The sequence below is a fragment of the Tamlana sp. I1 genome (assembly GCF_015355625.1).
In the GTDB taxonomy this organism is placed as follows: Bacteria; Bacteroidota; Bacteroidia; order Flavobacteriales; family Flavobacteriaceae; genus Pseudotamlana.
The window spans coordinates 57,672-140,662 of the sequence record NZ_JACLAF010000013.1; the positions used below are offsets into that span (position 1 = coordinate 57,672).

The 82,991-nt window shown below is 34.0% G+C and carries 63 protein-coding genes and 2 tRNA genes (1 of these 65 only partly in view); 11 read left to right on the plus strand and 54 right to left on the minus strand.

Going from position 1 to position 82,991, the window contains the following annotated elements; all coding sequences use genetic code 11:
• From H6X70_RS12940 to mraZ, 35 genes are all read right to left on the minus strand, one after another.
• Positions 1-221: the beginning of a TolC family protein gene (locus tag H6X70_RS12940; protein WP_068603881.1), read on the minus strand. Its footprint begins 997 nt before the window's first position; only the first 221 of its 1,218 coding nucleotides appear in the window; its start codon is at positions 219-221; its stop codon lies off the left edge, out of view.
• A complete protein-coding gene (locus H6X70_RS12945; protein WP_194768119.1) occupies positions 218-3,946 on the minus strand; it encodes an efflux RND transporter permease subunit in 3,729 nt (1,242 codons plus the stop codon). The genes H6X70_RS12940 and H6X70_RS12945 overlap by 4 nt, the downstream gene beginning before the upstream one ends.
• A gap of 108 nt (positions 3,947-4,054) precedes the next feature.
• Entirely contained in the window at positions 4,055-4,468 is a 414-nt protein-coding gene (locus H6X70_RS12950; RefSeq protein ID WP_082935956.1) for an HYC_CC_PP family protein, read from the minus strand.
• A 61-nt stretch (positions 4,469-4,529) separates the two neighbouring features.
• Positions 4,530-6,482: a heavy metal translocating P-type ATPase gene (locus H6X70_RS12955; protein ID WP_194768120.1), complete on the minus strand. Its 1,953-nt coding sequence runs from the start codon at positions 6,480-6,482 to the stop codon at positions 4,530-4,532.
• Positions 6,479-6,841: a DUF3703 domain-containing protein gene (locus H6X70_RS12960; protein ID WP_194768121.1), complete on the minus strand. Its 363-nt coding sequence runs from the start codon at positions 6,839-6,841 to the stop codon at positions 6,479-6,481. The genes H6X70_RS12955 and H6X70_RS12960 overlap by 4 nt, the downstream gene beginning before the upstream one ends.
• 54 nt (positions 6,842-6,895) lie before the next feature.
• Complete coding sequence (locus tag H6X70_RS12965; RefSeq protein ID WP_068603888.1) at positions 6,896-7,312, minus strand: Fur family transcriptional regulator; 417 nt, start codon at positions 7,310-7,312, stop codon at positions 6,896-6,898.
• A gap of 2 nt (positions 7,313-7,314) precedes the next feature.
• Positions 7,315-8,517, minus strand: a complete 1,203-nt coding sequence (locus H6X70_RS12970; protein ID WP_194768122.1) for an efflux RND transporter periplasmic adaptor subunit — start codon at positions 8,515-8,517, stop codon at positions 7,315-7,317.
• 63 nt (positions 8,518-8,580) lie between these two features.
• Positions 8,581-12,915, minus strand: a complete 4,335-nt coding sequence (locus H6X70_RS12975) for a CusA/CzcA family heavy metal efflux RND transporter (protein WP_194768123.1) — start codon at positions 12,913-12,915, stop codon at positions 8,581-8,583.
• 121 nt (positions 12,916-13,036) lie between these two features.
• Entirely contained in the window at positions 13,037-13,513 is a 477-nt protein-coding gene (locus tag H6X70_RS12980) for a hypothetical protein (RefSeq protein WP_228530366.1), read from the minus strand.
• A 189-nt stretch (positions 13,514-13,702) separates the two neighbouring features.
• The gene (locus H6X70_RS12985; RefSeq protein WP_194768124.1) at positions 13,703-14,644 is read right to left on the minus strand and encodes an endonuclease I family protein; all 942 of its coding nucleotides are present in this window, start codon (positions 14,642-14,644) and stop codon (positions 13,703-13,705) included.
• 164 nt (positions 14,645-14,808) lie between these two features.
• Positions 14,809-17,661: a type I restriction endonuclease subunit R gene (locus H6X70_RS12990; protein ID WP_194768125.1), complete on the minus strand. Its 2,853-nt coding sequence runs from the start codon at positions 17,659-17,661 to the stop codon at positions 14,809-14,811.
• A 6-nt stretch (positions 17,662-17,667) separates the two neighbouring features.
• Complete coding sequence (locus tag H6X70_RS12995) at positions 17,668-18,579, minus strand: Abi family protein (RefSeq protein ID WP_068603900.1); 912 nt, start codon at positions 18,577-18,579, stop codon at positions 17,668-17,670.
• Entirely contained in the window at positions 18,572-18,715 is a 144-nt protein-coding gene (locus tag H6X70_RS13000) for a hypothetical protein (RefSeq protein ID WP_194768126.1), read from the minus strand. The genes H6X70_RS12995 and H6X70_RS13000 overlap by 8 nt, the downstream gene beginning before the upstream one ends.
• A 26-nt stretch (positions 18,716-18,741) precedes the next feature.
• Positions 18,742-19,956 carry a restriction endonuclease subunit S gene (locus H6X70_RS13005; protein WP_194768127.1) on the minus strand — a complete coding sequence of 405 codons (1,215 nt, stop codon included), beginning with the start codon at positions 19,954-19,956 and terminating at the stop codon, positions 18,742-18,744.
• 1 nt (position 19,957) lies between these two features.
• A complete protein-coding gene (locus H6X70_RS13010) occupies positions 19,958-21,559 on the minus strand; it encodes a type I restriction-modification system subunit M (protein WP_194768128.1) in 1,602 nt (533 codons plus the stop codon).
• A 222-nt stretch (positions 21,560-21,781) separates the two neighbouring features.
• Positions 21,782-22,495, minus strand: coding sequence for an ATPase (locus H6X70_RS13015; RefSeq protein ID WP_194768129.1), 714 nt, complete (start codon positions 22,493-22,495; stop codon positions 21,782-21,784).
• Positions 22,492-23,157, minus strand: a complete 666-nt coding sequence (locus H6X70_RS13020; protein ID WP_150937165.1) for a hypothetical protein — start codon at positions 23,155-23,157, stop codon at positions 22,492-22,494. The genes H6X70_RS13015 and H6X70_RS13020 overlap by 4 nt, the downstream gene beginning before the upstream one ends.
• A 136-nt stretch (positions 23,158-23,293) precedes the next feature.
• Positions 23,294-23,569 carry a helix-turn-helix domain-containing protein gene (locus tag H6X70_RS13025; protein WP_068603910.1) on the minus strand — a complete coding sequence of 92 codons (276 nt, stop codon included), beginning with the start codon at positions 23,567-23,569 and terminating at the stop codon, positions 23,294-23,296.
• Positions 23,570-24,175: 606 nt separating this feature from the next.
• Positions 24,176-25,021, minus strand: coding sequence for an RteC domain-containing protein (locus H6X70_RS13030; RefSeq protein ID WP_068603912.1), 846 nt, complete (start codon positions 25,019-25,021; stop codon positions 24,176-24,178).
• A gap of 138 nt (positions 25,022-25,159) precedes the next feature.
• Positions 25,160-26,419 carry a site-specific integrase gene (locus tag H6X70_RS13035; RefSeq protein ID WP_102995931.1) on the minus strand — a complete coding sequence of 420 codons (1,260 nt, stop codon included), beginning with the start codon at positions 26,417-26,419 and terminating at the stop codon, positions 25,160-25,162.
• 221 nt (positions 26,420-26,640) lie between these two features.
• Positions 26,641-26,714 (minus strand) — tRNA-Arg (locus tag H6X70_RS13040).
• 137 nt (positions 26,715-26,851) lie between these two features.
• The gene (locus H6X70_RS13045) at positions 26,852-27,301 is read right to left on the minus strand and encodes a GatB/YqeY domain-containing protein (RefSeq protein WP_194768130.1); all 450 of its coding nucleotides are present in this window, start codon (positions 27,299-27,301) and stop codon (positions 26,852-26,854) included.
• A gap of 135 nt (positions 27,302-27,436) precedes the next feature.
• The gene (gene ftsZ, locus H6X70_RS13050; protein WP_194768131.1) at positions 27,437-29,449 is read right to left on the minus strand and encodes a cell division protein FtsZ; all 2,013 of its coding nucleotides are present in this window, start codon (positions 29,447-29,449) and stop codon (positions 27,437-27,439) included.
• Positions 29,450-29,561: 112 nt separating this feature from the next.
• Positions 29,562-30,887 carry a cell division protein FtsA gene (gene ftsA / locus H6X70_RS13055; RefSeq protein WP_194768132.1) on the minus strand — a complete coding sequence of 442 codons (1,326 nt, stop codon included), beginning with the start codon at positions 30,885-30,887 and terminating at the stop codon, positions 29,562-29,564.
• Positions 30,888-30,890: 3 nt separating this feature from the next.
• A complete protein-coding gene (locus H6X70_RS13060; RefSeq protein ID WP_317171471.1) occupies positions 30,891-31,445 on the minus strand; it encodes a cell division protein FtsQ/DivIB in 555 nt (184 codons plus the stop codon).
• Between the two features lie 154 nt (positions 31,446-31,599).
• Positions 31,600-33,003 carry a UDP-N-acetylmuramate--L-alanine ligase gene (gene murC, locus H6X70_RS13065; RefSeq protein ID WP_194768134.1) on the minus strand — a complete coding sequence of 468 codons (1,404 nt, stop codon included), beginning with the start codon at positions 33,001-33,003 and terminating at the stop codon, positions 31,600-31,602.
• A 6-nt stretch (positions 33,004-33,009) separates the two neighbouring features.
• Positions 33,010-34,119 carry an undecaprenyldiphospho-muramoylpentapeptide beta-N-acetylglucosaminyltransferase gene (gene murG / locus H6X70_RS13070; protein WP_194768135.1) on the minus strand — a complete coding sequence of 370 codons (1,110 nt, stop codon included), beginning with the start codon at positions 34,117-34,119 and terminating at the stop codon, positions 33,010-33,012.
• A 1-nt stretch (position 34,120) separates the two neighbouring features.
• Positions 34,121-35,314 carry an FtsW/RodA/SpoVE family cell cycle protein gene (locus H6X70_RS13075; protein ID WP_194768136.1) on the minus strand — a complete coding sequence of 398 codons (1,194 nt, stop codon included), beginning with the start codon at positions 35,312-35,314 and terminating at the stop codon, positions 34,121-34,123.
• A 12-nt stretch (positions 35,315-35,326) separates the two neighbouring features.
• Positions 35,327-36,658, minus strand: a complete 1,332-nt coding sequence (murD, locus tag H6X70_RS13080) for a UDP-N-acetylmuramoyl-L-alanine--D-glutamate ligase (protein ID WP_194768171.1) — start codon at positions 36,656-36,658, stop codon at positions 35,327-35,329.
• 98 nt (positions 36,659-36,756) lie between these two features.
• Positions 36,757-37,998 carry a phospho-N-acetylmuramoyl-pentapeptide-transferase gene (gene mraY, locus H6X70_RS13085; RefSeq protein WP_194768137.1) on the minus strand — a complete coding sequence of 414 codons (1,242 nt, stop codon included), beginning with the start codon at positions 37,996-37,998 and terminating at the stop codon, positions 36,757-36,759.
• Between the two features lie 43 nt (positions 37,999-38,041).
• Positions 38,042-39,505 (minus strand): UDP-N-acetylmuramoyl-L-alanyl-D-glutamate--2,6-diaminopimelate ligase, encoded by a 1,464-nt coding sequence (locus tag H6X70_RS13090; protein ID WP_194768138.1) that lies wholly within the window; start codon positions 39,503-39,505, stop codon positions 38,042-38,044.
• A complete protein-coding gene (locus tag H6X70_RS13095) occupies positions 39,502-41,463 on the minus strand; it encodes a penicillin-binding protein (RefSeq protein WP_194768172.1) in 1,962 nt (653 codons plus the stop codon). The genes H6X70_RS13090 and H6X70_RS13095 overlap by 4 nt, the downstream gene beginning before the upstream one ends.
• Before the next feature lie 63 nt (positions 41,464-41,526).
• On the minus strand, positions 41,527-41,844 hold the full coding sequence (locus H6X70_RS13100) for an FtsL-like putative cell division protein (RefSeq protein WP_194768139.1): 318 nt from the start codon (positions 41,842-41,844) through the stop codon (positions 41,527-41,529).
• The gene (gene rsmH, locus H6X70_RS13105) at positions 41,845-42,741 is read right to left on the minus strand and encodes a 16S rRNA (cytosine(1402)-N(4))-methyltransferase RsmH (RefSeq protein ID WP_194768140.1); all 897 of its coding nucleotides are present in this window, start codon (positions 42,739-42,741) and stop codon (positions 41,845-41,847) included.
• On the minus strand, positions 42,728-43,198 hold the full coding sequence (gene mraZ / locus H6X70_RS13110; protein ID WP_194768141.1) for a division/cell wall cluster transcriptional repressor MraZ: 471 nt from the start codon (positions 43,196-43,198) through the stop codon (positions 42,728-42,730). Before mraZ ends, rsmH begins: the two co-directional genes overlap by 14 nt.
• Positions 43,199-43,522: 324 nt before the next feature.
• On the opposite strand from mraZ, the gene H6X70_RS13115 reads away from it, so the two are divergent.
• Together H6X70_RS13115 and yihA are read left to right on the plus strand one after the other, a co-directional pair.
• Positions 43,523-44,287 carry an alpha/beta fold hydrolase gene (locus tag H6X70_RS13115; RefSeq protein ID WP_194768142.1) on the plus strand — a complete coding sequence of 255 codons (765 nt, stop codon included), beginning with the start codon at positions 43,523-43,525 and terminating at the stop codon, positions 44,285-44,287.
• Between the two features lie 63 nt (positions 44,288-44,350).
• Positions 44,351-44,962: a ribosome biogenesis GTP-binding protein YihA/YsxC gene (yihA, locus tag H6X70_RS13120; RefSeq protein ID WP_194768143.1), complete on the plus strand. Its 612-nt coding sequence runs from the start codon at positions 44,351-44,353 to the stop codon at positions 44,960-44,962.
• Positions 44,963-44,964: 2 nt separating this feature from the next.
• On the opposite strand, the gene H6X70_RS13125 is transcribed toward yihA, so the two are convergent.
• Both H6X70_RS13125 and H6X70_RS13130 read right to left on the minus strand, forming a co-directional pair.
• Positions 44,965-46,059 (minus strand): ABC transporter permease, encoded by a 1,095-nt coding sequence (locus tag H6X70_RS13125; RefSeq protein ID WP_194768144.1) that lies wholly within the window; start codon positions 46,057-46,059, stop codon positions 44,965-44,967.
• Between the two features lie 9 nt (positions 46,060-46,068).
• Positions 46,069-48,219: a carboxy terminal-processing peptidase gene (locus H6X70_RS13130; protein WP_194768173.1), complete on the minus strand. Its 2,151-nt coding sequence runs from the start codon at positions 48,217-48,219 to the stop codon at positions 46,069-46,071.
• Between the two features lie 177 nt (positions 48,220-48,396).
• Between H6X70_RS13130 and surE the strand changes: the two genes are divergently transcribed.
• From surE to H6X70_RS13155, 5 genes are read left to right on the plus strand one after another with little or no spacing between them, the layout of a single operon-like run.
• Positions 48,397-49,173 carry a 5'/3'-nucleotidase SurE gene (gene surE / locus H6X70_RS13135; RefSeq protein ID WP_194768145.1) on the plus strand — a complete coding sequence of 259 codons (777 nt, stop codon included), beginning with the start codon at positions 48,397-48,399 and terminating at the stop codon, positions 49,171-49,173.
• Positions 49,166-49,450, plus strand: coding sequence for a hypothetical protein (locus H6X70_RS13140; protein ID WP_194768146.1), 285 nt, complete (start codon positions 49,166-49,168; stop codon positions 49,448-49,450). Before surE ends, H6X70_RS13140 begins: the two co-directional genes overlap by 8 nt.
• 48 nt (positions 49,451-49,498) lie before the next feature.
• Entirely contained in the window at positions 49,499-50,611 is a 1,113-nt protein-coding gene (gene lpxB, locus H6X70_RS13145; RefSeq protein WP_194768147.1) for a lipid-A-disaccharide synthase, read from the plus strand.
• A gap of 7 nt (positions 50,612-50,618) precedes the next feature.
• On the plus strand, positions 50,619-51,188 hold the full coding sequence (locus H6X70_RS13150) for a C40 family peptidase (RefSeq protein WP_194768148.1): 570 nt from the start codon (positions 50,619-50,621) through the stop codon (positions 51,186-51,188).
• A gap of 23 nt (positions 51,189-51,211) precedes the next feature.
• Positions 51,212-53,251 (plus strand): ComEC/Rec2 family competence protein, encoded by a 2,040-nt coding sequence (locus tag H6X70_RS13155; RefSeq protein ID WP_194768149.1) that lies wholly within the window; start codon positions 51,212-51,214, stop codon positions 53,249-53,251.
• A gap of 94 nt (positions 53,252-53,345) precedes the next feature.
• Here the strand turns inward: H6X70_RS13155 and H6X70_RS13160 are convergent, their stop codons facing one another.
• The 4 genes from H6X70_RS13160 to H6X70_RS13175 all read right to left on the minus strand — a co-directional run bounded on the left by H6X70_RS13160 (position 53,346) and on the right by H6X70_RS13175 (position 59,343).
• Positions 53,346-53,894, minus strand: a complete 549-nt coding sequence (locus tag H6X70_RS13160; RefSeq protein WP_194768150.1) for a thioredoxin family protein — start codon at positions 53,892-53,894, stop codon at positions 53,346-53,348.
• Between the two features lie 88 nt (positions 53,895-53,982).
• The gene (locus H6X70_RS13165) at positions 53,983-55,560 is read right to left on the minus strand and encodes a peptide MFS transporter (RefSeq protein WP_194768151.1); all 1,578 of its coding nucleotides are present in this window, start codon (positions 55,558-55,560) and stop codon (positions 53,983-53,985) included.
• Positions 55,561-55,574: 14 nt separating this feature from the next.
• Positions 55,575-57,125 (minus strand): peptide MFS transporter, encoded by a 1,551-nt coding sequence (locus tag H6X70_RS13170; RefSeq protein WP_194768152.1) that lies wholly within the window; start codon positions 57,123-57,125, stop codon positions 55,575-55,577.
• Positions 57,126-57,159: 34 nt separating this feature from the next.
• A complete protein-coding gene (locus H6X70_RS13175) occupies positions 57,160-59,343 on the minus strand; it encodes a S9 family peptidase (protein WP_194768153.1) in 2,184 nt (727 codons plus the stop codon).
• A gap of 610 nt (positions 59,344-59,953) precedes the next feature.
• Here H6X70_RS13175 and H6X70_RS13180 point away from each other — a divergent pair.
• Both H6X70_RS13180 and H6X70_RS13185 read left to right on the plus strand, forming a co-directional pair.
• On the plus strand, positions 59,954-61,270 hold the full coding sequence (locus tag H6X70_RS13180; protein ID WP_194768154.1) for a hydroxymethylglutaryl-CoA reductase, degradative: 1,317 nt from the start codon (positions 59,954-59,956) through the stop codon (positions 61,268-61,270).
• Positions 61,271-61,273: 3 nt separating this feature from the next.
• The gene (locus H6X70_RS13185; RefSeq protein WP_194768155.1) at positions 61,274-62,182 is read left to right on the plus strand and encodes a GYDIA family GHMP kinase; all 909 of its coding nucleotides are present in this window, start codon (positions 61,274-61,276) and stop codon (positions 62,180-62,182) included.
• 76 nt (positions 62,183-62,258) lie between these two features.
• Here H6X70_RS13185 and H6X70_RS13190 read toward each other — a convergent pair whose 3' ends face one another.
• The 10 genes from H6X70_RS13190 to H6X70_RS13235 all read right to left on the minus strand — a co-directional run bounded on the left by H6X70_RS13190 (position 62,259) and on the right by H6X70_RS13235 (position 77,229).
• Positions 62,259-63,272, minus strand: a complete 1,014-nt coding sequence (locus H6X70_RS13190) for a TlpA family protein disulfide reductase (RefSeq protein WP_194768156.1) — start codon at positions 63,270-63,272, stop codon at positions 62,259-62,261.
• Positions 63,273-63,286: 14 nt separating this feature from the next.
• Positions 63,287-65,275: a protein-disulfide reductase DsbD family protein gene (locus tag H6X70_RS13195; RefSeq protein WP_194768157.1), complete on the minus strand. Its 1,989-nt coding sequence runs from the start codon at positions 65,273-65,275 to the stop codon at positions 63,287-63,289.
• 67 nt (positions 65,276-65,342) lie between these two features.
• The gene (locus H6X70_RS13200) at positions 65,343-65,789 is read right to left on the minus strand and encodes a protein-disulfide reductase DsbD domain-containing protein (RefSeq protein ID WP_194768158.1); all 447 of its coding nucleotides are present in this window, start codon (positions 65,787-65,789) and stop codon (positions 65,343-65,345) included.
• Between the two features lie 20 nt (positions 65,790-65,809).
• A complete protein-coding gene (locus H6X70_RS13205; protein WP_194768159.1) occupies positions 65,810-68,614 on the minus strand; it encodes a M16 family metallopeptidase in 2,805 nt (934 codons plus the stop codon).
• A gap of 273 nt (positions 68,615-68,887) precedes the next feature.
• The gene (locus tag H6X70_RS13210; RefSeq protein WP_194768160.1) at positions 68,888-69,166 is read right to left on the minus strand and encodes a hypothetical protein; all 279 of its coding nucleotides are present in this window, start codon (positions 69,164-69,166) and stop codon (positions 68,888-68,890) included.
• Positions 69,167-69,254: 88 nt separating this feature from the next.
• Positions 69,255-69,764 (minus strand): SRPBCC family protein, encoded by a 510-nt coding sequence (locus H6X70_RS13215; protein WP_194768161.1) that lies wholly within the window; start codon positions 69,762-69,764, stop codon positions 69,255-69,257.
• A gap of 70 nt (positions 69,765-69,834) precedes the next feature.
• Positions 69,835-71,064: a thioredoxin family protein gene (locus H6X70_RS13220; protein WP_194768162.1), complete on the minus strand. Its 1,230-nt coding sequence runs from the start codon at positions 71,062-71,064 to the stop codon at positions 69,835-69,837.
• A gap of 37 nt (positions 71,065-71,101) precedes the next feature.
• Positions 71,102-72,517 carry a RagB/SusD family nutrient uptake outer membrane protein gene (locus H6X70_RS13225; protein WP_194768163.1) on the minus strand — a complete coding sequence of 472 codons (1,416 nt, stop codon included), beginning with the start codon at positions 72,515-72,517 and terminating at the stop codon, positions 71,102-71,104.
• Between the two features lie 10 nt (positions 72,518-72,527).
• On the minus strand, positions 72,528-75,656 hold the full coding sequence (locus H6X70_RS13230) for a SusC/RagA family TonB-linked outer membrane protein (protein WP_194768164.1): 3,129 nt from the start codon (positions 75,654-75,656) through the stop codon (positions 72,528-72,530).
• Positions 75,657-75,786: 130 nt separating this feature from the next.
• Complete coding sequence (locus tag H6X70_RS13235) at positions 75,787-77,229, minus strand: DUF6242 domain-containing protein (protein WP_194768165.1); 1,443 nt, start codon at positions 77,227-77,229, stop codon at positions 75,787-75,789.
• A gap of 158 nt (positions 77,230-77,387) precedes the next feature.
• Here H6X70_RS13235 and H6X70_RS13240 point away from each other — a divergent pair, with 158 nt between their 5' ends.
• Together H6X70_RS13240 and H6X70_RS13245 are read left to right on the plus strand one after the other, a co-directional pair.
• A complete protein-coding gene (locus H6X70_RS13240) occupies positions 77,388-79,562 on the plus strand; it encodes a sensor histidine kinase (RefSeq protein WP_194768166.1) in 2,175 nt (724 codons plus the stop codon).
• A 7-nt stretch (positions 79,563-79,569) separates the two neighbouring features.
• Positions 79,570-80,238, plus strand: coding sequence for a response regulator transcription factor (locus H6X70_RS13245; protein WP_194768167.1), 669 nt, complete (start codon positions 79,570-79,572; stop codon positions 80,236-80,238).
• Between the two features lie 92 nt (positions 80,239-80,330).
• Here the strand turns inward: H6X70_RS13245 and H6X70_RS13250 are convergent, their stop codons facing one another.
• The 3 genes from H6X70_RS13250 to H6X70_RS13260 all read right to left on the minus strand — a co-directional run bounded on the left by H6X70_RS13250 (position 80,331) and on the right by H6X70_RS13260 (position 82,803).
• On the minus strand, positions 80,331-81,485 hold the full coding sequence (locus H6X70_RS13250) for a peroxiredoxin family protein (RefSeq protein ID WP_194768168.1): 1,155 nt from the start codon (positions 81,483-81,485) through the stop codon (positions 80,331-80,333).
• A gap of 224 nt (positions 81,486-81,709) precedes the next feature.
• Positions 81,710-82,336 (minus strand): outer membrane beta-barrel protein, encoded by a 627-nt coding sequence (locus H6X70_RS13255; RefSeq protein ID WP_194768169.1) that lies wholly within the window; start codon positions 82,334-82,336, stop codon positions 81,710-81,712.
• Positions 82,337-82,730: 394 nt separating this feature from the next.
• A tRNA-Lys gene (locus H6X70_RS13260) sits at positions 82,731-82,803 on the minus strand.
• Positions 82,804-82,991 lie beyond the last annotated feature (188 nt).

The window sequence follows — 82,991 nt, forward strand, 5'->3', positions numbered from 1 at the left end:
GTACGTGTTTCTGGTTCACTTACAAAGTAACCTACCCCAAATTCTGTATTAGGAATGGTATTAACTTCATTGACTTTTTCTGAAACTATGCTGTATTGCAATTCAAACTTTTGTATTTCTGGATTGTTGTTCAATGCTTCATTAACAAGTGTTTCCAATTCCTGTGCATTAGAAATACTAAAAATGAATAAACCTAGTAGTGTATAAATTAGTCTTTTCATTTGTTTACTCTTTTTAACTTAAACTCTTCTCTCCAGCTATATAAAACAGGTACAATAAAATAAGAAGTAATATCAATTACCATACCTCCAAAAATTGGAATTGCCATAGGTATCATTATATCACTTCCTTTACCTGTGGATGTTAGTACAGGCAAAAGCGCCAAAATTGTAGTAACGGTTGTCATTAAACACGGGCGAATACGTTTTCCTGCTGCTTGCAAAGCAGCCATTCTAATATTCTTTTTATCAGTTGGTTTGTCTCGCTCAAAAGTTTGCGTGAGGTATGTTGCCATGACCACACCATCATCGGTAGCAATACCGAAAAGTGCAATAAACCCAACCCAAACAGCCACACTTAGATTGACCGTTTTCATATTAAATAGGTCCCTCATGTTTTCACCAAACAAACTGAAGTTGAAAAACCAATCTTGACCATACAGCCATAGCATAATAAAACCACCAGCAAAAGCCACTGCTATTCCAGTAAATACCATTAATGAGGTGGTAACAGATTTAAATTGAAAATAAAGAATTAAGAAAATAATAATCAGGGCTAATGGAACAACCACAGACAATGTTTTTTCTGCTCTTAATTGATTTTCATAAGTTCCTGTGAATTTATAACTGATACCTTTTGGAACCGTCAATGCTCCTGAATCAATTTTCTGCTGAAATAAGGCTTGCGCATTTTCAACCACATCAACTTCTGCAAACCCATCTAATTTATCAAACAACACATACCCAACTAAAAAGGTATCTTCACTTTTTATGACTTGTGGACCTTGCTCATACCGGATGGTTGCCAATTCACTTAAAGGCACAGGACTTCCTTTTTCAACAGGAATATAAATACCTTTTATAGCTTCTGGATTACCACGCAACTCTCTTGGATAACGTACACGAACAGCATAACGTTCTCTACCTTCAACAGTTTGGGTTAAAGCCATACCTCCTATGGCTACTTTTAGTACGTTTTGCACCGTTTCAATTGACACACCATAGCGTGCTATTTTTTCTCTATCAATATCAATTAGCAAATACGGTTTTCCAACAATTCTATCTGCAAAAACAGCTTCAACTTTAACACCTTCTGCTTGTTTAAGAAGAGTTTCTAATTGCAAACCAAATGCTTCAATTTGTTTTAAATCTTGGCCTTTTACTTTTATGCCCATTGGTGCGCGCATACCTGTTTGAAGCATGACCAACCTGGTTTCTATGGGTTGTAATTTTGGTGCAGAAGTAACACCAGGTAGTTTGGTAACTCTAACAATTTCATTCCAAATATCGTCTGGTGATTGAATTTCTGGGCGCCAGTTTCTGTAGAACTCTCCGTTATCATCTTCAATTAATTGAGAACTTTTGATGTCACTTATATTGACATTTTTAGTGTTATTAGGATTTGCTATATAACCACCGGCTTGTAACTCAAATAATCCATCCTCATTTACTTTATAACGTTGTTTTTTTCCTTCGGAATCTCGCAGATATTCTGATTTGTATTGAATGATATTTTCATACATTGACAAAGGTGCAGGATCTAAAGCTGATTCGGTTCGACCAGCTTTTCCAACTACAGTTTCAATTTCTGGAATTGTGGCTACTGCCATATCTAATTGCTGAAGTACTCTTTTGTTTTCTTCTACCCCCGAATGAGGTAATGAGGTTGGCATTAACAAAAACGAACCTTCATTTAAAGACGGCATAAATTCCTTTCCTGTGTTATTCATTATCCAAATTCCAGAAATAAGCACCGTAGTTGGTATCATTAGAAACAAAATTTTATTAGCTAAAGCCCAGTTTAAAATCTGTTCGTAATACTTTCTAAAAATTGAAAATATCCCTAAAATCCCGAAGCAGATAATAGCTACAAAAATTAAGTTTATAAAGATACTTCTATCAAAACCTAGTGGTCTCCAATATTCTGCAAGAAGGAAAACAATAGCAGCACATGAAATAATAATATTTACAAGGTTGCTATTTTTTTTGTTCAGTTTACCCAATACACTCAATAATCCTGTAACCCCAAAAGCCACTAATATGGCACCTAACCAGTAACCAAATGCCATAAACACGATTCCTGCGACTATTAATACACCGTTTAAAATGTATTTATACGACCTTTTAAAGCTAGTTTTCCTGAATAAATAAGCTGCGAAAGGAGGGATTAAAAACAAAGCTATAACTAATGAGGCAGACAGCGCCATAGTTTTAGTAAAAGCAAGAGGTCTAAAGAGTTTCCCTTCTGCTCCAACCATAGTAAATACCGGAACAAAACTGATAATTGTAGTTAATACTGCAGTCAAAATAGCGCCAGATACTTCTGCTGTTGCATTATATATCACTTCATTTGTAGTTAACGCTGTACCGTCTTCTCGCAGGCGTAATTTATCATCATCAAGATGGCGAATCATATTCTCTGCAAGTATAACCCCTACATCTACCATGGTACCAATAGCGATAGCAATACCCGAAAGCGCCACAATATTAGCATCTACATGAAACAGTTTCATGGTAATAAAAACCATTAATACAGCAACAGGCAATAACCCAGAAATTAAAATGGATGCTCTTAAATTGAAAACCATCACAATAATAACCAGAATAGTAATTAATATTTCTAAGGTTAATGCTTCATTAAGAGTTCCTAAAGTTTCTTGAATCAATTCTGTTCGGTCATAAAATGGAACAATGGTTACTTGAGAAGTGCGGCCATCTGCCAGTACTTTTGTTGGCAACCCTCCTTTCAATTCTTCAATTTGTGATTTTACATTGTTAATGACTTCCATGGGATTAGCACCGTATCGTGCCACAACCACACCACCAACGACTTCTGCACCTTCCTTATCCAATAAACCTCTTCGGGTTGCTGGTCCCAATGATACTTTACCAATATCTTTAATTTTAATTGAAGTAAAATCTGCGGAAGTAACAACTGCATTTTCAATGTCTGAAATAGACTTTACATAGCCCAAGCCACGCACTAAATATTCGGCTTGATTGATTTCTAAAGTCTGCGCACCAATATCCTGATTACTACTTTTAACAGCTTTTACGATCTGATTTAAGCTTATGTTATATTGACGCATTAACTCCGGATTGACATCCACTTGATACTCCTGAACATACCCTCCAATAGAAGCTACTTCAGAAACGCCACTTGCTGAAGACAAAGCGTACTTTACATAGTAATCTTGAATACTACGCAATTCATGTAAATCCCAACCACCTGTAACTTTTCCGTTTTCATCACGTCCCTCCAGCGTATACCAAAATATTTGCCCTAAGCCAGTGGCATCTGGACCTAATGCAGGATTTACACCTTCGGGCAATAACCCACTTGGCAATGAATTGAGCTTTTCAAGTATGCGACTTCGACTCCAATAAAATTCTATATCTTCTTCAAATATGATATAGATGCTTGAAAAGCCAAACATTGAAGAACTACGAATGGTTTTTACTCCAGGAATACCAAGCAACGAAGTGGTTAATGGATAAGTAATTTGGTCTTCTATATCTTGGGGTGAACGACCATCCCACTTTGTAAATACTATTTGTTGATTTTCGCCAATATCTGGTATGGCATCAACAGCCACAGGATGACTTGGCAAAAATCCTGTATCCCAATTAAAAGGTGCATTTACCGTTCCCCAGCCCACAAAAAGGACGAGCAATAGCACGGCAACGAGTTTATTCTCGATAAGAAATTTGATTGCTTTATTAAGCATATTATTTGATTATTAAACAGTTAGACATTGGCATTGAGAAAACACCGAATACAACAAAATATCCTTATGACATACAGCCATAGGATAAAACAGTCTATTGTTTAAAAATCAAATTAAATAAGTCTCGTCGATTTTGAAGATTTCTTTTATGACGAGTGGCGGCTTGTATTCTTCAAAGGCAGATACATTACTATCTAAACCTTCAAAAAGATTAATGTATGTGTAAACGAAGGTGGCGATAAAAACTTGTTGCTCAAAAGTAATTTTGTCAAGTTGAAGTTGTAGTTCGTCTTGACCATCGACTACCAATTGCACATCATTACAGCAGTTCTTTTTAGTAATCGAACAACCTTCGGCTAATGGGTTTTGCATTTCCATTCCACAACCTTTCGCTTTATGGAATATAGCTGTTTCAACCAAATTACCCCCACAATAATGCATATTGAGCGTAAATGACAATGTAGAGAATAACACTACAAAAGCCATTAACACGGACATTATTTTATGGGTTACTTGCTTCATACTGAATGCGAAGTTACAAAATTTAATAATATGTTGATTTGATTAACAAAAGTTTAAACTATTAATCCCAATGCATGCGCTGCAACCTAACCGCATTCAAAATAGCCAATAATGCCACACCTACATCGGCAAAAACAGCTTCCCACATGGTAGCCAAACCACCTGCTCCTAAAATCATTACAATTACTTTTACCCCAAAAGCTAATACGATATTTTGCCAAACGATTTTACGTGTGGAACGACTAATTTTAATAGCCTTTACCACTTTTGAAGGTTGGTCTGTTTGAATAATAACATCTGCTGTTTCAATAGCGACATCGCTTCCTAAACCGCCCATTGCTATACCTATATCACTTGCTGCTAAAACTGGCGCATCATTAATACCATCACCAATAAATGCAATTTTGTTTTCGGGGTTTTGCTTTAAAAGTTCAACTTCTTTCAATTTATCTTCAGGTAATAATCCGCCTTTGGCATGTTCGATATTTAATTCGGAAGCCACCTTTTGAGTAATGGAATCTTTATCACCAGAGAGCATCATGATACTGTTAACACCAACCTTATGTAGGGCAGAAATTGTTTCTTTTGCATCCTCTTTTAATTGATCTGCAATAACCACATAACCTGCGAATTTATTATCTATAGCAACTAATACAATGGACTCTACAATAGATTGGGTTTCGGTTGGTACATCAATTTTATTAGCAGTCATCAACGCTTTATTTCCAACTAAAACAATCTTACTATTTATGTTACCTTTTAATCCTTTTCCAGCTATTTCAGTAACGTCTGAAGCTTTATAAGCTGAACTTTCAACTTTATATTCTAAAATAGCCTTTGCGATGGGATGCGTGGATTGCTCCTCCATAGCCATTAGGTACTTCATAAATTCTTTTTCATCCCATCCAATAGCTTTGATTTCTTTTATTTTAAAAACACCTTTAGTAACCGTTCCTGTCTTGTCCATTACCAAAGTATTTACCTTGGTCATGACATCCAAGAACGAAGCGCCTTTAAATAAAATTCCATTTTTTGAAGCGGCGCCCAAACCTCCGAAATACCCCAAAGGAATAGAAATTACTAAAGCACAGGGACAAGAAATCACCAAGAAAATTAAAGCTCTGTATAACCAATCTCTAAAGACATAATCATCTACAAAAAAATACGGCAGCAACGTAACACCTATTGCTAAAAACACGACAATTGGTGTATATATTCTAGCAAATTTTCTAATGAACAATTCTGTTTTAGATTTACGAGATGTTGCATTCTGCACCATATCGAGAATACGTGCAATAGAACTATCCTTAAATTCTTTGGTAGTTTCTATTTCAATGACACCATCTAAATTTATACTTCCTGCAAATACTTTTTCTCCTTTTAAAATCGTACTTGGTTTACTTTCTCCTGTTAATGCTGCTGTGTTGAATGAACCTTTGTCGGAAAGCAGAATACCATCTAAAGGGATTTTTTCTCCAACACGTACTTGCACTTTTTCACCAATTTGAACCGTTTCTGGATTTACAGATACATAATCATTATTTCGATATACTAAGGCTTCATTTGGTCTGACATCCAATAAAGCTTTTATATTTCCTTTTGCTCTGTTAACTGCTGCATTTTGAAATAACTCACCTACTGCGTAAAATAACATAACCGCAACACCTTCTGGGTATTCGCCAATAATGAATGCTCCAATAGTGGCTATAGACATTAATAAAAACTCTGTAAACACATCACCTTTATTAATGCTCTCCCAACCCTCTTTAACTACAGGTAACCCCACTGGTAAATAAGCTATGCCATACCAAATAATACGCACCCAATCCTTGAAGAAGTTAACATCAAAATAATCTAAACCAATACCAATAATAAGCATTGAAAAACTTATGATTGCCGGAATATAGGCTTTAATATTACTTGAACTGCCACTATGATTGTGACCATCATCGTGACTATGTGGCTCTTCTGAATTTGGTTTCAAATCTCTTAAATTGACTTTCTTTTTTTTCATCTCATTTGCATTAAATTCTTAATATCATCAGGAATAGGCATAGGCTTTAATGGAGGCACATTGGCACCTCCGGTATTACCAAGAGGCACGTGGTTTATAAATGATTTCAAACCACCAACGAGCAACCTTAATATTTGTCCGAATACTTCTTTAGTATCTTTTTGCATCAAACCAAACTTTAGCATTAACCAATGCGAATTCATGTGCTGAACAGGGTAAGATTGGCCAATAATATGACTTCTTTCTAAATGATACCAAGCCTTGCTATACTGCTTAACTCTTAAATAGTAGCGATAATATTTCAATTCTTTATGGTAGACTCGTTTAAGATGTTTTGGAATTTTTACATTAAACTTCATGTCCTTATACTTTTGATTAAAAGTAGTTTAATAATTCGTGCAATGGAAGTGCAATTATTGTCCGCTACATTTATCACAAACACCTTTAACAACCAAGTTTACGTTTTCAGAAACGAAACCTTCAGGTACTTTAATTTGTGGAATTTTATGTTCTGTTAAACAAATGGTTTCACCACAGTTATTGCAATGAAAATGCAAATGTAAATCGGTTTCAATTTCGCAATTACATCCAATTTCACACAAAGCATATTTTGTAATTCCTGTTCCATCATCTATCTGATGTACAATAGCATTTTCCTCAAATGTTTTAATAGTTCTGTACAAGGTGGTTCTATCTGCTTTTTCAAAAGTATTTTCTATATCACTTAAGGTCACCGCTACTTGTTTATTTACAAGAAACTTATAAATTAATAAGCGCATTGCCGTAACGCGAATATTTTTTGACTCTAATAATTGTTCGATTGTTTGCATAATTAATGTGCGTGTTCTGCTTCTCCCTTTTTCATTTCTGCTATAAGGTAATAGGCATTATTATAAGCAAATTTTATATCTGGTTTAATTTCTTCCACAAATTGGATAGCTACCCAATCGCCATCTTTTGCGCCCAAAATCACTTCTACAGGTTTAAAAGCCCATGCTTCATTTTCCCTTTCAGCGGAAAACGCAAAAAATTTATCACCCTCTTTTACTATTGCACTTTCGGGCAAGGCCACTATTTCCGAATTTTCTATTAAGATTTTCCCTTGTATATACATTCCGGGAATAAGGCTATTTTTTTTATTTTCAATCTCTGCGTGCACATGTACCGCTTTAGGGTTGTCTTCAAATGTTTTACTTACCGAATAGATTTCTGCTGCTAGTTCTTCACCCTGCATTGTTTGGACATTAAAGATTACTTTTTGACCTTTTTTTACTTTATGCACATCTTTTTCAAACACCATTAAATCTGCATGAACGTGATCTGTATTTACGATTTCAAAAAGTTCGGTTTGGGGTTCTACAAATTGCCCTGTTTTGACTTCAACCTTTTGAACAAAACCATCTATTGGGCTTCGCAATGAAATACTTTGTACTATAGTTCCATTTCGTACAGCTAACGTATTAATATTTAATAGTTTCAACTGGGCCTCCAAACCATTTACCATAGCTTTGGAAGCCTCATATTCGGCTTCAGCTTTTTGAAAATTTGCACCAGAACCAACTCCTGCATCATATAACTTTTGTTGACGTTCGAAATTCTTCTTTAAAAAATTACTGTTGCTAAAAGCATTCAAATAATCGGTCTGTATTTTTATTATGTTAGGATGCGATAGATAGGCAACAACCTGACCTTTATTTACTTTATCACCTTCAATTACTTTTATTGATACGACATTTGCACCAACTACCGAAGTTATTGCCGCTTCACTTTGCGGAGGCACTTCTAATGTACCATTGGCTTCTACATAACCACTCATATTACGCATTGCTAGGGCGTCTATTTTCATTTTTAACGCATCAAACTGATTTTGTGATAGCATCACTTCTTCTTCATTATGGTGGTCATCATTTTCTGGTTTTGCATCTTCATTATGTGCATGACCATCACCTTCTTTATGGCTTTCTTTATTTCCGCACGCTGTTGCTATAATTGATACTATAAAAAGTGTGAGGATTATATTTAGTATATTTTTCATTGTCTAAAATTTTGTAAGTGTATTGACCTTTATTTACAAATACCCATTATGGGCTTCATTTTCTTATTGATTAAAATATTGTAGTTGAAATATGCTTTCTAGATAGTTTACTAAAGCTATTTGTGCTTGCAGTTCTGATTGAATTGCTTCATTAATAAGTTGCGTGAAAGCTGAGTAATCAATTTCGCCTTCTCGATAAGCAAACAAAGCTCCTGTTTTTTGATCCTTAATAAGTGGTAATACCTCATTCTTATAGAACAGCCAGGTCGTTTCCCATTTTTTGTAATTCTCTTTGGCTTGATTAAATCTAGATTGCACTTCCTGTTGTTTAAACAGCATATTGGTTTCGGCAATTTGTTTATCGATTTGTGCAGTTCTAATCTGTGATTTAGTTGTACCAGATAAAAACGGTATGGAAATACCTGCTTGATAGGTATAAAATCCAGAATTCCCATTAACTTTTTGCAAGCCACCTTGAATATTGAATTTTGGCAGGTTTTCAGCTTTAGCAGCTTTATAGTTTGCTTCGGCTTCTGCTACTTGAAGTTGCGAAAATGCATATAAAGGGTGCGCTTCTAAATTAAAGGTTTCTACATTTATTTCGCTCGCTATATCAATGTTATCTGATACCGTATAAAGTACATCTGAAACCAGCCAAAGGTTTAATTGCTGTAATGCCATAGTGTATTCACTTTTTGATTGCATTAACTTACTTCTTATCTGTAAGACTTGGTTTTTAGCAGCGGAATATTCCAATTTTGATATAGCTTCTACTTCATAATTTAATGCTACTGCATTTTCAAAGTTTACATAAATGGAATCCAGCTCTTTATATAGATTATAATTTCGCTTACTTTTAAAGGCATTTGCCCACATTTTTTTAACTTCCAACTCTAATTCCAACTCTGAAAGCTGAAAAGCTTTTTCTGCTAATTGAATACGTTGCTCAGATAATTTTTGTTTTGGTGCTATGCCAAATACATCAATATTTGACTGACCAAGACCAATAGTCGTGTAAATACCAGAATCATTCTTTAGTTCTTCTCCCCCTGTAAAAATTTGTGTGGTACCAAAATCGAAAGCCGTACCTTTTAACTGTTTCTGCTTATCAATTTCAAGCTGTCGTTGTTTTAAGCTTGGATAGTTTTTTTTGGCCAAGTTCACAGCTTCTTGCATAGAAATTGTAGGCAACTTGTCTGTTTCTTGCTGTGCGTTTCCAGATATTGGGAACAAAAAGATAAAAGCTATAATGGTAGTAACTGTAATTACTTTTTTGTTAGCTCTAAAATGGAATGATTTGTTTTCTACCCAATGATACAATATAGGTAAAACGAATAAGGTTAATAATGTAGAAGTTAACAAGCCACCTATTACAACTGTTGCTAAAGGCCGTTGTACTTCGGCTCCAGCTGATGCTGAAATTGCCATAGGTAAAAAGCCTAAAACATCTGTAAAAGCGGTTAACATAATAGGCCTAATTCTTCGTTTAGTTCCTTCTACAATTCTATCTTTTAAGTTTGTTACGCCCTCCTCTTTTAATTCATTAAGTCCACTAATCATAACCAAGCCGTTTAAAACAGCAACACCAAACAGAACAATAAACCCAACACCTGCCGAAATGCTAAATGGCATATCTCTTAACCACAATGCTACGACTCCACCAATGGTTGCCATAGGAATTGCGATATAGATCATTAAAGTTTGAGGTAAGGATTTTAAAGCAAAATAAATAAGAACAAAAATGAGTAAAAGCGCTATTGGCACAACCGTTAGCAGGCGATTACTGGCACGCTCTAAATTTTCAAAAGCTCCTCCATAGCGAATAAAATAACCTGAAGGCAGTTCTAATTTTGCATCTAGTTTAGTTTTAATTTCACCTACCAAGGATTTTACATCACGACCTCTTACATTAATCCCTACATAAGTTCTTCGGTTTGTATTGTCTCTACTGATTTGCATTGGACCAGCTTTGTAGCTAATATTTGCGACTTCACGCAGTGGCATTTGATTTCCTGATGGTAAATTGATAAATAAATTTTGGACATCTGAAATATCCATTCGATTTTTAGAATTCAACCTTACCACCAAATCAAATCGCTTTTCACCTTCAAAAATAACACCTGCTGTACCACCTGCAAAGGCTGTTTGAACGATTTGATTTAAGGTATTTATTTGCAGTCCATATTGGGCTAATTTATTTCTGTTATAGGTGATTGTTAATTGTGGCAATCCGGTTGTAGCCTCTGCTTTCATATCGCCAATACCTTCTGTACCTGCTATAATTTTACTTATTTCTTCTGCCTTTTGCGACAATACATTGATATCTTCTCCATAGAGTTTTATAGCAATATCTTCTCTAACACCTTCAAGTAATTCATTAAAACGCATTTCAATAGGTTGTGTAAATTCATAATTTACTCCAGGCACCATTTCTACGGCTTTTTTCATTTGTTCGATGAGTTCATCTTTAGATGTTACAGTAGTCCATTCGCTTTTTGGTTTCAGTATTACAAATACATCTGCAATATCCATAGGCATGGGATCGGTTGGAATTTCGGCAACTCCAATACGACTAACAATTTTTTCGACTTCAGGAAATTTAGCTTTTACAATTTGCTCAATTTTTGTCGTTGTTTCAATAGTTTCTGTAAGGGAACTTCCTGGTTTTAAAATGGCATGGAAGGCAATGTCACCTTCATCCAATTGAGGAATGAATTCTCCACCCATTTTCGTGAACATAAAGACTGTAATACCAAATAGCATGACAGCAATGCCAATAATCCATTTTCCTTTATGTAAGGCTTTGACCAACAAGGGTTGGTATTTGTCCTCAACCCAATGCACAAATTTATCGCCATACGACAGTTTGTTATTTTTAGGTGCTCTTAAAATCAAGGCGGACATCATTGGTACATACGTCAAACAAAGTACCATGGCTCCAATCATTGCAAAAATAAATGTTAATGCCATTGGTTTGAACATCTTGCCCTCAATGCCTTCTAATGCTAATATAGGCAGGAATACTATTAGAATAATTAACTGACCAAAAAATGCAGCATTCATCATTTTTTTTGAAGCATCGGCAGCAACAGTATCACGTTCTTTTGATGTCAATTTTCGTTTTTTTAAGACTTGAGAAGCTATTAAAAAAACAGTACTTTCTACAATAATTACTGCCCCGTCGACAATGATACCGAAATCTATGGCTCCTAGACTCATTAAATTAGCCCATACATCAAACACATTCATTAGTATAAATGCGAATAATAGCGATAAAGGAATTGTTGAAGCGACTATTAAACCACCTCTCCAATTACCTAATAAAAAAATTAGAACAAATATTACTATTAGTGCACCTTCAATAAGGTTTCCTGACACTGTTGAAGTTGTTTCGGCTATTAATTTACTACGGTCTAACAGGGGTTCGATAATCACACCTTCTGGCAATGATTTTTCGATTTGAGCCATTCGTTCTTTTACATTCTCGATAACATCATTTGAATTTGCACCTTTAAGCATCATTACTAACCCCCCAACAACTTCGCCTTCGCCATCTTGGGTTAATGCGCCATAACGAATAGCAGAACCAAATTGTACTTTAGCAATATCTCCAATGGTAATTGGAATATTATTGATGGTTTTCACGGTGATTTTTTTAATATCATCTAAGCTTCGTACCAAACCTTCACCTCTAATAAAATTAGCTTGATGGTTTTTCTCGATATATGCACCACCTGTGTTTTGATTGTTGGCTTCAAGGGCTTCAAAAACCTCGGTAATTGTTAAGCCGATCGCTTGGAGCTCGTTGGGGTCGACAGCGACTTCATATTGCTTAATTTTGCCACCAATGGCATTAACTTCAACAACTCCCTCTACCATTGCCATTTGACGTTGCACAATCCAATCTTGCATCGTTCGTAAATCGGTTACCGAATATTTGTCTTTATATTCCGGTTTTACTTTAAGTGTGTATTGATAAATTTCTCCCAAACCTGAAGAAATTGGTCCCATTGAGGGCTCACCAAAACCATTTGGTATTTGGTCTTTGACTTCGTTTAGTTTTTCAGCCACTAATTGACGTGGTAAATAGGTACCCATATCATCGTCGAAAACTATAGTAACTACAGATAAACCAAAACGAGAAATGGAACGAATTTCCTGAACCTGGGGCAAATTACTCATGGCCACTTCTACTGGATAGGTTACAAATTGCTCAATGTCCTCGGTCCCTAAATTAGGTGCTTGCGTAATCACTTGAACTTGGTTATTGGTAATATCTGGAACAGCATCGATGGGTACTTGGGTCATACTCCAAATGCCTGCTCCTATTATGGTAAGCGTTAGCAAACCAATAATGAATTTATTATTGATTGAAAAATCAATGATTTTATTAATCATAGAAAATGTTTTAATTCAGTTAAACTTTTCGATACAATGCTGATAAAAAAATAGAATTGCACGAAATGAAAAGAACCTTATAGGTTCAAAATTGGATAGAGTTATCCTTAAAAAAACTGAATTATGCCCTTGGAGGCTGGAAAAGCGATTCCAAATATCTGGAAGTAAAGTTTACTTTATGTAAGTTATACTGTTTTTTCTCTTCAAATTTTAGTTGATTGGTTATAGCCAAAGTGTTGTTCGCTATAATTAATACCAAAGGGTGGCAACATTGATTATGAGAATGGACTGGTATATTTTCCTTATCGTGGTTATGAGGATGCTCTTCATTTTTAGTATCACTGGCAAAGTAGTCTTCAACGACATATTCAAGGAAAGAGTCTCCATAGACTTTATGATCTTGATAATGGGCAATGATGCTTGAAATTTCTTTAATTGACCCACAAAAGTCCATATCTAAACTAATTCCTTGAAAAAGGAATAAAATAGACATCGATATGGAAAAGAATATTTTCATATAATTTAAACAAATATATAAATTAATTAATGCAATGGTTGTGCAAAAAACCTCATTCATTTTATGAACTTTTATTTTCAATTTTAAAATCTATGGAAAACACACATTGCTTTTAATGTATCATTACATTTTCAAAAAAAGAGTATTGAATAGAAAGCTATGGTTTGACCTTAACTTTAATAGGTTGGATGATGGTTTGATTGAATAAATTTAGAAAATAAATTCCTTAACACCTGTTAGTCATCTCTATTGGGGTTAATGTTTGTATGCCTATCTTTTAACCATGGGAACTACAAACCTCTTAGGTGCTATCTTGTTTGGCTGATTTTTAACACAGATATTAACCGATTTTATTATGGGATAAATTGCAATTTCAATTTGTGAAAAATCATCAATAGTGAAAATCCCCCAAGTATCAATAACTTTAGGGCCATTCCAAATTAACGTTGCTAAATAAGGATTGTCGATAAATGGGTTTCTATTACCTTGGTACTCGGCTATTTTATTATTTCGGTATATTTCTTCTTGAGACACAGGATCTTGTTCGTTCCAAGTTAATAGGATATCGGGCATATGCGCATCTGGCGCGTAGATAGTTGACCCACCTGCTACGGTCGTTGGCAAGCATTGGGTTGGGTAACGTAGATACATATACATAATTATTCTAGCGACATCGCCTACCCACTCTTCTCCTGGATAAAAATCACCCTTATTGGTTACTGTGGCATTACCCGAACCTCCATTGTACATTCTATTGCTACGGTATGAATTCATATCGCTATCGGCTGGCTTTAGATTATGTACATCGGTACCAGCACCTGCATAACTGGTTGCTAATTTTGGTGCTGCTAATGATTTTGGAAAAATATGTTCTCTTGTCCAATAGCCTTTACAAGAGTTTGTATGACAGGATAGATTTTTACTTCGGGTTCTGTGATTTCTAATATTAGAATCGGCATTATTGTAGCCATAAAGGAGTTGCACCTCAGCAGAATTTACTACTACTAAATCGCTTTCTTTTAAGATATCCCAGGTATCGGTACTTGTTGAGGTATAAGGTATTTGGTCTGTATGCGTTTGTATAATTAGGTTTGAAAGCTGCTCCTTTATTTCGATTGGGGTTTTAGTGAAGTCGATGCTATTGTAATACTCTGGGATTTGAGCAAAACAACATAACGGGAAAAGAAAAAGTAGATTCAGTAATTTAGGCAATTGATAAGGGTTACATTTTAAGGGTGTAAATTAGTTGATTTTGGCAGTTAAAACAAGATTTATGATGTTGAGATATCCCACTGCGTTCGATATGAAAAGTGTATTTGAAACCCCCATAAGAAAACTCAACTCGGAATTTATTCCTTACATGCTACTGTGTTTCATTAATTATCCATTCCGTTGATGAATGTTTGAATGAAATCTTTAATTTTTTGAGTTACTCTTGTGCTTATAGATTCTCTATGCAATACACTTGGGCGTTTTTCTAGGGCGGCAATAACCTCATCTTCAGTAGCCATTCTTCCTGTAAAAAGAAAATCGTTTATAATGTTTTCTAGCTTCTCTTGCTTTAAAGCTTCGGTTGTACTTAATTCGGCTAATGCATTTTTAGTTTCTTCTTTCCAATAAGTTTTAAATTCATCTTCTACATTATCGTTATCGGTGATTTTAGGCAGATTGTTTTGGATGAATTTTTCTATTAAAACGCGCTTGCTTCTTAATTCTGATTCGCCTGCTATTAAATCGATAATTTGCTTTTTCTGTTTCGCCTGGTCTTTAGGTTTGGCATCTTTTAATTTGGCTAACAGTTTCATAATGTATGCTACATTGATTTCATCGCGATGAATTAACTCTAATTCGAAATCAATTTCATCTAATATAGATACCGATTCTTTTTGGCTATTGGTTTTAATTTTATCGTAGAGGTCTAAATACTTACTTGTATAATCTGCGAATTCCTGATCTTTCATATAGGTATCATCAAAAGTGAATTCGACGAAAGAAGACAGGATGTTTTTTAACCGCATGATTTCACGAAAGGCTTTGGCAAACTCTAATTCATCATTTTCGGTAACTAAATCGTTTACACTGTCTACCGTTGGCGCAATACTCATTAAGACCTTATAAGCTTCATTAAATTTCTTTATTTGTTCTTCATATGGCGCTATAACTATAGTTTCTTGAGCGTTCTTATCTGAAAACAAAGCAATGGCGTCGTCGGTGTTTTGTTTTAGGTTACGAAAGGCTAAAATGTTTCCTTGAGATTTCTTTTCGTTTAAGATTCTGTTAGTGCGGGAATAGGCTTGAATTAAGCCATGGTAATTTAAATTTTTATCTACGTAAAGGGTGTTTAAGGTCTTACTATCAAAACCAGTAAGAAACATGTTTACCACCAATAAAATATCAATTTGTTTGTTTTTTACACGCTGCGAAATGTCCTTTTTATAGCTAAGAAAGGTTTTACCGTCTTTAGCCGAATGTTTAGAGCCAAATTGCAGGTTATAATCTGTAATGTATTCGTCTAATTTATCTTTATGAGGCATGATGCCATAGGCTGCTCTAGGTTCTGCTGCCATGGGTTGATCTGGAAAATCTTCTTCTGGAATTTCACCAGTAGCCTCCTTATCTTCTGGATTTGGGGCATAGGAAAAAATTGTTGCAATATTTAGACGGTGTTCTCCAGCTTCTTTTTTAGCCTTTAATAGCTCGTAATATTTAATTAGAATATCGACACTGCTTACACAAAACATGGCTGTAAATGCTCTGTGATGTGTTTTACGGTTGTGGTTTGCTATGATGTAATTGGTAATGGAATTTAAATATTCATTACTTTCATATACTTCTTGCTTATTGATATCTTCAACTTTAACATCTTCTATGCCTTCTTTATTTTTGAAAACATTGTAATATTCAATTGAAAATTTTAAAACATTTTCATCTCTAATAGCATCTGTGATTACGTATTGGTGTAAACACTCGTGAAATAGGTTTGCGGTGGTTTGTTTTATGCTTTTTTTACTAATGGCATTTTTAACAAAAATAGGTGTTCCCGTGAAGCCAAATAATTGATGGTTGGTAAAGAAATTAACAATACGTCTATGAGTATCGCCAAATTGAGAACGGTGACACTCATCGAAAATAAAGACTATTTTTTCATCTTTTAAAGCTTCGATTTGTTTTTTAAATTTGGCTTTAGATATGGCACTATTCAATTTTTGTATGGTGGTTACTAAAAGTGGCCTACTGTTATCTAAAAATTGTTTCACTAGTGTTTTGGTGTCTTCAGTACCATCGATACTTTCTTTATCGAATGCCTGAAATTCTCTAACGGTTTGGTCGTCTAAATCTTGTCTGTCTACCACAAAAACAACCTTTTTAATTTTAGGGTTATGTGTTAATATTTGACTTGCTTTAAAGGATGTAAGTGTTTTACCCGATCCTGTTGTGTGCCAGATATAGCCGTTTTTATCGCTATTTTTTACCCTATCAATAATTGATTCGACTGCATAAAACTGATATGGCCTAAGTACCATAAGAGTTTTATCGCTTTCATGCAGCACCACGTATTTGGTTATCATTTTTGCGATGTGACAAGGCTCTAAAAAGATATTGGCAAAGGGCTCTAATTGTGTGATTTTTTTATTCTTTTCATCGCTCCAGAACGAAGTAAATTTGAAGCTTTGTTTTTGACTATTCGCATAATACTTAGTATCGACCCCATTACTTATAACAAAAATTTGTACGTAATTGAACAGTGCATTATTGAAAGCAAAGGATTCCTTTTGGTAGCGTTGAATTTGATTAAAGGCTTCTTTAAGTTCAATACCTCTTCGCTTTAGCTCAATTTGAACTAGTGGCAATCCGTTTATTAGAACAGTAACATCGTAACGGTTTTCTCGTTTGCCATTTATAGTTACTTGATTGGTAACCTGGAACTGATTTTGACACCAGAAATCTTGATTGATAAACTCGATATATGCCTTGTCGCCATTATCTTTTTGAAGGACATATTTATCGCGTAATGTTTTCGCCTTATCGAAAACATTACCTTTAGAAAGGTGTAATAGAATACGGTTAAACTCTGGTGTGGTAAAGGTGGTTTTATTATGCTTTTCTAACTGTGTTTTTAGGTTGCTTAATAAATCATCTTCCGTTTTAATAGTAATTGGTTTATGACCTAGCGCTATTAACTGGCTTACTAAATTATTTTCGAGTACTTGTTCTGGTTGGGTTGTCATAAATTATTATTTCCACAAAGGTTCATTTTGCCAATTGGGTTTCATACCTAAAGCGTTTGGGTCGACGTTAGGGTATTTAACAAACAGGGCATTCAATTTATTAGCGAATTCATTTTTAGGCAAAATCGTATTTAGCATATACCTCATTAAACACATGTGCACATATAGTTTTGAAAACTCATGTTGTTTAGGCACATTTAAAGGGTCTAGTATCCAAGAGTTTGGAGGTTTAGGTAATAATTTTACGGTACCTGGTAAATTACGGTTCCATAATCTTGAATGGTGCGCACAAAAGTTACGAATTTGAGCAATAGACTGTAACCAACTTGGCAAATAGGTATGATTTACAGCACCAAAATCTTTAGCTATATCATTTTTAGCTTTAACACCATTTTTTAAATTACCATACAACTTTGATAATGCACCAAAACTGGTTTGCTCTAAAGATTTCCATGCTGGTGGAAACCTACCATCTTCCTTATGTTTTTTAAGGTGTTTTTTTATTGATTCGTCTTTAGTACGGGTTATTTCTTCTTCTAAATTAGAAAGTGTTTTTACTAAGGCCTTACAATCATTAAATAGTTCGAAATTTTGAAACCACCAAGGATCTGATTCATGCGATAAATAGTAAATTAATTTGGTACGTAAACTAATTTCAATTTTCTCTATCACATCAAAAAGCAGGAGCCTGAGTTCGGCGTCAAAATTATATAAAGCAATAGCATCTTCGAATTTACTATTAGGTTTAAATATATGTTTTTCTTTATCGGATTGCATGACATACCAATATTCACCTAAACGGTAATAGCTAATATTTATCAGGTATTTTTCGGCAATACGTGGGTGCTTAATAATTAAACCACGCTCTTGTAGTTGCTCTACTTGTTGGGAAAGTGTAAATGCAGGTTTACTAAACATAAGGTTGATTTTGAGCTAAACGTACCTTATAAAAAGCAAAAGACACACCCTGGGACGCTGTTCTAATGGGTAGCGTGGTGTGTACTGTTGCCACAAAAGTATACTTTTTATACCATTTAGCCATAGGTATTAACATTTTTATTAAAGTTTTTAAATTTTATGCTACACAAACATTTGCTGTAACAAGCCTTTTTTAAAGGTTTGTGCCTTTTCTATTTTAGTGGTTACGGCTTCTATTTTTTTATCTAGGTCTGTTAAGAAATTAGCGATTTTAATTTGCTCATCAAGACAGGGAATTAAAACTTGTAAATTTTTCATATCAGAACCGTATAAATGATAAACCGTTGAACCTGAAACTAATTTCATTACATCATTTCTAAAATGTTTGATATAATGTGCCAGATATACACCTTCAATCTTTTTAATATCTTGTCTAATAATTAATACATCACCACCCAAAATAACATCTGATTCTTTAATACAACTTGCTGTCGCTAAACCATTAGGTGTAACATCTGAAGTAGGCATTAAAACATCGTTTACCTTTGATAGAATAGTCTTATCATTATCATTTGTTCTACTAATTATATTATCAATTAACTCATTATATTTTGTAAAAAGCTCTCCATAGTGAATACACTTATATTGACCATCACATACTATTTCACTTTTAGGCAAACCTTTTCCTTTTAAAAATTTTACTGATTTACCTAATTTGTTTTTTTGCCAATCAGGAAAGGCATTCCCATTATCATCTTTAAATCTCAATTCTTGATTAAAGATTTTTTGCATGATGCCTTTTTTGTATTGCTCTAAAAAAGTTTTCTTTTTTGTGAGTTGGGCTATTTTAGTATCTACATCTGTAAGGAATGCTGCTATTTTTTGTTGTTCGAGAAGGGTAGGAATATTAATAGGAATACTTTTTAAGTCTCCTGTTGTAAATCCTTTTATTGACGTACCCTGTGCGTATTGATGAAGTAATTTGTTTTTAGATAAAAAATAATATGCTATAAACCAACTATTATCTTTTTTTGGTGTAAGGTTAGCAAAATCTTGACTTGTGCATAAATTTAAATTAGAGACTGCAAGTTTACCTACACCCACTCTTGAAACAAATAACACACTATTTAATGGAACAATTTTTACAGCACTTTCATCGATTGCCTCATCAGATATGTAACGAGTAATGTTTATATTAAAAATATCATTTTCAACAATATCTGAACTTGAAATCCAAGGTGTGTTACCTTGCCAATAATTGGCTTTATTTGTTGTAGGTGTTCCACCTCCTTTAAACACACCCAATGTACCTAATTTTGTCTTTATCCATTGATTTTTAAATTCAATAAAACGCAGTTTTGGTTGTAACAATTCCATATCAAAAAGGTGTTTTAATATTTAACTCCTCACAATAAGAAGCGATGCGTTTATCTGTTTCGGCAATTTCTAAATCTAAAGCTTGTATCTCTTCTGCAACGGCATTAATATCGATGGGCTCTTCTTCTTCAAAGGTATCGACATAACGGGGGATGTTGAGGTTGTAATCGTTATCGGCTATTTCTTGTAAGGTGGCTCTATAACTGTACTTGTCTTTCACCTCCCTATTGGCATAGGTGTTTGTAATTTCGGCAATATGCTCTGGTAATAGCTTATTTTGATTGCCTTGTTTTTCGAAATGATTGGAGGCGTCTATAAACAGAACATCTTCGTTTGCTTCGCGGCATTTTTTAAGTACCAGGATACAGGTTGGTATGCCGGTGCCAAAAAAGATGTTTGCCGGTAAACCTATAACGGCATCGATATAATTGCGGTCTTCTATTAAATATCGCCTAATATGGCCCTCGGCACTTCCTCTAAATAACACGCCGTGTGGCAGTACGGTTGCCATGATTCCGTTTTCGTCTAAATGATGTACCATGTGTTGCACGAATGCGAAATCGGCTTTGGTTTTTGGTGCTAGTTTACCGTATTGGCTAAACCTATCGTCTGTACTAAAAATGCCTTTTGCCGACCAGTTTGCAGAAAAAGGTGGATTTGCTACAATGGCTTCTGCTTTTAAATCGATATCGAGGTGCTGCGGTTCTTCTAGGGTGTCTTCCTGCTTGATATCGAACTTGGAGTAGTGTACTTCGTGCAGAATCATATTCATACGTGCTAAGTTGTAAGTGGTACGGTTAAGTTCTTGACCGTAAAACATACCTACATCGTCTACTTCTTTAGCTACACGCAGTAATAAGGACCCACTACCACATGTTGGATCGTACACCGATTTGATTCGTTTTTTACGTGTGGTTACAATTTTTGCTAATATGGTTGATACTTCCTGAGGGGTATAAAATTCGCCTGCTTTTTTACCTGCTCCTGCCGCAAACTCACCGATTAAATATTCGTAGGCATCGCCTAACAAATCGCTTTCTGTATCTTGTAACTGAAAGTCTATTTCATCTAAATGGGTAATGATTTTGGCTATGATTTCATTTTTAGCTTTTACGGTTTTCCCTAATTTGGAAGATGTTAGGTCTAAGTCTTCGAAGAGTCGGATGAAATCGTCTTCGGAGTCGGTACCCATTGTACTTTGTTCGATATTATTTAGGATGTGTTCTAAATCTTCGATAATAAAAAACTGTGTTGCTTCGTCGTTATCGTTGGTTTGTATATCACTTAGGTTATTTCCTTTTTGAGCAATAGAGGTAAATAATTCGCTGGGTTTTAAGAAGTAGCCTAAATTTTTAATACATGCTTTTTTAACAGCATCGATATATAATTTGCCATCTGCAGTATTCTCGTCTATTTGCTCGTAGGTTATATTGTCTGGTTCTAAAATCTCATCGGCATATAGGTGTAGTTTTTCGGAAAGGTATTTAAAGAATATAAAGCCTAAGATGTAATTTCTGTAATCGTCTGCATCCATCTTGCCTCTTAACAAGTTAGCTATAGCCCATAATTGTTTTTCGAGTTGTTTTTTCTGTTCTTCTGACATTGATTGTATTGGATTGTATAAGAAAGCTTAAAAATAGGATATTTAATTGTATTGGGATGATTGATTTTGGAGGGAAATTTGCAGTGGATAGAAAGTCCTTTATGTTCTCCTAGCGATTACTTCCTATTTTAATCACAATGGGTTTATAGACTCTTGGCATAAATTTCATTGTTAGAAAAAGAAATTGAACACACCAAAAACTAGAAATTACGACGAACTACATTATTTTCTCTTATCCCTAGTATTACCATCGAAAGCAATAAGATTAAACATACTGCGCATTCGGGAACGAACACGCTCGCCGTATTTTTCTTCTAACTCTTGAGCGTTGAGGTTGGTGGTAATGTGGGTGAAAATTTTTCTTTTAGATGTTTGGCTGGGAATATGACCAGAATCGCAAAAGAGATCGTAACGTGACAAAATAATTTCCCCCATGACATTGCAGTCGGCACCGTAATGTTTTCCTTTTTGTTCGACTCCTAAATCATCGAAACAGTAAGTGTCCTGGTCGGTGTAATCTTCAATAGTTTTATACCCAATGTTATTAAAACTAAACACAATGTTTCTTGCTGGAATACATTTGAATGGTCGTTTATGAGGTGCGACAAAAGGAAGGAGTTTCATTAATGTTGTTTTACCACAGCCCACGGGACCCGATAAAAGAATACCTTTTTGGATATCGATACCCAGGTTAACACAAAAGGCCTCGTCATGCACATAATAACTTATTAATTTTAATAGCACTTCATGGTCTTCTTGATGGATTTTAAAATGCTTGCCAAAAAGCAATTTACCTTTAGCTTCTAGGTAGATTAAAATTTTCTGAAAGTTGTAATTGATTTGATTTCCCTTTAATTCGCCCAACTGATAGGTAATTGCACCTTCAACGATAATGTGCGGTTTTTGTGCATTGTAAATGGTTGTTGAATGATTCATAGCGGTTGGTTATAATTTTTATTGCGGATAGTATGCAGGCTGTCTGTTGCTTTTTGTTCGACATTTTTTGTTTTCTCTAAAGCTTCAGCTTGAAGCATCCAACTTTGTGCTGCTGCCTGCCAATTTTCAATTTGACTTTTTCCTTTTTTCCAACCTACAGACTCGTAATGATTGAAAAATTTCGCAGCATGATTAGTATGCCAATTTTTTGAAATAAAAAAATCAGTAACATTTTCTAAATTTTTTGGTTTAAAAATGTTTACCGGTTTTTTATGTTTAGTATTGTTTATATAACGCCCCGATACTTGTACAGGGCTTGTACCATTTTTGGTACAATGTCGCACCTCTACTTGTTCTGTACTTGTACCTAAATCGAACATCTTAATTTTACTTCCCATTTGCGGGTTCCTTGAAGGCAGATATTTAAAATATTGCCAGGTATCTAAATCCCTCATGCATTTATGATAGGTTCCTTTAGAGCCTATTTTAGACAACAACATAACATCGTTACGGTTTATAAAAAACTCATCAGCGAATCGGGCATTATTCCAGAAATGAAAAAGCGCCATATACATGCTTACATGGGTCGTGTTTAATCTGCTATCTGATGAAAACACATTAAAGACTTGATTTAAATGGCTTATATAATTAATGGATTGCATAGCTCTTTATTTAAATTACGGCATGACTAATACCCTCCAATTTCATAAAACTGGAGGTTTAGCATTGATTAAAACTTAAGAGAGAGAATTTAAAAGCGATTGCTTTTTAAATATAAAACTGGAGAACTAAATCTATTTAGGAACCTTGAATGTGATTACTTTCGAGGATTTCATTAATTAAGTGGGCATTGTAATAAATGACACTTCCAAATTTTGTGTAGGGTAAAGTACCATTGATTCTAAGATTTTGAAGTGTTCCTGCTGATATACTTAGCATCTTTCGAACTTCTGATGACTTAATCCATTTTTTAGGTTTTTCGTTCTGAGGCTCGGCCATTAAGTTTTGGATATCACCAAGTAATTCTGATTTAAATTCATTTAAATCCTCTAGCGTTAAAATTTTAATGCTCATAGTTTCGTTAATAATTGAGTTTAAAAGTTTACCTTTTTAAAAAAAGGTTTTTAATGGTTAGTATTAGTTGAATTTGACTTTCGTTTGACAAATTTGCAACTCCTTTTTGAAAATTATCCACAATGATATCGAAGTTGGGATTATATGCGTGCAGTAATGTTTGGTATAATTTGTAACATATTATATTACTATATAATTGAGCTTTTAAACTTATTTCAATTAAATTCATGTGTATGATTTTATTTACAAGCAAATTTACCTATACACAAGTTGGGTACTAGTTGGGTGTTTATGACTATAAACAATAAACCTAAAAAACATAGTTGTCTATTAATGGTTTAGACTATTTTACTTTAGTAAACAGAACTATAAAACACATTTTAAAGTCAATAAATTACGGGAAACCCGCAACAAGAAAATCAAGTAACATGCAAACATGTTCGTAATTTTAGAGTATTACCTCCAAATAGAACTTAATTAGAATAAAATGAATTAAAAATTTTTATTTTTTTTACTTAATAAAATACCATAGCTCTACAAAAAATTACTTTCTAAGGCTAAATGCTCATTATTTTTAGCTAAAAAACGTATGAAATGTAAAAGGATTTACCTTCTCGTTTCTAACGAATTTTCAATCCTATTTTCTAAAGTTTCTTTTAAATTGTCTATAAACTTAGTTTTTTGTGTTCGAGATTGTAGTTCGTAATAAACTCTGGAATAATCATCTAATTTCAAGCTAAAAGCTTCCTTTAAAAAAGTTGCTAATTCCTTTAATGTGACATTCCCATTATTTATAGCATTACTTGAATGCAGCGCATACAATAACTCCACTAAATCACTTTTGGTTGCCGTCCATTTTAAATTATTATTAAAACCTTTATGGCTATTTAAAACCTGCTGACTATAGTTTGTCATCTCCTGCTTTACATACATAATAATCTCTTCATTTGCCATAATAGTGGCAAGAATGGTATCATGGCTTGTTGAAAAATTATTGTCTGTACAGAAATACGCAGCTTCTGGATAGAGTTTTAAATCGATTTCACTTCTAGTGAAATATTGTTGATCATACATCGAGCTCTCCGTTCGGTAATAGTTATAAAAACTAATATTTGAATCGATATACTCCTGAAGACCTACAATATAACTTTTGTAGTATTTTAAAATGGCCTTATCTGAAATTGTTGGTTTTCTATTTTCTAAATTATAAAGCTGAGAAAAGGTAATAACTTTGCTCAAGACATAAGGCTTTATGTGTTTAAAAAACTCTATTTCCTTTTGTTGATTGAGTAAATTACTATTAGAATAATGTTGTTTAAGTTCTTTAAGAGCTTTGTAAGACACTGAATAACTTCTCTCTAATTTTTGGATGGTATCATCGTTGGATTGATCAATGTCTTCTAGTTTTTGATTTAAAAGGTTTGTAATAGTTTTGTAAATCGTTAATTCCATAGTTTTGGGTTGGTTATTTAGTTTAATATAAATTGAGGCCTAAAACTAACAACTCCTAAATAACAAACAACTTTAATTTGTATGAAAAAAAAGCAAGACAAATAAGACTATCTTGCTTTTAAAACATAACACCCTTCTTTAACCTAATTTGGAAGCACTATCATTATTTTTAGATTTACCTTCTAATTGCTGCCTTAAATTGTTCATATCTTGGCTTAGCTTGTCTTCTAATACACGGGCGTATATTTGAGTGGTTGCTATTTTAGTGTGGCCAAGCAATTTGGAAACAGTTTCAATTGGCATACCATTACTTAATGTGACCGTTGTAGCAAATGTATGTCTTGCCATGTGAAAAGTTAGATTCTTTTTAATACCACAGATATCTGCTAACTCCTTCAAATAAGCATTTAGTTTTTGGTTTGTAATTATTGGAAATAACGTTTGAGCACTAGTGGTTAACGGATGATTTTCATACTTTTTTATGAGGTTTTCTGCTTGTTGCAATAAGGGGATTTTAACCTTAGATTTCGTTTTTTGTCGGTGTGTAACAATCCAAGTACTGCCATCCATTCCCTTAACTAAATTAGAATCTGTTAGCTGCATAATATCGACATAACTAATACCGGTATAACAACTAAAGACAAACAAATCGCGAACACGCTCTAATCGCTCTATCTTAAATGAAAGCGTTTCAAGATTAGACAATTCATTTTCTGAAAGGAATTCTCTTTCTTTTTTCTCATATACTTGTTTCCACTTAACAAAGGGGTCTTTTTCAATCCACTCGATATGATAAGCTAAAGTTATAATCTTACGAAACCGTTGGATATGTTTCATTACCGTATTTTGACTCATAGTCCTTGGATGCCCCTTTGGCCAATAATCGTATAAGTAACTTTCAAAGTCACATAGAAATTTATAATCTAATTGATTTAAATAAATATCTGTAGTTCTTCTGCTCTTAAGTAAAAATCGATTTATATAATTTTCGGTAACACCAAAATTTTCTATAGATCCTTTTGCTAAAGTATTTTCTATTTTTTTAGCATGATATTTAAGGAGCTCTTGAAGGCTTTTGGACTCATTAGTCTCACCTGTGTAATGTGATTTTATAAGATGAGCTGTTATGAGTTCACCTTTAAACTTTAAATCTTGATAAATTTGAAAAAGCTTGGTGTGGGTCTGGTCGATTGATTGATTTATTTGCCGAGCCTGAATTGAATTGCCTCTAACCCTTTTTTTACTAGAATCCCAGAGTGAAACAGATACTTTACGTTTTAAACTTATATTTAAACGCTTACCATTTACAGTAATTCTAGCATAAATTAATGCTTCATTGTTTATAGCCCTTGAAGTTTGTAACCAAAAGAGTATAGAAAAAGTGTTTTGCTTTTGCATAGTTGTCGTAATTAAAATGATTAAGTACGAAAGTCAATTCAACTATACTATTACAAAGTTTTTTTAAGGTGTCTGCTTAGCAGACACCTTAAAAAAAAGGTAACCGATTGGCAACCATTTAAGATGAAATTATACCAATTCAAATGAATTGCCATAATTCTCAAAACCTTTGTAATTCATAAGAATTACATGGTTTTAATGCTTTTTAAACAAGCTACTTGTGACCGCGAAGGGATTCGAACCCCCAACCCTCAGAGCCGAAATCTGATATTCTATCCAGTTGAACTACGCAGCCGTTTTATTTTGGTTATTGGTTGTTGGTTGTTGGTTGTTAGCTATTTGCCTTTAGCTAAAATCAATATATTTAGAGTTTAAAGAGCTTCTTTTTAACTTTTTAACTTTTTAACTTTCTAACCTTCTAACTTTTAGAAACTAAGCTAATTTCGCTTTTACAATATTCGAAATGGTTTTACCATCGGCTTGACCTGCTAATTCCTGACTAACAATCCCCATGACTTTACCCATATCTTTCATGCCTTCTGCGCCTACTTTTGCGATAGTGGCTTCAACTACTTTTGCGATGTCTTCTTCGGATAAGGCTTCTGGTAAAAACTGAGCAATCACATCGGCTTCAGCTAATTCTGGAGCTGCTAAATCTTCACGATTTTGCTTTAAATAGATTGCAGCACTATCACGACGTTGTTTTACTTGTTTTTGAAGTATTTTTAACTCTTGATCTTCGGTTAAATCTTCTTTAGAACCTGTCTCTGTTTGGGCTAACAAAATTGCCGATTTCACAGCACGTAATGCTGTTAAAGCTGTTTGGTCTTTAGATTTCATTGCTGCCTTTAAAGCCGTCATTACTTCGTCTTGTAAACTCATTTTCTTTAGATATTAGTCTGCGAAGATACTAAGAAAAAAGATTTTCTTAGTATAGGTAAACGCAATTTTTAAGCATCAAAAAACCCGAAATGTAAAAATACAATTCGGGTTTCATGCTAATATAGACTATAAAGATTAGTCTACATTATCGTGTAAAAATGAATTATTACTTCTTAATTGGATATCGTCATTATCATCAACGCCAATGCTTGTTCTAGACATATCGGTTTCTGATGAATGTCTCGCCGCATTTAAATTTACACCCTGACGCTTGTAAGCAGGTACTTTTTCTATATCATCAATTTTAGAACTATTGAATTTATAGTTGAAGTCCTTCATTTTGCGTCTACGTTCATCAGCGCGATCTTTAAGCAGCTCTGATATTGGCGTATTCATTGGGTCAAATTCCTCAGTAGGTTCTTCAGGAACTTCCCTTTTAACCACTTTTCTTTCAAAAACGACATCTTCATCTTCTTGCTCTAAAACCTCGTTTAACTTTTGTTGCTTTTTATTGCTTGAAGCTTCAACTTCGGCATAATCATCTAAAGCATAACGAATATCGCCATCTTCATTAGACTCGGTTACCGTAATTAACTCCACATAATCGTTTACAGGAATGTCTTTTACATCTTCGCTTACTAAATCGTGTGTAATAATTTCTTCCTCAACAGCATCAAAAACCTCATCTTCTTCAGTTGAAATTGGCAAATCGAATGTTAAAGTAATTTGCTGTTCATCTTCAAAATGATCTGGAACTACTTCAATTTCATGGTAATTTGTGGTTTCCGAAGTGTTTCTAGAAATTGGTTTTATAATAAAGTCATCTTCATCAATATCATCTTCAACACTATCGGTAACTTCTTCATAAGTCACACCAATATTTCTGATGATTTCTGAAGTAGGAATTAAATCAAAATTATTATTTGGTTTTGGAGTCTCTACTGGTTTTGGTGTTTCTACAGGTTTTGCAGCACGCATAGGGCGTTCTTCTTCAACATCTAAATCTAAAGTATGGCGTACAACAGGTGGCGCTTTTTTCTCTACCATTTCTACGGCTGGCGGAATAATAACTGGATCTTTTTCCTGTGCATCTAAATCCTGCTCTTCGCTAAGTACGTGTCTTACTTTTTTAGTTTCTGTATTAGAAATTTCATCTTGTTGCTCGATGTTAAATCCCGTTGCTATAATGGTTACAGCGATTGATTCTTCTAAAGCTTCATCTTCACCAACACCCATAATAATGTTTGCGCCATGACCTGCTTCATTTTGAATATGGTCGTTAATTTCGCCAATTTCATCAATGGTAATTTCTTGTACACCAGAAACAATTAGCAGCAATACATTTTTAGCTCCAGTGATTTTATTATCATTTAATAATGGCGAATCAAGTGCTTTTCTAATAGCATCTTGAGCACGGTTTTGTCCAGCCGCTAAAGCCGATCCCATAATAGCAGTACCACTATTACTTAGTACGGTTTTAGCATCACGTAAATCGATGTTTTGTGTGTAGTGATGTGTAATAACTTCGGCAATACCACGAGCAGCGGTAGCTAAAACTTCATCGGCTTTCGAGAATCCTGCTTTAAAGCCTAGATTTCCATATACTTCACGAAGTTTATTGTTATTTATTACAATTAAAGAATCGACTACACTACGTAATTTTTCAATCCCTTTTTGAGATTGTTCGATACGCATTTTACCTTCAAACTGGAAAGGCATGGTTACAATACCAACGGTTAAAATGTCTTTTTCTTTAGCCATTTGTGCAATAATTGGTGCTGCACCTGTACCGGTACCACCACCCATTCCGGCCGTGATAAAAACCATTTTTGTGTTAGAATCTAGCATTTGAGAAATATCTTCGACACTTTCTACCGCAGATTTTTCTCCAACGTCTGGGTTTGCACCCGCACCTAACCCTTCGGTTAGATTAACACCTAATTGGATTTTGTTTGGAACACCACTATTTTCAAGGGCTTGAGAGTCGGTATTACAAACGAAAAAATCTACGCCTTTAATACCTTGTTGGAACATGTGGTTAATCGCGTTACTGCCGCCGCCGCCAACGCCAATAACCTTTATTACATTTGATTTATTTTTGGGTAAATCAAAGGAAATGTTTGTTTCGAATTCTTCATTGCTGCTCATAAATTCTGTTTTACTGTGGTTCGTACTTAAATTTTAATTCTATGGATTACTTCTTGCGTGTTTAACCGCATTTACCAAAACTGTTTACTAGGCAGTTTTGTTTTGCTCTTTTCTATTCTGCGTTATCTAAAAAATCTTTAACGCGGTCTGTTAACTTATCAAGAAACGAGCGTCTTTCCTTGGGTTGTTCTATAACTTGTGGTTCTTCAGGAATATCTCCTGGAGTTTCTTCTTCTTCAACAACAATCTCTTCTTCTTGAAGTTCTATTTTCTTTCTTTCCTGGCGTTTTAATCCGTCTAACACCAATCCTACTGCTGTGGCGTATAAGGGACTTGTAATATCTTCATCGCTATCGCCAGCCAAATGTTCGTTTGGATATCCTATTCTGGTATCCATTCCGGTGATATATTCAACCAATTGCTTTAAGTGTTTTAACTGGCTACCGCCTCCTGTTAATACAATACCACCAATTAATTTTTTCTTTTGCTCTTCGTGTCCGTAATTTTTAATTTCGGCATACACTTGTTCTATAATTTCAACAACACGTGCATGTATAATTTTAGAGAGATTTTTTAAAGTGATTTCTTTTGGCTCACGTCCTCTTAATCCTGGAATAGAAACAATTTCGTTGTCTTTATTTTCCCCTGGCCATGCCGAACCAAATTTTATTTTTAGTAATTCGGCTTGCTTTTCTATGATGGAACAGCCTTCTTTAATATCTTCAGTAATTACATTACCGCCAAATGGGATAACGGCTGTATGACGAATAATACCGTCTCTAAAAATGGCTAAATCTGTGGTTCCGCCACCTATATCGATTAAAGCAACACCGGCTTCTTTTTCTTCCTGACTTAGTACTGCATTTGATGATGCTAAAGGTTCTAACGTAATGCCTTCTAAATTTAAACCAGCACTTTTTATACAACGCCCCACATTTCTAATGGATGATACTTGCCCAACTACCACATGGAAATTAGCTTCTAATCGTCCGCCGTACATACCAATGGGTTCTTTTATTTCTGCCTGACCATCAACTTTATACTCTTGAGGTAATACATGAATAATTTCTTCGCCTGGAAGCATTACTAATTTATGCACTTGATTGATGAGTGTATCAATATCCTCATCATCAATAACCGTTTCAGAGTCGGCTCTTGTAATGTAATCGCTATGTTGTAAACTACGAATATGTTGCCCAGCAATACCAACCGTAACATCTTCAATCTTAATATCGGAAGCAGCTTCGGCTTCTTGAACCGCTTGCTGAATAGATTGAATAGTTTGCGTAATATTATTTACAACACCACGATGTACGCCTAAACTTTTAGATTTTCCAATACCTAAAATTTCTAACTTCCCGTATTCATTCTTACGACCAATCATAGCCACTATTTTAGTGGTTCCTATGTCTAATCCTACTGCTAAATTATGCTCCATAGCCTAAATTTTGGTACATATTACTTGGTTATCAAACTGTAAATTTACTTTACTATAGTTTTGTAATGTTTTATCTTTAAGTGCTTTTTTATAAAACGCTTTCAAATTATTTATTTTCTTATCTAAAGCCTCTATCTCTCCTAATTGCACAATGAAATCGCATTTCCTAAGCTTTAAAAAAAGGTAATTATCTTGATTTTGATGAATCTCAAAAACATGCTTCGTTAAAAAATCGTCACTTCTAATTTTTCGTGCTACTTGGTACACATTTTTTAAATTATTTTTCTCAACATAACCTGTAACCAAAGGCACTCTAGCAGAATAATTTCTTGACAAAGGCATAAACAGACCGTCGTCATCAATATAATAAGACGCATTTGTGCTTACTCTCGCAACAGGTGTTTTTTGTTCTATATCGGCATTAAGTGTCCCATCTACAGCAACATACACTTCTGCAGCCTTTATCATTGGATTAGATTTGAGGGCATTTTCTAATTCATTCAAAGCTAAAGTTTCTTTCGCCACATTTTTAACACCACCGTAATTTTGTATTAACAATTTACTAACAGCTTTGCTGGTTATAAAAAGGTTGTTTTCCCCAACAAACTTCACGTTCGGCTCGGAAATTATTCGCGCATTATTCCTTCCAGATGCAAAAGCAAAAAGAAAGATAACCAAGCCAAATAAAGCCACCATTTTTATGTAATTCCAGTTAATTCGCAACGCTAAATTCTTTTTTAATTCGTTTTACTTGTTCGCCAATATCGCCCGCACCAATAGTTAATACAATTTGGGCATCGCTTTTATGTATTTCGTTTAGTAGCGCTTCTTTGCTAACTAATTTTTTATTGTTATTCTCAATTTTATCAAGCAACCAACTTGAGGTCACGCCTCCAATAGGCAACTCTCTTGCAGGATATATATCCAATAATAACAGTTCATCAAACTGCGATAAACTTTCGGCAAAACCATCAATAAAATCTCTTGTTCTACTGAATAAATGTGGCTGAAAAATAGCCATCACTTTTTTATCTGGATACATTTCTCGAACTGCATGATGCACCGCATTTATTTCTGATGGATGATGTGCATAATCGTCGATATAAACAAATTCATCCGTTTTAATTTGATACGAAAATCTACGCTTTACACCTTTATAAGATGCTAAAGCTTTGGCGAGCTGCTGGGTGGAGCAACCATATTCTACAGCCATCGCCAAGGCTATTAATGCATTAGACAAATTATGTCTTCCTGGTAGGTTAAATTCTAAATTTTCAATGACGGTTTTCGGTGTTTTTACATCGAAAACATAAGTGCCATTTTGTATTTTTATATTCTGAACGGTGTAATCTGAATCGTCTTCAACACCATAAGTTATCCCCTGCAATGGGAGTCCGTTTTTAATAAACAACTTCCCATTTGGTTTTAAACATTCTGAAAATTGTTTGAATGTTTTCATCAATTCTTCAGCATTACCATAAATATCCAAATGATCGGCATCCATGGATGTAATGCAAGCCATATCTGGAGATAAGGTTAAAAAGGAACGATCAAACTCATCAGCTTCAACCACTGAAACCTCAGTACCATTCAATATTAAATTGGAATTGTAATTTTCACTAATACCACCTAAAAACGCCGTTAATGGCACTTGGCATGAATTTAATAAATGTCCTAAAATACTTGTGGTTGTGGTTTTACCATGTGTTCCAGCAACAGCCAAGCAAAAAGTATGTTCGGTAATTAATCCTAAAATTTGCGAACGTTTAACAACATTAAAATCATTGTTTTTGAAATAATTTAATTCCGCATGATCTTTAGGAACCGCAGGCGTATAAACCACCAAAGTTTTTTCAGCATTTAAAAACGCTGAAGGTATTTGTGCAACAGCATCTTCAAAATGAATTTGAATACCTAAATCAACCAATGTATTTGTAATTTCGGTTGGTGTTCTATCATAACCAGCAACCTGCTTTTGGTTCGCGTGAAAATAGCGCGCAATAGCACTCATACCGATGCCACCGATACCAATAAAATACACATTATCCCATTCCAATCCCTTCTCAGAAGCAAGGGCTTTTTTAGCGGTCGATATGTTAGTTCTCTTTTCTACCATTTTATTTTAGTTTCTTCCCTTAGGGAAGATCAGAAGTTTTTCTACTTCGTTAACAATTTCTTTGGTAGCATTTACCAATGCTAATTTTTTTATATTTTCTCCTAATTCTTTTTTTCTTTCTGGCGAGGCCACTAACAATGAAAACTTGTTTTCAAAATCGGCGTCTAAATCTTCTTCTTTAATAATTAATGCCGCATCTTTATCTACAATCGCCATGGCGTTTTTAGTTTGATGATCTTCTGCAACATTTGGTGATGGAATAAAAATCACAGGCTTCCCAACAATACAAAGTTCTGAAACCGACCCAGCGCCTGCTCTAGAAATTACCACATCGGCAGCCGCATAAGCGAAATCCATATTATTTATAAATTCATGAACCTGAACATGATTCGTGTGGTTATAAATTTTATATTTCTTGTAATACAACTTGCCACATTGCCAAATAATTTGAACTTTTTGCGTATCGAAAAAATCCAATTTACTTTCTATTAATTCATTTATTCGCTTCGCTCCTAAACTTCCACCTATCACTAAAAGGGTAGTCATACCTTCTTTTAATTCGAAAAACGCTTTGGCTTCAGCCGTTTTAACATCGATATCCAACAAACCTTTTCGAACAGGATTTCCTGTTTTTACAATTTTATCTTTTGGAAAAAAACGTTCTAAACCATCATAAGCCACACAAATTTTATTCGCCTTATTTGCCAATAACTTATTGGTAATGCCTGGATACGAATTTTGCTCCTGAATTAGCACTGGAATTTTACTTAATTCTGCCATTTTCAATAATGGTCCACTTGCAAAACCTCCTGTTCCGATGGCAATATCCGGTCTAAACGATTTTATAATTTTTCGCGCCCCCAAAAGACTACTAAGTATTTTAAAAGGAAACAATATATTTTTATATAGTTGCTTGCGCTGAATTCCTGAAATCCATAAACCTTTTATTTCATACCCCGATTGCGGCACTTTTTCCATTTCCATTCTATCCTTCGCGCCAACAAATAAAAACTCTGCATCAGGATATCTTGATTTCAATTCGTTCGCAATTGCAACTGCAGGATAAATATGTCCTCCAGTTCCTCCTCCCGATAATATGATTTTATACTTACTCATTTTATATGGCTTCTGATAAAACATCTAATGGATTATCCTCACTAATTTCTTTTTCTTTTATTTCTTCCCTTTTAGCACTCACGCTTAAAATAATACCTACTGCCAAGCAAGTCATCCAAATGGAAGTCCCCCCACTACTTAGCAAGGGTAAAGTTTGTCCTGTTACCGGAAACAACTCCACAGCAACCGCCATGTTTATAATGGCCTGAAACACTATTGGAAGCCCCACACCTAACACAACCAATTTCCCAAAAACGGATTCTGATTTTTGTGCTACTATAACAATTCTGAATAGTAGCCACAAGTACAAAGTCATAACCACAAAACCACCTAACAAGCCGTATTCTTCAATAATGATGGCAAATATAAAATCTGATGACGATTGTGGTAAGAAGTTCTTTTGAAGACTCTTTCCTGGCCCTACGCCCCAAATTTCGCCCGAAGCAATTGCTATTTTTGCTTTTTCGATTTGATAATCGGCCTCTGTATCTTCAGGGTTTGAAAAACTTTCAATACGCCCCATCCAAGTATCAACACGATTTGGCATAGCATCAGGGAAAGCTTTAGCTATTAATATAAACACCGTTAAAACTAAAATTCCAGAACCTATAATTACTGCCAAATATCGAATGGGATACCCACCTAAAAACACCAACATTATTACCATGGTAAAAATGATTGCCGTTGTTGAAAAGTTTGCAGGAAGTATTAGTATTAACACCAAAAACACAGGCATCCATAATGGTAAAATAGACTCTTTAAAAGTGATTTTTTTACCGTGAATTTTCGATAAATACCTTGCCACATAAACCATTAACACAACACTTGCTAATGTTGATGTCTGGAAAGACATCCCCACAAAAGGAATTTGAATCCATCTACTTGCATTCGCACCATCAATAGTTGTGCCTTGCAACATCGTAATTCCTAATAACAATAAAACAACTGGAATCATGAATATTGAAAGGCCTTTAAAATAATTATACGGAATTTTATGCACCCCATACATGATTGTAAAACCTAAAATTAAATGCACAAAATGCTTAATAAAAAAGATGAAGGTACCACTGCCAGTTCCCTTGTAAGCCAAGTTACTCGCAGCACTGTACACAGGTAAAAAGGACAAAATAGCCAGCAATGCTACTATAGCCCAAATTAACCGATCGCCTTTTATGTTATTAAATAAGGTTTGCACTATGCTCTTTTATTATAGGTTTCTTACCGCGTCTTTAAATTGACGTCCGCGGTCTTCATAATTTTCAAATAAATCGAAACTCGCACAGGCAGGCGATAACAAAACATTATCTCCAGATTCGGCGATTTTATAGGCGATTTTAACAGCTTCGCTCATAAATTGAGTTTCAACAATGGCATCAACCATATTGCCAAACGTATTGATTAACTTTTCATTATCAACACCCAAACAAATAATTGCCTTTACTTTTTCATTTACAAAAGGAAACAACTCCTGATAATTATTACCCTTATCTACACCACCAACAATCCACACGGTTGGTGCTCCCATACTCTCTAAGGCATAATAGGTTGCATTTACATTTGTAGCTTTAGAATCGTTTATATACTGTACTTTATTAATTTTAAGCACCTGCTCTAAACGATGTTCTACACCTTGAAAATTCTCTAAACTCTCACGAATAGTTTGTTTTCTTATTTTTAGCAAATGCGCTACAGTAGAAGCAGCCATGGCGTTTTTAACATTGTGCTTTCCTTCTAAAGTAAGATTTGATGTTGGCATAATTATCTGATTATTATTTATTGTTATTATTATATTTTCTTGATCTAAATACGCGCCGTTTTCGATAGTTTTTTCTAATGAAAAAGGCAATAAAATGGATTGAACAGGATACTTTTTTAAATGATTTACAATCACTTCATCATCGGCATCATAAATCAAATAATCATCTTTTGTTTGATTCATGGTTATTCTAAATTTAGATTCGATATAATTTTCAAATTTGTAATCGTATCGATCTAAATGGTCTGGCGTGATATTGGTGATTACTGCAATTTTTGGTTTAAAATCAATAATATCATCCAACTGAAAACTGCTTATTTCTAAAACATAATTATCGAAATCTTCCTCTAAAACCTGTTTTGCAAAACTGTCGCCAATATTTCCTGCCAACCCCACATTTAATTCATCTTTTAATAAATGATGCGTTAAAGTTGCCGTGGTTGTTTTACCGTTACTTCCAGTAATTCCCACAATGGTGGCATTAGTAAATTTTGAAGCAAATTCAATTTCTGAAACTACCGTAATTCCTGCTTTGCGAATTTGCTTAACCAAATCCACTTTATCTGGAATTCCAGGACTTTTCATTATTAAGTCTGCATTCAGGATTTTAGATGTTGTATGATTTTCATCCTCCCAATCAATTTCATGATGTATAAGAACTTGTTTGTACTTTTCTTTTATTTTTCCCTTATCGGAAACAAAAACCTCATAACCTTTCGCCTTTGCTAAAAGTGCTGTTCCTACACCACTTTCTCCGCCTCCTAAAACGACTAATCTCCCCATCCTAAATCCTTCCCCAAAGGGTAAGGAATCATTCACTTGTTTTACGTTACTCTTTTTCATTATATGAGACTTACACTTTCGTGAAAATGATAAATTTGTTATCTAATTTTCAACGTTACTATCGATAGAATGGCAAGCAATATGCCCACAATCCAGAAACGTGTTACTATTTTACTTTCGTGATATCCTATTTTCTGATAATGATGATGCAAGGGTGACATTTTAAAAATACGTCGGCCTTCACCATATTTTTTCTTCGTGTATTTAAACCAACTTACTTGCAGGACTACCGATAAATTTTCCGCTAAAAAAACTCCGCACAATACAGGAATTAGCCATTCTTTTCTAACAGCAATAGCGATAACCGCAATTATACCGCCAATAGTTAAACTCCCTGTATCCCCCATAAAAACTTGCGCCGGATAGGTATTGTACCATAAAAACCCAATTAAAGCTCCTACAAAAGCGGCAATATATATGGTGATTTCTTCAACCCTTGGAATGTACATGATGTCCAAATAATCAGCGAAAACGATGTTACCCGAAACCCAGGCAAAAATTCCTAAAGTAAGCACGATTATTGCTGAAGTTCCCGCTGCCAAACCATCAATACCATCGGTTAAATTTGCTCCGTTTGAAACCGCAGTAATTATAAAAATAACCACAAGGATAAAAATAACCCACGCGTATTTCCCTAATGACGGGCTAATCCATGTAAGTCCTTTTGCATAATCAAACTCATTATCTTTTATAAATGGAATGGTTGTTTTTGTTGATTTCTCTTCAGCTTTAAAAAACTTTGAAGCAGGCGTATCTGGATTTTGCGCCAACATTTCTTTACGCTGTTCTACATGAATTTTTTCCTTCATGGTAACATCTTGGTGAAAATACAAGGTCGTCCCCACGATAATTCCCAAGCCAACTTGCCCAAGCACTTTGAATTTGCCTTTTAGGCCTTCTTTATCGTTTTTAAATTTCTTTTTATAATCATCTAAAAAACCGATAGCACCCATCCAAATGGTGGTAACAATTAGAAGAATGATGTAAATATTCTCCAATTTAGCTAATAACAACACAGGAATTAAAGTCGCCAAAATAATGATGATTCCACCCATTGTTGGTGTTCCTGCCTTTTCTTGCTGCCCTTCAAGACCTAAATCGCGAATGGTTTCACCAACTTGTTGTTTTAGTAAAAGACGAATAATTCTTTTACCATAAATAGTTGAAATTAGCAGCGACAAAATCATAGCCAATGCCGCCCTAAAGGTTATAAAACCAAAAAGTGAGGCCCCAGGAAACTGAAATTGCTTTTCTAAATATTCAAATAAATAATACAACATCTTTTTGTGTGTTAAAGCGATTCAAAATGCATGAATGGCGCTTTTATTTTTCTAATTGTTTTAATAATTCTTTTACCGTCTCCAAATCATTAAAATGAGTTCTGACTCCTTTAATTTCTTGATAATCTTCATGCCCTTTCCCGGCTATTAAAATAATATCGTTAGGCTGTGCCATCTGACAAGCTGTTTTAATGGCTTGCTTTCTGTCCTCTATCGTTAATGTTTTTTTGAAGTTTAGCGGTTCAACGCCTGCCTCAATATCATTTAAAATCGCTTCTGGTTTTTCACTTCGCGGATTATCACTTGTAAAAATTACCTTATCACTTAAAACCGAAGCAATATGCCCCATTTCTGGTCTTTTTGTTTTATCGCGATCGCCACCACAACCAACAACAGTAAATAATGCTTCATTTTTAGTTCGAATGCCGTTAATAGTTTCCAATACATTTTTTAAAGCATCAGGCGTATGCGCATAATCAACAATTGCTGTAATTTTCCCTTCGGAAATAACATACTGAAAACGACCACTCACACTTTCCAAATCACTTATCAATCTTAATATTTCAACTTTTTCAAGTCCTAACAATTCCGCAGTAGCGTAAATAGCCAAAACATTATAAGCGTTAAAACTCCCTATTAATCGTGTCCAAACTTCACTATCATTCACTTTTAACAATAAACCACTAAACTGATTTTCTAAAACCTGACATTTAAAATCGGCGTATTGTTTTAAAGCATAAGTATATTTTCTGGCTTTGGTATTTTGCAACATAAAAAGCCCGTTTTTATCATCTGCATTAACAATCGCAAAGGATTTTGGCGATAAATCATCAAAAAACTTCTTTTTCACATCTCTGTAAATCGCAAATGTTTTATGATAATCTAAATGATCGTGTGTGATATTAGTAAAAATTGCCCCTTCAAAATGCAAGCCTTCCGTACGGTATTGATCGATACCATGAGAACTCACTTCCATAAAACAAAACTCAACGCCTTCATCGTTCATCTTGGTTAAAAACGCATTGATGGTTAATGAATCTGGCGTGGTATGCGTTGCTTTATACTCGGTGTTATCAACCATTATTTTCACGGTTGACAATAAGCCTACTTTATAACCTGCCTTTTTAAACAACTGATACAGTAAACTCGCCACTGTGGTTTTTCCGTTGGTTCCAGTAACTCCAACTAGGCGTAAATTTTCAGAAGGATTTCCGTAATAATTAGACGCTATAGTTGCCAGAGCTTTATGTGAATTATCGACTTCAATATAGGTTACACCTTCCTCTAGATTTTCCGGAAACACCTCACAAACAATACTATTTGCACCATTTTTAATAGCCACATCGATAAACTCATGCCCGTCGGACAAAAGCCCTTTTACAGCCACAAATAAATCCCCTTTTTTCACGTTACGCGAATCGAAGTTTACAGCATTTACTTGTAAACTCGTGTCGCCAACAACCGCGTTTATAGTAACCTTATATAATATGTCCTTTATAGTAATCATGAGGCTTTTAAAACTACGGTTTGACTATTCTTTAATTTTGTATCCTTATGTACAGATTGCCCTTTAACAATACCACTTCCATCCAATTCCACTTTAACATCAACCTGCATGTTTTCTAACAAAACAACAGCATCCATAACAGGCATTCCAACCACATCTGGCATAATTGTTTTATAGGTTTGTGCTGTTTTATAAAAAGCTTCATAATCTTTCTCTACAGCAACCGACTCTACGCCAAGCGATTCTACTTCGTCTATAATTGGTGTATCGGTAAATATTTTTTGAGCCACACTTTTAAAAACTGGCCCCGAAACATCTGCCCCATAATAGCCTACACCTTTATCTGGCTCATGAATTACCACGATACATGAATATTTTGGATTTTCAGCAGGGAAATAACCCGCAAAAGAGGAGATATAATTTAGCTTCTCTTTATTTTTATAATCCTTCTGACAAGTTCCTGTTTTTCCTGCCATTGAAAAGTTTTCAGAATACAAACGATGCCCTGTACCATGCTCCTTTTCAACCACATCTTTTAATAGTGTTTGTAATTTTCCAACAGTTTCTTTTGAACAAATACGCTCGTTAACAACCTTACTCTCAAAAGACTCCACCACCTTATCAAACTCCTTAACCTCTTTTAAAAATCGAGGTTTTACCATTACACCATTATTGGCTACCGCATTATAAAAAGTCAAGGTTTGCAGCGGCGTAAACGATACCCCATAACCATAAGCCATCCATTGCAATGCAATACCACTCCATCTTTTATTTTTAATTCTTGGATCTGGAATAATAGGTTCTGGCTCACCAATAATTGGCAGGTCTAAATTCTTATTAAGACTCATACTGTACAATCTATCCACAAACTTTTCAGGATTCTTGCTATATGCTCTATCAATTACTTTTACGATACCCGTGTTTGAAGACACCTCAAAAGCTTTAGAAACTGTAATTTTTCCGTAGCCACCGTGTTTAGAATCACGAACTTTTTTTCCGTAGAAAGTTAAAACACCTTTTTCGGTATCGACCACATCACTTGTATCGGCCACTTTATCTTCAAAAGCTGCCGCTAGAGCCATTAATTTAAAGGTAGAACCAGACTCATGACTTTCGCCAACAGCATAATTTAATCGCTCGTAATATTGACCATTTAAATTTCTACCTAGATTTGAAATCGCTCTAATCTCTCCTGTTTTGGTTTCCATAACCACCACACAACCATGATCGGCTTTATATTTTTCTAACTGCTCTAAAAGCGCATGATGCGCAATATCTTGAATATTCACATCGATGGTGGTATACACATCATACCCATCTTTAGGCTCAATTTCGTTCGCATCGCTTAACGGTTTCCATTGCCCTTTACCAATTTGTTGCTTTTTACGTTGTCCATCTACACCTCTTAAGTACCGAATTCCAAAAGCCCCATCAATACCTGGTCGTGTTACATTACCTTTTTCATCAATACGCTCATAACCAATGGTCCTTTCAGCAATACCCCCCATCGGATGTTCACGCTTTGTAGTTTGCTCCACAATTAAACCTCCTTTATAAGCACCTAATTCTAGCATTGGAAAATTTCTTAATCGGATATAATCAGAATACCCAATATTTCTAGCCAACAAATAATACCTATTCTTATTGGCACGTGCACGTCGTAATCGTTTCTCTAATTGACTAGCGGATTTCCCTGTGTATTTTGAAAGCGAATCACATAAGGGTCTCACGTATTTCTCGAATGTTTTAGCCGAAGGAGTTATCGCATCAAAACGAATATCATATTTAGGAATGGAAGTCGCTAACAAGTTGCCATTAACAGAATATACATTACCCCTGTTTGCAGGAATAACCACATTTTTAACCACACGCTTCGTAGCAAGCGCTTTGTATTTGTCGCCTTGAATAAATTGAATGGTAAGCAATTTAAACACCACAGCAACAGCGAAGATGAACATACATCCTGCTATAAAATACAAACGGTTTAATATGTTTTTATCGTTTTCTGCCAAGGTATTTTATCAGTTTTTTGCGATTACTTTTATTTTTTTTGGGGGCGTTACCGAAGACGACAACCCTATTTCCTGCATAACATTTACAACATGCGATTCCATTTTAAGCCGCATGAGTTTAGAGCGACCATCTACAAACTGAGAACGCATTTCTTTAACTTCATTTTTTAATCTTGCGATTTCATACACCTTTTTATCGGCGCTGTGCGAGCTTGCAATCATCACAATAGCCAACCCTGATATAAACAGAATAAAGCGCCAATTCTTAAACGAATCGTCGCTCACCAAAAAAGTTCCTTTTAATATGTTTGAAACACTTTTCTTCATCTATTTTTTTTCAGCCAACCTTAGTTTTGCACTTCTAGCTCTATTATTTAATTTTATTTCTTCTTTTGACGGCACTATGAGTCCGTTTACTTTTTTTAGCGGCACTTCAAAATTGCCATACATATCACGCTCTGGCTCACCTTCAAACAATCCGTTTCTTATGAAGCGTTTTACTAAGCGATCTTCAAGCGAATGATATGAGATAAAACTTAAGCGACCACCATCATCTAATAATTCTGGGGTTTGCTGCAAAAATTCTTTTAAAACCTCTATTTCTTGATTCACTTCAATTCGAATCGCTTGATAAATTTGCGCCAACACTTTATTAGCATGACGTGGTGGCAAAAACTTTGCTAATACATTTTTTAACTGCTCACTTGTTACAATAGACTCGGTTTCTCTATACTCAACAATCAATTTCGCCATTGCAGGAGCTGCACGTAATTCACCATACTGCGCAAGCACATTTTTTAGCTGCAACTCATCATAATCATTAATAACATGATACGCCGACAGTTTGTTTTTCTGATTCATTCGCATATCCAAATCAGCTTCAAAACGCGTTGAAAAACCACGTTCAGCAACATCAAATTGATGCGATGAAACTCCAAAATCAGCCAAAATACCGTCTACTTTTTTCACGCCATGAAATCTCAAAAAGCGTTTTATATACCTGAAATTCTCATGAATAAGCGTAAACCGACTATCACTAAGCGCATTTTCAAGCGCATCAGCATCCTGATCGAAAGCAAAAAGCTTCCCGTTTTCATTCAGCCTACTCAAAATCTCTTTACTATGTCCGCCTCCACCAAAAGTCACATCAACGTAAACCCCATCAGGCTTTACATTCAATCCATCGACAGATTCTTTTAACAGTACTGGATTATGATATTCCATAGTCTTCATCGTCTTGTCCCATTACTTCTTCAGCTAAATCAGCAAAATCAACCGATGCATCATCAATAGCCTGTTCATATAAATCCTTATCCCATATTTCAATAATATTGATTGCCGAAGCCACCACGATATTTTTTGAAATATTTGCAAAAACAGTTAAATCTTTAGGAATCAACAAACGCCCATTCACATCGACCTCAACCATTTTTGCACCAGCGGTAAACCGTCTGATAAAATCATTATTCTTCTTTTTAAACTTGTTTAGCTTATTCATTTTCTGCATTAACATTTGCCATTCAGCCATTGGATAAAGCTCCAAGCACTTCTGAAACACAGAGCGACGTAATACAAATCCTTCTTCCAAAACTGCAGACAGCTGTTTTTTGATGGAAGCAGGCATCATTAATCGCCCTTTTGCATCAACTTTACAATCGTATGTCCCTGTAAGTAAGTCCAAAGCAGTTTTAAAAAATCTAAACGTTTAATTTTCAAATATATTGAAAAATATACCACATATTACCACATTATACCACATTGTTAATAAATTTTCGATTAAACAGCGTTTTAATCCGACATGAAAAAGAACAGAATCCCCACAACCACTATAATTCAACTTATTAAAGACTTTTTATTTCAACCTTAAAGATTGTTAACATCTTATTTTCATGGTAACCCCGTTTATTTCAATTCCTTAGCTATTAGTATTTCTCGAAAAGAATAATTATGGTGTAAATATGAATGAAATACCTATATTTGTTTTAATGATAGACCAACTTGATTAATGACGCATCATTTAAAAAAAGAAAATAAATACAGCTATATCGAAGCTGGCGAGGGCACCCCAATTATCTTATTACATGGTTTAATGGGAGGCTTAAGCAACTTTGATGCTGTTATAGATTTTTTCAGCGGTAAAGGATATAAAGTTCTTATTCCAGAACTTCCCATCTACTCCATGTCTTTGCTTAAAACCAACGTGAAAAATTTCGCAAAATTCTTGCATGATTTCATAGAGTTTAAAGGCTATGACAAGGTTATAATTTTAGGTAATTCGCTTGGTGGACACATTGGTTTGTACCATACAAAAATGTACCCACAAACTGTTAAAGCTCTAATCATAACAGGAAGTTCAGGCCTTTACGAGAGCGCCATGGGCAGTGGTTATACAAAACGTAGTGATTACGAAGTCATTAAAAAGAAAGCTCAAGATGTTTTCTACGATCCAGCCGTTGCGACAAAGGAAATTGTTGACGAGGTTTTCGAAACCGTAAACGACCGTAACAAACTTATAAAAACTGTTGCCATTGCTAAAAGTGCTATTAGACACAATATGGCTAAAGATTTACCGGTTATGAATACTCCAACCTGTATTATCTGGGGTAAAAATGATATTGTTACACCTCCTGAAGTTGCCGTAGAATTTAATGAACTTTTACCTGATTCGGAGTTGTTTTGGATAGACAAATGTGGACATGCTGCTATGATGGAGCATCCAGATGAGTTTAACCAAATCATGAACGCTTGGTTGGAAAAAAGAGGATTTTAAATAAATACTCCAAATTTTAAATTAATAAAATTCCTTACTAAGGAATCGTAAAAATTACCTGTTTTGAAAATAAAGTCTGCCGAATTTGTAATGAGTAATTCCGATGTGGCTAAATGCCCCAAAAGCAGACTTCCTGAATACGCTTTTATTGGCCGAAGTAATGTTGGAAAGTCATCACTTATTAACATGCTTACTAGCCGAAAAAGCTTAGCTAAAACCTCTGGAAGACCAGGTAAAACACAACTTATCAACCATTTTTTAATTAATAAAAACTGGCACTTGGTAGATTTACCAGGTTATGGATATGCCCGTGTTTCTAAGAGTTCTAAAAAAGTATTTCAAAAATTTATCACTCAATATTTCGGATTAAGAGAACAACTGGTTACCGCTTTTGTTCTAGTTGATATTCGCCATACACCACAACCTATAGATTTAGAATTTATGCAATGGTTGGGAGAAAATAGCATTCCGTTTTCAATTATTTTCACAAAAGCCGACAAACTTAAACCTAAGGCTATCGAAAACCATGTTGAAGATTACAAAAAAATTCTATTAGAATTTTGGGAAGACATGCCTAATTATTTTATAACCTCATCAAGTAACGAAACCGGGAAAGATGATGTTCTAGAATATATAGACAATTTAAATACAAATATGGATTTGGATTCTATTTAAGGCTACGTCTTCACATCCAAGGCATCACGCAATGCATTTCCAATCAACATAAAAGCCATCACCAAACTCATTATACAAAGTCCAGGAATAATAGCCAAATAAGGTTTTCCTAGTATAATATAATTGTAGTGATCTTTAACCATTGCTCCCCAACTTGCCATTGGCGATTGTGCACCAATACCCAAAAAGCTTAAACCACTTTCTATTAAAATAGCTGCAGCAAAATTAGCTGCAGAAATTACAATAACGGGCGCCATAATATTCGGCAAAATATGCTTAGTAATAATTCTAAAATCGTTATAACCTAAAGCTCTAGCAGCAGTAACATATTGCATTTCTTTGGCACTAATTATTTGGCCACGTACTACTCTAGCCACCTCAACCCACATGGTTAACCCTACTGCAATAAACACTTGCCAAAACCCCTTACCTAAAGCTAAGGTAATAGCGATAACTAATAATAAGGTAGGTATAGACCATGTTACATTAATAAACCACATGATTACAGTATCTACTTTTCCGCTAAAATAACCAGCCAAACTCCCCATTAAAATACCGATTACTAAGGAAATAAATACAGCAACAAAACCAATAAAAAAGGAAATACGTGCCCCTACTAAAACCCGACTTAACAAATCACGTCCGTATTTATCTGTTCCGAAAAGAAATTTTTTATCCTTAATAAACTCTAACACCTCATTATTTGGAAAGCGATTCAGCTTCACACTTTTTTCGGCACCTTCCAGACCGTTAGAGGCATATTCTTTATAAATTAATTCCTGATTTTCAATTTTATATTCTGAAATAGGAATTTCGGTATCTGTATTTTTTCTTCCGAAGAAAATTTTATCAACCACACTTTGCTGCACCTCTAATTGAGAAGGAATGGTAAGCATCGTTACTTTAAACCCGGGTTGTTTTGAATGAATTGCCAAATGCATTTGATTGGCATGCTGCGAATTGTCTGGTGCAAAAACATAGGCAAACACAGAAATTAACCCAACCAAAACAATAAAGCACAAACTAAATACGCCCCAAAAGTTCTTTTTAAACTTTTGGAGCGCTAATTGTTTTAGTGACTTAGATTTTGAACTCATCTACAGCAACTACTTTTGAACTGATGTACCATTTGTAGCGGCTACTTTTTTTGCTGGATAAGCCATTTTCATATCTTCTAGTACGTTTATCGCTTCATCAATATAAACATCCTGACTCAAGCTTTCGTGCCAACGCTCTCTTTTTTCCTTTAGATCGGTGGTATCTTTTTTGAAAAGTGACTTCTCGTAAGTTGTTGAATCGAAAGTTAAATTTGTTTTATAATATGAAATGCCTTCAAACTTTAAAGCTTCACTTTCGTTACGCTCATTTTCTGCATCGTACTTTTTATAATTTAAAGAATAAACTGTTTCGTCAATTTTACTTTTTACCCATTTAGCGTTTTCACCAATAAGTCTTAATTGCTCATTATGGCTCATACGTTCTTTGCTTCTTGCAACGGTTGTATCGTAATCGTAATTATTCTCCCATGGTGTAAATGGAGCTGCATCAATTTCATCCCAAGGTAAAGGGTTTTCTTTATCTTTTTCTCCTACATCAATATAACTAAAACGCCCTGGCACTTCTACATCACTTTTAACACCTTCTAACTGCACTGAACCGCCATTAATTCTATAATACTTCTGTGTTGTAAGGGCTAATGCTCCTAAATCGCCACTTGTATTATTTCTTAACATGTTGTTCAAATTAATTACATTTTGAACAGTTCCTTTACCATAAGTTTGTTTGCCGCCAATAATTATGGCGCGTTTATAATCTTGCATGGCTGCAGCCATAATTTCGGAAGCTGAAGCTGAAATCTCATTAACCAAAATTACTAACGGGCCATCCCAAGTGATCGATTTATCACGGTCCTTTAAAATTTCTTTAGCCTCGCCCGTAGAACGCACTTGTACAATTGGCCCCTCTTTAATAAACAACCCAGCCATATCGACAACTGTTGGTAAAGACCCTCCGCCATTATTACGTAAATCTAAAACCAAACCTTCCATGCCTTCTTCTTTTAAATGTTCGATTTCTCGTTTAACATCTTTGGCTGCATTTACATTTTTATAATCTTTAAAATCTACATAAAAAGCTGGCAAATTAATAACACCAAACTTTTTACCATCCTTTTCTACAACAGATGATTTTGCATAGGTTTCAACCAACTCGACCACATCTCTTGTAATTACAACATCTTTAATGGTTCCGTTAACTTTTTTAATGGTTAAAATGACTTTCGTGCCTTTTGGACCTTTAATATATTTTATGGCATCGCTAATTCGCATACCTACGATACTAATAGGATACTCTTCATATTCTTGTCTTACTTTTAAAATAATATCTTCAACATCTAGTTTTTTACTTCTCCAAGCAGGCCCACCAGAAATTAATTCTACAATTTTAATGTAATCCATTCTTTTTTGTAATCTAGCCCCAATACCTTCTAATTTCCCAGACATTCGCTGATCGAAATCTTCTTTATTTTTAGGCGCCAAATAATAAGTATGTGGATCGTATTCCTCAACAATACTGTTTACATACATCGCAAAATAATCTTCACGTTTTAAATCGTCAATATTATCATGGTAATGAATATCTACAGATTTCAAAGTAGATTCACGTGCATCTTTTTCAATTTGCTCTAAACTTTTCATTTCGTATTTAGGGTCGAATTCCTTAGCTAATTCTTCCTGTTTAAGCAAATCATCATAATTAGAAATGGTTGAAAACTTGAGTAATTTTCTCCAACGATCACGCATCTCTTTTTTGTTTTTCACAAAATTTGTTTTATCGTAATCGGTTTCGTAAGATTCGTCAATCGTATAATCAAAAGGCTCTGAAAGCACTTCTTTGTAAATTTCTTCACCTTCAGCAATTCGCTTTAACAAACGTTCGTGAACCACATCGAAAAAGGTGATTTCGTTATTTTTTAATTGTTCATCTAACAAGAATTTATACTTTTCAAAATCCTTTATATCAGAATCGTAAAAATAACGTTTCACGGGGTCGACTGCTTTAATGTAGTGGTTGTATAAATTTTCAGAAAATGTATTATCGATAGCAATCGGATCAAAATGACCTTGTTCTAATACAAAGGTTATTATTTGAATTAATAGTTTGTCTTTATCGGGATTACTAAACTTTTTAGTGGTAAAACTACAAGAGGCAAAAGCCAATAATAGTAAAAGTGAGAGTACTTTATAATTCCTTTTCATAATGTTCTTCATCATTTATAATATTTGATTTTCAAAGAAGGCACAGCTTATTTTTCACTAAAATAAAGAAAAAACTATGCCAACATCTAGAATTGCGACTAATTTTTTGTTAAACCGAAGAAAATAAGTCTAAACTAGCTAAAATCCGTATTTTTGCAATGCTATTTAAAAGACAAAATGACAAAAAAACCACTAATTTTAGTTACTAATGACGATGGCATTAGCGCACCTGGAATTCGAACTTTAATTTCTGTAATGAACACGATTGGCGAGGTAGTCGTAGTAGCTCCAGACAGCGCACAAAGCGGTATGGGACATGCTATTACCCTAAATTCCACCTTATATGCTGAAGAAGTTTTTATAGACAACGGGCCACAAAAAGAATACACCTGCTCGGGAACCCCTGCCGATTGTGTAAAAATTGCTATTCGTGAAATTTTAGACCGAAAGCCTGATCTTTGTGTTTCTGGCATTAACCACGGATCAAACTCATCTATAAACGTTATTTATTCTGGAACCATGAGTGCTGCGATTGAAGCTGGTATTGAAGGCATTCCTGCCATAGGATTTTCACTACTAGATTACAGTTGGAATGCAAATTTTGAAGCTTGCGGAACTTATGTTAAAACCATAGCTGAAAACGTTTTAAAAAATGGCATCCCAAATGGTGTTGTACTTAATGTAAATCTGCCAAATATTTCAGAAAAAGCCATAAAAGGTATTAAAATTTGCAGACAAGCCAAAGCCAATTGGGTTGAAGAATTTGACAAGCGTAAAACACCACAAGGCAAAGATTATTATTGGCTTACTGGGAAATTTGTTAATTTAGACGGCGGAGAAGACACCGATGAATGGGCACTTGAAAATGGCTTTGTGTCGATTGTGCCAACACAATTTGATTTAACGGCACACCACTTTATTAAAGACTTAAACACATGGAAATTAAATGATTAAAAAAGACGTTTTTATAGGCATGCTCGTTGGTTTAATAGCTAATGGCATAGGCTTATTTCTTACCGCCACTTTATTAGGACAAGGCGATGATCTTTTAACCGTAATTAAAGCTGCTGCCCGTGAGGGTTTTCTTGGAAAACTGATTAGCTTAGGGGCTATATTAAACCTAATTGCTTTTTTTGTTTTTATAAGAAAACGACAAGATTACAAAGCACGTGGTGTTTTGTTAATTACCGTATTTATTGCTGTTTTTACCTTTCTTTTTAAGCTCTATTAAATACTATTGATTGCATGTATTTTATTCTGAAAAAGTTAATATAACCTTATGAAATATTACATTATAGCTGGTGAAGCATCGGGCGATTTGCATGGCTCCAATCTTATAAAGGAACTGTTGAATGTAGACGTACATGCAGAGATCCGATTTTGGGGTGGCGATCTTATGCAAGCTGCTGGAGGCACTTTAGTGAAACACTATAAAGAGCGTGCTTTTATGGGGTTTTCTGAAGTGATTTTGAACATCAATAAAATTTTCAAACTCATTTCGTTTTGTAAAAGTGATATTGAAGCTTTTAATCCAGATGTTGTTATTTTTATTGATAATTCAGGTTTTAATCTTCCTATTGCCAAATGGGCCAAACAAAAAGGCTTTAGAACCAATTATTACATTTCACCACAAGTTTGGGCATCGCGAGCTAGCAGAACTAAAGCTATAAAACGTGATATTGATGCCATGTTTGTTATTTTACCTTTTGTAAAAAAGTTCTACAAAAAATACGACTACGAGGTTACTTTCGTGGGACATCCTTTAATTGATGCCATTGCAAACCGTGAGCAAATTAGCGAGTTTGAATTTAGAAAAACCAATAATCTTAGCGACAAACCTATTATCGCCTTACTTCCTGGAAGCCGAAAACAAGAAATTAAAAAAATGCTTTCCGTAATGCTTAGTTTGGTTGACAATTATCCAAACCATCAATTTGTAATTGCTGGAGCTCCCAGTCAGGAATACGATTTTTATAAATCATTTATTAAATCGGAAAATGTTAAATTTATTGCCAATAAAACTTACGATTTATTAAGCATTTCTAACGCTGCCTTAGTCACTTCTGGAACAGCAACTTTAGAAACTGCGTTGTTTAAAGTCCCGCAAGTGGTTTGCTATAAAGGCAGTACAATTTCGTATCATATTGCAAAACGCATTATAACTTTAAAATTTATTTCGCTTGTTAACTTGGTTATGGATCGTGAAGTGGTTACAGAATTAATTCAAAACGACTTCAATAAAAAAAGACTAACCGAAGAACTTAATAAGATTTTAAATGCTGATTTTCGTAAAAAATTATTTTTAGATTATTATGAATTAGAACGTGTTTTAGGCGGAAAAGGAGCAAGTAAAAAAACAGCGCAATTAATTTATGATGGTATTAAATCTTAAGTTTTACATGAAGAAAGGCATCATACTCATAGCACTAATTATAAGTTTTAGCAGTTGTAAATCTAGCAAACGAGCTAAACAAAAAACGGCCTCTTCACAGCAAATCGACACTAAAAAAATAGCAGAAACAACCGATTCTTACAACATTAAGTCTGATGATGTTTTACCTACTGATGAAAAAAAATCTTCAAAAAGTAAAGCCGAAAATATAATAGACTATGCACTACAATTTGAAGGTGTGCGCTACAAATGGGGAGGCACCACAAAATCTGGGATGGATTGTTCTGGTTTGGTTTACGAATCTTTTAGATCTAGCGATATTATACTGCCTAGGATTTCTAGAGACATCGCAAAAAAAGGCAGTAAAGTCGCCTTAAAGAAAGTACATATAGGTGATTTATTATTTTTTAAAACCGGAAACCGAAGAAACTCCATAAATCACGTAGGTCTTATCGTTGCTATTAGAAACAACGATATTGAATTTATTCACGCCACCACAAGTCGAGGTGTTATTATTTCGCATTTAAATGAAACTTATTGGTTAAATGCTTTTGAAGAAGCGCGTCGTGTTTTGTAAGATTTTTTATATCTTACAAGCTTATGAAGCTACTCAATTTTGCTGTTATTAAATTAACCGTTTGTTTAATTCTTGGGATTATTCTCAGTTATTATTTTGAAATTTCTTTATATATAGCTTTAAGTCTATCTGCCTTATGCTCAACATTTCTCTTGTTATTTTTAATCCTTGCCAAAAAACAGTTTAAAGAAACAGTTTGGTTTGGACTTACCGCCTATGCAACCCTGATTAGCATTGGAATTTTAACTACAAGTGCTCACAATCAACAGAATTTTAAAAATCATTATTCATATTTCATCTCTTCAAATAACAAGGCGTTAAGCACCATTACATTTCGAGTTCGAGAAGTTTTAAAACCAGGAACTTATCACGATAAATATGTTGTTGATATTTTAGAAATTGACAGCAATAAAGTCAAAGGGAAATCCTTATTAAATATTGAAAAAGACAGTTTAATTTCGCCACTGCATGTTGATGATTTATTAGTTAGCCGAACACCTTTTAAAGATTTAAAACCACCTCTAAATCCGCATCAATTTGATTATAAAAACTACCTAGCGAAGCAATACATTTACCATCAAATTTTCGAGAAAAATAGCTCTCTATTAAAAGTTGAATCGAATACGAAAACCTTATTGGGTTTAGCCGATAAGATTCGCCAACATATAAATACAAAACTCAAATCTTATCATTTTAAACCCGACCAGCTTGCCATTATAAATGCACTTTTATTGGGGCAACGTCAAGATATTAGTAAAACTGTTTATACCCATTACACCAATGCTGGCGCCATTCATATTCTTGCCGTTTCAGGTTTGCACATTGGAATTATATTATTGATTCTAAGCTATCTTCTAAAACCACTAGAACATTTTAAACATGGAAAAATTATTAAAACTATTTTGTTGGTTGGCCTGCTGTGGAGTTTTGCCATAATAGCAGGTTTATCGGCTTCGGTTACACGAGCTGTAACCATGTTTAGCATCATTACCATAGCTGCTAACTTAAAAAGACCTACAAACCTATATAACACACTTGCTATAAGCATGTTTGTTATTTTACTTTTTAAACCGCTATTTTTATTTGATGTTGGTTTTCAACTCAGTTATTTAGCAGTTTTTTCTATTGTTACCATAGACCCGCATTTGTATAAATTATGGCAACCTAAAAATAAAATCCTCGATATCTATTGGCATACGCTTACCGTTACTATTGCTGCCCAAATCGGTATAGCTCCGCTTTCGCTTTATTATTTTCATCAGTTTCCTAGCTTATTTTTCGTTTCCAATTTAGTTATTATTCCGTTGTTGGGAGTCGTATTAGGCTTAGGCATTATTATCATAATTCTGGGTATTATAAATATATTACCTCAATTTTTAGCTGATTTATACGGCAGTATCATCAGCGTAATGAATGCTTTTATTGGATGGATTTCACATCAAGAAACCTTCCTATTTAAAGATATTTCATTCAGTATATTAAATCTTTTGATGTCCTATTTACTGATTATTTCTATATATCAATTTTCAACTAAAAGAAATCCTCAAACCTTAACATTCTTCTTAATTTCGGTATTAATTATACAAACAGCCTTAATTTTCAATAAAGCAAATCCTTCTTCAGATGAATTTATTGTGTTTCATAAAAGCAGATTTAGTCTCTTAGGACATAAAACAGATCATAAAATATGTGTAGCTCATAATTTTGAAAATGAAACAGCTACAACCAACAACATTATTAAGAATTATGTTGTTGAAAATCATTTAGAAACCATTGAAGAAGATTCCATTCGGAACATTTATCAAATCAACAACAAGTATCTTTTTATTGTAGATCATTTAGGCATTTACAACATCAAGTCTATAAAACCTGAATATGTTTTACTTCGTGAATCGCCAAAACTTAATTTGAACCGTTTGATTGATTCCTTAAAACCCAAATACATAATTGCCGATGGCAGCAATTATAAATCGTATATAAACCAATGGGAAACTATTTGTAAAGAAAGAAAACTGCCTTTTCATCAAACCAACAAACAAGGTGCTTTTATAATTAAATATTAATATTTTAATTTGTGCTTAGCACCCTTTCATTGAAATATCCAAGCATTTTGAAGCTTAGTTTTTACATTATCTGTTAGTATGAGACGAACAAAAACTAGCTCTTAAATTCAGGTTTAAAAGCTTCATAATATGCATTAAACTGTTCTTGGGTTGTAATGGCTTTATGATCGTCTTGATGAAACAGTTTTAAATACAACTCGATTTGTTCTGGAGTTTGATACCCTTTTATAGGCGCAATCATTTCTGAATTTTCATCGAAAAACACCACGGTTGGATAGGCGCCTACTTGTAAATAACGTGTTAAATCATGTACCGAATTTCTTCGATTGGATAATTTAGGGTCGTAATTTGGGTTTTTAAACGTTTTACCTTTGTATTGTACAACATCATTACCTTCTGCATTAAATTTTACAGCGTAGTAATTTTTGTTTACATAATTGGCCACATCGCTATTTTGAAAAGTGTTTTTATCTAACATTTTACAAGGTCCACACCAATTGGTATACACGTCCATCATAATTTTTTTGGGTGTCTTTTTCTGAAGCGCAAGTGCTTCATCTAAAGTTAACCAATTAATCTCCTGAGCTATAGCGTTAAAACTCAAAAAACCTAAAACCAATGTTATTAATGCAATCTTTTTCATAATCTAGTTTGTTGTAAAACGAATTCCGAACTTACAAAAAATGCTCCTAATTAGGAGCATTCTTGAATTATTTTCTAATTTATAACGATTAACGTACGCCGTGCATGAGTTTTTTCATGACTGGAGTAAGCGCCATTATTATAAGGCCTGCTATAATTGGGACTATAGTAAAGATTAAGAAAAACGTAGCCAAATCGTATTGCGCCGTAATTTTATCAATCATACCTCCCATGGTTCCTGCAGCCTTATTTCCTAGTCCTACAGCGATATACCAAAGTCCGAACATCATCCCGATTTTAGCAGCTGGCACCAACTTACTCACATAAGAAAGTCCTACAGGCGACAACGATAGCTCACCTAAAGTATGTAACAAATAAGCTAAAATTAACCAAATAATACTCACTGAAGCTGTTTGAGCCCCTTGAGGAATCCCTGCTGAACCATAAGCTAAAACGCCAAAACCAAGACCTAATAAAACTAAGCCTATTCCAAATTTTACGGTAGCTGATGGATTGTATTTACTTTCCCAAATTTTAGAAACTAAAGGTGCAAAAGCAATAATATAGAAGGAATTTAAAATAGAAAACCACGAAGCAGGCACTTCGGTTTCAACTTCTGAAAATTGATTTTTAAGCATCCAAATCACAATACCCCAAATAATTACAAAACTTGTTCCTAAGAAAATATTAGACAAGGGATATTTACTGAAGGTGATTCTAAATAATTGCCATAGCACATAAGTAATTATTAGTAATGGTACTACTGTAAGTAATGCGTTTGCCACTCTAAAAATATTTGCAGCATTACCTTCTAATACACGATCGGTATAATCTTTAGCAAAAATGGTCATTGAACCTCCAGCTTGCTCGAAAGCAGCCCAAAAGAAAATGGTAAAAAAGGCTAAAATAGCAACCACAATGTAACGATCACGTTGTACATTGGAAGGCACAACCTCTTCTTCAACAATTGGGTCTTCACTCTGAGTTTCTATAGCATCATCATATTCTATGGAATCTGAAGGAGACAATCCAATGCGCCCAAAAATCTTTTGAGAAAACCAAAATTGCAACATGCCGAAAAACATAAAAATTCCAGCTAAACCGAAACCATAATGCCAGCCCACCATCTCACCAATATAACCGCAAAGCAAAATCCCTAAAAAGGCACCCGCATTTACACCCATATAGAAAATAGTAAAAGCACCATCTTTTTTATCTTGAGCATTCTTATAAACCCCATTAATAATGGAAGTGATATTTGGCTTGAATAATCCGTTACCTGCTACTAATAAACCAATACCTAAGTATAAACTCCATGGCGTATCTAGAGCCATGGCGGCATGACCGGCAGTCATTATAAAAGCTCCAATAGCAACGGCTTTTCTATAGCCTAAAAATTTATCGGCTAAAAACCCACCAAGAATTGGCGAAAAATAAACTAACATAGTGTAGGTTCCGTATAGACCAAGCGCTTCTTCACGCGACCAAGCCCAACCTCCATCAATTAAGGCCGATGTTAAAAACAACACCAAAATGGCACGCATTCCGTAATAGGAAAAACGCTCCCACATTTCAGTAAAAAATAAAACAAATAAACCAGATGGGTGGCCCATTAAAAGTTTGCGGTTCATATCCGAACCTTCGAATCTAACTTTAGTCATTTCCATTATTTATGTATCTTTTAGTTTTCTGCGATTTCGATTTCTTTGGCTTCAATAATATGCTCATTATCTTCAGCACCGTGTGTTAATCGTTTTAAAGGTTTCAATATCAAAATGAATAAACCACCAATAATCACAGTAAACACAAAGATGCCTGCGAATATCGCGTATTCACCAAAATCTGATGCGGACTCTCCTAGAATCCCCGCTACTTTATTTCCTAAACCAGAAGATGCAAAATAGACTCCCATCATCAATGACGCATATTTTGCTGGTGCTAGTTTTGTGATAAACGATAGTGCTACTGGCGATAAACATAATTCACCAAGCGTATGGAATAAATATGCTAAGACTAACCAGATCATACTAGAAGCGCCAGATTTTTCGAATTCCATTACTGCAAACACCATAAACAAAAAGCCAAAGCCCATAATAATGATTCCCATAGCCATTTTAAACAAAGAGGATGCCTCATTACCCTTAAGTTTTCGCTTAGCCCAAAAACCAGCAACAGCCGTTGCAAATAAGATAATGAATCCTGCATTTAAGCTTTGGAACATAATAGTAGGCACTTGCCAACCCCCAATCATTCTATTGGTTTTTGTATCGGTATAAATATTCATTAATCCTCCGGCTTGCTCGAAAGCACCCCAGAAGATAATTACCATAATAAACGAGAGTAGTAATACAATAAATCGATCTTTAAAAACCTGTGATTCTAGTTCTCTATAGATCATCATTAAAAGTGCCGCAATAGCTGTTAAAAACAAGAACAACAAGCCATAGCCCCAATCCATGAAATACCAGCCTATAAACGATGCTACAACTAAGATGGCTGTGATTGTAAGATGTTTTGGAGAATTGAACAACTGGCCATATAACTTCCCGTAAGACACTTCATCTTCAGGGTTTTCAACTTCGGTATGATTACCAACTTGTACTAAGTATTTCTGTCCTGCTATATAGTTAATTAAACCTAGAACCATCACGACTCCAGCTAATCCAAAACCAGCGTGCCAACCATAATTGGCCACAACAACACCAACAATTAAGGTTGCTAAAAGTGACCCTAAGTTGATACCTATATAAAAAATACTAAAGCCTTTATCGCGACGAATATCGCCCTGTTGGTATAAACCACCAACCATGGTGGAAATATTAGGTTTTAATAATCCAACACCTAAAATAACTAAACCAAGTCCCGTATAAAAGGCCCAAATATCGGTAAGTACTAAAACACCATGTCCTAAACAAAGAATTATAGCGCCATATAAAACGGCTTTTTTCTGTCCGATGAGTTTATCGGCAATCATACCTCCAGGAATGGCTATTATATAAACTAACATAGTGTACCATCCATATAAAGCTAGCGCCTCTTTGCTGGTCCAACCTAGGCCAACTCCTCTAGCATCAGCTCCAAGTTCTGATGAGGCTACCATATATAACACCAAGATGGCACGCATTCCGTAGTACGAAAAACGCTCCCACATTTCGGTTAAAAATAAAACATACAACCCTATGGGTTGTCCGAACAGTTCTTTTTGATGTGGTTTTAAAGTCGTTTCTGCCATTTATTTTTGGTTTTAGGGTTAGTTTATTTTTGAATTATTTTGAAAGTTTTTCTATAATAAAATTCGACATTTTTTTATACAATTGAAGCCTTGTATTACCACCATAAATTCCGTGGTTTTTATCAGGATAAATTGCCCAATCAAATTGCTTATCGGCTTGAATTAATGCTTCGGTTAATCGCATGGTATTTTGCACATGCACATTATCGTCTGCCGAACCATGAATTAAAAGAAAATCTCCTTTTAGTTTTTGCACATGATTAATTGGTGAATTATCATCATAACCACTTGCATTTTCTTGTGGTGTCGTCATGAAACGTTCGGTATAAATAGAATCGTAAAAACGCCAGCTTGTTACAGGCGCCACAGCAACGGCCATTTTAAAAACATCGTTGCCTTTAAATAAACAATTACTACTCATAAAACCTCCAAAACTCCAGCCCCAAATTCCAATTCTATTGGCATCAATATACGACAATTCGCCTAATTGTTTGGCCGCCGCTATTTGATCTTCAACTTCGTATTTCCCCAATTCGTTTTGAGTTACTTTTTTAAACGCAGCGCCTTTAAATCCTGTTCCACGACCATCAATACAAACTACAACAATGCCTTTTTCGGCTAAATATTGATACCAATAATCGTTTGCTGACAACCATTGATTAGCAACTTCTTGAGACCCTGGCCCCGAATACTGCGTCATAAACAACGGATACTGCTTGGTTTCATCAAAGTTAGCAGGCTTAATCATCCACATGTTTAAATCGTTGCCATTTATAGAAATGGTGCTAAATTCTTTTTTAGAAATACCGTAAGTTGAAAGCTTTTGAGATAACTCTTTATTGTCTTTTATATTTTTAATAACCTCTCCAGATTTCGCGCTGTTTAACGTATATTCTGGAGGTGTTGTCGCATTTGAAAAGGTATTTATAAAATAGGAGAAATCTGCGCTAAACTCAGCAGCATTAGTCCCTTCTTTAGAGGTTAACCGCTTTTTATTTCTGCCATTTATTTTAACAGCATACACATCTCTATTAATCGATCCGTTTTCTACAGATTGATAATAAATCACATCTTTATCTTCATTATAACCATAATAATCGGTTACTTCCCAGTTACCTTTAGTGACTTGATTGATAAGTTTGCCCTTTTTATCGTAGCGATAAATATGATTAAACCCATCCTTTTCGCTAGTCCAAATAAAGCTGTTATCTTTTAAAAACGTTAAATTATCGGTAACATCGACATAAGCTTTATCGGTTTCAGCTAAAACTAAGTCTGAAGAATTTTTCTTTGTATTAATCAACCACAAATCCAAGGCATTTTGGTGTCGGTTTAAAAACTGAGCACTTAGCACATTGGCATCATTGGTCCATGATATTCTTGGAATGTAAAAATCTTGATACGATTTATTTACATTTAATTCTTGAAGTTTTTCAGTATCCAAATCGTATAAATGAAGGGATACTTTAGAATTGGCTTCGCCTGCCTTAGGGTATTTAAAAACCTGTTGTGTAGGATACAATTCGGTACCATAAACATCCATTGAAAACTCTGGAACCTCAGATTCATCAAAGCGAATAAAAGCTATTTTATTGCTGGCTGCATTCCAATCGAAAGCACGAACAAAAGCAAATTCTTCTTCATACACCCAGTCGGTTATTCCGTTTATAATTTTGTTTTTTTCTCCATCGGTAGTAAGTTGTTTGGTTTCATTAGTTACCAAATTCTTCACAAACAAATTATTATTTAAAACAAAAGCCACCATTTTTCCATCGGGAGAAAATGTTGGCTCTTGAATTCGTTCTTCGGAAATTAAGGTAACTGTTTCAGATGTGACATCATAAATAAAATAGTGTCCCACTGAAGAACGCCTGTAAATAGATGCTTCATTAGTTGCTAGTAGCACCTTTTGCTCATCGGCACTAAAGGTATAATTTGAAAAATACGCCAAAGCTTCTAAGTTTGCCGAACTCACCAAAGTTTTTACTTTTTCTAGCGTTTTATAATCGTAAATATCAATTGACGTGCTTCGCGCAGCCCTATCAAAATTTAAAACAGAATACTGCTCGCCATTCGCCATAGCATGCAAAACATCCATGCTTTCTGTTCTAAAGGTGCCGTTTTTCCAAATGTCTTCAAGGGTAATTTCTCTAGTTTGTGCAGATAGAAAAGAAGTTATAAATAAGCAAACACAAACAGATATTTTAAGATAATTCATGCGGTATTTAATTGGTTTTATGAAGCACACGAAACATCAAAAAAGCCATAATTTTTAAGATAAAATTTAGTCGATTGTAGATGTCTCAATAAAAAAATATTTTTTCTTCAAAATGAATTCAAGATTACTAAAAAATACACAAATAACAATGCAAATTAACACTTAAATAACGTGATTGAAATAAGATTTACTGAAATTGATTATAAATTGATACTTTATAATCGACATTTTTAATATTTAAAAAAATGATCAATACATCATTCAATGATAATCTTGTTGTTCATTTTTTCCATTGATGAAAAAACGAACCAAAAAAATCTAGGCTGACGAATCTTTATCTAAATTTATCGCTCGACACCTAAATTTTAGGAACTCGCTAGCAAATTTATAAATAGCTTAAAAATTACGTTTAGCTCAAACCTGCCTGCCGGACAGGCGGGCAGCCTGAAATTTAACGGTGTTTTCGCTTCAAATTTTACGATAAATTTTCAGTAGGCCGACAAAAGCAACTTGAAAACCCAGTCCTTTCTCACACATTGTTTTATAATCAATAGGCAATAAGAATTAATCTTATCAAGAATACTATCTTTGCACAGCAAATTACATTTTTATGAGTAAAACTATTGCTGGCTTTTCAAAACTCTCTAAATCGAAAAAAATAGATTGGATTGTTGACACCTATTTTTCGAATGCCGAAGATGCCAAACGTATTTTAAAACAATATTGGAACAGCAACGACAAGCTGCAACAACTTCATGATGAGTTTATTGAAAACACCATAACCAATTATTACTTACCACTTGGCGTAGCACCCAACTTTTTAATAAACAACAAATTACACACCATCCCCATGGCTATCGAAGAAAGTTCGGTAGTTGCAGCGGCGAGTAAAGCAGCAAAATTTTGGTTGGATCGTGGCGGATTTAAAACGGAAGTAATTTCAACAACCAAAATTGGTCAGGTTCACTTTATGTATAAGGGTGATGTTGAAAAGCTAAAGGCTTTTTTTAAGCAAGTAAAACCAAAACTTATTGAAGCTACAGAAGCCATAACTAAAAACATGACCAAACGCGGCGGCGGGGTTCTAGACATAGAATTACGCGATAAAACCGTAGATATTGAAAACTATTTTCAACTCCATGTTTCTTTTGAAACTCTAGACGCCATGGGCGCGAACTTTATAAATTCCTGTTTAGAGCAGTTTGCAAAAACCTTTAAAACGGAAGCTTTAACTTTTGATTTGTTTTCTGAAACCGAGAAGGACATTGAAATTGTAATGAGCATTTTATCCAACTACGTTCCCGATTGTTTGGTACGTGCTGAAGTAAGCTGTAAAGTTGAAGATTTGAGCGAGGATAAAACTATTTCGGGTGAAGCATTTGCCCATAAATTTGTTCAAGCCGTAAACATTGCCGAAGTAGAACCTTACCGTGCCGTAACTCACAACAAAGGGATTATGAACGGTATTGATGCTGTTGTTTTGGCAACGGGTAACGATTTTAGAGCGGTGGAAGCTGGCGTTCATGCCTACGCATCTAGAAACGGACGCTATAGTAGCTTATCGCATGCAGCAATTGAAAATGGTGTTTTTAAATTTTGGATAGAAATTCCATTGGCTTTGGGTACTGTTGGCGGACTTACCGGGTTACATCCTTTAGTGAAATTAGCTTTAGAAATGCTTCATAAACCAACGGCAAAAGAATTGATGCAAATTGTTGCTGTAGCAGGATTGGCTCAAAACTTTGCAGCCTTACGATCGCTTACCACAACAGGTATTCAGCAAGGACATATGAAAATGCATTTAATGAATATTTTAAATCAGTTTGAAGCAAACGCCTCGGAAAAACAAGCCTTAACCGAGCATTTTAAAACGCACACCGTAACTCACAACGCGGTTTTAGAAGCGCTAAACGCATTAAGAGCCTAACTCGTGAAAAACACAACTTTTTACAGCCACGGAAAACTGCTTTTATCTGGCGAATACGTCGTTTTAGATGGCGCCATTTCACTAGCTGTACCTACCAAGTACGGACAATCATTAAGCATTCAGCCTATTGATACACCGCAAATTATTTGGGAAAGTTATGATGAAAAGGAAGCCCTTTGGTTTGATGCCATTTTCACTCTAGAAGATTTTGCTTCAACCAATTATTCGAATGCTATTTCAGAAAGAATCACGCAAATTCTACAAGCTGCTAAAGCTTTAAATCCAGATTTTTTAAGTTCAAGTATAGGCTATAAAGTAACCACACAATTAGATTTTCCTAGAAATTGGGGACTTGGCACATCTTCAACCTTAATAAATAATATTGCGAATTGGGCAGACATAAATGCTTTTCAGCTTCTAGAAAAAACTTTTGGTGGCAGCGGTTATGATATTGCTTGCGCTCAAAATAATAGCGCCATAACGTATCAATTAGAAAACAATGCGCCGCTTGTTCTTCCTGTTGAATTTAATCCGTCGTTTAAAAACAACCTCTTTTTTGTTCATTTGAATAAAAAACAAAATAGTCGCGATGGTATTAAACATTATAATGCTGAAAAAGGCAAATTTGATAAAACAGTTGAAGCTATCAATGAAATTACTTTAAATATGCTAAACTGCTCCACTTTAAATGTTTTTGAAAGCTTGATAGAAAAGCATGAAACTATCATTTCAAAAATAACCAAACAAACGCCTGTGAAAGCCTTATTATTTCCAGATTTTAAAGGTGCTATAAAAAGTTTAGGAGCCTGGGGCGGCGATTTTATTTTGGTGGCTTCGGAAGAAAACCCAACTTCTTATTTTGAAAGTAAAGGTTTTAAAACTGTTATTTCTTATAAAAACATGGTGCTATAAAATAAAAAATCACTTTAGCTTTTACACCAAAGTGATTTCTTTCACTAATTAAATTAAGAATAATTAAACGCGTTAATTATATGTTTAATTCATTGAATAAATCTTTTAGCTTATCATCTGAAGGTCTTGGCGCATCTGCCGAAACAATGTTTCCGTTAGGATCTACTAGAATAAATCTTGGAATGCCTTTAATGGCATAATCGGTTACAAACTTCGACTTGAAACTGTTGTCTGCAAATAGTTGAATACCGCCTAATTCTTTTTCAGCAACCATAGCTTTCCACTTATCATGGTCTTTTGCGCTATCTACAGAAACACTTACAAACTCGATATTTTTACCATGATATGCTTTTTCTATTTCTTGTAATGCTGGAATTTGCGCTTTACATGGTCCGCACCAAGTTGCCCAAACATCAATATAAACATATTTTCCTTTGAGATCGTCTAAAGAAGTTGAGCCCCCCAAATAGTTTTCAAAATTTACAAATTTTGGCGACTCCTGCCCTTTCGCTAAAACGGTTTTCATATAAACACGATCGTTATAACCTTCAAAAATATAGCTATTTAAACCTTCTATTTGCTTATTTTGCTGGGCAATAAAAGTACTATCTAAATTATTTGTGTTGGCTAATAAGTTTCTTATTTCATCTAAACTACCGTTAATTTTAGTCTCAAATTCAGATTTTTCTAAATCATAAATCGTATAATCACTAAACAACTGTTCTTGCATCAAGGCTTTTTTAGCAAGAAAATTACTAGCCTCTGCACCCACTCCTGAATAAGTAATAGTTTCATCAAATTCTTTAGTATTTAATGTAATGTTAATATCGTAACCGTTTTTTAAATATATAGGCGTTTGTTCGGTACCATCGAATAAGGTGTAATTCCCATCTTCAATTTTTAAGGTGTCTGAAAACGTGCCGTCTTGATTCACATTTATTTTTTTAGTGAAGGTTCTTGAACGCACCAATAACGAATCTGAATTTTGGTTTTCGATTTTTCCTGATAAGGTTACATAATCTTTTGGCGCCTCTTCTTTACAAGACATAAAGACTAAAACGGACGACAATACATATATTAATTTTCTCATTCTATTTTGTTTTTTTATTTTTTAAATTTTGAAACCCCTGTTTCTAACCAGCTATAATACACATCAACATCTGGAGTATAACCTACAGGAGCTACTAAGTTTTCTTCGTTGTGATCCATAAGTACATAGAAAGGTTGCGAATTCGTTTTGTATTTTATGGTTTGAAGTTCACTCCATTTCTGTCCGATGTATTTCAGTTTTTTTCCTGGTTTTAGTTTAGATTCCACAACATCGTCTGCAGCTAGTTTTCGTTTGTCGTCGACATACAACGAAATAAGTACCACATCATTTTTAAGCACATCTAGCACATTTGGTTTCACCCATACATTTTGCTCCATTTTTCTACAATTTACGCAGGCATGTCCAGTAAAATCAATCATAACAGGCTTGCCTACTTTTTTAGCATAAGCCAAACCTTTATCGTAATCGTTAAATGCCAAAATATTATGTGGTGGCATTAAATGCGCTCCATCTGGCACTTCGGCATGAAAGCCTCCAGGCACTTTATTAGAGCTTAATTGGGTATATCCTACTCCATAAGGCGATTCGCTATAATGTTGCGGCGGTGGGAATGCACTAATTAAGTTTAAAGGAGCGCCCCAAAGCCCTGGAATCATATAAATGGTGAATGATAATACTAAAAGCCCTAAACTTAATCGTCCTACCGAAATATGCGTTAATGGCGAATCGTGCGGCAATTGTATTTTTCCGAATAAATAAAAAGCTAATGCTCCAAAAATGGCAATCCAAATGGCGATGAATACTTCACGTTCTAACCAATGTAATTGTAGAACTAAATCGGCATTCGATAAAAATTTAAAAGCTAAAGCTAATTCTAAAAATCCTAAAACCACTTTCACAGTATTTAACCATCCGCCAGATCTTGGTAAAGAATTTAGCCAGCCTGGGAAAGCCGCAAACAAGGCAAAAGGCAGTGCTATAGCCATAGAAAAGCCTAACATACCAACGATAGGGCCAATTTGACTTCCGCCGGCGGCTGCCTGTACTAATAAGGTTCCAACAATAGGTCCTGTACAAGAAAATGACACAATCGCTAAAGCTAAAGCCATAAAAAAGATACCGATTAAACCACCTCTATCGGCTTGAGAGTCTACTTTATTTGCCCAAGAATTAGGTAGCATAATTTCGAATGCACCTAAAAATGATACGGCAAAAATGATTAATAATAAGAAAAATGCAATATTAAACCACACATTGGTAGACAAGGCATTTAAAGCATCTGCGCCAAATATTAGACTTACCAAAATACCAAGCACCACATAAATAACGATAATGGATAAGCCGTAAATAACAGCATTTCTAATGCCAGCCGCCTTTGTTTTACTTTGTTTGGTAAAGAAACTTACCGTCATAGGAATCATAGGAAACACACATGGAGTAAGTAAAGCTGCGAATCCAGAAAAGAAAGCAATAAAAAAGATGCCCCATAAACTTTTTTCTGAACCTTTTGAAGCAGGAGTTGTTTCGCTTGTTTGCCCCGAACTTACATCTGAATCCTTTACTACAACAGAAGTTGTATGAGCTTCATTTCCATTTGAAGCAAGGTTAAAAACCAAGTCCACTTCTGCTGGTGGCAAACAACGGGTATCATCACAAACCATAAATTCTACAATACCATTAACAACCGTTTTATCGCCCGTAACTTCTATTTTTTGTTCGAAAGTAGCCTTACCTTCAAAATAGGTTATTTCCATTTCGAAAACAGGATCGTTAACCGTATGCCCTTTTTCTTCAACGGTGTTGCCTATTATTTTAAACGCGCCATTTTCATCATCATAAATAAAACTGGTAGCAATAGGACCGCCTTCAGGAACGTCTTGTGAATATAAATGCCAACCCGATTCGATAGTCGCTTTTGAAATTAATTTATATTCGGTATCTGAAATTTTCTCTACGGAAGTAGACCATTTTACAGGATCGAAAACCTGAGCATTAACAAAATAAGACGTTAATAGAATTATAAATAATAGCGTTTTTTTCATTTTAATTATTTTAAAAAAGGATAGTTAAAACCCTAAGGTTTTCAAAATTTCTTTGTTTAATTTTTAATTATTTCACTTCGAAAACCAAATCGACTTCTGTTGGCGGTAAACATTGTGTATCATTACAAACCATAAATTCGACAACAGCTTTTACATTAAAAGTGGTTTTGTTTTTCAGTTTTATACGTTGTTTAAATGTGGCTTTGTTATCAAAATACTTAATCTTCATATCGAAAACTGGATCATGAACCGTATGCCCCTCATCCTCTTTTGTATTTCCTTTTTTTAAGTAATTTGAATTGCCTTCAAAAGTAAAACTTGTAGGAATAGGTCCGTTTTCTGGAACCGACTGCGAATATAAATGCCAGCCCCCTTGAATGTTTGCCGTTGCAATTAATTCATATTCGGAATCAGACACTTTTTCAACCGAAGTTTTCCAATTTACAGGGTTATGAATTTGTGTAAAACCAAAAGTACTGATAACTAATGCTGCTATTAAAACTAGTTTTTTCATAATGTAATTGCCTTGTGTTTTTAATTTTTAGGTTTGATAACAACTTCGTAAGTTTCGGCGTTTTTAAGCACTTTTTTAACAAAGTGTTTAATATCCTTAACCGTGATATTACTAATGATATCCTCGAAATTTTCAGGACTATTCATATTATAACCTTCTCTATAATAATTAGTAAGCAACCTCATATCATAATTATTATAATCTTTTTGTTGCTGTCTTTCTTTTAAATAATTTGTTGTGGTTTTATCTAAATCAACTTGATTGATATCTCCATCTGCAATTTTCTTTAATTCGTTATGCACTATAGTTACCAATTGTTCTACTTTGTCTGGATTACAGTCGAAACTTACACTAATTACAGCTTCTTGCACAGGTCTTTTTGAAATATTTGCATGAGTACGAGCGCCGTAAGTGCCACCTTCTTGCTCTCTTAAAGTTTCTGTAAATCGCAGTTGTAACATATCGCCAACAGTTTTAGCAATATACTCATTTTTTAAACTGTATTCTACCTCGTTTTTATAAGCAATTCTTACCGAACTTTTAGGATCTTCCATTTTTAAATACACATCCTTGTCTATAGATTTGCTCACCCAATCTACAGAATTGTCTTTCCAGATTTCAATATTTTTATTGGTAGGAATGCTAGCAATATACTTTTCTAACATAGGTTTAAGCACGTCTTTTTGAATATCACCAACAATAAAAAACTCAAAGTCTGCCGCATTATCAAAGCGCTCTGTATAGATTTCTTTCATTTTATCGAAAGTCACTTTTTTAACGTAATCTGAAGTAAACAAAGGACGTTTTGGGTTGTTTTCCCCGTAAACTGAAACAGTAACACTGTCTCGAATTTTTTCATTGATATCTTTACTTCTACGAATAAGGTAGTTATCGATATTACCCATTAGCACGGTATAGGCATCTGCATCGAAACGCGGTTTTACAAAACGTAAATACACCATTTGCAACATGGTTTCTACATCCTTGCTTACTGCAGACCCACTAATAAATTCTGTTAATTCATCAACACCAATACGTGTAGAAGCTGTTTTTCCGGCCAATACTTTTGATAAGTCTGTAGATGAATAATCACCCAGTCCAGAATTCCCTATAAACCCTGAAAACATATCTGCTGAAGGTAAATAATCATCATTTAACAATGAGGTTCCTCCAAAACTAATCGCATTTAGTTTGACATCATTTTTGTTTTTATTCGCAAATTTATACTGTACTCTAATCCCATTACTTAACACAAACGAAGTAGATTCTAAGGTTTTGTTTTCTACTTCTTCAACAATTTTGCCAGGGGTAATTTTTAAATCGCCTAACAATGTTTTTCCTGCAAAAGCATCAGTATACGCTATTAAACTCTCGTCATTTTCAGCGGCGTTTATAATTTTTAATGCGTCTGCTTCGGTTAAGTTTTTATTTCCTGCAACGCCTGTTACAATTAAACTTCTGTTTTTTTGCGTATATAACTCTTTTAATCTGTTGTGAACATCTTCAGGAGTTAACTCAATAAAAATCTCTTTTATTAATTCAAAATCTTTAGTAATGTCGCTCATAGCCCCATTCTCTAAATAATTCTGTTTGATTTCCGAAGCAATTCGACTATGAGATTTGTCGTTAATTTTACTAATTTGAGTTTCTAAATAATTTGTAAACTCTATTTCTGTACGCTCTATTTCAGCTTCAGTAAAACCAAACTTTACAGCTCTAATTAATTCCTCGAAGGCTTTTTTAAATGCTGCTTCTTGCTGGTTAGGTTTTGGATAAACCCCTAAACTAAAAGAATTGCTTGTTCTAGATTCGTTACCATAATTAATACGCGCTCCTAAAAAAGGGGCATCGGGATTTTGAGTAATTTCACGCATTCGGTTAGATAACATAGAAGTTATCATGTTGTTTAGTAAGGATTCTTTTAAATCGGCAACCGTTTCATCGGCTAATGAGTTTGGATGACGAATAGCAAAATTAATTTGAGATGTTGTTACTTCCTCATCCATAGCCAAAACATAAAGCATGTCTTTATTATCTGGAATATCTATAATTAATCGTTCTTTAGGATTTTTAACCGCTGGGATTTCAGAAAATAAATTTTTAATTTTATTTTCAATGTCTTCAACATTTACATCACCAATAACAGCAATAGCTTGCAAGTCTGTTCTGTACCAATCGTGGTAAAAATCACGAAGGGTTTTATAGTCAAAATTTTCAACAATATCCATCAAACCAATTGGTAAACGATTAGCGTATTGCGTGTTGTTAAATCTGGTTGCTAATGTTTGCTGTAGTATACGCATCCCTCCGCTCTGTCTGGTACGCCATTCCTCTTTAATCACACCACGTTCGGCATCAATTTCTTCATTGGTTAACAATAAATCATCAGACCAATCGTGTAGCACTAGTAAGCAGGTGTCTATTAGTTCTGGTGTCGTTGGAATATTATTCATATTGTACACCGTTTCATCAAAAGCTGTATAGGCATTTATATCTTTTCCAAATACAGCACCGTGCTTTTCAAGGGTATTTAAAACCCCTTTCCCTTCAAAATTTTTGGTACCGTTAAAGGCCATATGCTCTAAAAAATGAGCTAAACCTTGCTGATCGTCATTTTCTAAAACAGAACCTACATTTTGAATAATATAGTAACTGGCTGCATTTTTAGTAACATCGGTATTGTAGATGTAATACGTTAAACCATTAGGTAGCACCCCTTTTTTAATTTTAGGGTTTGTAGATAATGGTTGGTTTAAATCTAATGTTTGTGCTGTAGCATTTAGGCTAAACCCAATGGCGATTAAGAATAATAAGATACGCTTCATTAACTAAGTTTTGATTTTATTAGTAAAAATATGTTTAGTAATAATTTGAATTACGGCCTATGATAAAGCACTGAAATTTCAAAGTGTTAAATTATAATAAGCACAAAACAAAGAACTAAGGAATATTCCTTATTTCTGTAGATTTAAGACTAATTTAACATGTTTCTAGCGATAAATGTACCAAAACAGTAAGGACCTAATGTAACATATATTACACTACGATGGTTTGAAGATTTTTTTAGCTACAAGAAAGAAACTTAAGAGGAGTATAAATTACTTTGAAGATTTATTTCGCTTACCTAAAACAAATTTAACAACTACAAACAACACAATTAAAACAGCGGCTGCTAAAAAATAAAATGAAGGACTTGTTTCTTTTGGCTCTTCCTTTTTCATCGCAGGTTCGAGGGCAATCCAAGTTATAGCTTCCTTTGGAATAATGGCACCATCTTCGCTTTTAATTTTCCCTGCAGAACCAACAATTTTCGTAGCCATAATGGTATTTACGGTATCTTGCTCTTTAATGCTGTCCTGTGTGGTGTTTAAAATCATTTTATTGTAAACTTATTCTGAACAAAAATATATGAATTTATTTTATTCGCTTTAAACTATTTTGATTAATCTGATTTATATTGAAAATCTAATTTTCAAAATGATGCTTTAACCCGTTTAGTAACACATCAAATTCGGTTGAAACATCTTTATTGACATCAGATTTTTTCACACCTTCAATAAGGTTGTAATACGCTTTTAGAGTAACAAAACAGGCATGTTCATTAGCTCTATTTATTTGAAAGTAATAGGCATATCTTTCAAAAATTGACTTATTAGGGTTTAAAACTATGATTCCTATTTTTTTTGAAGTCGGTGCAATTACATCTACCATTTCTGAACGTTTCTCTCCATTTTTTAAAACAACCTCTCTTAAAGTCCCAATACCTGTACCTGATATGTTGCTTTCGGAAATTATTTCAGAACCATATTCTGATAATTTTTCAAAAGCTAATAAGTAATCCCAAACAGATTCTATTGGTGCTTTAATGCGCATACGTTTTTCATACTTGGGTGGTATCTCCCTTGCTAGTGGCATTTGGGCATAGCCCATATTCGATATAAATAGTACTACGAAAAAACAATAAATTACTTTCATTGGTATAGGTTTTTAAAAAGCTGTTTGAAAAAAAATAATTTTCAAACAGCCTTTTTTAAATTCATAATTATTATTTAGCAGGTGTCATTCCTGTCATTTTCATCATAGGAATTGTATGGATTTTAGTTCCTGCAGCTTCAGCCTCTTGGTCTGCTTTTTTAGCTGCTAACCCTGCTAACTCGGCTTCCGATTTGTTTCCTAATTTTTCTAACACTTTACTTTTTGCTGTTAAAATAGCTGCTTTATGCTCTATTTTAGTTTCCTTTTTTTCGGCTATGTTTAACCAATTTAAGGCTTTGGCTAAAGCAACATCACTATCATAACCATTTACAATTGTTTTTGCATAATGCACTATGGTACCCGTACCTTCGGTTAAATTAAATGTTACGATATCATCTACAGTATCTAAATATTGTGACTTATCCTCTAATCTTTTGTATTTATTAACTAATAATTTTCCGATTAAAATTGGTGCTTTATCATAATTCGACTCCTGTAAAAACGCTAATAGATTCGCTTCTTTTTCAGTTTCAAAAGGTGTTTCTCCGTACCAATATGTCCAAGTTTGGATTTGTTTATTGATGGTGTTATAAAACTTCTTTTCAACCTCTTCGGCATCAACAACTTCTTCTAAAGCTTCTTTATGAGCTACTAAATATTGAAAGCCCTCCGATGTTGGATCTTTCATGAAATGATTTATAATGTTCCAGTTTTCTTCTTTAAGCAAATCCTCATGAGCTAAACTGCTTAAATAATCGTTTGAAACTTGGGCCTCTAATTCCTTATGATATCCCAACCTTAACGAGACTAGATAATCGTACATAAACGCACCATCTCGTTCGCCGGCATCATATCTTTTTTGCAAGTTAACAGCCATTAAATCTGGATTAAGGGACATTTTAGAATAATCTAAAAACTCATCGGCACCATAAGCCCCAACAACACGATGTATAATTTCTCCCGCGCTATTAAAGTATAATAAGGTTGGAAATGCTTGAACTTCCCAGTCTAATTTTAGCTGGTTACCTTCTCCTTTTTCCATATCCATTTTCACACTTATAAATTTTTCATTGAAAAACGTAGCGACTTCCTTATTGGTAAAAACCTCTTTATCCATAGTTTTACAAGGTCCACACCAGGTAGTATACGCATCCACAAAAATGGGTTTGTTCTCTTTTTTAGCGATTTTTAGAACTTTTTTCCATTTTTCAGATTTTAAAAAATTGATATGATCCTCTTGCGCTTGCAGTGTCAAACTTAGAATTAAAGCACAAACGAGTGTTAATGATCTTGATAGCATTTTCATTATTTAGTTATATTTTATTATTTAATTAATATTAATTGTATCCTGGATTTTGCACTAAAACACCCTGAGACAAATCGATTTCTCGTTGAGGAATTGGAAATATTTTTTGATCTTCTGTTAGTGCAGGATTTCTTAAAGGTCGGTTAGTTCTAATAAAGTCGAATCGCCCACGGCCTTCAAAAGCTGTTTCAACATATCTTTCGTTATAAATAGCCGTTAATAATGCATCTTTTGAAGCGAAATCACTTTCTTGAACAGGATTTAACCCGCTGCGTTCTTTAATTTTATTTAAAAGCGAAATACTCTCTGAATTCACACCATTTAATTGCGCCAAAGCTTCCGATTTATTTAATAGTACTTCAGCTAAACGAATAATTTGAATATCATCTCTTTGATCAGGATTATTATATTTAAAAGTAGTTTTTTCGTTTATGGTATTGGGATTGGTATTTAAAGGATTGCCTTTGTATATTAATTGCGTTCTTCTTTTATCAGATGGATCCATAGATTCAATAAAACTAGATTCTACCCAAACCGTCTTATAATAATATCGAATACTATGTGTACCGTATTGAGAATTTCCTCCGTTAGAACTCACTGGGAAACCAAAAATAACTTCGTCACTAAAACTAGAATTTGTGCCTTCTGTATTTAACGGAAATAAATCTAATAATTCTGGGTCTAGTTTATAATTTGTATTTGCTAAAACAAGGTTTGAAGCCTCTACACAACTTTGGTAATCTCTATTATAAAGCTGTACACGAGACAACAATGCGTATACCGATGTTTTTGTAGCACGCACACGAGACTCTAAATTGGTACCATGAGAATCTGGTAAATCTACTACAGCTTCATTCAAATCTTTTATGATTTGCGCATAAACTTGTCCGTTAGTACTTCTAGGAATTAAATCTGAAGGATTAAAACCTTCATAAGGTTTTAATTGTAAAGGCAGCCCCAGACCGTCTTTACTACCTGTTAATGCTCCATGACCATAATAACACAATAAAGCCCAATAACAATATGCCCTATTAAACTTGGCTTCGGCAATATGTTGCAATTCTATAGTTTCGTCATATTCACCAAAAACAGGAACTTTATCAATAAAAACATTAGCCACGTTTATTGCCGCGTAATACTTTTGCCAAATAGCTTCTACATTTGTGTCTATTGGTGTTAAATTGCCTTCAAAATAATTAGAATACGAACTATTAGAAGGGTAACCTACATAGGGTAAAGAAACATCTGCAATAACATGGGTATCGCCTACTGCTGCAACAAAAGCTTTGGTATAAATATCGGATAATGCTTTTTCAGCATTTTCAACGGTTTCAAAAACTTCTTTTTCAATAAGAATATCTGTAGGCTCTAGGTCTAATTGGCTATCGCATGACACAAAACCTAGAAAACAAACAAAAGCGGTAATTTTTATATAGTTATACATCATCTCTTAAAAATTAAAATCCAATATTTATTCCTACACTACACGATTTAATCTGAGGCATGGTTAACTCATCATAACCGCTTAATAAGGCTGATGACCCAAAAGCACTTACCTCCGGATCTAATCCAGAATACTTAGTAAAGGTTAATAAATTATTTCCTTGAATATAAACCGAGGCACTTTCAATTAAATGACTCTGTAACCAATCTTGTGGTAAATAATATGTTAATCCTATTTGTTTCAACCTTATAAATGAGGCATCTTCTAAAAAACGGTCTGAATCTCTACCAACGGTATAATCTACTGCTCCTCCCGAACCATTGCTCACAATAGATGCATTATTAATTTTGGGAATATCTGTTTCGTGACCTACTATTTTCCAATAATCTAAAATATCTGGACTTAAGTTATTCGCATCTGATGTGGTATAAGTATACTGTAGAGCTTTGGTTCCATTGTACAATTGGTTGCCCGAAGAGAAGGAAAAGAACGAATTTAGTTCCCAGTTTTTATACCTAAACGTATTGGTTAATCCACCAAAAAAGTCTGGCAAAGCATCGCCCATTGGTTTTCTATATTGCGAAGAATTACTTAAAGTTGCAGGAGGCACCTCACTTTGAGAACCATCAGGATAATTCCATAGCGGATTTCCTGTTAACGGGTTTACACCGTCCCAATCGTATAAAAAGAATTGACCTGCCGATTCGCCTACAGCAAAATATTTATAACCTAATGCGGCTCCTGTGGCATCACTACCTTCAAAATTTAATTTTAAAATTTTATTGGTGTTTCTTGAAATATTAAAATTGGTGGTCCACTGAAAATTTGCTGTGGCAATGTTTTGGGTGTTCAAGGCAATTTCAAAACCTTTGTTCTCCATATCACCAATATTTTGCTGTTGTAAAGCATAGCCTTGATACCACGGCACTGCAGATGAATAGAGTAAATTAGTAATATTTTTATGGTAGTAGTCTACCGTTAGATTAATTTTATCTTTAAACAAACTTAAATCGACTCCTAAATCTAAAGTTCGTGTAAGTTCCCATTTTAAATTAGGGTTATTTGGTTGAACTACTTCCAATATTTCAGAATCTAAATAGGTTAAAATACTACCGCTTCCTGAACGTAACAATTGATATTGCCCCTGATTACCGTAATAGCCGCTAGTGCCATCTATTCCTGTAAATCCAACACTACCTCTAAACTTTAATTCATCTATCCAGGAAACATTTTCTAAAAAGTTTTCTTCTGAAGCTCTCCAACCTAAGGAGAAAGATGGAAACCCAATGTATCTGTTATTTTTACTAAATCTTGATGACCCATCAATTCGATAAGTAACCCCAGCCAAATACCTATGATCATATTGATAGTTTAGTCTTCCGAATACCGAAAACAAAGCCCATTCTCTAATGGTTGGATACGGATCGCCACCTATAACCCCCGCTTGATTGATATCTAAAATATCGTCGCTCGCAAAATCTCTTCCAAAAATAGAGTGCGACTCTTCGGTTGAAGTCTCAAAACTTTGTCCGATAACGCTATTAATGGCGTGTACATTATTAAACGTTTTAACAAAAGAGGCGGTATTGTTTACAACAAACTTTTTATTTTTAAGTTCGGTTTGTGTAGCATTTCCTCCTTCAATATCTGGTCTGCTAATAATCCTACTATAGGCATCAGAATTTAAATGATCGACACCTATTTCCGATTTTAAGGTGACCCATTTAAAAGGCTTGTATTCTAAAAACACATTTCCAACGAGCCTTTTATCTTTAGCGTAGTTAATATCTCTATAAGCCTGTGCTAAAGGGTTCTCTACGACACCAGATATGTTAGGTGCAAATCCAAAATAATAGGTATCAGCATCTATATTACTAGCAACATTTGGTGCTTTTAATACTGCGTTTCTATAAATACTTGGTGCATTTAAAGAATTGTTATCGGCATAATTTATAGAACCGTTGGCACCCAACCTAAGGGTTTTGGTTAATTGATAATCCAGATTAATACGGGAATTGTATTTTTTATAATCTTGGTTAACGATATAAGAATCTTGCTTTAATACTGAACCACTTACAAAATAATTTAATTTTTTGGTACTTCCTGAAAGCGACAAATTAATAATACTGGTTATAGCTGTTCTTAAAACTTGGTCTACCCAATTTGTTTCTGTTCCAGTTGGATAATTATTACCTCCAGATTTTGTGTTATAAAAATCGGAATACTCATCGGCCGTTAAAACCGATGGTACATTTATAGGATCGCTAAAGGTTGTAGATGTGTTGATTGAAAGTTTTGGTTTTCTAGACACGCCTTTTTTAGTTGTAATTAAAATAACACCAGCAGCACCTCTAGAACCATAAATGGCTGTTGCATAAGCATCTTTTAAAATTTCAATAGACTCTATGTCGTTCATATTCAACATAGACAAGGGGTTTCTTTCAAACTCCGAATTATTTTCTAACGGACTTGTAACCGATGTTCCCCCAAAACCAGATACTGGTATTGTAGATCTTTCAAACTCAGTTGTGTTATTCGCTCTATTTGTTCCATAAATTGGTACACCATCTATTACAATTAGTGGATTATTACTATTCGCATTTAGCGAAGTTACCCCTCTAATTGTAATTGAAGTCGCACCACCTGGAGCTCCTGAGCTAGACATTACTTGTACACCAGCAACTTTTCCTGTTAAAGCATTATCAAAACTAGGAATGGTTTTATCTAAATCTTTGGATTTTACAGTACTTACAGAACCTGTTAAATCTCTTTTTTCTTGTACTCCGTAACCAATTACGGTAATTAAATCTAATGCTTGAATGTCTTCAGCCAAAAGAATGGAGACATTATTTTTATCTGTAATAGTATATTCTAAATCTTGAAAACCTAATGAAGATATCTCTAGAATATCGCCAACATTAACATTTATACGAAATGTTCCTTCCAAATCTGTAACAACACCATCGGCTTGTCCTTTAACTAAAACAGCAGCTCCTAAAATAGGTTGGTTATCTACTGCCGAAAGTACTTTTCCTCGAAAATCTATTGTTTTAACTTTTTGAGCTTTTACAACATTTTGCCCAAAAGTGATAGAAACAATAAAAAGCAATGCACTGCACATTAAAATTACCTTTCTAGCCATTAGAAATATTGTTTGGTTTTTATGGTTTCGTTTTTCTAAACTTAAATGATTAAGAAATATAAAATATTCGCATAACTTTAAATTTGTGGCTACTTGAATATTTTATATTTCTCTAATTACAATCAAACGTTTATAGTTTGTTTAATTTCCCTGACCAAACATCAGTTAAAACTTCGTAAGTTATAGCATCTACATAACCTTCATCTGAATAAGTTACATCTGTAACAGTTTCACCTCCAATTATCCATAAATTACCATCGGCATCAACACTAATATCAGCATTTAAACGTGCTTTGTAATTTGATGGTAATAATTGATCAGCTGGCACTGGGCTAAACGTTACACCGCCATCTTCAGATACAAGCATATCAGTTGAAACTTGTCCGTCTTCTAATTGCCCACCAAATAACCATACTTTTCCGTCGTAAGTTACGGCACTAGAACCACGTCTTGCTGTAAAAGCTCCTTCAGAAACTAAACTCCATGTTACACCATCTGTAGACGACCATACATCATTTAAAGGAAATCCATCTGCACCAATTCCACCTGCTACATACATTTTACCTTCGTAAACATAACCTGCTCCGTAAACTCTTTTAGGCATTTCTGCTGAGTAATCGGCACTAGGTGTAAACGATGTTCCATTTGTAGACACTAAGGTAGAAGGACTAATTCCTGCAGGTGGATAAAATGGTGCTCCTATTGGTCTAGCGTTTGTAAACGACCCAAAACCACCTTGAAGGTTTCCTGCAAATGCATAAATAGTTTCATCTACATTATACCCTGGCGAATAAATACGAGCAACATCTAAAGCGTCTTCAGATTTTGTCCAAGAAATACCATCTTCGGTAGTAAATAAATTCTTTTCTAAAGTCGGTTGATCGGCTCCCCATGTATCAACACCACTAATATAACCAACTACATACGCTTTATTGTTTGCAACAACAATATTATGGTCGTATCCTACAGGAAAATCGCCTGTTGGGGTTTCTTCTGTCCAAGAAATACCATCTGTTGAGCTGTATAATTTAGATTCTGGAGAAGTTTGAAACCACACAAAACGTTTACCTAACACCACCCAATGTTTTCCATTTAAATAGAAATACTCTTGTGTTTCAAAAGTATTATCAAATGCATTTGGAGATTTTTGAGACCATTGCACACCTTCAGGGTTAGTTTGAGCAATGTTAACTTCTACTGTATAAGTGCGTTCTGTTACGCCATCTTCAGCAGTTACCGTATAAGTAACATCGTTAGAAAAATCGTTAACTGTCACACCACTAGTTTGCGAAACACCAGCAATGTCTACTTTTGAACCAGAAATCACCGAAAATTGAGCAATTAATGCGCTAGCATCAAATTGATATGGTAAGCTATCTGTGTTTTTAATTACAAAGTTTGTGTTATCAACAGTAAACGGATAATCTTTAATTAAGTCATTAGTAAATCCAAAAGAAGTAAACCCGGTAAGGTTACTTGCTGGCTCGTCATCTTTACTACAGCTGGTTGTTAGTAGTAAACCCGATAAAATAACTAATGAGAATAGGTACTTTAGTTTTTGATTTGTTTTCATAATTTTGAATAAAATATTAGGAAGTTAGTAAACCGATTATAATATTAATCCAAACTTAATTTAATAGAGTAAAATAAATATAGGGGAAATTCCTCATTTTTAACATTATTTAACAAAAAACAAAAAGTTCGCCTATATTTGAGTTTAAAAACAAAAAAATGAAGTCATATAATCATGTTTTCGCTTTTTTTATTGCATTTTATTCAATAGCAACATTTATACATGCGCAAACTTCAAAAGATTCTACTTCAATTTTAGATAATGTTAATACACTCACTTTTCACTACTATCAAAGCATCAATAAAAACCCACAGGAAAGTTTAAATTATGCCAAAGAAGCGTATGCTTATTACGATAAAATAAACACCAACTCCCTAAAATTTAAAATAACTAGCAATTACATAACAGCACTTTATGTTAATGAACATTATAAAGATGCCTTAGAGATATTAAATACAATAAAGGATTTAGAAGTCTCGGAAAACAACAAAGCCCTATACTTTACACTTAGAGGTTTAGTTGAAAACGACCTAAATTATATCGCTCAAGCTGAAGCATCTTACATAGAAGCTTTAAAAATATATGTTGCGTTAGAGGATAAAGACAATCAATTTACCATTTTAAATAATTTAGGACTACTCTACAATAATATTGGCGACTATAAGCGCTCTTTAGCTTTGTATTTGGAGTGTTATGGTATTATTAACGATTTAAAAGTTAAAGTAGATCGTTACAAATATTATATGAATATTGGTACTGTAAGTTATAACTTAAACGATTTTAATAATGCTATTGAATCCTTTACTAATGCTTTAAATGAAGCTAAAAATAATAATGAATCGCTTCGTATATACAGAGCTGAAGAAAAAATTGCACAAGCCAACGTTGGCTTAAATAAACTAGAAATTGCAATAACACACTATAAGAATGCACTTTCGGGATATAAACAATTAGGGTTAAAAAAGGATGAATGTAACACCTTAATAAATCTAGGTGACATTAATTATCAGGAAGACAATAAATATATCGCTTTTAAAAACTATAGTAGCGCCCAAAAAATTGCATCAGTAAATAATTTTAAACAAGAAGAATACCTTGTTGACTTAAAAATAGCGCGTCATTACAAAGAACAATTAGAATTTAATAAAGCGAGAGATTTTTATAATAAGATTATCAATAATAAAACACATGTAAAAAACATAGTGGTTTTAAAGGATGCTTATAAAGGTTTATATGAAATTGAAAAAGCAAGTAAAAATGCTTTACTTTCTCTAGATTATTTAGAAAGTTATTTGGAATACGACAATGCCTATAAAGAAGGGCAATTAATTACCCAAAAAGAACAAATACAAATACAGTACAGTTTAAAACAGAAGGAACAAGACTTAGAAAAACTAGAAACCGATTTAGCATTAAACGATTTAAAACTTAAAAATAAACAGCAACAAAATCAAGGGTTAATTATGCTTTCATGTTTAATCCTTCTCATTCTTATTTTAATTTTAAGATCCTACATTCAAAATAAAAAAACACAGGATATTTTATCTCAGAATAATGAAAAAATTAATTCTCAAAACGAAAAATTAATTCTAACCAATCAAGAAATTAAAGCCCAACGAAAAGAACTTAGTGGTTTAAATAAAGTTAAAGATCAGTTACTTTCCATTATTGCACACGATGTAAAAAGCCCCATGACCGATTTATATAACTTGCTATTTATTTTAAGGCGTAATTTAGACGCGCTTAAAAAAGATGATTTAAAACAAAATCTAGCTATTATTGAGTCTAGCACGAGTAATCTTTTAAACCTATTAAACAATATTTTAAACTGGACCATAAGCCAATCTTCAGGAATTACAGTAAAATTTAGCAGTTTCTCCATAAACGATTTAGTAAACACCAATTTAAAACTTATTGAAAGTGCAACCGTTGCTAAAGAATTATCAGTAAGCTTTCAACCCGATAAAAATATTAACTATATCAAATCCGATTTAAACATAATCGATTTCGCCTTGAGAAACATGCTCTCAAACGCTGTTAAATTCACAAATAAAAAAGGCAGTATAAACGTTTCAATTGAGCCTGTTACTACAAATACTATTCACATAAAAATAGCCGATTCTGGAATTGGTTTTAATGAAGAGATACAAGCTCTTTTACAAAAAAACACAGAAAGACTACCTGTTAAATTAGGTACGAACACAGAAAAAGGTTACGGTATTGGATTATCTTTATGTAAAAAAATGTTAGCTAAAATAGATTCCCAAATTATTTATAAAAAAAATAAACCAACAGGGTCTATTTTTATTCTACAGATAAATACCCAAAACTAAAATAGTCATGGAAAACATAAAAATCCTTATAGCAGACGACCATTACATTGTACGTCTTGGTTTAAAAATCCTTATTGATTCATTTGAAGGTTTTGAAGCGGTTTTAGATGTTGAAAATGGTGAAGAGGTTATAAATAATATTGAAAAAGCCGATTATTTCATTCTAGATCTTGAAATGCCCATTGTTAATGGCGTAGAAGCCCTAAAAGTTTTGAAGCAAAACCATCCAGAAAAAAAGGTGATTTTACTTACTAATTGTATGGACATTCCAACTTTAATTAATGCAAAAAATTTAAAACCTAACGGATTTTTATTTAAGGATGGTATGCATGAAGAAATTAAAATTTGTTTAGATGAATTGAAAAAAGGCAACTATTACACAGGTAGAAATTGTAAAGCTTTTTTTGAAAGACATAAAGATGAAATTATTGAGGTTGAAAACCTTATTAGAAATCTTGAAGCTTTAACCAAAACTGAAATGAAGATTTTGTATCATGTTTCTGAAAATTTGTCTACCTCTGAAATTGCTGAAGTCCTTCACAATAGTCCAAAAACCATTGATAACCATAGAACAAATATTGCCAAGAAAATTGACATTAGTGGTTACAATAATTTACAAGCTATTGCGATAAAAAACAAATCACTTATAGAAACACTTTACCTAAAAACGCTTTAATAGTTAAATTTAATTATAACAAAAATTAAAATTAGTAGGCACAAAAAAAAGCGCACTAAATTAGTGCGCTTTCCTATTTTTGGTATAAAAGTCTAATTAAATATTTCCTTCAATTTTTCTTGTAAAGCTTCGCCTCTTAAATTTAAGGCCATTACCTTGCCTTCTGTATCAAGTAAAACCATGTAAGGAATTCCTGAAAAAACATAATCTTTCATAATTTTTTTAGAATCTTTAGCTAAAAGTAGAGTTCCTTTTAAATCATCTTCTTTTACCGCCTTTATCCAGTCAACTTCTTTTTTATCAATAGAAACACTAACAACTTCAAAGCCTTTATCTTTATATAAAGCATATTGTTTTTGCACATTAGGCGACTCTTTTCTACATGGTCCACACCAAGAAGCCCAGAAATCAATTAGCACATATTTCCCTCTAAAATCGCTTAAAGATACTGAATTCCCATCCATGTCTGGAAAAGTAAAATCTGGAGCAACTGTTCCAATGGCTGTTTTAGCAACACTTTCTATTTTTCCAATTAAATCGGCTTTTGCATTCTGGATATAAGGCACATTAGGATATTTATCAGCCAACTCTGTGTATTTCTCTAACATAAAATCTTTATCTTTCTTCCATGATAAATTCTGAATAACCTTTACAACCGTTGGGTAATCCTCATACATATCTATGATATTTTTAATGTCTCTTTCGTTAGAATCGTACATTACATCCCAGTTTTTAGCAGCATATGTTTTCCAGGCATCACTATCAGATAAAGATGCTCTATATTGTTCTTGTCCAGTAGCGATCATCCATTGGTAATTTTGATAATTTGCCCAATGCAAAGCGTTTAATGCGTTATTTTTTTCTCCACCCTTAATATGTACATGTGGTGGATTTTTAATTTTTATTTTAGCCGTATCAATACCTCTAAAATTAATTTCAAGATTTTCATCATCAGCATAAAACTCTACCGATTGTTGTTTGTAAACATTTAGTATATAAAATTCTGGATCTGTAACAGGAATTTCAAACGAATAATTATCTAATGAATCTAGTTTTATTTCTTTAACAACTTCAAGTTCGTTTTCTATATTCCTTTTGTTTAACGTTATCCCAAATTGATCATTTGCATCAGAAAATTGAATATGACCTTTAACGGTTATTTTTTGCTCCTTAGGAGTTTCAACGGTTTTATTACATGCATAAAAGGTTAATGCCAGTAATGCGATTCCTAATATTTTTTTGTTCATGTGATTATATTTTATCTATTAATAAGTATAATTTCTTTGGTAAAATTATCATAACAGCTTTAAGAATTTATAAGGAATCTTCCTCATTTTAAAAATAAAAGCAGAAGACAATTTGGAAAACTTGAGGAAATCAATACAAAATGAAAACAAAAAAGCCTGAACAATAAAATTGTTCAGGCTTAATAAATTGTAATCTTAATTTACTCTAAAAAGAGAAAAAAGGATTAAAATTTGTACAATAAACCAAATTGAGGTTGTGCAAAAATGTTATTGAATAAATTGATATTTAATTCAAAACTGTTTGTAGCATCACCATCTTCAGGGTTTGCATTGTTATAAGTTAAAATATCAGCTAAAACAAAAGTAGCAGCCCAATTTTTAGTAATAAAATAGTTAAGTCCTAAAGTAACATTAGCTTTAATACCATTGGTTGTGTTATCAAGATCACCAACTTCAACACGTGCATGGCTATAACCTAATCCAACATCTCCGTAAGCTTTAAAACGTCTTTTATCTAATTCTAAGAAATAGTATCTAGCAAAACCACCAATACCAAAAAAGTTAGTTTTTGTATCAGGAGTTGTACTTTTATCTTTACTTCCTCCAAAATCTAAGTCACCACCAATAGCAAAATTTTCACCAATAAAGTAACCAAATTTAGGGTTAATAGAGTAAGCGCTATTAACATCGTCGGTACGGAATGAAATACCTCCTTCAATGAACATATCGCCCTCATCAAAAGATACACCTTTTGCTGAGTTTAATTCTGATTTAGCCATGTTTTCTTGTTGAGCCTGTCCAAAAGTGAAGGCTAGTAATGCTACTGCTGTTGCAATAATTCTTGTTTTCATAATTAAGTTGTTTTTAAGTTTAAATAAAAATCAACAAGTTGAAAAGCTTTGTTATCTTTTTAATGCTTTTCTTTCTTGAGGGATTAATTTCACGCAAAAGTAGATAGAAAAAAACTTACGTGCAACTTGTTTGATTCAAAATTTATTAGTTTTAAAAGCAATCGTAAACCGTATATTTTACTGATTACACAAGCGTTTTAAACACAAAATAACTAATAGCAACTAAAAATTATTTACATAAACTAGTAACATACAAAAGGCAAGAAAGAATTTAAATTTTTATAAATGATTTAATACATAATAAGTCATAAATTAAAGAAACACTCTAATTAAGCAGTTTATACAAAAGCATAAAAAAAGCCTCAAACTGAAGTTTGAGGCTTAGATAATAAAGTGACCGGGCTGGGGCTCGAACCCAGGACCCTCTCCTTAAAAGGGAGATGCTCTACCAACTGAGCTACCAGGTCAATATCTGGTTGTTTGTTTTTGGTTTTTGGTTTTTGATGTTACTAATAACCATCAACCAATAACCATTAATCAATAAAAATAAAAATCCTCAACAAATAAATGTTGAGGATTCAAAAAAGGCAACGACCTACTCTCCCACAAATGCAGTACCATCGGCGCTAATGGGCTTAACTTCTCTGTTCGGAAA

What these genes read in the sequence shown, in the direction of transcription:
- H6X70_RS12945 (WP_194768119.1), bottom strand. Translation starts at nt 3,946, where the DNA reads ATGCTTAATAAAGCAATCAAATTTCTTATCGAGAATAAACTCGTTGCC.
- H6X70_RS12950 (WP_082935956.1), bottom strand. Translation starts at nt 4,468, where the DNA reads ATGAAGCAAGTAACCCATAAAATAATGTCCGTGTTAATGGCTTTTGTA.
- H6X70_RS12955 (WP_194768120.1), bottom strand. Translation starts at nt 6,482, where the DNA reads ATGAAAAAAAAGAAAGTCAATTTAAGAGATTTGAAACCAAATTCAGAA.
- H6X70_RS12960 (WP_194768121.1), bottom strand. Translation starts at nt 6,841, where the DNA reads ATGAAGTTTAATGTAAAAATTCCAAAACATCTTAAACGAGTCTACCAT.
- H6X70_RS12965 (WP_068603888.1), bottom strand. Translation starts at nt 7,312, where the DNA reads ATGCAAACAATCGAACAATTATTAGAGTCAAAAAATATTCGCGTTACG.
- H6X70_RS12970 (WP_194768122.1), bottom strand. Translation starts at nt 8,517, where the DNA reads ATGAAAAATATACTAAATATAATCCTCACACTTTTTATAGTATCAATT.
- H6X70_RS12975 (WP_194768123.1), bottom strand. Translation starts at nt 12,915, where the DNA reads ATGATTAATAAAATCATTGATTTTTCAATCAATAATAAATTCATTATT.
- H6X70_RS12990 (WP_194768125.1), bottom strand. Translation starts at nt 17,661, where the DNA reads ATGACAACCCAACCAGAACAAGTACTCGAAAATAATTTAGTAAGCCAG.
- H6X70_RS12995 (WP_068603900.1), bottom strand. Translation starts at nt 18,579, where the DNA reads ATGTTTAGTAAACCTGCATTTACACTTTCCCAACAAGTAGAGCAACTA.
- H6X70_RS13000 (WP_194768126.1), bottom strand. Translation starts at nt 18,715, where the DNA reads ATGTTAATACCTATGGCTAAATGGTATAAAAAGTATACTTTTGTGGCA.
- H6X70_RS13005 (WP_194768127.1), bottom strand. Translation starts at nt 19,956, where the DNA reads ATGGAATTGTTACAACCAAAACTGCGTTTTATTGAATTTAAAAATCAA.
- H6X70_RS13010 (WP_194768128.1), bottom strand. Translation starts at nt 21,559, where the DNA reads ATGTCAGAAGAACAGAAAAAACAACTCGAAAAACAATTATGGGCTATA.
- H6X70_RS13015 (WP_194768129.1), bottom strand. Translation starts at nt 22,495, where the DNA reads ATGAATCATTCAACAACCATTTACAATGCACAAAAACCGCACATTATC.
- H6X70_RS13020 (WP_150937165.1), bottom strand. Translation starts at nt 23,157, where the DNA reads ATGCAATCCATTAATTATATAAGCCATTTAAATCAAGTCTTTAATGTG.
- H6X70_RS13025 (WP_068603910.1), bottom strand. Translation starts at nt 23,569, where the DNA reads ATGAGCATTAAAATTTTAACGCTAGAGGATTTAAATGAATTTAAATCA.
- H6X70_RS13030 (WP_068603912.1), bottom strand. Translation starts at nt 25,021, where the DNA reads ATGGAATTAACGATTTACAAAACTATTACAAACCTTTTAAATCAAAAA.
- H6X70_RS13035 (WP_102995931.1), bottom strand. Translation starts at nt 26,419, where the DNA reads ATGCAAAAGCAAAACACTTTTTCTATACTCTTTTGGTTACAAACTTCA.
- H6X70_RS13045 (WP_194768130.1), bottom strand. Translation starts at nt 27,301, where the DNA reads ATGAGTTTACAAGACGAAGTAATGACGGCTTTAAAGGCAGCAATGAAA.
- ftsZ (WP_194768131.1), bottom strand. Translation starts at nt 29,449, where the DNA reads ATGAGCAGCAATGAAGAATTCGAAACAAACATTTCCTTTGATTTACCC.
- ftsA (WP_194768132.1), bottom strand. Translation starts at nt 30,887, where the DNA reads ATGGAGCATAATTTAGCAGTAGGATTAGACATAGGAACCACTAAAATA.
- murC (WP_194768134.1), bottom strand. Translation starts at nt 33,003, where the DNA reads ATGGTAGAAAAGAGAACTAACATATCGACCGCTAAAAAAGCCCTTGCT.
- murG (WP_194768135.1), bottom strand. Translation starts at nt 34,119, where the DNA reads ATGAGTAAGTATAAAATCATATTATCGGGAGGAGGAACTGGAGGACAT.
- murD (WP_194768171.1), bottom strand. Translation starts at nt 36,658, where the DNA reads ATGGGGAGATTAGTCGTTTTAGGAGGCGGAGAAAGTGGTGTAGGAACA.
- mraY (WP_194768137.1), bottom strand. Translation starts at nt 37,998, where the DNA reads ATGTTGTATTATTTATTTGAATATTTAGAAAAGCAATTTCAGTTTCCT.
- H6X70_RS13090 (WP_194768138.1), bottom strand. Translation starts at nt 39,505, where the DNA reads ATGATTACTATAAAGGACATATTATATAAGGTTACTATAAACGCGGTT.
- H6X70_RS13095 (WP_194768172.1), bottom strand. Translation starts at nt 41,463, where the DNA reads ATGTTCATCTTCGCTGTTGCTGTGGTGTTTAAATTGCTTACCATTCAA.
- H6X70_RS13100 (WP_194768139.1), bottom strand. Translation starts at nt 41,844, where the DNA reads ATGAAGAAAAGTGTTTCAAACATATTAAAAGGAACTTTTTTGGTGAGC.
- rsmH (WP_194768140.1), bottom strand. Translation starts at nt 42,741, where the DNA reads ATGGAATATCATAATCCAGTACTGTTAAAAGAATCTGTCGATGGATTG.
- H6X70_RS13115 (WP_194768142.1), top strand. Translation starts at nt 43,523, where the DNA reads ATGACGCATCATTTAAAAAAAGAAAATAAATACAGCTATATCGAAGCT.
- H6X70_RS13125 (WP_194768144.1), bottom strand. Translation starts at nt 46,059, where the DNA reads ATGAGTTCAAAATCTAAGTCACTAAAACAATTAGCGCTCCAAAAGTTT.
- H6X70_RS13130 (WP_194768173.1), bottom strand. Translation starts at nt 48,219, where the DNA reads ATGAAAAGGAATTATAAAGTACTCTCACTTTTACTATTATTGGCTTTT.
- surE (WP_194768145.1), top strand. Translation starts at nt 48,397, where the DNA reads ATGACAAAAAAACCACTAATTTTAGTTACTAATGACGATGGCATTAGC.
- H6X70_RS13140 (WP_194768146.1), top strand. Translation starts at nt 49,166, where the DNA reads ATGATTAAAAAAGACGTTTTTATAGGCATGCTCGTTGGTTTAATAGCT.
- lpxB (WP_194768147.1), top strand. Translation starts at nt 49,499, where the DNA reads ATGAAATATTACATTATAGCTGGTGAAGCATCGGGCGATTTGCATGGC.
- H6X70_RS13150 (WP_194768148.1), top strand. Translation starts at nt 50,619, where the DNA reads ATGAAGAAAGGCATCATACTCATAGCACTAATTATAAGTTTTAGCAGT.
- H6X70_RS13155 (WP_194768149.1), top strand. Translation starts at nt 51,212, where the DNA reads ATGAAGCTACTCAATTTTGCTGTTATTAAATTAACCGTTTGTTTAATT.
- H6X70_RS13160 (WP_194768150.1), bottom strand. Translation starts at nt 53,894, where the DNA reads ATGAAAAAGATTGCATTAATAACATTGGTTTTAGGTTTTTTGAGTTTT.
- H6X70_RS13165 (WP_194768151.1), bottom strand. Translation starts at nt 55,560, where the DNA reads ATGGAAATGACTAAAGTTAGATTCGAAGGTTCGGATATGAACCGCAAA.
- H6X70_RS13170 (WP_194768152.1), bottom strand. Translation starts at nt 57,125, where the DNA reads ATGGCAGAAACGACTTTAAAACCACATCAAAAAGAACTGTTCGGACAA.
- H6X70_RS13175 (WP_194768153.1), bottom strand. Translation starts at nt 59,343, where the DNA reads ATGAATTATCTTAAAATATCTGTTTGTGTTTGCTTATTTATAACTTCT.
- H6X70_RS13180 (WP_194768154.1), top strand. Translation starts at nt 59,954, where the DNA reads ATGAGTAAAACTATTGCTGGCTTTTCAAAACTCTCTAAATCGAAAAAA.
- H6X70_RS13190 (WP_194768156.1), bottom strand. Translation starts at nt 63,272, where the DNA reads ATGAGAAAATTAATATATGTATTGTCGTCCGTTTTAGTCTTTATGTCT.
- H6X70_RS13195 (WP_194768157.1), bottom strand. Translation starts at nt 65,275, where the DNA reads ATGAAAAAAACGCTATTATTTATAATTCTATTAACGTCTTATTTTGTT.
- H6X70_RS13200 (WP_194768158.1), bottom strand. Translation starts at nt 65,789, where the DNA reads ATGAAAAAACTAGTTTTAATAGCAGCATTAGTTATCAGTACTTTTGGT.
- H6X70_RS13205 (WP_194768159.1), bottom strand. Translation starts at nt 68,614, where the DNA reads ATGAAGCGTATCTTATTATTCTTAATCGCCATTGGGTTTAGCCTAAAT.
- H6X70_RS13210 (WP_194768160.1), bottom strand. Translation starts at nt 69,166, where the DNA reads ATGATTTTAAACACCACACAGGACAGCATTAAAGAGCAAGATACCGTA.
- H6X70_RS13215 (WP_194768161.1), bottom strand. Translation starts at nt 69,764, where the DNA reads ATGAAAGTAATTTATTGTTTTTTCGTAGTACTATTTATATCGAATATG.
- H6X70_RS13220 (WP_194768162.1), bottom strand. Translation starts at nt 71,064, where the DNA reads ATGCTATCAAGATCATTAACACTCGTTTGTGCTTTAATTCTAAGTTTG.
- H6X70_RS13225 (WP_194768163.1), bottom strand. Translation starts at nt 72,517, where the DNA reads ATGATGTATAACTATATAAAAATTACCGCTTTTGTTTGTTTTCTAGGT.
- H6X70_RS13230 (WP_194768164.1), bottom strand. Translation starts at nt 75,656, where the DNA reads ATGGCTAGAAAGGTAATTTTAATGTGCAGTGCATTGCTTTTTATTGTT.
- H6X70_RS13235 (WP_194768165.1), bottom strand. Translation starts at nt 77,229, where the DNA reads ATGAAAACAAATCAAAAACTAAAGTACCTATTCTCATTAGTTATTTTA.
- H6X70_RS13240 (WP_194768166.1), top strand. Translation starts at nt 77,388, where the DNA reads ATGAAGTCATATAATCATGTTTTCGCTTTTTTTATTGCATTTTATTCA.
- H6X70_RS13245 (WP_194768167.1), top strand. Translation starts at nt 79,570, where the DNA reads ATGGAAAACATAAAAATCCTTATAGCAGACGACCATTACATTGTACGT.
- H6X70_RS13250 (WP_194768168.1), bottom strand. Translation starts at nt 81,485, where the DNA reads ATGAACAAAAAAATATTAGGAATCGCATTACTGGCATTAACCTTTTAT.
- H6X70_RS13255 (WP_194768169.1), bottom strand. Translation starts at nt 82,336, where the DNA reads ATGAAAACAAGAATTATTGCAACAGCAGTAGCATTACTAGCCTTCACT.